We start from the raw sequence: 115,343 nt of genomic DNA on the forward strand, positions 1-115,343 counted from the left end.
GCTTCTGCAAAGGTCAATTGAGACATTGGATTAGGCACGAAGTTGGGTTTAGGCTATTTTACCGGAATTCGGGGGCTTAATCAGAGGTTCCCTTGGTCATCTAACGCCTGTACTTTGGGGTGGCGAAGCGACAGCGTAGTTGTCCTAGACGTATGTATTTTATGCGGCGAACAATATGCGCTTGTTAGTGATGGCTGAGTTAGGGCTGCTTTTCATATACCGCTACGCCTTCTGGTAAGGAATACCAGTCTTGCTTCTCGCTTATCCAAACATGAGCGGTCGGTTTAATAATGCTGGTATCTGATAAATTTGAGGGTTTTAACTTGATTTTTCCCGGTTCCTTTGGGTCGAAGTGGTATATTCGATTTCCACACGTTGGACAAAATTTTGCCCCATTTATATTGCCGCTATCTGCGACTCTACTCCATTCAGTCATATCGCCCTGAAATTCGACCGTGTCAGTGTCTACAATCGCAGTTATGCTAAACGCGCTTGTTGATAGTTTTTGACATTCTTTGCAGTGGCACGCTACAACCATCAGAGGATCAGAGAGTAACTGATACGTTACACTTCCGCATTGACACGATCCTTTTATCGGATACTTCATTTATATCTCCGAATTTCTGTCTATCGCTAACGCGGCAATCAACCGCGGCTTGACTTGTATGGCCACTCTCTCTAATCACTTTTATGCACTACATAACGTAACTCAGCCATGCCTACCCCCATCTGGCGAACGGAAATGAGCTGTAGTGTTGGGCCCAGAACACGACGGGGAAAAAGTGGTTTCCCTTTACCAAGAGTGGCAGAGCCAATCTGGACAATAACTTCATCCAGCAAGCCAGCGTCATAGAACTGACCAGCCAGATCGCCACCGCCCACAATCCAAATGTTCTTATCCTTAGCGGCGATTCTCATTTCTCTATGAACTTGATGGACATCTCCATTTGCAAAATGGGTATCTGCGCCATCAATCACAGGCAGCTTACGACTAGAGAATATCCATGCAGGTTGGCTGTATGGCCACGGTGAGCCTGTCTCTCTAGCGACCTGATCGGCATTACGTACCATCCATTCATAGGTTGCTGACCCCATAGCCAAGGCACCTACTTCGGATATGAATTCTGGATAGCTAGAATTGTCAAGATCTCCAAGAGGGAAAAGCCAATCAAGTGAGTCATCTTCCGTCGCGAGAAATCCGTCAAGACTTGTGGCTGTGTAATATTGAGTTTTCATTGTGTGCTTCATCTGCTGATTATATTTGCCTAACATTTGGTGAAGGGGTGGGCTTTAGCCCGTCCCAGTGAGCGAGGCGAACGGTTTGAACATTTTGTCGGGCTTTCTGAGAGAGATAAGCTATCGGCTCGGATTTTCTGTTTCGATTCCAGCTCTATTTTTATTTCCACATTTCTTACATGTGTAGACGACTTCGAAGTCATTGCTCGATTGTGATGGTTCAGTGCCATATGTCATCAAGGTATCGCACTTAGCGCACCACCTGGCATTGTTTTTTTTCAGGTAGAAATATGCTGCGCCTACACCGAACAATAAGACGAATACTATGCCAAATGGCTCTTGAAGGTGCCATGCAAAATACGCGGAATAAATGCAGGCTGCCGCAGCACACACCTCCAAGATATCTTCTTTAAGTACAAAGGTGAACTTCATAACTTTATTAGCCTAAGGCCCTCATTTCGGGGGCGTAGTGAAGCGCAGTGGACGAGAGGTCCCAGCCCGAAGGGGCGAACAACATGCGTTTGTTACCTCATTCACAAGCATCGGCTATGTCTCCAATTTTCAGCGCCGCATTTACCCAAGGTGAAACAAAAATGCTATTCGCGTCACCTTCAAAGATAATAGAGCCACTGATTTTGGGGGAGTAATACTCTAATCGGTAGCTTGGGCCATCCATTATGATGATATCTGAAACAGATGTCTTTTTAATGCCCGCAGCTATCTCAGATGTTTCAAATATAGCCCGCTCTACCTCTTTAATACCTTCTTCAATTTCTCGACAATCTGATATTTTTACAATGTGCTTATCATGACCATCTTCCGTTGCGTGAGCTATATAGAGCACTCCATCATTTATGTGATAGCCATACTCAGAACCTTGGGCATACCATGGGCCGGTTAAAAATGTGATACCACCGAAGAAATCTATTTCATTGCCGTATGCGGTCTGTAACACGTCCTTTCTCATCTCTTGAGAAACACAAGAAGACAATATTGTTGTCAGTAGTAATGTAGATACTCGAATATTCATGAAGGACTAACGCCGCCAGCAGGGCAGCTTACCTTGTGCTCGATAATGGGGTCGCAGCGAAGCGCGCAAAACGTGCACGAGATAAGCTGTCCTTGGAAGGAGGCCCTGCTAATGTAAGATGATTCTATTCTTCATTCGTCGATTTCAGTGATAGCGCGGGATATGCACTCAACTCGCGATCTTCAGCTTCCAGCATATTATTAAAATCATCTTCGGTAAGTAGAGTCTGTGGCAACAGATTGCTACTCTCTTTGAAAAGATGGCATAACGTTGGTTTGTCTTCGTCTCGGTTAAGAAACGTAGTAAGCAGCTGGCCCTTTACGTTAAAATCATGGGAAATTTTATTTATAGTATTTTTGTGCACAATCAATGCTCGATTGGGGTTTTCGAACAAAACCATTTTGCACAAGTTTTTTCTTGCAAGCTCTCTTAGTTCTTCAGCTTGTTGCTTGTCCACTGGCATCACCTCTTTCACACCGAAACTGCTTGACTTGGTTATGAGTCTATATGACTTTACTGACAACTTCTTGATTCTATCGAACAATTCATTTAACGAACACGGTTTTTTAGCGAAATCATCCACTCCTGCTGCAAAGCATGCTTCTCTGTGGGATTCATTGGCTGTTAACGCCAGTATAGGAAAGTAGCTGCTGATTTTTCTTATTACTCTCGTGGCTTCAATACCGCTCATCTCTGGCATATTGACATCCATAAGGCAGCAATCGTATTTACCTTGATTTTTCCTGGCAAAATCTACGGCCTGCTTTCCATTTGATGCCATATCAAATTTGAATCCAAAGCTTTTCATGGCCATTCGATGAGCCACTTGGATCATCTGATCGTCTTCTGCAATTAGAATATTCACTCCTTGCTCCTTTTCTCCGTCAGATAATGGTCAGCTGGAAGTGATCAAGAATGCATCGTTCACAGTGCTTCCCAAAATATGTGATATTCATTTGTTGGCGAAGAGAAACCCTAAGATGACATTTACACTACCCGCTGTAATGAAAAGTTGAACTTCTGGACGATCTAGACCAGGTCCTTCCGTGGTTCCAAGATATTTTAATGCTTTAAATTGCCCGGGTTTCTCGTTTGGTTGGGCGTGAATAATCCATGTTGGCTGATAGATTTATTTCACGCGATAGATTGCGCAGAGCTTGTTTCCATCAGGATCGCGAACGTAGGCAAGATACATTGCACCCAAGCTGCTCTCGCGCAGGCCTGGCGGTTCTTCAACCGTCTGCCCGCCATGTGCAACCGCTGTATCATGAAATTCTTGAACTTGTTCGGGTGAGTTACATTTGAAGGCAATAGTACCTCCATTTGCGGGAGCTGCCTCTTTGCCATCTATTGGCTCTGTGACACAGAAGGTGTTGCCATCGTGGCGATAGAAGAGCCGGATATGGCCTGAGCCTGCTTTGTTGCGCAGTGGTTCACCTACTCCGAGTGTGCCAAGTACGGCATCGTAGAAATTCTTCGAACGTTCAATATCGTTCGAACCTACCATGATGTGATTAAACATAGCTTGTATCCTGTATCAGTTGAATTTTCTTTCGCTATTATATGGCATCGCAAGAATCACAGTCCGAGGATATAAAACGTATCATGTCCATATCCTTGGTGTACATTACATCCATCGCATCGTCACAGTGCAATGTTGGACTTGCTCAGGTCATATTGCTGCACTGGCTCGATCCCACGTTTGTACAGTAGCTCTTTCCTGCTCCCAGTGTGGATGATTTCCAATTATCATAGGGCTTGCGGACGGATACTTCGTAACTCCGCTCAGGACATCTTCGATCTTGCCTGCAGGGGGCGTTTCACTTGAAGCATTGTTGGATACCTCCGCCACGCTCATAGCTGAAAAGGACTCCGTCTCAACCCTCAATACGCTCGCCGCGAATCGATCAGCTCTTTTTGCTTTTTCTTGCATCCCTGACCAGGTAGGATTTGCCCGGGCCCCACTTCAGTTCGAAAAGGTCGATGGCGCGGAACAGGCTGCTCAGGTTCTTGAAGCCGTAATTGCGGCAGTCGAAAGAGGTACGGTTGGAGATGTTGGAACCGACGGCGCCGAGTACCGCCCAGCCATCATCGTCTTCGGTGGCCTCAATGGCCTGGCGCAGCAGGGTAATCAGTTTGGTATCCGATTTGATGTTCTTGGGCTTTTCACCGTTGTCTTCCTTGACCACGTCTGATTTGTCGAGGAACAGGAACTTGGAGCAGGCATTCACGAACGGCGGCGGTGTCTTGCGCTCGCCAAACCCGAGCACCACCTTGCCCTCCGCCAGGGCCCTGGTCACCATCGGGGTAAAGTCACAGTCCGAGGAGATAAAGCACATCACGTCGATGTCTTTGGTGTACATCACATCCATCGCATCGATCACCAGCGCGATATCGGAGGCGTTCTTGCCCTTGGTCAGGTCATACTGCTGCACCGGCTGGATAGCGTGTTCGTGCAGCAGTTCTTCCCAGCCCCTGAGTGTGGGTGATTTCCAGTTGCCGTAGGCCTTGCGAATGGTGACCACCCCGTATTTCGCGACCTCGCTCAGGACATCCTCGAACTTGCCTGCGGGGGCATTGTCCGCGTCGATGAAAAGGGCAATCTTCTGCTTGATTTCGTCCATCTTAAATCCAAGGGTATATTGAATTGTGGGAGGTCGGTGCGTCAAATCTTTACTCTGATACCGATTTTCTAACCTTTTCCTCGCTTTCTTTGGTCCATGAGCCTTTGTCCTTGAACAGAAATCCCAAGCCTTTCGGATAATTGTTGCTTTGTTTTATAGTCTACGGGGAACATGTAGGTGTGCTGAATCACCATTTCCTTCAAGATGCGTTTACATACAGGGTTGTCCTTTAGCTTCTCCGCTGTGCTTTCGATACTTTCTGTTTTTAGGGTTTTATTAAACTGTAGTTCGATTGCCTGCCTTATTAAATTGTATGCAGGGGTTTTGGTATCTGTTTCCAGTGCTGAATAGATTTCAAGCGCTTCCCGGGAACCAATTGATGCACCTATTTTTTTGATTACGCCATTTATTACGCCATATGTTAGATGTAAATATGCGTGCTCTGCGTGCCTTTCGATTTCCTTGTCTGATAAGTCTGGCTTATCCGTTAGATAGTTAGCTATTATTTTCACAACTTCTTTTTTTGATGATTCAGAAATTTTTATGAAATACTCTAAAAAACGTAGCCCAGTTGACGTTCCAGATTTAGCCAGATCATAAATCACGTTTCTCTTCAGTGAAGAGTGGCGATTCCGGATAATCTGGCCGGCTATTTCCATACCTTTAAAAGTTTTGTTTATGTTCGCTAAAATGTCGTCGGCTTCTGTTATTTCGTCTTGGCTTTTTCTTTCTATTTCATCAAGTTTTCTGTTGTGTTCATCGCGTTCTTTTTGTATTTCTCGTTGTTCGATAATCAATTCTGGTATTTGCTTTATGAAATCATTCATAAAGCTCAATTGGTTTTTATCGAGAGTAGCCTTTTGGTTCTTTTCAAAAAGAGATTCCAAAACATTATTTATTTTGTTTAGAACCCATGAGTCTTTAGTGTGATGGGTAATAAAGATAAGGATGTTCGCATAATCTTCCCTGTGTAGTGACTCAAGCAGGGTTTCTACAGCTTCTCTAGTTTTTTGGTTGTCAGCGTAAGATTCAGCTATTTTCTTTGCGACAAAAAAATAGTAAATATATGGATATTTAAATCCTATGGTTGCTCGTTTTTGGCAAAGAATTGAGTGGTCAGTAAGTTTTTTTGTTACTTCTCTCTGGTCTACAGGAAGGAATTCTTCACAATATCTTTCAAAAAAGGATTTCAATTCCGAATCATTCGGGTCTGAATCATTTGTAAAAATCAACCATGATAGCTCCGTTAAAACGTTTAAGTACTTATCGAAGTCTAACTTGTTGATTTTTGCTTTATCGAAAGATTGGTAGATTAATTGTTGATAGCAATGTCCATATGATGTCAATTCAAGATTGAGGCCGCTATTTGCTTCGAACATTTGTAGAAGCATTAGTACATAAATCGGCTTTGGGGGGACAATATTTCTTTTGATTACGGTGTCTAACCTGGACTTTAGCTCATCACAGTTTGAGTAGAGCTCAAATTCGTCGATGTTCTCCTCTTCTCCCAGGGAAATCCATTTTTGGACAATTTCTTCTCTTTTTATGTTTCCTAGCCCAAGTAATTCGCAGGTCATGTAGTTGTCGAACGCTGGAATGTCGTTGGCAACATATGAAAATGATGTATGACAAGTAAACAAAATAAAACCAAAGCTTTCGCTCAAGTTTTTTATAAAGATGTTTCTAAATTTTGCGTTTAAAGAGATATCATCTATGTTGTCTATGAGGACCGCTGTATTTTTAGCTGACAAAAAAGTTTCGTAGTCTAGATTTTGATACTGCCGTTCAATCTCTGGGCGTAAGTTTTCGTCAATCTTTGAAGTCTTGATGTTATTGGCGTCAAGATATATTGGGATATAACTCTCTTTAAGTAGCTCTATGAAGAGGTGCTTTAATAGTGAGGTCTTTCCTTGCTGTTCTTCCCCGAATATGATTTTGTGACTTGGGGACTTTGCTAGCTCTGATGTACTTTTTATTTTTATTGGGTCATCGTCATTATCACTTTCTAGTTCCATGTCTGGAGCCACATAAATATCAGAAAGCGTGATTTTGTTTACTTTTCTATGTGTTAGCTTAATTTCTGTGTCGTTAGTCCACTCCAAAATGAATGGGGTGGGTGCTATTTTGTCGTTTGAAAGGGCTTTTGGTTGAATGCTTTTTTGTGATTTGAAATCGGATATATGTTGCTTTAACCCACTAATAGCATCTACCCAAGCGGCATCTTCGTTTTCCCACTCTGTAATTGCTTTTGCGTCTTTTGGCACGGCTTGCAGTTTCGATAGTCCACTATCGTGCCAGTGGCATGGGCGTACAATAATTGAAATAACAGTTGCTTCTTTGTTTTCGTACTTCTTTAGTGCGCGAGAAACCTCGATATCCTGACAGTAGGAGGACGCTAAAAAGCTAGAGCTGACTAGAAATATTATTATATCTGCGGCCTCAAGGTTGGAATCAATTGATCCCGCCCACTCCTCGCCGGGAGTGATTTTCCGGTCGTGCCAGACTGAGATGTGACCATTTCGTTGGAGTAACGATAGATGTTCTTCAAGCGTTTCGCGATGATGTTCGTCTTTGTGGGAATAGCTTATGAATACTTTTTTTGACATGTCTCTATTTTCTTCTTCTCTATAACTTCGAAACGATTAGGTAGAACTACTGCTGCTCAGAAATTTGCATCGTCAACTACATAAAAAAAGCGGGCTTTCGCCCGCTTCAATACCTCTCTTCCTGTGAGCGACTCTTCGTTGTAGTAAATCCTTTTCTACAGTCGATGCATTTAGTGGTTTACCACTGCAGCGCACCGCCAGTCTGGTATTCGATTACCCGCGTTTCGAAGAAGTTCTTCTCCTTGCGCAGGTCCATGATTTCGGACATCCAGGGGAAGGGGTTCTGGGCGCCGGGGAACTGTTCTTTCAGGCCGAGCTGGCTCAAGCGACGGTTGGCGATGAAGTGGAGGTATTCCTCCATCATGGCTGCGTTCATGCCGAGTACGCCGCGGGGCATGGTGTCGCGGGCGTAGGCCACTTCGAGTTCCATACCTTCGAGGATCATCTGGGTCACTTCCTGCTTGAACGCTTCGGTCCACAGGTGCGGGTTTTCCAGTTTGATCTGGTTGATGACGTCGATGCCGAAGTTGAGGTGCATGGACTCGTCGCGCAGGATGTACTGGAACTGCTCGGCAACGCCGGTCATTTTGTTGCGGCGGCCCATGGACAGGATCTGGGTGAAGCCGCAGTAGAAGAAGATACCTTCGGTAACGGCGTAGAACGCGATCAGGTTGCGCAGCAGTTCCTGGTCGGTTTCCGGTGTACCGGTTTTAAAGGTGGGGTCGCCGATGGACTGGGTGTGCGACAGGCTCCACGCGGCTTTCTTGGCGACGCTCGGGACTTCGCGGTACATGTTGAAGACTTCGCCTTCGTCCATGCCCAGTGACTCTACACAGTACTGGTAGGCGTGGGTATGGATGGCTTCTTCAAACGACTGGCGCAGGATGTACTGGCGGCATTCCGGGTTGGTGATGTGGCGGTAGATGGCCAGCACCAGGTTGTTGGCTACCAGGGAGTCGGCGGTGGAGAAGTAACCCAGGGAGTATTCCACGATACGACGCTCGTCCTCGGTCAGACCGTTGGGGTCTTTCCACATGGACACGTCTTTGTTCATGTTTACTTCCTGCGGCATCCAGTGGTTGGCGCAGCCGTCGAGGTATTTCTGCCAGGCCCAGTCGTACTTGAACGGTACCAGCTGGTTGAGGTCGGCGCGGCAGTTGATGATGCGCTTTTCGTCGACCTGGATACGGGCAGCGCCCATTTCCAGTTCTTCGAGGCCCGGGGCCGGGTCCAGGTCGGCAACGGCGGCGCGCGCGGCTTCTACGGCGGAAGAGGGCGCTGCGGCAGTTGCTGAGGATCTGGAATCTGCATTTTCCTGGCTCTGGGCCGCGGTCGGTGCCGGGGCACTGCTGGCGCTGCCTGATTGATAGGCTGCGCCGGGTTCGGTGACTGCCTGCTGCTCGGATTGCAGTGCGCCCGGCACCGGTTGCGGTTCGGTGGTTTTGGCTTTTGGTGCTTCGAAATCGTCCCAGCTGAGCATGACTTCCCCTTATCTTTCCTGAGCAATTCCCGTGCCGTTTGTAGCGGCAGGGGATCTTCAATCTGTGTGTCGTGCGACCTGCGCCCGGACCGGGCCCGGACTCTTCTTTGAGTGTGTCGGGGCCGGTGCCGGGGCGGCGCTTATGGTCTTGGTGCGCGAGTGCTGTTTGTGAAAACAGGCTCGTGCGGTTGCTCTCCCCCGAGAGTCTTTTGGGTTCTTGCCGAGAGCCTTGGAGGCTCTCGGTTCGCCTGGCAGATTTTTTGCTCCTGCAAAATCTGCATTTCCGCCATCCATGGCGGTCACAGCAGGCTCCTACATTTTTACTGGCAGGCTTCGCAGTCTGGGTCGTCCAGGGAGCAGGCCTGGGGCACTGCGGCCGGGACTGGCTCTTGTTGAACCGAGGCTTGCGGAGCGGCCGGGGCGGCGCTGGCGGCGGGGGCGCCACCGGCGCTGACGGCGTTCAGGGTGCCACTGGTCACGGTGGATTTTTCCGTGGTGGTGGCGGCCAGTGCGCGCAAGTAGTAGGTGGTTTTCAGGCCGCGGTACCACGCCATGCGGTAGGTCAGGTCCAGTTTCTTGCCGTTGGCGCCGGCGATGTAGAGGTTCAGGGACTGGGCCTGATCGATCCACTTCTGGCGGCGGCTGGCGGCGTCGACGATCCAGCGCGGTTCCACTTCAAACGCGGTGGCGTACTTGGCTTTGAGATCTTCCGGGATGCGGTCGATCTTCTGCACCGAGCCCTCGTAGTACTTGAGGTCGTTGACCATCACTTTGTCCCACAGGCCACGGGCTTTCAGGTCGTGTACCAGGTAGGGGTTCACCACGGTGAATTCGCCAGACAGGTTCGATTTCACGTACAGGTTCTGGTACGTGGGCTCGATGGACTGGGACACACCGGTGATGTTGGCGATGGTCGCGGTCGGGGCGATGGCCATCACGTTGGAGTTGCGCATGCCCTGGCTGGCGACTTTCTCGCGCACTAGGCTCCAGTCGAGGGTGCTGCTGGTGTCCTGGTCGATAAACTGCTCGCCGCGGTTCTTGGCCAGAATTTCGATGGAGTCGATTGGCAGTATGCCCTGGCTCCACAGGGAGCCTTTGTAGCTGCTGTAAGCGCCGCGCTCGGCCGCCAGATCACTGGAGGTTGAGATGGCGTAGTAGCTGATCGCTTCCATGGTGGTGTCGGCGAACTGTACGGCTTCATCGCTGGAGTAGGAGATGCCGGCCTTGTACAGCGCGTCCTGGAAGCCCATCAGGCCCAGGCCCACGGGGCGGTGGCGCATGTTGGACTGGCGCGCGGTTTCCACCGAGTAGTAGTTGATGTCGATGACGTTATCGAGCATGCGCACGGCGGTTTTCACGGTGCTTTCCAGCTTGCCCATGTCGAGCTTGCCGTCTTCACCAATGTGCTGGGACAGGTTCACGGAGCCCAGGTTGCACACGGCGATTTCGTCGTTGGCCTTGGTGTTCAGGGTGATTTCGGTGCACAGGTTGGAGCTGTGTACCACACCGGCGTGCTGCTGCGGGCTGCGCAGGTTGCAGGCGTCCTTGAAGGTGATCCAGGGGTGGCCGGTTTCAAACAGCATGCCCAGCATCTTGCGCCACAGGTCTACCGCGCGCACTTTTTTGTGCAGCTTCAGTTTGCCTTCGGCCACCAGTTGTTCGTAGTGGTTGTAACGCTCTTCGAATTTGTCGCCGAACAGGTCGTGCAGGTCCGGGGTATCGGCCGGAGAGAACAGGGTCCACTCCTTGTCTTCGAACACGCGCTTCATGAACAGGTCGGGCACCCAGTTGGCGGTGTTCATGTCGTGGGTGCGGCGGCGGTCGTCACCGGTGTTCTTGCGCAGCTCGAGGAATTCCTCGATGTCCAGGTGCCAGGTTTCCAGGTAGGCACACACGGCGCCTTTGCGCTTGCCGCCCTGGTTGACCGCTACCGCGGTATCGTTGGCCACTTTCAGGAAGGGCACAACACCCTGGGATTTGCCGTTGGTGCCCTTGATGTAAGAACCCAGTGAGCGCACCGGCGTCCAGTCGTTGCCCAGGCCGCCGGCCCATTTGGACAGCATGGCGTTGTCCTGGATGGCACCGTAGATACCGTGCAGGTCGTCCGGCACGGTGGTCAGGTAGCAGGAGGACAGCTGCGGGCGCAGGGTACCGGCGTTGAACAGGGTCGGGGTGGAGCTCATGTAGTCGAAAGAGCTCAGCAGGTTGTAGAACTCAATCGCGCGCGCGTTCGGGTCTTGTTCGTTGATGGCGAGGCCCATGGCCACGCGCATGAAGAAAATCTGAGGCAGTTCGAAGCGCACTTCGTCGGAGTGCAGGAAGTAGCGGTCGTACAGGGTCTGCAGGCCGAGATAGGTGAACTGGTGATCGCACTCGGGTTTGATGGCGTCGCCCAGGCGCTCCAGATCGAAGCTGGCGAGGGCCGGGTCCAGCAGTTCCAGCGCGATACCTTTTTCCACATAGGCGGCCAGCGCCGGTTTGTAGAAGGTTTCCATTTCTTTCTGGGTGGCGGACTCGGCCACACCGAGGAAGCGCAGGGCTTCGGCGCGCAGTTTGTCGAGCAGCAGGAAGGCGGTGGCGTAGGTGTAGTTGGGCTCCTGTTCCACCAGGGTGCGCGCGGTGATCACCAGTGCGGTGTTGATGTCGGTTTCAGACACACCGTCGTACAGGTTTTTCAGGGCTTCGCGCAGGATCAGTTCGCCGTCGACGTCGGTCAGGCCTTCACAGGCTTCGCGCACGATGGTGCGCAGGCGCTCCATGTCCAGCGCTACCAGGGAGCCGTCTTCCCGTTTTACCCGAATAGAGGGGACGCGAATGCTCGGATGGGCATCGGCGGGTTCGGCGCCGGCGGTTTTCTGCTTTTCTTTCTCGGCGCGCAGGCGCGCGTGCTCTTCGCGGTAGAGCACGTAGTCGCGGGCAATCTTGTGCTCACCGGCGCGCATCAGTTCCAGCTCTACCTGGTCCTGGATTTCCTCGATGTGGATGGTGCCGCCGGACGGCATACGGCGCTTGAAGGTGGCGCTGATCTGGGCAACCAGGTCGGCCACGCGCTCGCGGATGCGGCGGGAAGCAGCAGCGGTGCCGCCTTCAACGGCGAGGAAGGCTTTGGTAACGGCTACGGAGATTTTGCTGTCGTCGTAGGGGACAACAGTGCCGTTGCGTTTGATCACGCGGATCTGACCGGGGGCAGTGGCAGCCAGGGTGGTGTTGCTGCTGGCCTGGTCTGTTACCGAATCCTTGGTAGTGCCATTTGGCACAGACTGGGGGCGCCCTGTCTCTGTGTGCATGAATTTCTCCGTAGTTCTGTGTGCGCGTCGAGTGTGACTTGCCTGGTTTTTGCGTTGGTCTTTTGGATGTGTCGGCTTGTGGCCGGAAAATATCTGCGCTCGCTTACCAGTGCCGGGCCTTCCTGCTTTCCCGGGGTTCTTCAGACAACAGACACAAGCAGCGGCGGCGGTGCCGGGGCGCCGCTCGGGTAACTCTTGTTGGGGTACTGCTTGATACTGCGTCTGAAACTCAGGGGCACCCTGTTGCCGGATTGCCTGTGGATATGCCCGGCGCGCTGCCGGCAAGCACTTATCCACCGCTCCGGTGCCCTGACACGGGCTGTGTACAGGTCTGGCCTAGTTGGTGCGATAGCGGTCGGACACAATATCTTGTGGTGGGTCCTGGGCGCCCTGCGCCGCTTTCCCTAGAAGATGTTGGGGGCTGATTCGCCCTCAAACCCAATATATTGGGGTCCGATCTCGAATGACCAACAAGATAATGCGATTGGGAGGCTAATTCAAGGCGGATAACTTCGGGGTTACTTGTGGATAATTTGTGGGTAGGCGGTGCGGCGTGGTTTATTCCCGGTCTGCAGCGCCCGCCGTTACTGGGCGGGTATGAAAAGTGATCAGATTGGACGACCGCGCGGTTTTTCTAAGAATATTTTTTAATAGTAACGAGGTCCCAAATTAAGCGTGGCAATAATAATTTGGGCCTGGTTATTCCCTGTGCAAAGAGGTACCGACAGGTCGAAATTTGCGCGGCATTCGTGATCAAAAAAGAGGCGCCGGTAGATTCCGGCGCCTCTTCGCATTGGGCGGACAATAACGGTCAGTTACTGTTGTCCAGCAGGAACTCCATCAGGGCTTTCTGCGCGTGCAGGCGGTTTTCCGCTTCGTCCCAGACCACGGAGATGGATTCGTCTTCCAGCAGTTCACCGCTCACTTCCTCGCCGCGGTGAGCGGGCAGGCAGTGCATGAAAACCGCGTCGCGGTTGGCGTGGCTCATTAGCTCGTGGTTCACCAGGTAGCCCGCAAACGCCTTCATGCGAATCCGCTGTTCGTCCTCCTGGCCCATGGAGGCCCACACGTCGGTGGCAACCCAGTCGGCACCGCGCACCGCATCTTCTGGTCTGCGCACCACGGTAACGCGGTTGCCGGCGGCGGCGACGATGGCCGGGTCCGGATCGTAGCCCTCGGGGCAGGCGATGCGCAGTTCGAAATCAAACTGGCGCGCGGCGCTGATGTAGGAGTTGCACATGTTATTGCCGTCACCCACCCAGGCCACCACCTTGCCCTCCGGGCTGCCGCGATGCTCGAAATACGTCTGCAGGTCCGCCAGCAGCTGGCAGGGGTGGTAGCTGTCGGACAGGGCGTTGATCACCGGCACCTTGCTGAACTCGGCGAAGCGCTCGAGGATCTCGTGGCCGAAGGTGCGGATCATGACCATGTCCACCATGCGCGAGATGACGCGCGCGCTGTCTTCAACCGGCTCGCCGCGGCCCAATTGGGTGTCGCGCGGCGACAGGAACAGGGCGTGGCCGCCCATCTGTGCCATGCCGGCCTCAAAAGACACCCGGGTGCGGGTGGAGGCTTTTTCGAAGATCATCCCCAGCACCTTGTTGCGGAAAGGCTCGCTGGTAACGCCCTGGTTGCGCAGGGCTTTAAGTTCGATGGCGCGCTCGATGACCGCGCGCAGCTCTTCCTTACTCAGATCAAGCAGGGTGAGAAAGTGTCTGACTGCCATAGGGGTTCCTCCGTAAATCAGGCGTCCTGTGGGGCAAAGTTGCGCACCAGTCTGGCGACGGTGGTGGCGATCTGGCGGCACTCGTCGTCCGTCAGGGTCAGCGGCGGCAGCAGACGCACTACATTGCCGGCGGTGACATTAATCAGCAGGCCCTCGGCGCGGGCCTGGTCCACCAGTTCCGCGCAGGGGCGATCCAGTTCGATACCCACCAGCAGGCCGAGGCCGCGCACGTCTTTTACCTGGGCGCAGCCCTCCAGCTCGCTTTTCAGCTGAGCCAGCAGGTCGCTGCCGAGCTTTTCCGCGCGCTCCAGCAGCCAGTGGCTCTCGAGGGTCTCCATTACGGCGAGGCCGGCGCTGCACGCCAGCGGATTGCCGCCGAAGGTGGAGCCGTGGCTGCCGGCGGTGAACAGTTCCGCCGCTTTGCCGCGAGCCAGGCAGGCGCCGATGGGCACGCCGTTGCCGAGGCCTTTAGCGGTGGTCACCACGTCCGGCAGCAGGTCGCCGAAGTGCTGGTAGGCGAACATTTTGCCGGTGCGGCCGTTGGCGGTCTGGATTTCGTCCAGCATCAGGAACCAGTCCTGCTGGTCGCACAGGGCGCGCAGGCGCGGCAGGTAATCGGCGTCGGGGATGCGGATACCGCCTTCGCCCTGCACCGGCTCCACCAGAATGGCGACGATATCGTTGTGCTCGGCGGCGAGTTTTTCGATGGCCGCCACGTCGTTATACGGCACCCGCAGGAAACCTTCGGTCAGGGGGGCAAAACCGATCTGCACCTTGGGGTTGCCAGTGGCGGTGAGGGTGGCGAGGGTACGGCCGTGGAATGCCCCCTCGGTCACGACAATCTTCGGGACGGCGAAGCCGCGCTCGTTGCCCAGCCGGCGCGCCAGTTTAATGGCCGCCTCATTGGCTTCCGCGCCGGAATTGGAGAAGAACACGTTGTCCATGCCGGACAGCGCCACAAGCTTCTCCGCCAGCTTTTCCTGGGGCGGGAGGTTGTACAGATTGGAGGTGTGCAGCAGGGTGTTGGCCTGTTGCTCGATGGCCTCGGTGACCGCCGGGTGGCAGTGGCCGAGGCCGCACACGGCGACACCGGAGAGTGCGTCGAGATAACGTCGGCCCGCATCGTCCCACACGTAATTGCCTTCACCTCTGACCAGGGTCAGGGTTCTGTTACCGTAGTTCTGCATAAGTGCGGGAGTGGCCACTGCGATATCTCCTCTGTCGGTGGGCCAAAGTAAGGGAAACCGCAGAAAATGCGTCGAAGACACACTCTGGCAGCAATTTCCCCGGAAAGCCGGCAATACTAGCACAGCCGCGCTACGGCACCACCAGTGCATTTGCGGGACGTGCGCGAAAAGGGGAATCGGGTACAATGCGCGCATTCAAGACGGCATGACGCCGGCTGAGGCCCGCGTCGGACATTTCCCAACCCGAGGTTAGCTTCCACTATGGATACTCTGGAAAACATCAAACAGCAGATCGCGGACAACGACATTCTGCTTTATATGAAAGGCAGCCCCAACGCGCCCCAGTGTGGCTTCTCCATGCGCGCCTCCCAGGCGATCATGGCCTGCGGCCAGCGCTTTGCCTACGTGGACATTCTGGCTAACCCGGACATCCGTCAGGAGCTGCCGAAGTACGCCAACTGGCCGACCTTCCCGCAGCTGTGGGTGAAGGGCGAGCTGATCGGCGGCTGCGACATCATCATGGAAATGTATGAGAACGGCGAGCTGAAGACCCTGATCGAAGAAGCGGCCAAAGGCGCGGAGCAGGGCGAGTAATCGTTGCTGTTACCCGGGGCTCGTTTCCCGGGCACAAAAAAACCGCGAGTTTTCGCGGTTTTTTTGTGCCCGGATTTTTCTGTAGGAGCCTGCTTGCAGGCGAACCGGATTCTGCACCATTGGTTCGCCTGCAAGCAGGCTCCTACAAAATAAGGGTTATTCCTCGGAGGCTTTTTCCATCTGTGACTGCAGATAGTTCTGGATGCCCACCTTGTCGATCAGGCCCAGCTGGGTTTCCAGCCAGTCCACATGTTCCTCTTCGGAATCGAGAATGCGCTGCAGCAGTTCGCGGCTGCCGTAGTCGCGCACGGATTCGCAGTAGGCGATACCGTCGCGCAGTTCCGGAATGGCCTTCTGTTCCAGCTTGAGATCGCACTTGAGCATTTCCTCGGTGTTTTCTCCGATCAGCAATTTGCCCAGGTGTTGCAGGTTGGGGATGCCCTCGAGAAACAGAATCCGCTCGATCAGCCAGTCGGCATGCTTCATCTCGTCGATGGACTCGTGGTATTCCTTGTCGGCCAGCTCTTTCAGGCCCCAGTCCTTGAACATGCGCGAGTGCAGGAAGTACTGGTTGATGGCAATTAGTTCATTGCCCAGTGCTTTGTTCAAGTGCTCGATGACTTTGGGATCGCCTTTCATTGTTTTCTCCTTTCACCCCGGGGACGCCCTGGGAACATTGTCTGAAACGGTCTGAGTACCGGTTGCGATTTGCGAAAATGCGAGTTGCGTGCCGGGCGTCTCAAACGATTCTCGACGTCCCTGTCTGCCCACAATTGTAGGGCCACAAATGGCTGGCGAGGTGAGTTTGCGTTGCGCTCTGTGGCAAGTCAAGGTTGCCGTGCCACTTATTTTGCAGGCAAAAAAGCACGAAAATTAACGGGAAAAAGGCCGAAAACTACAACGAGAATGATTGCCATTTGATTTGTTTGCGCGGTCGCAGACTGTAAGCAAAAAATGAAATTCTTTTGCCGCAACGAATTCATAAGGTGGGGAGAGCTGCTAAGAGGTGTGTATAAAGAACGGCGACAAAATCCATTTACTCCAGTGCCCGGCGCATGACTGACAGCTGTTTTTGGATTGTGGCGATATCAAATCTGTCGTCGATGCAATTTTCGCAGTCTTCCGCCAGTCGCTTGACCAAAGCGCTCAATGCCCTGCAGTCTTCCCGGCGGGAGCAGATTTCCGCCAGCTCAATGAGCGCGCCGATCAGGTGGCGCATAACGACGCCACTGGAGCGTCCGTACTCGCGGATTTCATCCAGTGCGGCCGCCAGCACGTCGGTGAAGTCCAGTTCATTGACCACTAGCCGCAATTGTTCCTGGTCATCGTGAAAACAGTTGGGAAGCTGTGGCCGCTGCAGCACAACGCCCATACCGTCCACCAGTCTGTCGATACAGGCGTAGGCGGTAAACGGATCGTTGATGCCGGGAGACAGCGCGCGCACCGCGATCTGCGCAAGCTGGCGAACAGAAAAAATGATGTCCTGCTCCGCGGTTGCCTGGGGGCCCAGAGTGATCGTGCTGAGAATTGCCCTGGCGATGTCCTGGCTGTCGAGGTTGCGGGGTGGATCGTAAACCCGGGCGACAATACTCCAGTGGAAGGCAAAAATTCCCGGATGGCACAACAGCTGAATACGGCACTCGTGCTTGGTTGCCCAGTCGATCAGTGCCTGGCGGTCGATGATCTGCACATAGCCTTCTTTCTGTGTGCGCACACTGAGGCTGTCGTCGCCGAGTTGCAGTGTGCGCAGGTCGCAGCGGCTGTTGCGGCGATTTCTCGCTTCTTCGCGGGGGTAAATAGACTCAAGCGCAGAGCGGAACTCGCGGTTGATGTGATAGGTGATGTTGTCCACCTGGATGGATTGGGCAACGTTGTGGATGAAATAAATCAGAAAGGCGATACATCCGAGCGCCAGCAGCAGGGCAACCGTTACGGTCAAGGTGTGGCGATGTTCCGTGGTGTCTGACCCGATGCCGCGCATGCTCATCAGCGCATACACAAAGGTGCTGAGAAAAATGCCAAGGGAGGCCTGAGTGCCGCGGTCGCGGATGAAGTTGCGCACCAGGCGCGGGCCAAACTGGTTGGAGGCCAGGGTGAGGGCGACGGTGGTGATGGAAAACACCGTGCCGGCCACGGTGATGGTGGAGCTGGCAATGGCGCCCAGCAGGGCGCGCGCACTATCCGGGTCGCGCAGTCTGAGCCAGCCAAAGCCGGGCAGGTGGTCGATCTCCCATATGCGGTCGGCGGCGAGCAGACCCTGCGCCAGTAGCAGGGCGACAATCATCATCAGCGCCGGGACCACCCAGAAGCTGGCGCGGAGGCGTTCAGACAAATGCAGCAGCTGGTGTTTCATGGTCGGGATGTCAGGCTCGCGCAATCAGGGCCAATAAAAGCCTAGTCGGTCACGCGGAGAATGATCTGCAATCGGAGGAAAAGTTTATACGTCGGCGGACGGCGGTCCGGAAGAGTGGGGTGTCAGGGAGGGGGGCTACGTTGCGGGAGGGCTCGCTGTTGGCAGGTATCGAAGGCTAGCCGCCATAGCCCCTTGAAGCTGGAATCAGCCGGCGGAATAAAAGAGCGCGCTGTTGGCTGTGGCCATTACGCCGCCTGCCATGGTCTCGTCGATGATTTCCTGGGTCAGTTCTGCACAGCGACCGCACTGTGAGGATACGCCCAGATGACGGCGCAGGGCTTTGACCGAGGTGGAGCCGTCGTACACGGCCTCTTTGATCTGGCTGTCAGTGATGCCTTTACAGATACATACGTACATCGCGGTGACCCTGGCGCAAAAACAATCAACTCTTGAACGGATGTGGATCTTATTGGTAATGAGAATGTGTGTCAATAAGATTATGCGATCGCTCAAAATTTATTCTAGCCGGCGGTGCACAGTCTGGTAGGGGGGATTGGGGCTTTCGGCTGACTGAAGAGTCGGCACCGCTTTGGCTGGGCGGGAGAGAAACGCGCCGCAGGTGGTGAGGAGCGCCAGCTATTGGATTTATATAAAAATTTAATGGGACTGGCATAAAGCCCTGTGTAAGATAGCGGCCCACTATCAATCTTTAATCAATTTATAGCCATTGGTTATAAATTGACCATTTCCATAACGTTATACCCATCTCACTGAGGAGGTTCTCATGGCTGTATTAGTAGGCAAGCCCGCTCCGGATTTCACTGCGGCCGCGGTACTGGGCAACGGCGAGATCGTTGACACCTTCAACCTGGCCGAGGCAATCAAAGGCAAGAAGGCTGTGGTCTTCTTTTACCCGCTGGACTTCACCTTTGTATGTCCTTCTGAGTTGATCGCATTCGACCACCGCTTTGAAGAGTTCAAAAAGCGCGGTGTTGAGGTGATCGGTGTTTCCATCGACTCCCAGTTCTCCCACAACGCCTGGCGCAACACCCCGGTAAACGACGGTGGTATCGGCCCGGTTAAGTACACTCTGGTTGCCGACGTAAAACACGAAATCTGCCAGGCCTACGACGTTGAGTCCGAAGGCGGTGTCGCTTTCCGCGGTTCCTTCCTGATCGACGAAGAAGGTGTTGTGCGTCACCAGGTGGTCAACGATCTGCCGCTGGGCCGCAACGTTGACGAGATGCTGCGCATGGTTGACGCGCTGGCGTTCCACCAGGAGCACGGCGAAGTCTGCCCGGCTGGCTGGCAGGAAGGTGACAAGGGCATGAACGCCTCTCCGGCGGGTGTGGCTGCGTACCTGAGCGAGAATGCCGACAAGCTGTAAGTCTTGTTGCGTGCGCTACGCTGACCGGGAAGCCATGCGGCTTCCTCGGTCAAAGAAAACCGCCTTACGGCGGTTTTTTTTCGCCCGCGAATCGCCGCGTTCCGGAATCAGCCCGGGCAAACCCGGTGATACCGGTTGAAAAATCGGCTAATGTGCGCGTTTGTTCCAGTTTTATTACAATCCCGGCCAAGTCGGTGCGGTGGTCGTTTGATCCGTCCGATCAACCGGTGACGTTGTGAGAGGATTGAGGCGATGGCAAGTAAGGGTGCCGCCCGAGAATTTTTGTGCGGGCTGCTAGTCTTACATACAGGTTTTCCCACAACATCCGATAGCGTTTTTCACGGGGCTCCGGTCTGACCCGGGTTCGGGGAGCGTCGTTGTCGCGGTGGTCTGCAGTACGGCATATGGTGTATTTCAAGGTGATTCAGGGCGTATCCAACCGTATTCGGGACATGTTCCAGCCTGTTGCTGGCGGACTGCTGCCGCCACTGGTGTTGCTGGTGCTGCTCTCCGTCGCGCATACCGTGACCGCTGCGGACGCGACGGCAGGGGATAAGTCCGCGCGTGAGGGCGGCAAGTCCGTCAGCCGGAGCGTTGAGTCCAGTGCCCGCGAGTTTGATCGTTACTTCCGCCAGATATTGAAACAACACGGCATTCCCGGCGCCGCCTATGTGATCGTGGACCGCGACCAGGTGGTGGCGATGGATACCTTCGGTGTCCGCGTGAAGGGCAAGCAAGAAGCGGTCACCAACCATACCGTGTTCCGGCTGGCGTCGGTGTCCAAAACCTTTGCCGCCAGTATGGCCGCGGTGCTTGAGCACGAGCACAAGTTCAGCTGGGGCGACAAGGTCGTACGCTATGTGCCGGAACTCAGCTTCAAGACCCCGGCGCTGTCGATGAAGTTGCAGGTGCAGCACCTGCTGAGTCACTCGTCGGGGCTGACGCCCAACGCCTACGACAACTACCTGGAAGACAACCGGCCTCTGTCCAAGATCCTGCCGATGTTTTCCACCATCGACCCCAACTGCGAACCGGGCCAGTGCTACGGCTACCAGAATGTATTGTTCAGCCTGATTGAAGAGGTCATCCAGAAGGCCACCGGCGTGCCTTACAGCCGGCAGCTGAAAGACCGCTTTTTTGTCCCCTTGCAGATGGAGGACGCCTCCCTCGGCTGGGAAGCGTTTATGGCGGCGAGCAATCGCGCCGCGCCCCATGTACAGACCGGCAACGGCTGGCGCCCGGTAAAAGTGGAGAAAGAATACTATCTGGCGGCACCCGCGGCCGGAGTGAATGCCAGTATCAGCGATATGGCCCAGTGGCTGAAGGCGCAGATGGGATACTACCCCGAGGTGCTGTCGCGGGAGGTGATCAGCGATCTCACCACCGAGCGGGTGGAGACCCGCCGCCATATGCGGCACCGTATCTGGCGTGACTATATTGACCACGCCGGTTATGGACTCGGCTGGCGGCTCTACACCGTGGGTGACGATCGCATCGTGTTTCACGGCGGCTGGGTGGCGGGCTTCCGCGCGGCCGTCGCCTACTCAGAAAAACGCAAGGTGGGCATCGCGATCCTGATGAATGCGGAGTCTCGCGTTATCTCGGATCTCACCGGCAATTTCATCGCCGATATCACCGGCCGGGGCAAGCTGGTACACGCCATCACCGCGGCGAAAAAGTAATCCCACCGTTTCTTCCCCCAAATCCGTGTGCAGTCAATCACCGGCCGGCGCTTGAAAAGGTGCCGGCCGGCCCAATATCCCCAGTCTTGACGTTGATCTGATTTAGGGGAGAACTGACCCATGACTGTAGAGGCGCATAAAGAACGCCACGGTTTCCAGACCGAAGCCAAACAGCTGCTGCACTTGATGATCCACTCGCTCTACTCCAACAAGGAGATTTTCCTGCGCGAGCTGGTTTCCAACGCATCCGACGCCGCCGACAAGCTGCGTTTTGAGGCGCTCTCCAAGCCTGAGTTGCTGGAAGAGGACCCGGACCTGCGCATCCGCATCGAATTCGACAAGGATGCCCGCACCCTCAGCATCACCGACAACGGCATCGGCATGAGCCGCGATGAAGTGATTGAGAACCTCGGCACCATCGCCCGCTCCGGCACCGCCAATTTCATGCAGAACCTCTCCGGCGACCAGAAGAAAGACGCGCATCTGATCGGCCAGTTTGGGGTGGGTTTCTACTCCGCGTTTATCGTCGCCGACAAGGTGGACGTGTTCACCCGCCGCGCCGGGCTCGACGCCAGCCAGGGCGTGCACTGGGAGTGCAGCGGCGAGGCCGAGTACTCGGTGGAAAATGTGGAGTGGCCGAACCGCGGTACCCGCGTGGTGCTGCACTTGAAGGACGAGGCCCAGGAATACGCCGACGGCTGGCGCCTGCGCTCCATCATCAAGAAGTACTCCGACCATATCGCCATCCCGGTAGAAATGCTGAAAGAAGAGCACAACTTCGGTGAGGATACGGACAAGCAAGAGGACAAGGCCCCGGAATTTGAAGCGGTCAACGCCGCCCAGGCCCTGTGGACCCGTCCGCGCTCGGAGCTGAAGTCCGAGGAGTACAAGGAGTTCTACAAGCACATCTCCCACGACTTCGACGATCCGCTCACCTGGAGCCACAACCGTGTGGAAGGCAAGCTGGATTACACCAGCCTGCTGTATATCCCCGCGCGCGCGCCGTTCGATCTGTATCAGCGCGACGCCGCCCGCGGCCTCAAACTGTACGTGCAGCGCACCTTCATCATGGACGACGCGGAGCAGTTCCTGCCGCTGTACCTGCGCTTCGTCAAAGGGGTGCTCGATTCCAACGATCTGCCGCTGAACGTCTCCCGCGAGATCCTGCAGAAAGACCAGAATACCGACGCCATCAAGAGCGCGCTCACCAAGCGTGTGCTGGACATGCTCGACAAGCTGGCGAGCAAGGATGCGGACGAATACCAGAAGTTCTGGGATCTGTTTGGTTCTGTGATGAAAGAGGGGCCGGCGGAAGATTTTGCCAACCGCGAAAAAATCGCCAAGCTGCTGCGCTTCTCTTCCACCCACACCGACAACGCCAAGCAGGATCAGTCGCTGGAAGCGTACGTTGGCCGCATGAAAGACGGCCAGAAGCATATCTATTACGTGTGCGCGGACAATTTCGCCACCGCTAAGTCCTCACCTTATCTCGAGGTCTTCCGCAAGAAGGGCATCGAGGTATTACTGCTCACCGACCAGGTGGACGAGTGGTTTGTCGGCCATATGCGCGAGTTTGACGGCAAGCAGTTCCAGGACGTGGCCAAGGGCGCGCTGGATCTGGGCGATGCAGAAAATGCCGACGACAAGGCCGAGCGCGAAAAAGTCGAAAAAGAGGCGGGCGCTCTGGTAGAGCGGGTCAAAGAAGTGCTGGCGAGCCGCGTGGAAGAGGTGCGCGCGACCACCCGTCTGGTGGATTCTCCCGCCTGTCTGGTGGCCAGCGACAACGATATGGGCCTGCAGATGCGCCGTATCCTGGAGCAGGCCGGTCAGACCCTGCCGGATGCCAAGCCGATCTTTGAATTGAACCCCAACCATCCGCTGGTGCAGCGCCTGGATCAGGAGCAGGACGAGGACCGCTTCGCGGATCTCACCAACATCCTGCTGGATCAGGCCAATCTGGCGGCAGGCAACCAGCTGGAGGATCCGGCGGACTATGTGCGCCGTTTGAATGCACTGCTGCTGGAGCTCAATCGCTGAGTTTCCCGCTTTCGCACCGGCCGGGCACAGCGCCCGGCCGGTGCTGCCCTCCTGATTGTCTTTCCCATCCCTCCTGCGCGGCAGACCCAACGCACTGCGCTATATTTGCTAATTGATTATCTGCTAACCACTTTTTTGCACGAAATGACGCTGAAACGGTGACAAATCACGGTGAACTTGGCAAAAACGATCAAATTTCTCCTCGGTCGTTGGGTGCCGGCATCCGCCTCCGTATAATCCCCCGCTGCAAAGCAAGAATCACAGAGCGTTATGACCCAGAAAGAAGTAACTTCAAGCGCCCCTGAATCCCGCTACACCGTTGCGGTACTTGGCGGCGGCAGCTTCGGTACGGCGATTGCCAATATCGTCGCTGGTAACGGCCACGATACCCGGCAGTGGATGCGCGACGCGGAACGCGCCGAAGCCTGTATGGCCAATCGGGAAAACCAGTGCTACTTGCCGGGCGTTGCCCTCGATCCCGGGCTCAGGGTCACCAGTGACCTGGAGGCGGCCGTGTGCGGTTGCCAGATCGTGTTTGTCGCCATTCCCAGCGGGTCCTTCCGCGAGGTAATGCACCGTGCGGCACCCGTACTGGCACCCGGAACCATGCTGATTTCCCTGACCAAGGGCGTAGAGCACGACCGCTTTCATCTGATGAGCGATATCCTGCGGGAGGAAACCGAGGGCATGCGCGTGGGGGTGCTGAGCGGCCCCAATTTTGCCAAGGAGATCGTCGCCGGCCACTACACCGCCACCGTGATTGCGAGCGAAGACGAGTCTCTCTGTACCACCATCCAGAAAGTACTGCACTCGGAGACCTTTCGCGTCTATTCCAGCAACGATGTGTTCGGCGTGGAGCTGGCGGGGGCGTTGAAAAACATTTACGCGATTGTCACCGGTATGGCGGTCGCACTGGGGCGTGGCCAGAATACAATCAGCCTTCTGATCACCCGCGCACTTGCGGAAATGATGCGTTTTGCCGAAGCAGTGGGCGCAGATCCCATGACCTTTATCGGTCTTGCCGGCGTTGGCGACCTGATCCTCACTTGCTCGTCGGACCTGAGCCGCAACTACCGGGTGGGTTACCTGGTGGGCAAGGGCAAAAAACTGGATGACGCGGTGGCGGAGATCGGCCAGGTGGCCGAGGGCGTAAACACCGTTCGTCTGATTAAGGCGAAAGCGGACGAACTGGGCGTTTACATGCCCTTGGTTTCCGCAATTCACGCCATATTATTTGAAGGTACCCCGATCCCCACGGTCATTCGTGAACTGATGTCCGGGGCGCAGACCTTTGATGTGGCTTATTCGGCCAAACCCTGAGTGGATTTCCCGAGCGGAACCCCTGAATACGGAACTACCGATGGATAACGAACAAATAAAGCGCAACCTGACGTCGACCGATCACTGGCTGCGGCTGGTGTTCATGGTGATGTTTGTCATACTGCTGGAAGTGGCCGGGGTCGTAATGCTGGCGACCATCGTCCTGCAATTTCTTTTCGCGATTGTATCTGGCGGGCCGAACGACAACCTTCGCCAGCTCGGCAATCAGATTGCATCCTATATTTACCAGACCCTGCAGTTCCTGATTTACAACACGGAAGAAAAGCCTTTCCCGTTTTCGGAGTGGCCGCAGGACTGAAACGATACCGGACTACGGTGCTTCCTGATTGCCGGCCCGAGTGGCCGGCTGTCTTTGGTGTTGTATTTAACGTCGACTTTAACAATGGTGCCCAACAACGGACTGGTGAATGCCCATGAGCAATGAAGAACTGAAACGAAACCTGACCTCTACCAACCAATGGCTGCGCCTGGTTTATATGGTGCTGTTTGCGGTGCTGCTGGAAGTTGCCGGCTTTGTCATGCTGGCTGTGATTATTGCCCAATTCCTGTTCGCCATTTTCAGCGGGGGGGCCAACGACAATCTGCGCCGTCTCGGCGACCAGATTTCCACTTTTATCTACCAGAGCCTGCAGTTTCTTATCTACAACACCGAGGAGAAGCCTTTTCCCTTCTCTGAGTGGCCGGAGTCTGAGGAGGAAGATCTCTCCTCTTATGAAAGCGCGGAGGAAATCGATGGCGAGGTGATCGGCAGTGACGATGATGTAGAGGTTACTGCGGAGTTTGAGGAAGTGGACGAAGCGCCGTCTGCCAGAGCTGAGCAGAAACCGCAGGAAAAGGCGGAAGAAAAGCCAGCGGAGAAAAGAAAGCCCAAGGCGGCGAAGTCCGGGGATGAAAGTGCGGAAGATGAAACCGTCATTGAACTCGGCAGTGACACCTCCGCAGATGTCGAAAAAAACACCGGCGACAAATAATCCCGGAGCGTGTCCACGAAGTCTGGCAGTCAGGATTTGACGGGAGAAAGTAGTGCTGTTGCTTGTCATGCGTCACGGCCACGCCGAGCCGTTCAGTAAGAGTGATGAAACCCGCGCACTCACGGAAGAAGGGCGCAAAGAAGTGGCCGCGGTGTGCGAGCAGCGCGCCTCGGAGCTGGCACAGGTGAAAACAATCTGGGCCAGCCCCTTCGTGCGCACCCGCCAGACGGCGAAGATCGTGGCGGAAACCTTCGAGCGCGAGGTGGAGATTCAGGAGGTATTGACCGGTGATACCCCGCTGGATGAACTGCTGGATGCACTGGCGGACGCGGATGAAGACCTCTTTCCGCTGCTGCTGGTCAGCCATCAGCCGCTGGTGGGCAGCCTCGTCAACGGCTTGTGTGGCACCGGCGATGAGCATCCCATGGGTACCTCGAGTATCGCCTGTCTCAGTGCCGATGTGTGGGCCCGCGATTGTGCCGAGCTCGAATGGTTGCAACATAAGCCATAGTCGGGCGTGAAGTGCGTTGTATTGGCCGTGGAAAAACGGCCATTGAGTCTGGCGCCTGCCGCCATTGAGCCGCGGTTTCCGGGCTGTCAGCATGAAGGGCCGATTTAGCGGAAGCTGCTGTCATGAGCCCATCCCCCCGAGAAATCATCCTGGATATTCAGGGCAACACCATCGCTGCGCGCCAGTGGGGCAATCCCAGCGGCGTGCCAGTCCTGGCGTTACATGGATGGCTGGACAACTGCGCCAGCTTCGATGCCATGGCGCCCCATCTGCTAAGTCACAATCAGAGCCTCAATCTGGTGGCGGTGGATATGGCCGGGCACGGCCAGAGCTATCACCGTCACCGGGATGCCAACTACACCGTATGGACGGAAATTGAGGATGTGCTGGGCATGGCGGATGCCCTCGGTTGGCAGCGCTTTTCCGTACTGGCGCACTCCCGTGGTGCGGTAATCGGTACCATTGCCGCCGCCACTTTTCCCGAGCGTATAAACCGCCTCGCCCTGATTGACGGTCTTGTGCCGCCACCTACCTCAGATTCCGAAGCCCCGGAAACCCTGCGCAAAGGCATTGAGCAGCGCGCGCGCTACCGTGACCGCCGCACCAAGGTATTTGCATCGCTGGATGTGGCCACGGCGGCGCGCAAGAACGGCCTGTTCAAATTGAGCGACAGCGCGGCTCGCGCGCTGGTGGAGCGGGGCGTACGCCCGTGTGAAGGCGGGTATACCTGGAGTAATGACCCGCAACTGCTGGCGAGCTCGCTGGCGAAACTGAATGAGGCGCAGGTGATGGCGTTTCTGTCCCGCGCCACCATGCCCATTCGTCTCGCATTGGGCAAAGAAGGTATTCAGGGCATGATCGAGCGCATCCGTCCCATTGCCGAACGCATACCGAATATAGAAATCCATGAATTTCCCGGTGGGCACCATCTGCACATGGAGGAGAGTGCGGAGACCATTGCCCGGTGGTTTCTGCCGTTTCTTGAAGCGAAAATCTAACCGGACTATCGTCGGCCGAAAAGCCAGGGGGGGGAGGGCGTAACACTCTCGTCTCGTTGGCCGGCCGATTGACGCTGTGTGTTTTTTTCAATATTAAGGCGTGGCGAAATCGTTCAGCCTGGCAATGTTGACCGGCGTAATGGAGGCCCGGGAGCATCCCTTGCGTGGCGCTGCACCTCGATGCACCGGCATTTCGCGGATAGCATCGAACTGGATCGAGACGATCTGGTTTGATTCAGCTCTATAACATCTCCCGGTACGGCGACCCCATGCAAAACCCCATCTACATCGGCAACTGGCTGCTCGACGTTCACGAGGGAACGCTGGTGGACGGCGACGTCGCACGACGGCTGGATCACACGCCGCTGCAGCTGCTGTTGTGCCTGATTCGCCACGCCGGAGAGGATGTCTCCAAGCAGCAGTTGCTCGACGAAGTGTGGCCCCGCAAGGTAGTGACGGAAGATGCGATTTCCGTGGCGATCAGCCAGGTCCGCAGGGCGCTGGGAGACAATGCGCGGCGCCCCGCATATATCAAGACTTTGCCTGGGTATGGCTATCGCCTGATTGCGGCCGTTGCCGAAGCCTCCTCACCACGCCAGCCCCGCACCGGTTGGCACTGGCGTGTGCCGGTGTTGCTGTCGCTGTCGCTGTTGCTGGGCGTCACTCTGGCTGCTTCCTGGTGGCTGATATCCGGCAAGGTGACGTCAACCCCCGTGCCGGTGGAGACTGCTGGAAGCTCGGCGCCGCCGGTGATCGCCGTGCTGCCCATCGGCAATCCGGGCGGAGATGCCGACAGCGCGGCGCTGGCCGAGGGGTTCGCCGAATACCTGGTCGCCGGGTTGGCGCGTCACACCGGTATCCGGGTCATTTCCCACACGTCTTCTATGGTCTACCGCGACACCGGCAAGAAGCTGCCGGAAATCGCCGAGGAACTTCATGCCAGTGCGCTGGTGGAAGGCAGCGTAGTGCGACGTGGGGAGCAGATCGAGTTCTCGCTCAGGCTGATCGATTCGGCCAGCGATCATCTGCGGTGGTCGAAGGTTTTGTTAATGGACAAAGCCGGGCGCAATGCCCTGGCGAACACTGCAGAGGAGGTCGCCACGCAGCTGGCGGCTGCCGTTGCTGGAGAGAAGGCATCGCTACAGGAGGCTGGGAGGGCGCCATACCTGCCGCCGGAAAAGGCCCTGGCGCACTATCAGCTTGGGCGCTACCTGCTGTTGCAGGCGGAGCCCGAGCATGGGCGACGGGCCGTCACTGCCTTCGAGCAGGCCCTGGTCGCGGCGCCGGACTTCGCTCCGGCCTATGTGGGGCTGGCCCAGGCGCGGATACGCAGCCTGGGCGATGATAGCGAAGTGCGGCGTGCTCTGCCGGAGCTGCGGCAGCTGCTGGAAAAGGCTTTGCAACTGAACCCGGTACTTGCTGATGCGCATCTGGAGCTCGCTAACCTGGTGTTCCTCTACGAGTGGGATTTCCCCAGCGCTGAACGTCATTTCAAGAGTGCCCTGGCGAGCAATCCCAGCCACGGTCTGGCCCACTTCCACTACTCGCAGTTCTTGTTGGCCATGGGGCGTTTTGACGAGGCGATGCACGAGGTGCGCGCCTACCGGACTCTGGACCCTTTTTCCTACTCGGTGCCCTCAGTGGCCTGGATCTACAACATGATGGGCGCTTATCCGCAGGCACTGGCCGAACTGGACAAGCGGATGCCGTTGCAGCAACCCTCTCTGGTGCACCTGTGGTCGCGGCAGGCGATTCTGGAGAATATGGGCCGGGAGGAAGAGTCCTTCCGGGCGTATCTGCAGGTGTTGGCAGAAATGGACTACGGCGAGCGGGAACTGGCCGCCGCCGAGCGGGCCTTCGCGGAGAGCGGTCTCCGTGGCTTCTACCGCTGGCTGGCGTTTGAGAAACGGGAGCTGCGCAATATCGGCCAGTATCAGGCACCCCTTTCCCTTGCCCGTTACGCGGTGGCAGCCGGCGAGCAGGAGCGCGCCCTGGAGTGGCTGCAACAGGCGCTGCAGGCCCGGCAGCTGGAGCTGCTGTGGGTTGCGGTCGATCCCAAATACGCACCACTGCGGGGCCGGCCGGAATTCACCGCGCTGCTGCGCCAAATAGGGCTGCCCCAGGGCGGCTCTTACCCCTCGAACCACCCCTGAAACCACCCCGGGTGCCGCGCCCTCCCGTCCCCGCGGCACCTGCAAACACTGCTTCTAACTTATTGATTCCATTGACATTTGGAACTCCTTGGAACGCCTTGGGCCGATTTCAGGACGCCCACGGTACCTATCCCTAGTCTCTGCTCCCGATTGCAACTGAACCCGGTGCCAGCCTTGCCCCAGCGGGCCTGGTCCGGGTTTCCAAACGGGAACGACTGATGCTCAAAAACATTCTGATGGCACTCGCCCTGGCAGCCAGCGGGCTGCTGCAGGCGGAGACCGACAGTGCCCTGGCCTGGCAGTTCGAGGCGCCGGATATGGTGATCGGCAAGCCGGTGCTGGACGGGGACACCATTTACACCTCCGCCGGTAAACACCTCTTCGCGCTGGACAAGTCCGGACACAAACGCTGGCAGTACGATGCGGGTGCGGCAATCGCCGCGGCAGTGGCCCTCGCCGGCGAGCGAATACTGCTGCATGCAGACAACGGTGTGCACGCCCTGGACCGGCACGGCCGCCGGCTGTGGTTCTTTGCCGCGCAAGACGCCGAAGCCACCACCGACGGAACCAGTTGGGGCTGGGGCGAGGGCCGGTTCTCCCGCACCTGGGCCTGGTACCGCTCGGCACCGCTGGTGGTGGGGGAGCGGATTTTTGTCGGCATCGGTGGCGGCGTGCAGGCGCTGTCTCTCAGCGACGGTAAACCGCTGTGGCGCCAGGAAACCGGGGTAGTGCATACGGACCCGGTGCACCACGAGGGAATTGTCATCGTCGGCAGTTGGGACAACCACCTCTACGGACTGGATGCGCAGAGCGGCGACATTGCGTGGCAGTTTGTCGGCAGGCTGCCCCAGGGCGCCATGGCCGGCTGGGACGGCTGGCCGGGCTTCAACCTGACACCGCAGCTGCACGGGGGGCGCGTCTATGTGGGCAGCCGCGGTGCTTATTTTTATTCCATTGATGCCCGCACCGGCGTCGAGCAGTGGAGCAGCAAGTACGCCAACTCCTGGATCGGTTCCCCCGCCACGATCAGCGGCGGCACCGTGTATTTCGGCCTGTCCGACGGCCTCGGTGTGATGGGCCAGGATCTCAACAATGGGCATCTGAAATTCTTTGCCCCCACCAACCACCTTGTATTCGCGCAGCCGGCCATTGCCGGCCGGGAACTGGTTGTCGGCACTCTGGCCGGTGAACTGTTCGCCGTCGACCTCGAGACTGGCGCGCGCCGCGCCCTGTTCCAGTCCACTCGCAGCCGGGCCAATCAGGCGATCTACGTGCGCCCTGAAGGGGGTATTCGCATGGACGAAGAGGCGGAGAAAGACGGCAGTCATGCCGGCAGCGTTGCCTACATGCGGCGCATGCTCTCGGGTCTGGACGCCATCCTCAATCTCACTACCGATGGTTCATACGTTTATGCAGGTACCGCCGGAGGCAAGCTGTACGCGGTTCGCCTGTAACACGACGAAGCCTCCTTCTTCACTCAGCAGATAAAAGCAAAACAACCAAAAAAGCACCATAAGGAGCTCATGCGATGTATGACAATAAAAAAAGACTGTTGCCGGCAGCGATCAGCTGTGCTGTCGCGGTTTCTGTAACGGCCTCTTACGGCGTCCAGGCGCAAGAGGAGAGCTACGATGCGTCACTCGAAGAAATAACGGTCGTCGGCTTCCGCAAAAGTGTGATGGACTCCATCAGCACCAAGCGCGATGCCAAGTCCGTAGTAGAGGTCATCTCTGCTGAGGATATCGGCAAACTGCCGGATTCCTCCATCGCCGAAGCCATCTCGCGCTTGCCGGGCCTGGCCACCCAGCGCCTGGATGGCCGGGCCAGCCGTGTGACTATCCGCGGCTTCGGTGAGAACGAGAGCGCCACTACCTTCAACGGTCGCGAACAGGTATCCATCGGCGACAACCGCGGTGTGGAGTTCGACCTCTATCCCTCCGAGATCATGAGCGGCGTTACCGTGCACAAAACCCCAATGGCCAACATCGAGGCCGAAGGGATCGCCGGTGTGATCGATATGCAGACCGTCAAGCCACTCGAGCGCGGCGAGCGCGTGGTCAAGTTCAACGGCCAGCTGGAGCAGACCGGCTTCGACAAGCTGAATCCCGATGGTGAAGATCAGGGGCACCGCGCCACCATTTCCTATATCGACCAGTTTGCCGACGACACCATCGGTGTGGCCTTCGCTTACAACACCATGAGTTCTCCGAACCAGGAAGAGCGCTGGCACGCCTGGGGCTACCAGAATGTCGATGCCGACGGCCAGTCCTATTCCGTCATGACGGGCGCCAAGCCCCTGGTCCGCTCCTCGGTGCTGGAGCGCGACAGCGCGATGCTGGTAGTGGAATTGCGACCGAATGAAAAGCTGCAGACTACCTTTGATGCCCTGTACGTGGACTTCTCCGATCAGAAAATCCTGCGCGGTTTCGATATTCCCGTTTACATCGCAACCGAGGGAATCGCCAACGAAATCGACCCAGAGAGTGGCTTTATCACTTCTGGAACCTTCGTGGATATGAAACCGCTGGTTCGTAACGAAGACGAACACCGTGAAGCTGAACTGAACTCCTTCGGCTTCAACCTCAAGTACGATGTCAGCGAAGAGCTACAGCTCGAGTTCGATGCCAGTCAGTCCAACGTCAAGCGCGAAATCTGGAGCTTCGAAAGCTATGCCGGCACCGGTCGCGGAGACAGCCAGGGATTGCGCGATACCGTGACCTACAATATGGGCGCCGGAAATTCGGGTGCCATTTTTGAGCATGAGCTCGACTATGGCGATTATGACTTGATCCAATTGGGCGGCCCACTGAGCTGGGGTGGGGCGCTGAACGACAGGTATGACCTTGTCGGTACTGAGTGGGAAAACACCGCGCAAGACGGCTTTATCAATGCGCCGGAAGTCGACGACGAGTTGACCTCGCTGAAACTGGCCGCCTCTCAGCTTATGGATGTCGGAATCGTAAACGAAATCAGCTATGGCGTTTCCTACCGTGAGCGGGAAAAAAACAGACGCACCAAAGGCTACTATGTGACCCTGGATGCGTTCCCGGGCCGGCTGGTCGTTCCGGAAGAATACCGCCTGGGCACTGCCTCCCTGGACTTTATCGGCATGGGAGACGTTATTGCCTATGACGCTGCCGCTCTGCTGGCGGATGGTTACTACGACCTCACCACTGAATCGGATATCAACCTCAACCATGTAACCGACTCCTACTCCGTTAACGAAACGGTTACTGCCGCGTTTGCGCAGGCAGAATTTGAAACAGAGGTTGGCGGTCTGTCGCTGGCCGGTAATGCCGGCCTGCGCTATGTCTATACCGAACAGCGCTCCAAGGGCTTTGCCGGTCAGGTAATCGACGGACGTGTCGTCGCCGAACCCACGGACATCAGCCACGACTACAGCCACCTCCTGCCGAGCCTGAATCTGTCGTTGGCTCTCGATGAGCAGCAGACCGTGCGCTTCGGGGCCGCCAAAACCATTTCCCGTCCGCGCATGGATCAAATGAACGCGTCGCTCAGCGTTGGCTACAGAGATGTACCGGATGCCAATGGTAACTACTGGGGCATCAGTGGAGGCAACCCGTTGCTGGAACCTAAGGAGGCTGTGGGGGTAGACCTTTCCTACGAAAACTACTTCAGTGACGAGGGTTACTTCTCCGTGGCCCTGTTCTGGAAGGACCTGGACCAGTGGGTCTTCAACGGCACCTATGAAGTGGACCTGGTCGGCGTCGCCGATCCTCTCACCGGTATGGTTCCGGAGAATTCCAGGGCTAGCGGCAGTGGTAGCGTAAATGGTGGCGGCGGCACCCTGCAGGGCTATGAGGTTTCCCTGACCCTGCCGTTCAATATCTTCAGCGAGAGCCTGGATGGTTTCGGCCTGCTGGCCAGCCACACCGGTGTCAGCTCCGATATCAAAGATCAGAATGGCAACGACTTTCAGCTGCCGGGACTGTCCGACAGTATCCAAAACCTGACGCTGTACTACGAAAACTACGGTTTTTCGGCACGTACCAGCCTGCGCAAACGCTCCGACTTCAACGGTGAGGTCTACGGTATTGGCTTTGAATCCACCCAGGTCGACGTGCTGGGTGAAACCATCGTCGACGCGCAGATCGGCTATGACTTTGCCGACGCTGGCATCGGTGGTCTGGAGGGTTTGTCCGTATTCCTGCAGGGCGTAAACCTGACCGAGGAACCGTTCACCACACTGAGCGGCGACAATGAACTGCAGGTTCGCGACTACCAGAGCTACGGCCGCACCTATCTGTTGGGCGTCAGTTACGAGTTCTGACGAGCAGCGAGGTAGCGGATGTGCCCCGCTGGATCGGCGGGGCACATCCCTTTCAACAGAAAGGGAAAAACAGCAATGCTTTATTTTCTAAAGATCGCTCTCCTGCTGCCGGCGGTCGGCAGAGGAATAACTACATGATCAGGTTGGACGCCGGCCGCCAGATCCTGTGCCGGGCGGATTTCCCGACGCTGTTGTCGGGATTGACCGCCAGAGAACAGACCGGCCATTGAAAGGATGTAGTTGTGAAGACTCATGCTCCGCTGAGAGCGTTGGCAATGTTCGAGCAGCTGCTCGCCGGCGATTCTTTCAGGTCCATAGGCGCCAAGTACGGCTTGTGCCCCGAACGCGTGCGTCAGATCGTCAACCAGGTGCGCTGGCAACTGGTGCACCGGGAGTGGCCCTGCGGGGAAAACGGAGGTGACGCCTGCTGGAAGATACCAAGTATGCGCAAGCAAAAGCACTACTGGATTGCCAGGGCAAAAGAACTGCGATTGGAATACGCGAACGAGGTGAGGCAAAAGGATGCCTATGAAATACAGGTAGATGCGCCCGTTTTTCGTGAGGGAAAAACCTACTAATAAGCTCTTCTTCGCATGAAAAATATGAGTTCACCGCGCAATGCGAATGGCTGTATTCCAAAATGATAATAAGGACTGATCATGAATTTGAGTAACACCGCAACCATGTTGCGGCTCTCCGTTGCCCTCGTCCTGCTGCTCGGTTGCGGACAATTGGCGACGCAGGCGATGGCGCAGACTGCGGCGAAAGCGCCGTTGGAATTTTCCTGGGACAATGCCAGCGTCTACTTCCTGTTCGTAGACCGTTTTCGCAATGGCGACCCAGGCAACGACCAGAACTACAACCGCAAGACCGACTACGGTTCGGCGCTCAAGAACGCTGCCACATTTCACGGCGGTGACATCGCCGGGGTGATCGAAAAACTTGAGGACGGTTATTTCCAGCGTCTGGGTGTCAGTGCCATTTGGGTCACCGGCGTCTACGAGCAGATGCATGGCTGGGTCGGCGGTGGCAGTCGCAACGATTTTCCTCACTACGGCTACCACGGCTACTACCCCATGGACTTCACCTCCATGGACCGAAACTTCGGCACTGTCGAGGAGTTTCGTCGCTTCGTGGATCTGGCTCACGGGCAGGGCATCCGCGTCATTATGGATGCCGGTCTCAACCACCCCGGCTACAACACCCTGCTAGACGCTGTGCAGTTGGGGTTTGGTGATGTGGGGCTCGACGAGGCCAGCGCCCGCGAACATCGCGAGGGCTTCGATTATCTGGAACTGTTCCAGCTGTCAGAAAAACACCAGCGCGACCGCTGGTGGGGTGACGACTGGACACGCGCGCCGGACGAGGTAGACAAGGACTTGCTGACCGAAAGCATCTACGGCCTGCCGGACTTTCGCACTGAAAGCACGCAACCGGTGGCCATCCCCGACTTCCTGCGCCGCAAGTGGCAGCAAGAGGGTGACGCTACGCCCTGGGTCAACCCAAGCGCTGTGCCCTACCGCCGCGATCAGCCACTGGCGCCAGCCGACTATGTCATCCAGTGGCTCGCCGCCTGGGTGCGGGAGTTTGGCATCGACGGCTTCCGCTGCGATGTGATCGACAATGTAGACGCGCAGCGCTGGCAACAGTTGCATCAGGCCGCGAACGCCGCGTTGAGTCAGTGGCGGCGCGCGCACCCCGAATCGCTCGCGTCACAATGGCGCGACGACTTCTGGATGACGGGCGATGTCTGGGACTCGGATATCCGCTTCTATCCCCAATATGCCGAGTTGGGTTTCGATTCCATCGTCAATTTCACCTTTCCCAAGAGTGGCGACCTGAGCCGTATCGGTGACATCTGGCAGCAGTACGCAGATCAGCTCAACAGCCGTGCCGACTGGTCGACATTGAGCTTTCTGAATAACACCTACAAGCGCGACACCAACCCGGCTGACAGTATCGACCTGGGAACCAGCCTGTTGCTGGCACCCGGCGCGGTACAGATTTTTTACGGCGATGAAGTGGCGCGCAAAGCCGACGACCTGGGCGATATTTCCGATCCCATTCAAAACTACCGTTCCGATTACAACTGGGACAACCAGGACCTGGCAGTGCTGGCGCACTGGCAGAAACTGGGCCAGTTCCGTCGCCGGCACCTGGCGGTAGGTGCCGGCGCGCAGGTCCGTATTGCGGAACAGACCTTCGCGCGGGTGCACGCGGCCAGTGGCGACAAGGTGATCATCAAGCTTAGCGACCGGGCGCGCGACAGGGTCGCCGTCGGCGACACCTTCGCCGACGGCACGCGCCTGCGCAATGCTTACACAGGAGAAGTGCAGCCAGTGCGCGATGGTTACGCCAAATTCCGTGTATTGAACCGCGTGCTGCTGCTGGAAGCGCTCCCGAGTAACACTCTGGGAATCGAAGAAAATACATTGAACATCGGACATGTTCTGGAAAAAGAGAATCAATAGATGCACTGTGAAATGACGAAAATTTGGCTGCTTGCGCTTTTGTTTGCGATTGTTAATGTGCCCAGAGTTTACGCCGAGGATGCACTGACATATCTCAACCGCAATGGAGTGGACCCGGAAAGTTACATCATCCAGAAATTTGATCGCAGCGATGTTGTCCTGCTGGCGGAAGATCACGCGGTGCAGAACAATCTGCTGTTCGTGCAAGGGCTGATTCCCAAGCTCTATGATGCCGGCGTTCGCAATCTCGGCATGGAGTTTGGGGCCTGGGAGGATCAGGAAACGCTCGATGCTCTGCTCTCTGCGCCGGCCTACGACCCGCAGGCGGCCCGTGATTTGATGTACTCATACAATGTCGCCTGGCCTTATCGGGAATATCAGGATATGTACCGGGCCGCGTGGGCATTCAACAGAGGGCTACCGGAAGGCGCAGAACCATTCAGGATCCTGAATCTCAGTTACCGGTATGACTGGCGCCACTTCGGTGTTGGTGACGCGAGAACCCCGGAGAATATGAATGCAGTCTTCGCGAAGGGGACGCCCGATATGTATAGGGCGGAGGTAATTGAAAGAGAAGTGCTTGAAAAGAACCAGAAAATACTCGTTCTTACCGGCACCGTTCACGCGTTCAGCAGATTCGAGATGCCGGTGTTTAACTCCTGGAGTGACCATTTTTGTGATGTCGTAACGTGGACACTCGGCAATCGTTTGTTTCAAAAGTATCCGGATAGGGTGCTTTCTATCGCACTTCACCAGCCATTTCCCGCCAGGGCAAATAGCGGCAGGCGCCTGGTATCTCCAGCCAATGGAAAAATCGAACGGCTGATGCACGCGTTGGGAGGTGGCCCAATGGGCTTCGACCTGGACTCTCCGGTGGGTGCACTGACCGATAGCAGCAGTTATTCGATATGTGATGCGGGGTTTACCCTCAGGAAGCTGTTCGACGGCTATATCTATCTTGCGCCGCTTGCTGATCTTGAGGGGGCAACCGTAGACCCGGAATTCTTCACCGGACGAGATTGGAAGGATATCCGGCAACAGCTTCCCGATCCCGACTTCCGCGGGGAAACCGGATCACTCGATGCACTGAAAAAACATATCCACGATTATGTGAATCTGAAATGGAGATATGCTGACGTGTTGTCGGAGCACTGAACCGATAGCGCCAGCTTCAGAGACGAATTAAGCGCGCGGGATGCTGCTTTGGCGCGAGGGAGCCACGATTGATCACGGCGATCGGGTTCAGAACGGTACCCGCTTCGAGTAGCTCGCTTTCTGCATGTCCCGCACTTCCACGGAAATTTCCGGCACTTCCGGTGCGGATTTGCACAGGCTGTTGAAAATGGCCGCGCTCAGCGCCTCTTTCTGCTCGGTGGTGCGGCCTTCCAGTATTCGCACTTCTGCATGGATAAACGAATTTCCACCACCTTCATCATTGCCGAGCGCGAAATCCCGATAGGGTACGGCGCGCGTTTTTATCGCGCTGGCGTTGAAGAGCCCGGTGTCGCTCATGGCCCGCTGGCCATTTCTCACCAGGGTTGCGATGGAAATGGCCTCTTCCAGTTGCTGGGAGTATTCGATTACCAGATGGGGCATCGCCGTGCTCTCCTCGCTGCGGTTATCGGATCAGGGACAAAAACTCGGTTCTGGTGGCCTGCTGGCTGCGGAAGGAGCCGAGCATGGCGGAGGTCTTCATCACCGAGTTCTGTTTTTCCACCCCGCGCATCATCATGCACATGTGCTTCGCTTCAATGATCACACCAACACCGGCAGCGCCGGTGACACGCTGGATGGTTTCGGCAATTTCTACCGTTAGCTGTTCCTGGATCTGCAAGCGGCGGGCAAACATGTCTACAATGCGCGCCACCTTTGACAGGCCCAGCACCTTGCCGTCGGGAATGTAGGCGACATGCGCCTTGCCGATAAATGGCAGCAGGTGGTGCTCGCACAGGGAATAGAGTTCGATATCCTTGACCAGCACCATTTCGCTGCAGTCAGACGGGAAGAGCGCGTCATTGACGATTTCTTCCACCGTTTGCTGGTAGCCGCGGGTGAGGTACTGCATGGCCTTGGCGGCGCGCAGGGGGGTATCTTTCAGCCCCGGGCGCTCCGGGTTTTCGCCAATGGCTTCAATGATGTGTGCGTAGTGTTCTTTCATCAGTATGCTTCCAACGTCTCGCCCACAGAGGTGCCGCGCCGTGTGGCTGCGGAGGGCCGATGTTCAGGGGCTCCAGAGGGTGCGCTACCCTAAGCCTTTGTGCTGCGGTAGTAAAGCGGCAAAAAACCAGGTGCCGGTAATTAAGGAATTTCGCCAATGATAGAGAAACGTGAGTCCACTTTGCAGGATTTGCACACAGTGCTGGACTACATCCGCTGGGGCACCAGCCGTTTTAATGAATCAAACCTTTGGTTCGGTCATGGAACCGACAATGCCTGGGACGAAGCTGTCTTGCTGGTCACTCACGCGCTGTACCTGCCGGTAGACAGCAAGCCGGACATTCTCGCCGCGCGCCTGACCATGGATGAGCGCAACCGGGTGATGGATATGCTGGAAAAACGCATCAACCAGCGCCTGCCGGCCCCCTATATCACCAATGAGGCATGGTTCTGTGACATGCCGTTTTATGTGGATGAGCGGGTGCTGGTGCCGCGTTCCCCCATCGGCGAGCTGATCCGCCAGCGCTTTGAGCCGTGGCTTGTCGAGGAGCCGCTGGCGATTCTGGATCTGTGCTGTGGCAGCGGCTGTATCGGTATCGCCTGTGCAGAGACTTTTCCGGATGCGCGGGTGGATGTCAGCGATATTTCCGCGGATGCCATTGAGGTGGCGCAAATCAATATCAACCGTCACGATCTGAACGAGCAGGTGCGGGCGGTGCAGTCAGACCTGTTTGCCGGGCTCGCGGGCTGCAGCTACGACCTGATTGTCAGCAACCCACCCTATGTGGATGCGCGGGATCTGGCGGAGATGCCTGCGGAATATCACGCCGAACCGGGGCTGGCACTGGGGTCCGGTGACGATGGCCTCGATTTCACCCGCCGCCTGCTGTTGGAAGCGCCGGATTATCTGCAGCCCGAGGGAATTCTGATTTGCGAGGTGGGAAACAGCTGGCTGGCGCTGGAGGAAGCGTATCCGCAGGTGCCGTTTGTGTGGCCCGAACTCGAGGATGGCGGTCATGGGGTCTTTATGCTGACCCGTGAAGACCTGCTGGCCTGTCGTCCGTTTTTTGAAAAGGGTGCCGGTTGATCGTTCAACCGGACTGCCGCGCCCGGAATCCTGCGAGCCTGCTGCGGCATATTCCTCTATAATGCGCGGCTTTCATCGACAAATATCGCTGAAAGAAATCGAATAATTCACTGGGGTAGGGAATTCCGGATATGTCGGGCAACACATTTGGCAAGCTGTTCTGTGTCACCACTTTTGGCGAGAGCCACGGCCCGGCGCTGGGCTGCATCGTCGACGGTTGCCCGCCCGGGCTGGAAATCTCCGCGGAGGAAATCCAGCTGGAGCTGGACCGCCGCAAGCCGGGTACTTCCCGCTACACCACCCAGCGTCGCGAGGCGGATGAAGTCAAAATCCTTTCCGGTGTGTTTGAGGGCAAGACCACCGGTACGCCCATCGGTCTGCTGATCGAGAACACCGACCAGCGCTCCAAGGATTACGCGAATATCGCCGAGCAGATCCGCCCGGCCCATGCCGATTACACCTACTGGGCCAAGTACGGCCTGCGGGATTATCGCGGCGGTGGCCGCTCGTCGGCGCGCGAGACGGCCATGCGCGTTGCGGCCGGCGCTATTGCCAAAAAGTGGCTGAAGCAGCAGTTCGGGATCGAGGTTCGCGGCTATCTGTCGCAGCTCGGTCCGATCAAGGTGGAGACGCTCGACTGGTCCCAGGTCGATCAGAACCCCTTCTTCTGCCCGGATGAAAGCAAGGTGCCGGAGATGGAGGCGTATATGCAGGCCCTGATCAAGGAGGGCAACTCCATCGGTGCGCGTATCTCCGTACACGCCAGTGGTGTCCCCGCTGGTCTCGGCGAGCCGATTTTCGACCGCCTGGATGCGGATCTTGCCCATGCGCTGATGAGCATTAACGCGGTAAAAGGCGTGGAGATCGGTGCGGGCTTCGCGTCGGTGGAGCAGAAGGGCACCGAACACCGGGATGAGATTACCGCAGATGGCTTCCAGTCCAACAATGCCGGTGGAATTTTGGGTGGTATCTCCAGCGGCCAGGAGATCATTGCGCATATCGCGCTGAAGCCCACGTCCAGCCTGCGTATTCCCGGTAAAAGCCTGGATATCAACGGCAACCCGATTGAAGTGGTCACCACCGGCCGCCACGATCCCTGTGTCGGCATCCGCGCAACGCCGATTGCCGAGGCGATGATGGCGATCGTGCTGATGGATCATGTGCTGCGCCAGCGGGGGCAGAATGGGGATGTGGAATTTGGTCTGAAGATTCCGGCGGGTGAGCCAGCCTGATTTCCGGCCAGGCCGGTAGATACAAAAAAGGCGGAGCGTTTGCGCGCTCCGCCTTTTTTATTGACTGCCGCCTGAGAATCAGAGGTGCAGGTTCAGGCCCAGGTAGGGGCCCTTGATTTCCAGATCGCTCTGCAATGCATCCAGTTCTTTCACATCCAGGGTCATGGAGCGGTAACCGGCCTCAATGGCAAAGTCCAGCGCGGGTACGAAGTCCCAGCGGATTTTGGCGGTGAGGTCGGTGTGACGGTCACCTTTGTAGCTGGTGCCATTGCCCTGAGCGATGATGGACCAGCCGGTGAAGGGCAGATCGAAGCGGGCTACGCCGTAGACCATGGGCAGAACGCCGGAGAGTTCGATGGTTTCAGATTGCGTATCGCCGCAGGGGGTTGAGGGAACAGTGGGAATGCATACGATCCCGCCCTGACCGGTCGCGTTAAATTCACCATCATACATGCGGGCGGTTAAGCCCAAATCCAAATTCACCCAGTTGTCGAGAATCTCATAGTACAGGGTGGCGTCGGTGTGAGTCAGGCTCATGTTCGCACTCACGGTGGAATACGCTCGGAACGTCTCATCGTCGAAGGTAACTTCGTCAGTGATCTCTGTAGAGCCATTGGTTTCAATCTTGCTGTGTGCCAACAGGATGTTCGGGATCAGCGGGATCGGGTGTTCCAGTGCAGCCTGAATAAAGGTGACGTTATCTTCGGCGAGGGCAAACTCGTCCACATTGAAATTGTCGACACCGATCTTGCCGCTGTAGGCGGGTTTCCACGCGCCCAGAGTCGCATCAAAACCGAGAATGGTGTCGGCGCTGGCACCGGCGGAGGCCAGGGCGGCGCAGAAGGCCAGGGTTATTTTTTTCATTGGAGTCTCTCCCATTGGATTTTGCGACGCATTCTACCGGGTTTACATGAAGTTTCCCTGACCAGTTGGCGATTTTGAGATTTTTTTACTCTGCATCTGACTGGTCCTTACACCTCGGTCAGAGCCCCCGCGCCTCCTTGAACAGCAGCTGCTGCAGCGCGTTGGCGGCGTTGCTGAGGGTGCGGTTGCGGTGGTAGATGATGCCGAGGTTGCGCACGATGCTCAGTTGCGGCATGGGCAGCTCGGCGAGGGTCTCGTCCACCAGGGTTTTCGGCAGTACGCTCCAGCCGAGGCCGACGCCCGCCATCATCTTGATGGTCTCGAGGAAGTTGGTGGCGAGTTTGGCGGTGAGCTTGAGGCCGTGGGCGTCGAACTCGCGCTTGATCAGTCGCCCGGTATAGGTGTTCATGTCCGGCAGGATGGCCGGGTACTGGGCGAGAGCCGGCAGGTCGAGTTCGGGCATCTGCGCCAGCGGATGATCCGGGGCGGCCACCACGACACAGGGGTCGGGCCATATGATCTGGGCGTTGAGGCTGGGGTAGTCCTTTAGTGCAAGGGTGACCACGGCCAGTTCGTATTCGCCAGCCATCAGGGCCTCGTAGGCCTGCTCGGAGTCGAGGAAGTCGATATCCAGGGCGACGTCCGGGTAGCGGGTGCTGAAATCCTTCAATACCGGCGGCAGATGGTGCAGACCCACGTGGTGACTGGTGGCAATGCGCAGGCTGCCGCCGATGGTTTCGCCGAGGCTCCTGAGTTCCCGCTCCGCGTCGCTCACTTCGTTGAGAATATGGCGGGCGCGCGGCAGCAGGGCGCGGCCGGCGTTGGTGAGCTGGAGTTTGCGGCCGATGCGGTCGAACAGGGGGGCGCCCAGTTGCTGCTCAAGGGAGGCGAGGCGCTTGCTCACCGCGGGCTGGGTGAGGTGCAGCTGCTCCGCGGCTTCCGACACGGAGCCCTGTTCGGCGATGGCGAGGAAGGCTCTAAGCCACTGAATTTCCATGGTATTTGCCTACCTTGTTGGCGTATTCCAAAAACGAATGCGCCATATAATAAATATAAATTGATGTTATTCAATGCCCCCCCTAGACTCCCGCATGTTATCCATAGAGGAGATGGGGCTATGGGCCACCCTGAAAATAAGAAGCAGACGCTCTACGACAAGCTCTGGCAAGACCACCTTGTCAAAAGCCGCGACGACGGCACCGCACTGATTTACATCGACCGTCACCTGATTCACGAGGTGACCTCACCACAGGCATTCGAAGGCCTGCGCCTGGCGGGCCGCAAGCCCTGGCGCACGGATTCCGTGGTGGCCACCCCGGACCACAACGTGCCGTCCGACGCTGCAGAGCGCGCCGGAGGTATCGAAGGTATCCAGGACGAAGTGTCCCGTATCCAGGTCAAGACCCTGGACGAGAACTGCAAGGATTTCGGCATCGTCGAGTTCGGTATCAACGATCCCGGTCAGGGCATTGTGCACGTGATCGGCCCTGAGACCGGCGTGACCCTGCCGGGTATGACCGTGGTGTGTGGCGATTCCCATACCTCTACCCACGGCGCGCTGGGCGCACTGGCCCACGGTATCGGCACCTCCGAGGTGGAGCACGTGATGGCCACCCAGTGCCTGATCCAGAAAAAGATGAAGAACATGCTGGTGCGTGTGGACGGTGAACTCGGTCCGGGCGTGACCGCGAAAGACGTGGTACTGGCAATCATCGGCAAGATCGGCACCGCCGGCGGCACCGGTTATGCCATCGAGTTCGGTGGTTCCGCGATCCGCTCTATGTCCATGGAAGGTCGCATGACCATCTGCAACATGGCCATCGAGGGCGGTGCCCGTGCCGGCATGGTGGCGGTGGACCAGATCACCCTGGACTACGTGAAAGGCAAACCCTACGCGCCCAAGGGCGAGCAGTGGGATCGCGCGGTGGAAAACTGGAGCCGGTTGCATTCGGACGACGGCGCACACTTCGATGCGATCGTCGAGCTGAAAGCCGAAGAGATTGAGCCGCAGGTGAGCTGGGGTACGTCACCAGAGATGGTGGTGCCGGTAAACGCTGTAGTGCCCAATCCTGCGGACGAGAGCGATGCCACCAAAAAAGCCGGTATCGAGCGCGCGCTGGAATACATGGGACTGAGCGCTGGCCAGAAGATTACCGACATCAATCTGGACCGCGTATTTATCGGCTCCTGCACCAACTCCCGTATCGAGGACCTGCGCGCGGCGGCGGAAGTGGCCAAGGGTCACAAGAAAGCCGACAGCGTGAAGCAGGTACTGGTGGTGCCCGGTTCCCAGTCTGTGAAAGCGCAGGCAGAGAAAGAAGGGCTCGACAAGGTATTTATCGAGGCGGGCTTCGAGTGGCGCGAGCCCTCCTGCTCCATGTGTCTGGCGATGAATGCGGACAAACTCGGCGCCGGTGAGCACTGTGCCTCCACGTCCAACCGCAACTTTGAAGGCCGTCAGGGTTACGGCGGCCGCACCCATCTGGTGAGCCCGAGTATGGCGGCGGCGGCGGCGATTGCCGGTCATTTTGTGGATGTGCGTGAATTTGGGGGGGTGAAATGAAAGCGTTTACTCAGGTAACCGGCGTTGTCGCGCCGATGGACCGCGCCAATGTGGACACGGATCTGATCATTCCCAAGCAGTTCCTGAAATCCATCAAGCGCACCGGCTTCGGCCCGAACCTGTTCGACGAGCTGCGCTACCTTGATGAGGGGCAGCCCGGTCAGGATTGCAGTCAGCGTCCGCTGAACCCGGATTTTCCGCTGAATTTTCCGCGCTACAAAGGTGCCTCCATTCTGCTGGCGCGCAAGAATTTCGGCTGCGGTTCCAGCCGTGAGCACGCGCCCTGGGCGCTGGACGATTACGGCTTCCGCGCGGTGATTGCGCCGAGTTTTGCGGATATTTTCTTCAACAACTGTTTCAAGAACGGCCTGTTGCCGATCGTTGTTGACGAAGACACCGTCGAGCAATTGTTCCAGGAGATGTACGCGGACGAGGGCTACCAGCTGACCATCGATCTGGAGAAACAGCAGATTATCAAACCTGACGGTGAAACCATTGCGTTTGAGGTGGACGAGTTCCGCAAACACTGCCTGCTGAACGGCCTTGATGATATCGGTCTCACTCTCGAGGATGCGGACGATATTCGCGCGTACGAAGCCAAACGCCGCGAACAGGCGCCCTGGTTGTTTGACGCGGTGAAGTGATCGCGCAAAGGAATAAAAGGAATACAGGAAACGCTGATGAGCAAGAAAATCATGATCCTTCCGGGCGACGGTATCGGCCCGGAAATTGTCGAGCAGGCAGTTGCGGTGCTGAAAACCGCCGATGAAAAGTTTGGCCTGGGCCTCGAATTTAGCGAAGGCCTGATCGGCGGTGCGTCTATCGACGCCCACGGTGAACCGCTGACCGATGCCGAGCTGAAAAAGGCCGGCGAGTGCGATGCAGTGCTGCTGGGTGCGGTGGGTGGTCCCAAGTGGGACAAGCTCGACCGCGCCATCCGCCCGGAAAAAGGCCTGCTGAAAATCCGCAGCGGGCTCGGCCTCTACGCCAACCTGCGCCCGGCCATTCTGTATCCGCAGCTGGCCGATGCTTCCTCGCTGAAACCGGAAGTGGTTTCCGGTCTCGACATCCTGATCGTGCGCGAACTTACCGGCGGTATTTATTTCGGTGAGCCGCGTGGTATTCGCACGCTGGAAAACGGCGAAAAGCAGGGCTTCAATACTTACGTATATAAAGAGTCCGAAATTGAGCGCATCGCCCGCACCGCGTTTGAAGCCGCGCAGAAGCGCGGCGGCAAGCTGTGTTCCGTGGACAAGGCCAACGTGCTGGAAGTCACCGTGCTGTGGCGCGAGGTACTGGATCGCCTGGCACCGGAATATCCGGATGTGGAGCTTTCGCATATGTACGTGGACAACGCGGCGATGCAGCTGGTGCGCGCGCCCAAACAGTTCGACGTGATGGTGACCGGCAATATGTTCGGCGACATCCTGTCCGACGCCGCCGCCATGCTCACCGGCTCTATCGGCATGTTGCCTTCCGCGTCGCTGAACGAAAGCGGCTTCGGTCTGTACGAACCCTGCCACGGCAGTGCGCCGGACATCGCCGGGCAGGGTATTGCCAACCCGCTCGCTACCATTCTTTCTGCGGCAATGATGCTGCGTTACTCGCTGGATATGGGCGACGTTGCAGATGCGATCGAGGCGGCGGTGAGCAAGGTGCTGGATCAGGGGCTGCGCACCGCCGACATCTACACCGAAGGCTGCAAAAAAGTCTCCACCGCCGAAATGGGTGCCGCCGTCGTCGCCGCTCTCTGACAGGCCTCATTAATTACGTCATCCCGGTCTCTTTATTCATGCGGCGCGGCCGCTCCGGGATCCAGTAAACAAACAGATTCAACAGGGTAAAGAAATGAACAAAGTAGGATTCGTAGGCTGGCGCGGTATGGTCGGCTCCGTTTTGATGGGCCGCATGCTGGAAGAAAACGACTTCGCGCACATCGCCGAGCCGGTATTTTTCTCCACCTCCAATGCCGGCGGCGCTGCGCCGGATATCGGCAAGGAAGTTGCGCCGTTAAAAGACGCCTACGATCTGGAAGCGCTGGCGGAGCTGGATGCGATCATCAGCTGCCAGGGCGGTGACTACACCAAGGAAGTCTTCGGTAAATTGCGTGAAAGTGGCTGGAACGGTTACTGGATCGACGCCGCCTCCAGTCTGCGCATGGCGGACGACGCCATCATTGTACTGGACCCGGTGAACCGCGATGTCATCGACCGCGGCATCGAGTCCGGCGTGAAAAACTACGTCGGTGGCAACTGCACCGTCAGCCTGATGCTGATGGGCCTGGGCGGCCTGTTCAAGGCGGGCCTGGTGGAGTGGGTCAGCTCCATGACGTATCAGGCGGCCAGCGGCGCCGGCGCCAAGAACATGCGCGAGCTGATTTCCCAGATGGGTGCGATCCGCGACGGCGTGGCCGCGGAACTGGCGGACCCCGCCAGCGCGATTCTGGATATCGACCGCAAGGTGGTGGAAACCATGCGCGGCGGTGACTTCCCCACCGCGGAGTTCGGTGCACCGCTCGCCGGCAGTCTGCTGCCGTGGATCGACACCCAGCTGGAAAATGGCCAGAGCCGCGAGGAATGGAAGGCGCAGGTGGAGGCCAACAAGATTCTCGGCACCAGCGCTACTGTGCCGGTGGACGGTACCTGTGTACGCATTGGCGCCATGCGCTGCCACAGCCAGGCGTTTACCGTGAAGCTGAAAAAAGATGTGCCGCTGGCAGAAATCGAACAGTTGATCGCCTCTGCCAACGACTGGGTCAAAGTCGTGCCGAACGACCGCGCCATCACCGTGAAAGAGCTGACTCCCACCGCGGTAACCGGCAAGCTGGATATTCCGGTGGGCCGCCTGCGCAAGCTGAGCATGGGGGGGGAGTACCTGAACGCATTCACCGTAGGTGATCAGCTGCTGTGGGGCGCCGCCGAACCGCTGCGTCGTGTACTGCTGATCCTGCTCGGCAAGCTGTAAGTCACCTTAAAAATCTACTGCGCGTGCGTCTGGCGGCACCCGGCGGTGCTCAGAATGCTCATGTATTACTCATACATTCCGCTTCTTGCGCTCCGGCGGGTACCACCAGACACCCGCTCGCGACGATTTTAAAGGCGCCTTGAGACTTTATAGCGCGCAATTCGCTGCCCCTGGCTGGGGGCGGCTTCCCTCCGTCCGCGTCACGCGTATAATCCCCGCATTTTTCACGCTGCTGAATTTATCGCCGAACTGGCGTAAAAGCAGACGAACCACCCAATGAGTACAGATATGACTGAATCCAACCGGGAACTGGTGATCCTTGGCGTCGGCAGTGCGCCGTTTGATGCATTGCTGGAAATCCTCGAGGAGCGCAATACCGTTACGCCCGCGCAGCTGAAGCTGGTCGTGGGCGATGAAGCGGAGGCCGACCCGCAGGTTTTTGCCAATCGCAGTATTCCGGTCGTGCCGCTGAAGGACTTTGTATTCACTCCGGAGCAGGTAGTGCTGCTGCTGACCGGCGGTGATGCGGCGATGGCTGCAATGGCCAAGGCGGAAGAGGCCGGCGCCTGGGTGGTGGATGCCGCCGGTATCAGTCGCGGCGATGAATCCGTTGCGCTGATTCATCCGCTGCTGAATGCGGAGGCGCTTCAAGCGGTGGAGCGCAGGGTGGTTGCGGTGCCGGGTGCCGCTGCGGCGATGGTTGCTGAGGCGTTGTTTCCGCTGAGGTCACAGCTGAAGTCTGTTGAAGTGGTGCTGAATCAGCCGGTATCGGCCCTCGGAAAATCCTGTGTGGACGCCACCGCGGCGCAGACCGCGCGCCTGTTCAATGGCCAGGAGCCGGATGTGGATGAAACTACCGGGCAGCGACTTGCGTTCAATCACCTGAGTTCTGCAGAAGCTCTGCTGGAAAGTGGTCACAGTGTCAGCGAGCTGGCGCTGGTGTTGGAACTGCGCCGCCTGCTTGGCGACTCCATAGCGTTCGACACCACCATCAATACGGCGTCGGTATTTCACGGCCAGTTGGCGAACCTGAGTGTGCAACTGGAAGCGCCGGTGGAACTCGCCACGGTGCGCGGCCTGCTGGCCAATGGTGCACGCCTTGAAATGCGCGAGCGCCCTTCGGCGCAGGATGCCGTGGGCAGCGAGAACACCCTGGTAGGGCGCCTGCGCAGCGGACTGCTCGGGCCGGCGTGGATCAATTTCTGTGCAGCATCCGACAATTTGCGGAAAGACATCGCAATAAACTGTGTACAGTTTGTCCACTTGTTGCTAAAAACCCATTGATATTTAATACTTAGCGACCTTTCTGAAGGTTTCTTCTTAACATTGCTCAATGGGTTACCCCGGATAGGGCGCGGCACTGCCTGGGGGGTATTGCCGGAAAAATGTTTGAGGAAACCCGAGGGGCTGAGTCTTTATCGGGGGGCGGACTTTCGCTGGAGAGCTTCGCCGGAGAGTAGAGCCTGGTGTATGAACACTGGTTCTTTTGTTTAAAAAACGCGCGGTTTTTCGCGCGATCCGGCTTCTGTTTTTGGCGCTTTGGGTGGTGAACAGACAGATGCCGGAGTGATTCTAAAAATAAAGGGAATCGGTTATGCGTGTGCAAAAGCTGGCACTAGCAGTTGGTCTGGTCAGCGCACTGGGGGGTAATGGGGCTCTGGCGCTTGGTCTGGGTGAGATAAAACTGAACTCAACTCTGAACCAACCTCTCAATGCGGAAATCAAACTGCTGCAGACACGCGGCCTTGACGACAATGAAATCAAGGTGCGCCTGGCCAGTTCCGAGGACTTTGAGCGCGCTGGCGTCGATCGTACCTACCTGCTCAATGAACTGCAGTTCAGCGTCGATTACTCTGGCGGTGAGCCGGTGGTGCGTATCTCCAGCCGCGCGCCGATCCGCGAACCCTTCCTGAATTTCCTGGTGGAAACCCGTTGGCCCAGCGGCCGTCTGCTGCGGGAGTACACCCTGCTGATGGACCTCCCGGCCTTCTCCACCAATACCGCTGCCCAGCCGGTTCAAGCTGCCGAGCGCGAGCGTCAGCAGGTGCGCCGAGATGCGCCAGTACAGAAGCCGCTGCAACCCACCGTGCAGAAGCGCCAGCCGGAGCCTGTACAGGCGCCGGTGCAGCAGCCCGAATCGGAATATCAGCCTCCCCAGGAGGCCGCACCCGCTGAACCGGCACCGCAAGTCTTTGATGAGCCCGCTGATCTGCAGCCTGCGCCGCAGAGTGGAAGCGCCGCGGATTCCGGCAGCCGCGTATACGGCCCGGTGGAAGCCAACAAAACCCTGTGGGAGATTGCGCGCGACAGCCGCGAAACCCGTGAGGTGTCTGTGCAGCAGACCATGCTGGCAATCCAGCGCCTCAATCCAGAGGCGTTCATCAACAACAATATCAACCTGCTCAAGAAAGGTGCGGTGCTGCGCCTGCCCACCACCGATGAAGTGCGCAGCCTGACGCGCACTGAAGCGGTTGCCCAGGTGGCGACCCAGAATGATTCCTGGCGCGAGCGGGTGGGCGATGCCGATGTTACCGGCGCGCCACTGGACGGGCGCGCGGCAACGGAAGAAACCGTTGTAAGCGATACGCTGGAGGGCCGCGTGTCCCTCGCGGCACCCGGCGACAACGAATCCGTGCTGTCCGGCTCCGGCAGCGGCACCGGTGAAAGCGAGGCCCTTGAGGGCGAGCTGGCGGTGAGCGAGGAAGAGCTGGATAAATCCCGCCTGGAGAATGCCGAACTGCAGGAGCGCATCGGCGAACTCAACGAACAGATCGACACCATGGAGCGCATGGTGGAAGTCTCTAACGACGAACTGCAGGCGGTGCAGACCGCAGCGGAGCAGTCGCTCGAGAGCAGCGAGTCCGATGCCGTTGATGCTGGCATCGAGGATATCGCCGCGGAAGACACCGCGGACGTCGCTACAGACAACGACAGCGTGGATGCCGTCCAGGAACCGGCCGCGATCAGTGAGCCGGAGACAGTTGAGGCAGCACCGGTAGAAGACGAAACGCGCAACCGCGTGGTGGTGCAGACCCGCCCCGAACCGACCCTGGTTGAGCGCGTAATGGATAATATTGTGCCCATCGGTGCCGGTGCCGGCGCTCTGGTAGTGGCGCTGTTCGGCTTCCTCGCCTGGCGTCGCCGCAAGGAAGAGGAGGAGGCCATCCGTCAGGTCGAGGCGGAAATGGCCGCGGAGCGCGCTCAGACGGAGTCTGTCGATTTTGCCGAAGAAGACGACAACCTGGCTGCCGTGGAAGAGCTGGAAGCCAGCGAAAGTTTCGATCTGGACCAGTTGGGCGAAGTGGAAACCGACGATCCGATCGGCGAGGCGGAAATCCACCTGTCCCTGGCGCAGTACCAGGAGGCCGAGGCCAAGTTGCTGACCGGTCTCAAGGCGGCACCCGCCAATGTGGATGCACGCCTGATGTTGCTGGAGGTGTACGCCCAGCAGAAGAATGCCGAGCAATTTGACGATCATTACCGCCAGCTGCTGAGTTACAGCGATGGCCCTGCGGCAGATCGCGCCGCACGCCTGCGCGAAACCATTCCCGGCATAGCGCCCTTCGTGGCTCCGGAAATGGACTTCTCCAGCGAATCCCTGGAAGCCGCGCAGCTCGACGACATGAGCGACGATTTCGACGGTGCCGGCTTCGACCTCGAAGCGAGCTTCGACGACCTCGACGAATTCTCCGGCAGCAAGCATGCTTCATCTGCCGCTGCGGAAACGGCGAACGACGATAAAGACTTTGCGCTGGACGACCTGGGCGATCTGGACGATTTGTCATTGGATCTCGACGACGATACCGTCGAGACCGCGTCCCCATCCGTCAAAGCCGACGATGACTTCTCCCTGGACCTGGATCTGGGCGATGATCTGGAAAGTGATTTCGGCAGTGCGCTGGAAGATTCTTCTCTGGATAGCGGAGAAGACACCGCGTTCGATTTCGATCTGAGCACCAGTGCCGAGCCCGAGACCAGGTCCGAGGCGGAAGGCGGCGGGGAGCTTGAGGATCTGATTGCGGATGGCGAGCTGGATCTCGACAGTCTGGACGGTCTTGAGGGGCTGGACAGCCTCGATCTGGATTCCGACTTTGCGCTTGAAACGGAGCAGTCGGTTTCTGGTGCAGATTCTGCGGCGGAAGGAAGTGGTCTCGATTTCGAGCTGGACCTGACCCCGATGGGCGAAGACAGCGAGCTGACATTGGACGGTGACGATGCCTCCAGCAATACAACCGCATCCGTGAGCGACAGCATCGAGGTCTCCGGTGATGATGGCAGTCTGGATAATCTGGATTTCGATTCCATCGACCTTGATGCCATTGACCTCGGTGATCTGGATGATCTGGGCGATATAGAGCTGGACGCTGGAAGCACTGACACCAGCCTGGATCTGGAAGAGGACCTGGATGTTGCGGTGGCCGAGGAATCCGCAAGCCAGAAAACGCCTGTTCCTGCCCCCGCCACTGATGACGAAGCTCTGAGTGATCTGGGCTTTAATCTGGAAAACGATCTCGATTCCGAGCTGAACCTGCTGGAAGGCAGTGATGAAGTCAGCACCAAGCTGGAGCTGGCCCAGGCCTACCTGGATATGGGCGACAAAGACGGCGCCCGCGAGATTCTGGGAGAGGTGGTGGAAGAGGCCGCCGGTGAACATCAGCAGCGCGCCAAAGACATGCTCGCGCGCATGGGCTGATTCTCAGTACGATTTATTCACGCTATCTACAGCGACAACACTTTGACCCCGCTTTACGCGGGGTCTTTCTTTTTCGCTGAGGTGTAAACTCCGCTGCATGATGAACAAAATCTACGAATACAAAGCGAATGGTGAAGTGCCCGAGGGTGAATCCCTGCCGCCGGGATTGCGCCGTATTGCGCTCGGCGTGGAGTACTGCGGCTCGCGGCTGCGGGGGTTCCAGAAGCAGAGTCACGATCCGCTGACGGTGCAGGAAACCCTGGAAAAGGCGTTGTCTAAAGTGGCGGCGGAACCGGTCACTCTGGTGTGTGCCGGGCGCACCGATGCCGGCGTACACGCTACCGGGCAGGTAATCCACTTCGATACCAGTGCGGTGCGGCCAACCAAGGCCTGGATTCAGGGCGTGAACACCCAGATGCCGTTTGACGTGCGGGTGCACTGGGCGCAGGAGATGCCGGCGCAGTTTCACGCGCGTTTTTCTGCGCGCAACCGTACCTATCGCTACCTGATTCACAGTGCGCCGACACGCTCCGCGCAGGCGGCCACGGAAGTGACCTGGAGTGAGCGCACCCTGGATCTTGATCTGATGCGGGAGGGGGCTCAGCACTTGATCGGCGAACACGATTTCAGCAGTTTCCGCGCCGCCCAGTGCCAGGCCCGCTCCCCGGTGCGCCGGCTTACCAAGCTGGATATCGGCCGCGTCGGCCAGCTCATTGTGCTCGAGGTCAGCGCCACCGCGTTTCTGCACCATATGGTGCGCAATATTGCCGGCGTACTGATGGCCGTGGGGCGCGGCGACCGCGCACCGGAATGGGTGGCGGAAGTGCTGGGCGCACGGGATCGCGCCGCAGCGGGCGTCACCGCACCTCCCCACGGGCTGTATCTGGTCAATGTGCAGTACCCGGAAGTGTTCACCCTGCCGGAATGGCCGCCGGGGCCTTTGCTGGTGCCTCTGCCGCTAAATGCCATTGCCGGCACAGGTCGGTAACACCGCGTTTCGCCGGCCCCCCCGATCTGCTAGTATCCCGTGCTCTCCGATTTTCTCTGCTGCCAGCGCACGGGATTCGTGGCGGTTCCTGTAGCGGACGCCAGCTGGCCGCGTCAGCGGTGTATGGAATATGCGCGTAAAGATCTGCGGAATCACTAGTGTCGACGACGCCTTGCTCGCGGTGGATGCCGGTGCGGATGCGTTGGGCCTGGTGTTTTATCCCCCGAGCCCCCGCAATGTGACCCCGGAACAGGCGGCGGAAATTGCCCGCGCGGTGTCGCCGTTTGTGGTGCTCACCGGGCTGTTTGTAAACGCGCACCCGGAACAGGTGGAGGCGGTGCTGCAGCAGGTGCCGCTGAATCTTCTGCAATTTCACGGCGATGAAAACGCGCCCTACTGCCGCCAGTTTCGTCGCCCCTATATCAAGGCCCTGCGCATGAGGCCGGAGCTGGATCCGGTCGAAGTTATGGCGGGTTTTCCCGATGCCCGCGGTATTTTGCTCGACGCCTATCGCAAGGGCGTTCCCGGCGGTACCGGAGATACCTTCGACTGGCAGCGGGTGCCCCGGGACAGCGGCCGCCAGATTATTCTTGCCGGCGGTCTCACGCCGGAAAATGTGGCCTCAGCGGTTGCCGCCGCGCATCCGCAGGCGGTGGATGTGAGTGGTGGAGTTGAGGCGTCTCCCGGGCGCAAAGATGCCGCCAAAGTAACCGCATTTATTCGCGCCGCCCGCGCTGCCTGTGCAGGCCAGACAGAATTGACACAAGGAGTTTGAGTAGTGACTAAAACCACTTCCCCCGTCGATTACGGGGCCTATCCGGATGCTCGCGGGCACTTCGGGGAATTCGGCGGACGCTTTGTGTCCGAGACCCTGATCAGCGCCCTGGATGAGCTGCAGGAAATGTACCAGCGTCTCAAGAACGATCCGGAATTCCAGGCCGCATTCGATTACGACCTGGCCCATTATGTGGGCCGTCCTTCGCCGCTGTATCTGGCTGAGCGGCTGACTGCCGACGCCGGCGGCGCGCGTATCTGGCTGAAGCGCGAAGACCTGAACCACACCGGCGCGCACAAGGTGAACAACACCGTTGGCCAGGCACTGCTGGCCAAGCACAGCGGCAAGTCCCGCGTGATCGCGGAGACCGGCGCCGGCCAGCACGGTGTGGCCACCGCCACCGTGGCGGCGCGCCTTGGGCTCAAGTGCGCGGTGTACATGGGCGCGGAAGACGTGAAACGCCAGTCGCCGAATGTCTATCGCATGAAGCTGCTTGGTGCCGAAGTGATCCCGGTGGAGTCCGGTTCCAAGACCCTGAAAGATGCCATGAATGAAGCCATGCGCGACTGGGTCACCAATGTGGACGACACCTTCTACATCATCGGCACCGTGGCTGGCCCGCACCCCTATCCGCAGCTGGTGCGGGATTTCAATTCCGTTATCGGTCGCGAGGCGCGCCGCCAGAGTCTGGAGCAGTTCGGGCAGCTGCCGGATGCGCTGGTGGCCTGCGTGGGCGGCGGCTCTAATGCCATCGGCCTGTTTCACCCGTTCCTCGCCGACGAGTCCGTAAAAATGTACGGGGTAGAGGCGGGGGGTGATGGCATCGAAACCGGTCGCCACGCCGCGCCGCTGAACAAGGGCATACCCGGTATCCTGCACGGCAACCGCACCTATCTGATGGAAGATGAGGACGGTCAGATTATCGAGACGCATTCGGTATCCGCTGGTCTCGATTATCCCGGTGTTGGCCCCGAGCACTCCTGGCTGAAGGATATCGGCCGGGTAGACTATGTGGCGATCAACGACGACGAAGCCCTCGCGGCTTTTCGCAAGCTGACCCGCACGGAGGGCATTATTCCCGCGCTGGAGTCCAGCCACGCGGTGGCCTACGGTCTGAAGCTCGCCGCTTCCATGCGGCCGGACCAGAACATCGTGGTGAACCTGTCTGGTCGCGGCGATAAGGATATCTTCACCGTCGCTGCCATCGACGGCATCAAGGTTTAAGGAGTGGCATGGTGACTGAAGCAAACAGAATTGATCGGCGCTTTGCCAGGCTGCGCAGCGAGGGCCGCAAGGGGCTGGTGACCTACATCGTCGCCGGTGACGGCGGTCTGGAAAATACCGTAGGCCTGATGCACCAACTGGTGGCCAGCGGCTCCGACCTGATTGAGCTCGGGGTGCCATTTTCCGACCCGATGGCAGAAGGCCCAGTGATTCAGAAAGGTCATGAGCGCGCGCTCGAGCAGAAGGTATCCCTGCGCAAATGCCTGGCACTGGTGAAGGAGTTCCGCGAAAAGGACGCCGAGACGCCAGTGATTTTAATGGGCTATGCCAACCCGATCGTGAGAATGGGCACCGAGGCCTTCGCCGATGGGCTGAAAGAGGCTGGCGCTGATGGTGCCTTGACGGTGGATCTGCCGGCAGAGGAGGCGGGCCCGCTGAACGATCTGTTGAAGGCGCGCGATCTGCGTAATATTTTCCTGCTGACACCGACCACCAGCGATGCGCGTATCGCTGAGATCACGCGTCTCGCCAGCGGGTTTGTCTACTATGTTTCCCTGAAAGGCGTCACCGGCGCCGGGCACCTGGATCTGGCGTCGGTGCACGAAAACCTTGCGCGCATCCGCCGTCACACGGATCTTCCCCTGTGTGTCGGCTTCGGTATCAAGGATGGTGCTTCTGCGAAAGCCGTGAGCGCTGATGGCGACGGTGCGGTGGTAGGCAGTGTGTTGGTATCCGCTGTGGGTGAATCCGCGGATGCGGCGGCGGCCAAGGATCGCATCGGTGCGTTGGTCGCTGAAATGCGCACGGCGCTGGATACTTGAGGCATCGGCGAAGTCCTGAACTGTTGGCCAGAAAGCCGGAGTGTGCGGCTTATCTGGCCAAGTGCAATTTTTTTTAAAGTGGTTTAATTCGCGGTTTTGGCGCTGCCGGTCATTTATCTTTGTCCCTCTAGTGAAGGGGTGGCCGTCCCCGGCAGTGAGAGAATTCAGCAAGCATCGGATTTTGGAAGCAAAATGAGCTGGTTAGAAAAAATTGTCCCCTCGGTGATCCGTACCGAGCGCCGTACCGGAGCCAGCAAGGTGCCGGAAGGGGTATGGAAGAAGTGCGTGAAATGCGATTCCACCCTGTACTTGCCGGAACTGGAGCGCAATCTCGACGTGTGTCCGAAGTGCGACCATCACTTCCGCATCGGCGCGCGCCGGCGTTTGGATATGTTCCTGGATAAAGAGCATCGCGAGGAGCTGGCCACCGACGTTGAACCGGTGGATCGCCTTAAGTTCAAGGATGTGAAGAAATACAAGGACCGCCTGACCCAGGCGCAGAAGGCGACTGGCGAGAAGGATGCGCTGATTGCAATGCAGGGCCTGCTGGAAGGCAAGCCGCTGGTGGCGGTGGCGTTCGAGTTTAATTTCCATGGTGGTTCGATGGGTTATGTGGTGGGTGAGAAGTTCACCCGCGCGGCTCAGCGTGCGTTGGAGGAGCGGATTCCGCTGGTGTGTTTTTCGGCGACCGGTGGTGCGCGTATGCAGGAGGCGTTGATTTCGCTGATGCAGATGGCGAAGACGTCGGCGGTGTTGGAGAAGCTGCGGATGGCGGGTGTGCCTTATATCTCCATCATGACGGATCCGGTGTACGGTGGGGTTTCTGCGTCGCTGGCGCTGCTGGGTGATATCAATGCGGCGGAGCCGGGTGCCCGCGCGGGTTTTGCCGGTCCGAACATCATTGAGCAGACCATTCGCCAGAAGCTGCCGAAGGGTTTCCAGCGCGCGGAGTTCCTGCTGGAGCACGGCGCCATCGATATGATCATTCCGCGTCACGATATGCGGAATACGGTTGGTCGCCTGCTGGGCAAACTCTCCAATAATTGACATTGTTTCCTTGGTCTCGCTTGGTGGCGGGACCGCTGCCGGGGGCAGCCTTGCAAGACACGCCGTAAACCCATCCATGGGGGCTCTTCCGCGAGGTCCCTCTCGCGGAAGGTCTTGCAAGGCTGCCCCCGGCATCGCTCCCTTCGCATTGAATTGTTCACTTCGATTCAGCGCCGAAAATCCTTTGCATCCTACTAAAATCCCTTCACCTGATAAGTTACCGGTGATCCTATGCGCGACCTCCAATCCTGGCTTTCCCGTCTGGAAAAACTGCATCCCACGGAAATCGAACTCGGCCTTGAGCGAGTCTCCTCCGTTGCCCGCACGCTTGATGTGGAAACACCGGCGCGTCGGGTGATTACGGTGGGTGGCACCAATGGCAAAGGCAGTTGCGTGCGCACAATGGAGGCGCTGCTGCTTGCGGGGAATCACTCTGTGGGTGCCTACAGTTCGCCACATCTGCTGCGCTTCAATGAGCGGGTGCGGATTGGCGGTGCGGAGGTTTCCGATGCGGCGCTGATTGAGGCGTTTGAGGCGGTGGAGCAGGCCCGGGGGGAGATGAGCCTGACCTATTTCGAGTTCACTACGCTGGCGGCGTTTTGGCTGTTCAAGCGGGCGGGTGTGGAGTTTGCGCTGCTGGAAGTGGGGCTGGGTGGGCGTCTGGATGCGGTGAATCTGGTGGATGCGGATGTCGCGATCATTACCAGTGTGGCGGTGGATCACGAGGCGTGGCTGGGCCGTGACCGGGAGGTGATCGGGCGCGAGAAGGCGGGCATTCTGCGGGCGGGTAAGACGTTTGTGTGCGCGGACCCGAAGCCGCCGGCATCGGTGGTGGATGCGGCGCGGGATCTCGGTTGCGAGAGTTTCTTTATCGGTCACGAGTTCTCGCTGCAGGACAACCACTATCAGTTGTATGCGGAGCCGGAGCTGAAGATTGGCGTGCCGGTGTTGCAGTTGCCACCTGCCAGTGTGGCGGCGGCGATTACCGCGCTGGCCATTGCCGGCGAGCTGCCGGGGGCGGATCGGGTGTGCGAGGTGCTGGAGCACCTGCGCATGCCGGGGCGTTGCCAGTCGCTGACTTGGCAGGGGCGTCGGCTGGTACTGGATGTGGGCCATAACCCTGCGGCGGCGGAGTACCTGGCGGACTGGCTGGACCGCCATCCGGTGTCGGGGCGCACCCTGGCGCTGGTGGCGGTGATGGCGGACAAGGATATTGCCGGTCTGGTGCAGCCTCTCGCCGGGCGGATCGATCACTGGTATCCGGCGCTGCTGCCGGACAATTCCCGTGCTGCGGGCGCGGAGCAGCTGTTGGCGGGGCTCGCCGCCGGCGGTGTCGATGCGGGGCGTATTGAGGGGGGCTGCGAACCGGTCGCGGGGCAGCTGGCGCGGGCCGCGACGGATCTGGGCAGAGATGACAGGTTGCTTGTCTTCGGTTCTTTCTTTACCGTTGCGGAAGCCTTGAGCGTTATCGAGTAATTGCGCAAATACACTGAGAGAACACCAGCATGGCCAGTCGGGACAATGACTCCTACTCCGCTTCCCCCCGCCGCCTGAACGACGGGGTCAAGCAGCGTATTGTGGGCGCGCTGGTACTGGCCGCGCTGGCGGTGATCTTCCTGCCCAGCTTGTTTGACCGCGAGGGCGCGCGCTTCGTGGATGTGACCAGTCAGATTCCCCCGGCACCGGATATCAAGCCTATTTCCATTGCGGAGCCTGAACCGGTGGCGGACATTGAGCCGGCGCCTCCGGTCAACGACGTCTTCCAGCCGGAATTTGTCGAACAGAAATCGCCAGCGCCGGACCCGGAAGTGGTGACTCCGCAGCCGGAACCCAAGGCGGAACCTGAACCTGCGTCCGCGGTTGCGGAAACTAAGCCTGTTGCCGAGAAGCAGCCGCAGCTGCCGGCAGAGAAAACCCAGCTGGATGACAAGGGTTTGCCGGAGGGCTGGGTGATTCAGGTGGCGGCTTACAAGGATGCCGCCAGCGCCGAGCGCATGCGCGGCAAACTGCTGGATGCCGGCTTCCGCGCCTATACCCGGGCGGTCGATACCGGGAAGGGTCGTTTTGTGCGGGTCTTTGTGGGCCCCAAACTCAGCCGGGTGGATGCCCAGTCGGACAAGCAGAAGCTGGATAAACTGCTGAAGGCAGATACCCTGATCCTGCGCTACAAGGCCTGATACGGCGATTCCCCGCGGGACCTTATCATTCCTCCTCTTGTGCACTCCGGACCGGCGGTCGTCCCGACCGCCAGGTTCGCAATGTTCCACCCAATTTCACGGGATTTAGTGAACTGCTTCACTGGCCCCGGTCGGTACGTTAGAATGCGCGCTCTTCGCGGCGGCCGCCGCGTAGCAGGTAGGGTTGAATGAACTGGGCTGACTGGACCATTCTGGCAATTGTCGCCATTTCCACGCTGATCGGCTTGGGCCGAGGCTTCGTGCGCGAAGTCCTGTCGCTGCTCACCTGGGTGGCCGCATTCGTGGTGGCGATGATGTTCCGCGACGAGTTAGCACCACTCCTTTCCAACCTCGTCGATACGCCTTCACTGCAGGCCATAGCGGCCTTCGCCATTCTCTTTATTGCTACCCTGCTGGCAGGAGCCGGCTTGAATATGACCCTGTCCGCGTTCGTGGAGGCCACCGGCCTTTCCGGAACCGACCGGGTACTGGGAATGGTGTTTGGACTGTTCCGCGGTGCCATCATCGTGATGGCACTATTGATCTTTGCCCCGGCGCTGGCGCCGGTGAATGAAGACAAGTGGTGGCAGGAATCGACGCTGATACCTCGCTTTCTAGAATTTGAGGACCGCGCGCGCGAAGCGGCTGGCGCGGTCAAGGATTTCTTCGCAGGGCAATTTGATTGATCGCAGATCTGCAGGAGGCAGTACCCGATCACCTTGACCATTTCGAAACGACTGGGGTTATCTGAAGTATGTGTGGCATCGTTGGAATCGTTGGCAAGAGTGACGTCAATCTGCAGTTGTATGACGCGCTCACCATGTTGCAGCACCGGGGCCAGGATGCCGCGGGTATCGTCACCTGTGACGGTGACCGCCTGAACCAGCAGAAGGCGAACGGCCTGGTACGGGATGTATTCCGCGCGCGCCATATGCAGCGCCTCACCGGCAACTTCGGTATCGGCCATGTGCGCTACCCCACCGCCGGCAGCTCTGGCCCCGCGCTGGCCCAGCCGTTTTACGTCAACTCCCCCTACGGCATCGCCATGGCCCACAATGGCAACCTCACCAATGTAAAAGAGGTGAGCGAGGAAATCTTCCAGCAGGACCTGCGCCACATCAACACCGACTCCGATTCCGAAGTCCTGCTGAACGTTTTTGCCCACGAGCTGCACAAGCAGCACAAACTCCAGCCCAAAGCCGAAGACATCTTCACCGCAATGCGCGCGGTGCACAAACGTGTGCGCGGCGGTTACGCCTGTGTGGCCATGATCGTCGGTTACGGCGTGGTGGCCTTCCGCGACCCCAACGGTATCCGCCCGCTGGTGTACGGCAAGCGCGATACTGACCAGGGCACCGAATATATGGTGGCCTCTGAGTCTGTGGCGCTGGACGTGCTCGGTTACACCCTGGTGCGCGACGTGGCGCCGGGTGAGTGTCTGTACATCGAGCTGGATGGCACCCTGCACTCCGAGCAGTGTGCGGAGAATCCGCAGTTGCGCCCGTGCATTTTCGAGCATGTGTACTTTGCCCGTCCGGACTCCATCATGGACGGTGTTTCCGTGCACAAGGCGCGCCTGCGCCAGGGCGAGCATCTCGCCGAAAAAATCCTGCGCGAGCGCCCGGATCACGACATCGATGTGGTTATCCCGATCCCGGATTCCTCCCGCTCCGCGGGCCAGATGGTGGCACATCGTCTGGGCGTGAAGTTCCGTGAAGGTCTGGTAAAGAACCGCTATATCGGCCGCACCTTCATCATGCCGGGCCAGAAGCAACGCAAGAAGTCTGTGCGCCAGAAGCTGAACCCGATTGAGCTGGAATTCCGCGGCAAGAATGTGCTGCTGGTGGACGATTCGATTGTGCGTGGTACTACTTGTAAGCAGATCATTCAGATGGCCCGCGATGCCGGTGCCAACAAGGTGTACTTCGCTTCTGCCGCTCCTGCGGTGAAGTTCCCGAATGTGTACGGTATCGATATGCCGTCTGCCACTGAGCTGGTGGCCCACGGTCGCACCACGGAAGAAGTACGTGAGGAGATCGGTGCGGACTGGCTGATTTACCAGGAGCTGGAAGACCTGATCGTGTCCTCTGGTGAGGGCAACACCGAGATCAAGCAGTTTGAGAATTCGGTGTTCGACGGTGAGTACATCACTGGCGATGTTACCGAGGAATACCTCAACAGCCTGCATGCCGCGCGCAATGACAATGCCAAGGAAACCAAGGGCAAACAGAGCTCAATGTAATTTGTAACTCCGTTTATCCCCCAAGCTTTCGGCCCACCAATCAGTGGGCCGAAGTGTTTTAGGGCAAAGTGAAAGCGTCGATACCGATAGTTGCTTGCGAGACCTTCTAAAACAGGGATGTTTTAGAAGAGCCCCCAGGGATGGGTTTACGGCGTGTCTCGCAAGCAACTATCGGTAGCGGCGCTGCCTCCGGGCGGGCTACGGAGTTTTTCCCACCTTCCAGTTACTCCGTAGCTCCCCGTAGTGGCGTCAGAGCAACGGGTATTCGTTTTCAAAACCGCTGTGAATACGTCCCTGTACGCTGCGTCGCAAACATCCCTGTTTGCGACGCTTTTGAAAACGAATCCCCGTCACTCTGCCTTCGATTTTTGGTTTTTTACTTCGTAGCTTTTGTGCCTTCGATTCAGCGTTGCGCTGTTTCTGGGTTAAGATTACCGGCTCAATCACACCAACCCGGGACGGTTAATCCATGTTTGAAGACGACGGCTACGCACTGGAAACGCTGGCGGTACGTGCAGGCCAGAGCCGGTCGGCGGAAGGCGAGCACTCAGAGCCGATCTACACCACCTCCAGTTACGTCTTTCCCTCCGCGGCAGAAGCCGCCGCGCGTTTCTCCGGGGAATCCCCCGGCAACGTCTACTCGCGCTACACCAACCCCACCGTGCGCATGTTCGAACAGCGCATCGCCGCGATGGAAGGCGGGGAGGCCGCAGTAGCCACGTCCAGCGGCATGGCCGCCATCCTGAGCCTGTGCATGGCGCTGCTGAAAAGCGGTGACAAAGTCATCTGTTCCCGCAGTGTGTTCGGCACCACCACAGCGCTGTTTACCCGCTATATGGTCAAGTTTGGCGTCAAGGTCAGCTTCGTCGACCTCACCGACCTGCAGGCGTGGAAGGATGCGTTGGATGGCGACACCAAGCTGCTGTTTATGGAGACACCGTCCAACCCTCTGTGCGAAGTCGCCGATATCCGCGCCATGGCGGATCTCGCCCACAGCGCCGGCGCGCAGCTGGTGGTGGACAACTGTTTCTGTACCCCCGCGCTGCAACGCCCGCTGGAACTCGGTGCTGACATCGTCGTGCATTCCGCCACAAAATTCCTCGATGGCCAGGGCCGCTGTGTGGGCGGTGTGGTGGTGGGCAGGAAAGAGGTGATGGATGAAGTCGTCATCTTCCTGCGCACCTGCGGGCCGAGCATGAGTCCGTTCAATGCCTGGGTTTTCCTCAAAGGCCTCGAAACCCTCAACCTGCGCATGCGTGCCCACTGCAACAGTGCGCTGGATATTGCCTGGTGGTTGAAGGAGCAGCCGCAAGTGGAAAAGGTCAATTACGCGGGTCTTCCCAGCCATCCCAATCACCAGCTCGCCGCTGCCCAGCAGAGTGGTTTCGGCGCGGTGTTCAGCTTTACCGTCAAAGGTGGGCGCGAGGCGGCGTGGAAGGTGATCGACGCGTGCAAAATCTTTTCCGTTACCGCCAACCTCGGTGACGCGAAGAGCACCATCGTGCACCCGGCCACCACCACCCACGGTCGTCTGAGCGAAGAGGAAAAGGCGAAGGCGGGCATCACCGAAAACCTGATTCGCATCTCTGTCGGTCTGGAAAATGTCGAGGACCTGAAAGGGGATCTGACGCGAGGCTTGTCGTCACTCGCATAAAGCGGTCACAATGGCGCGAAATGTGACTTGCTGGATAGTGCCTGCTCACTGCGGGCCTATCATTAGTGGCTAGTGAAGAAAAACCGAGCAGTAATGGATTTGCCGTGCAAAAAATCATCTCCGCCATTGTCGCCGATATCGGCAAAGTCCTGCTGGGCAAGGAACATCAGGTAAAACTCGCGCTGGCCTGTCTACTGGCGCGCGGGCATCTGCTGATTGAAGACCTGCCGGGTATGGGCAAGACAACCCTCGCCCACGCACTCGCGCAGGTTCTCGGCCTTTCCTACAAACGGGTGCAGTTTACCAGCGACATGCTCCCCGCCGACATCCTCGGCGTCAGCATCTTCGAGCGCGAATCCGGGCAGTTCCGTTTCCACGAAGGCCCCGTGTTTAGCCAGCTGTTGCTCGCCGATGAAATCAACCGCAGTTCTCCCAAAACCCAAAGTGCCCTGTTGGAGGCTATGGAAGAGCGCCAGGTCAGTATCGACGGCGAGACCCGACCGCTGCCGGAACCCTTCTTCGTCATCGCCACCCAGAACCCGCTGCAGCAGTCCGGCACCTTCGTGCTGCCGGAATCCCAGCTCGACCGCTTTCTCATGCGCATCAGCCTCGGTTACCCCACCCGCGAAGCCGAGCGGGCACTGTTTCAGGGTGTAGACCCGCGCGCTCAGTTGGCCCAACTCAAACCGCGCATCAACAGCGAAGGTCTGAAAAAACTGCAGTCGCTGGTGGGGCAGGTAAAGGCCTCGGATTCACTGCTCGATTATCTCGAGCGACTGGTGCAACACAGCCGCCACAGCCCGGAGTGCGCCGTCGGCCTGTCACCGCGCGGTGCACTGGCGCTGCTGCATGCCGCCCGCGCCTGGGCGCTGATCCACAACCGCGGCCACCTGTTGCCGGAAGATTTGCAGGCCGTGTTGCCGGCGGTCGCCGGCCACCGCCTGCAGACCGATGGCGGTGACGGTGCGCAGTTGGTGGAGCGCATGATGCACCAGGTGGACATCATCGCCGCCTGACCCCGGCGGAGATGAACTTAGGGCGAACGCAGCGTGCTCGGGAAATTATCGGCCAATCGCGAAACCTCAAACAGCGGCGACCAGCCCCGGCGCCTGTTCCATAAGCACTGGCAGCGCTGGCTGGGTCGCCGCGCGCCAGCCGCCAACAGTGTCACCCTCAATCACCGCAAATTGTTCGTGATTCCCAGCCTCGCGGGTATGGGCTTCGTGCTGGTGATCGCGTTGCTGTGGCTGCTCGGCACCAACTACGAAAACAATCTGGTGTTTGCGCTCACCTTCCTGCTGGTGGGTTTGTTTGTGGTGTTGCCGGTGCACACCTTTGCCAATCTCTCCGGGCTGAAACTGCAGTTGGTGGAAGCCGAACCCACCTTCGCCGGTGACTACGGCCAGGCGCGGATTCGGCTCCATAAAAGCGGCAAGCGTTTCCACGAACGGGTGCGGCTCGCATGGCCTCCGGAAGAGGGCCAGCTCGTCGATGTCACCGAGGGGCGCGATGGCCGCGAGATTCGCTTGGACCTGCCACTGGTGCAACGCGGTCGGGTGCGCGCGCCGCGCATCCTGGTAGAGAGCCGTTTCCCCCTCGGTCTGTTCCGCTGCTGGAGCTGGGTGGATCTGGATGTGGAATTCCTGGTCTATCCGCAACCAAAATCCGCCGGGCCACTGCCGCTTGGCGCCAGTACCGGCGACGGCGAGCGCGAGCTGGCACACACCCAGAGTGGCGACGACTTCGCCGGCCTCAAGCACTATCAGCCTGGCGATTCCCTGCGCCATGTGGCCTGGAAGCAGTACGCCGGTGGCCGCGACCTGTACAGCAAGGAGTACGCCTCGGGCAGCGACGCGCGTCTGTGGCTCGATTGGGATCTGCTGGCCGGGCGCGACGTGGAGACCCGTCTCAGCAACCTCTGTGCCTGGATTCTCGACGCCGAGCGCGCCCAGGTTCCCTACGGCCTGCGCCTGCCGGGGCAGACGGTCGCACCGGCACTTGGCAGTGCGCACAAAACGTATCTGCTGGGCCTGCTGGCGCTGTTCCCGGTGCAGGGAGTGCGCGCGTGATTCAGGGCTCCGCAAATCCTCACGGTCACAGCCAGCTGCAGACGCTGTTGCCGCGCGAGAGCCTGCTGTGGATTTTCGCCGCGCAATTGGCGGTGCTGCTGCCACACTTCGCCCATTTGCCCCTGTGGCTGCTGGGCGCCTGGACGGTTGCAGTCTACTGGCGGCTCGAGGTGTACCGCGGACGCCGCGAGATACCCGGGCGGCTGGTGAAACTGCTGGCGGTGTCCCTGGCGGTTCTGGGGCTGGTGCTCACTTACCGGCGCTGGTTTGCGCTGGAACCGATGGTGGCGCTGCTGGCGGTGTCGTTCACCCTGAAAAACATCGAACTGGTCAGCCGGCGCGATGCGTTGCTGAGCCTGATGCTGGCGTATTTCCTTGCCGCCACCCTGTTTGTATTTGAGCAGACCATTCCCTACGCCCTCTACGGCATGCTGTGCGTGGTGTTGATCACCGCGGCGTTGGCGGCACAGCAGGGGAAGGGCAGCGCGCGACCCGGGCGGGCGCTGGGATTATCGGCGAAACTGCTGGCACAGGCGGTGCCGGTGATGCTGCTCCTGTTTGTGGTGATGCCGCGCCTCGGCCCGCTGTGGGCGGTGCCGCAGAACAGTGCCAAGGCCTCTACCGGTATCAGCGACTCTATGAGCCCGGGGGATTTCAGCGAGCTGTCCAAGTCGGACAAGCCCGCCCTGCGCATTTCCTTTGATGGCCCGCTGCCGCCACCGGAGCAGCGTTACTGGCGCGGGTTGGTGTACACCCACTTCGACGGCCGCCGCTGGAGCGAGCCGGATCTGGAACAGTATTACGCCAGCTGGCGTCGGGGACGTGGTCGGTCTCAGGGGGTGTCGGGCGCGGCAGAAAGTGAGCAGACACTACCGGCGGTGGGCCCGCGCTACCGCTATCAGGTAATCCAGGAGGCGAGTCACAGCCCCTGGCTGTTTTCACTGGCGCGACCGCATTCGGAAACCGAGGGTGTCAGCGCCACCGGCGACGACACCCTGGTGTACCGTATGCCGGTTGCCAGTCGTCTCGCCTACGACGTGCGTTCCTGGCCTCGGGAGAGCCTCGCCCGCGATGAACCGCTGAGTGCCGCCGAGGAGCGCCGCCATCTGCAGCTGCCCGGTTCCGGTAACCCGGAGGCGCGGGCCTGGGCTCAGGCGCGGCTCGCGGAGGGCATGGGTGCCGAGCAGATCTCCACGGCGCTGCTGGATCTGTATCACCGCAACTTCACCTATACCCTGCGCCCGCCGGCACTGGGCCGCGACAGCGTGGACGAATTTCTGTTCAGTACCCGCCAGGGCTTCTGTGAGCACTTCGCCAGCAGTTACGTGTTCACCATGCGCGCCGCCGGCGTGCCCGCGCGGGTGGTGGCCGGCTACCAGGGTGGCGAGTGGGTGGAACAGCAGGAATATCTACTGGTGCGCCAGTACGACGCCCATGCCTGGGCGGAAATCTGGCTGCCGGGCCGCGGCTGGGTGCGCGTTGACCCCACCGCCGCGGTGGCGCCGGAGCGTATCCGCGACGGGTTGCAGACCGCCGCGGCCGAGGAGTTCATGCAGGACGCACTGCTGCCCCTGCACAAGATCGCCCTGGTCACCCGCTTGCGCCTGCAGTGGGACATGATCAACTACCGCTGGTACCAGACCGTGGTGAGTTTTGACCGGGAGCGTCAGGAAGGTCTGCTGACGCGGCTGCTCGGCGAGGTATCACCCCTGCGCCTGGCGTTGTTGCTGGGCCTGCCTGTGCTGCTGGCACTGGCGGCCCTGCTGCTGTGGTTGCATCTCAGCAGCCGGGGGCCTGCGTTGCCCACGGTCAGCCGACTCTATTTGCGCTTTTGCCGGCGTATGGCGCGCGCGGGCTTTGCGCGCAATCCCGGCGAGGCGCCGGGGGATTACGCCCGTCGCATCGAGCGGGAGGTGCCGCGGCTCGGCCCCATGGCCCGCCAGATCACCCTGGCCTACGAGCGCGCTGCCTATGGTGATAGTGGCAGCAGTGCGGCGGCAGAACGGCAGTTGCGACGCTTGCTGCGGGGCTTCTGGCCGCGGCGACGGGCCCGCCCCACAAGCGTGCAATCTGTGTGACAATAGCGCCCCCTCGGGCGGCTCCCTAGCAGCCCGAAACGCTGCACCGGCGTAGCGTGTAAACCCGATCCCGGATTCTGTAATGGCATTTCCCGCACTGGCGGCAAGACTGCGAACTTTTCTTTTCGGCTACAGCGGCACTTCCCTGGCCACCGGCCTGCAGGTGATTCTGCTGCCGTGGATTGCGGTTTCCCTGGTGGACCTGCCGGCCCTGCAGCTGGGTTGGGTGCAGGCCTCGGTACTGCTGCCGAACCTTGTGTTCCTGCTGTTTGGCGGCGCGCTCGCCGACCGTTTCGACGCGGCGCGGGTGGCGGCGCTGTCCTGCGTGGGGCTGGCGTTATGCCACGCGCTGCTGGCCATATATCTGCTGGAGCGGTTACCGAACCTGGTGCTGTTGCTCGCCTATGGTGTCAGCCTGGGCATCTTCACCGCCTTCCTGCAGCCGGCGCGGGACAATCTGGTGCATCGCTGTGCGCGCACACCGCAAGATGGCACCGCCAGGTTGAGCGAGGCCCGGGTCCAGCACACGGTTACCTGGATGATGCTGGCCCAGTACGGTGGGCAGGCGGTGGGCATGCTGCTGGCGAGTCGCTTCGACCTCTGGGGCGCGGAGCCGCTGCTGCTGATTCAGGTGGGCGCCCTCGCCATCGCCGCACTGTTATTCATCTCCATCCGGCATCACGGCCCCGCGCCGGAATCCATTGCACAGAAACTGCCCTCGGCACTGCTGGAGGGATTTGCGGAAGTGAAAAAAAGCCGCGCGATCCTTGAGCTGGTTTTGCTGGTGGGTTTCAACGGCCTGGTGCATATCGGCGTATTCCTGGTAGTGCTGCCGCTGATGGCAGACAGTTACGGCCGCGGCGCCAGCTACTACGCGAGCCTGCAGATCGCGTTTGTGGTGGGCACCGTAATTGCCACCGTCGCCATGCTGCGGCGGGGGCAGGGGGATCAGCCCGGGCGCGGTGTGCTGATGTGCCTGCTCTACAGCGCGGCGCTGTTGATAGCTATCAGTTTTGGCCCCACGCCCTTCGGCCTGATGTTGCTGTGCGCCTGCTGGGGGGCGGTGGCCGCGGCCTCCGCCGGGCTTGGGCGTGCCATTGTCCAGCTGCTGGCGCCAGAGCAAGTGCGCAGCCGCATTATTTCGATCTACCAGTTGTCCCTGTTCGGCTCCGCCGCCATCGGCGCGCTGGCCGCTGGCGCCATCAGCGAATTTTCCGCGCCGCTCACCACTCTGTTGTGGGCGGGGATCTTCAGCCTCATCGCCTTTGCACTGGCCTGGTACAGCGGCGCACTGCGCGGACTGACGCTGCAGCGCGGTGACTCTTCTACAGAACACGACCCCCACTCACAACCCTAGGACGAGCCTCAAACCATGCTGAAATCCCTCCAATGGCGCCGCCCTGAAATCCTGTTGTTGTTGCTGGCCCTCGCCATGCCGCTCTCGTTCGGTGTGTGGCAGGCGCTGCTGAACAATTTCGTGATCGAGCGCGCGCAGTTCACGGGAGCGGAAATCGGATTGCTGCAGAGCGTGCGGGAAATCCCGGGCTTTCTCGCCTTTACCGTGGTGTTCGTACTGCTGCTGGTGCGGGAGCAGCGCCTCGCATTTATTTCACTGATTGCGACGGGCGCCGGGGTGGCGATTACCGGGTTCTTTCCCTCCACCCTTGGGCTGTTGTGCACCACGCTGCTGATGTCCGTGGGGTTCCACTACTACGAAGCGCTGAAAACTTCGCTGGCGCTGCAGTGGTTGCCGAAGGAGACCTCGGCAATCTGGCTCGGGCGGATCATGGCCGCGGGTTCTTTTGCGTCGCTCGCGGCCTATGGCCTGGTGTGGCTTGCGGCGGAAAAACTGCAGCTGGATTACACCTGGATCTACCTGATCGGCGGCGGGCTTACCGTGTTGCTGGTGGCTGCGCTGTGGTTGGCATTTCCGGCGTTTCCGCAACCCCATGTACAGCACAAGAAAATCATCCTGCGCAAACGCTACTGGCTGTATTACGCGCTCACCTTTATGAGCGGCGCGCGCCGCCAGATTTTTGTGGTGTTTGCGGGCTTCCTGATGGTGGAAAAGTTCGGCTACAGCGTGGCTGAAGTGGCGCAGCTGTTTATTGCCAACCACCTGTTGAACCTGTACCTGGCGCCGAAGATCGGCCGCTTTATCGTGCGCTTTGGCGAGCGCCGCGCGCTGACGGTGGAATATATCGGCCTGATTGTGGTGTTCGGCGGTTACGCATTGGTGGAAACCGCCACCGCCGCGGCGGTGCTCTACATCATCGACCATTTGTTCTTCTCTATGGCCATCGCCATCAAGACCTATTTTCAGAAAATTGTCGACGAGCGGGACATCGCTTCATCGGCCGCCGTGAGCTTCACCATCAACCACATCGCCGCGGTGATCATCCCGGTGGCGTTCGGCCTGATGTGGCTGGTATCGCCGGCGGCGGTGTTCTGGTGTGGCGCGGCCATGGCCGCGGGCTCACTGCTGCTGGCCCAGAATATTCCGGCGTTGCCGGCGGCGGGCAATGAAGTGCGCTGGGGCAGGGTGGCTGCGCCCGGCGCGACAGCGTAAAAGAACCGGTTTTATGGGGGATTACTTGGGCTTTTTTCACGAGCTTCGCGCTTATCTCGGCATCGAGAGAAACAACACCAGCCACCGCGAAAAACTTATCTCCGCGCTGGGTGCGGCACTGGCGATTGCCTGTGTGTTCTGGGCCACCCAGCGCGCCCTGAGCGCGGGGCTGATCGACATATCCACCAGTTTTTTCATCATCGCCTCCATGGGCGCCAGCGCGGTGCTGCTGTTCGCGGTGCCCCACGGCGCCTTGTCGCAGCCTTGGGCACTGGTGGGCGGGCACCTGATTTCCGCGTTGATCGGTGTGATCTGCCACAAACTGATCGCTCACCAGACCCTGGCCGCCGGCGTTGCCGTTGGCAGTGCGGTGGCCGCCATGTACTACCTGCGATGTATCCATCCACCCGGTGGCGCCACTGCACTCACCGCGGTGACCGGTGGCGATGCGGTGTACCAGCTGGGGTTCAATTTTCTACTGGTGCCGATTTTCACCAATGTGCTGTTGATCCTGTTGGTGGCGGTGCTGTTCAACAGCCTGTTTTCCTGGCGGCGTTACCCGGTGCATCTGGGCCGACGCGCAAAGCCGGTCGTCACCGCAGAACCCTCCGACCGGGAAACGGAAATCACCCAGGAAGATTTTGCCGCGGCCATCCAGGAGCAGGACTCCTTTGTGGACATCACCGCAGAGGGTTTGACGGAGCTGCTGGAACTCGCCAAACAGCATGCGGAGCGCAATGTGGTGCACCCGAAAGAAATCATCGCGGGGCGCTGTTACAGCAATGGCAAACTGGGGCGCTTGTGGAGCGTACGCCAGGTGGTGGACGAATCCATGGAGCCGCCGCCGGTGCAGGATCGCGTGATCTACAAGGTGCTGGCGGGTGACGGTTCCTACGATACCGGAATCTGCCTGCGCGACGACTTCCGCCGCTGGGCGCGCTTCGAAGTGACCCTGAGAAACGGCCACTGGGTAAAGTCCGCCGAAAGCATCGACGAAGAACACCCCGACTAAATTCTCAGGCCTTTTAATTTCGGAATACTTTCCGAGAAGGTGGCGATAGCGGGGACAGCTTTGCGAGACCTTCCGCGAGAGGGACCTCGCGGAAGAGCCCCTATGGATGGGTTCACGGCGTGTCTCGCAAAGCTGTCCCCGGTAGCGTCACCGCCACTAAACTTTTTTTCTCTTTCACCACCGATTACTGATCCACATCGTCTGGTAAGGATCGAGTGTCACCGTCGCCAGCATATCGTCGAACACCGCGTTGCTGACGAGGTCTTTCCACTGATCCGTGCCGATCAGATTGATGGCATTGAGTGACACCGTCTGCGTCTGGTCGGAGATATTGTTGAGACAGAATATGCTCTGGCGGCGGTCCTGACTCTGGCGCCAGAAAGCGAAAATCTGATCCCCCAGATGCAGGGTGAACTGGGTGGCGTTGGGGTGAAAGGCGGGCTGCTCGCGGCGCAGCTGGATCAGCCGGCGCAGCTGGTGGAAAACCCGGTGGTGGTGGCTGTCCGGGTCCGCCAGTTTCTTATTCAATTCCAGTTCCTGCCACTGGCGGCGGTTGATGGCGCGGTTGTGGCCGTGTTCTTTCATACGCTCGTAATCGTTGGTGGTACCCACCAGACTGTGCAGGTAAAACGCCGGAATCCCCTCCAGTGCGAGCATGATCGCGTGCGCGCAGATAAACCGCGGCAGCTGCCAATCATCTTCCCCTGCGGTGGTGCCCTTCAACGCGTCAATCAGTGAAATATTGATTTCGTACGGTTTGCTGCTGCCGTCGTCCAGCGCGCGCCAGGAAATCTGTCCACCGAAATTTTCCATGGTCTGGATCAGCGCTTCCTGCTCACTGTCATCCAGCAAGCCTTCTACCGGGCGCAGGCCGATACCGTCGTGGGAGGCGATGAAATTGAAATAGGTGGTGCCGTTCTGGGCTGGCGGCATGCTCATCAGCCAGTTCTTCAGGTAGCGGCAGTTACCGGTCACCAGAGTGTTGACCAGCAGCGGCGGCAGCGAGAAGTTGTAGATGCAGTGCGCCTCATTGGCGTTGCCGAAATACGAGAGGTTTTCCCGGTTGGGAATATTGGTCTCGGTAATAATCACCGCGTTGGGGTTGGCGTGTTCGATCAGCGTGCGCAGCAGGCGCACGATCTCGTGGGTCTCCTCCAGGTTCAGGCAGTTGGTGCCGAGTTTTTTCCAGATAAACGCCACCGCATCCAGGCGAAAAATCCGTACGCCCATGTCCAGATAGAGGCGAATGATATCGACGATTTTTGCCAGCACCTTCGGGTTGGCGAAATTGAGGTCGATCTGGTCGTGGCCGAAGGTACACCACACATGTTTCGTGCCCGTTGGGGTGGTGGTGGCGCGCAGCAGCGGTGTCACCCGCGGGCGCACCACCTTGCTGAGATCTTCATCCGGGTCTACCTCCACAAAGAAATCGCTGCCTGGGTCTGCGCCCTGCTGGTAGTTGATAAACCAGTCGTGTTGTGCCGAGCAGTGGTTGATGACGAGATCTGCCATCAGATGAAAGTCGGTGCTGATGCGCAGGATATCGCTCCAGTCTCCAAGTGCCGGATCCACCTGTTTGTAGGCGGAGACCGCAAAGCCATCGTCACTGGTATAGGGGAAAAACGGCAGGATGTGCACGGTGTTGATCAGCATGGGGAAGTGCGCCTGCAGAAAGTGGTGCAGGGTCTTCAGCGGCGGCTGGTTGTCACTCAGGATGCTGTTGCCGTAGGTGATGACCGCGATATCCGTCTGGTCCCACAGATTCTTGTGCGCGAGCGGGTGCTGGCAGTCCTCGTCGAGGCGCATCAGCCGGGTCAGTTCATGGGCAATGGGTTCCACTTCCATCTGCGGGTAGATGAAGCGGAGATGGTCCACCACCTTTTGGTGCAATACCTCCCGGATCGGCAAATGTGCGTTGCTGTTGTTCATGGTCCCCCCTGGTCCAACTCTGTTCTTGTTCTACGGTGGTTGATATGGAAACGTCAGTTGTTGAATTCCTCGTAGTCCGCTTCCACCGCGTGCATCAGCTGCTGCAGAAAAGCGGGCTCGGCGCTGGTGATGCGGTTCCAACTGGGAATAAACGGCGTTTCCATCGGGTTTTCCAGAAACGCCTGGCCGGCCTTCACCAGATTGCTGGCAAACAGCTCCACTGTCTGCTCTTCCTTGTGAATATCAAAATTCAGGCCATTGATGATGGCGTCGTTGCGATAGGTCTCGACAAAATCCAGCGCGACGCGGAAATAGGTGGCCTTGATGCTGCGGAAGGTTTCCGAAGAGAACACCGTGCCCTGGGTGGCGAGTTTGCGGAAAAAGGACTTGGCGATGTCGATGGACATTTTCGACAGTCCGCCGTGTTCGTCGTCGAAGGACACATCCTGATGCTTGTGGTCGTATGCATGGGCAATGTCCACCTGGCACAGGCGATTGGTGGAGTAATTGCGGTGCATTTCCGACAGTACGCCGATCTCGAGCCCCCAGTCACTGGGAATGCGCAGATCGTTGATTACGTCGCGGCGGAAGGAGAATTCCCCGGCCAGGGAATAGCGGAAACTGTCCATGTATTCGAGATACGCGGTGTGCCCGTAGATTTTTTTCAGGGTGCGGATCAGCGGCGTGACCAGCAGGCGGCAGACGCGGCCGTTGATCTTGCCGTTGGCCACGCGGGAGTAAAACCCCTTGCAGAATTCGTAGTTGAAGTTGGGATTGGCTACCGGATAGAACAGTCGCGCCAGCATCATGCGGTCATAAGTGACGATGTCGCAGTCGTGCAGGGCGATGGCCTCGCCGCGGCGCGACGCCAGAATGTAACCCAGGCAGTACCACACGTTGCGGCCTTTTCCGGCCTCCTTGGGCGCGAGCCCGTCGCGCTGCAGTTGTGCGTCCAGTTCGCGCAGGCGGGGGCCATCGTTCCACAGCACACGTACATGCTGCGGCAGCACGCTGAACTGTTTGAGCGCGTCGCGGTACTGGGATTCGTCGGCGCGGTCGAGACCGATCACAATCTCGGACAGGTAGGGCACCTCGGCGAGAATTTCGAGGATACGCGGCAGTGCTTCGCCTTTCAGCTCCGAGTAAAGCGAAGGCAGTAGCAGTGACATGGGGCGCTGCTGTGAGAATCGCAGGAGGTCAGACTCCATATCCTCCAGGCTGCGGTTGGACAGGTTGTGCAGGGTCGTGATGTCGCCATTCTGAAAAAAGTCGGTCACGTTGTGCTTCCTATTTTGCGTGCGTTATTTCGGAATCTGAGCCCGGCGGGAGAGGATGTGCTGAATCGCTTCCGCCCAACCCTGTGGGCCGGTGTTGCGGCTGACGATGAGGTCCGGGTGCCCGGTCAGCTGCGGCGGCGGGTGGGCCGGGGAGCGCACCAGGACAGCGATATCCGCCGCCTTCAGCATGTCGAGATCGTTGGGACCGTCGCCGCTGGCAATCAGCCGGTACGCGCGCTCGCTGTAGCGCTGATAGATGTTTTTCAGCAAGGTCGTGGCCGCGCCCTTGTCGGTCTGGCCGAGCACATGCAGGAAGCGTCCGCCCTGCAGGGTGGAAAATCCGGCGGCGTTGGCGCGGGCGATAAATGCGCGCTTCTGCGACTCGTTCCCTTGCCACAGCAGCGGCTCGGAGTAGTCGCGCCGGTTGGCTTTTTCCGCCTGCGCGTATGTGAGGCCGGTGGCGGCAACAATGTCCGCCGGCGTCGCGGCGGCAAAATTCAGATAGGGCGCACCGTGCTGCTCGCTGTCGATACGAAGGAATTCGAGGATGCGACGTCGCGGTGCCCCGGGCTCCAGAACCCAGTAGCCGGAATTTTCAACCGCGGTCTCAGGCATGTGCGGAAAATAGCCCTGGGGAATAAAAATCGCCGAGCCGTTTTCGACAATGAACGGGTGGCGGTTGTGCAGGGACTGCCGCAGGTTGAGCATCTCATCGCGGGTTTTGCTGCTGTTCAAAATAACCGGAATACCGGCCGCTTCCAGTTGTCGCAGCGTGCTGTCCGCCGCGCTGTGGGAATAGGTGTAGTGATCGAGCAGGGTGCCGTCCAGGTCGGTGGCGATCAGCCACTGCGCTTGGGACTGTATTGCTTGCGTCATTCTTGTCCGCGTGTTGGTTCATCGTCGACGCCACGAAACTGTGCGTCGTTATCCTTGAGTAATCCAAAAATAGTGCCAGTCGCGGGAAAGTGAGCCACAGCGGTGCCTGCGGCGGGAGGATTGGCGCCGGATTTTTGCTTTCGTGCTTCAGTGTGGGGATGTTGTCAGGGCGGGATGCGGTCGGCGAACCAATCTGGTGCACCGTTTTGGGGGGCGGTCTACTGGGTGATAAATGGGCAAATCCGTGCCGTCGGCGCAGGGCCGGCGGCACGGATCAGGGATCAGTTGGCGCGGACCCAGGTTCCGTCCTGACGGCGGCAGGCGACTCCCTGGGAGCTGCGGGAATCTCCGCTGGCATCGTAGGCGGCGGTGAAGGAGCGGCAGTACTGGTCACCGCGCTGTTCCACGGCGCCGGGGATGACGGTGTAATTCTCGCCGCCCTGCGCGTTCTGCCAGCTGATCGTTTCCCCCTCCGGTGCAAACTCCAGTGCCTGCGCGAGGCAGGCCTGGTTGCGCTGGTCCATGCGGCGACCGACTTCGCCGCCGATCAGTACGCCGGCAATGGCGCCGCCGATAGTCGCCGCGGTATTGCCGCGGCCGTCGCCGATCTGATGGCCAATCACGCCGCCGATGAGTCCGCCGAGTACGCTGCCAACCTTGTTGCTGTTACAGCCGGTGCCGGAGGTTTGCGTTGTCGGGCGCCATTCCGGGCGGTATTCCGGTTCCGGGGCCTGCTGGTTGAACCAGGGGGGCAGAACCACGACGCGCGGCTGTTGGTCGTGGTGATGGTGGTGGTCGGCATAGCGTGGCGCCCGGCAGGTGCGCTCCTCTTTGTAGTCGCCCTTGCTATTCCACTTGCGCTCTACCTTGCAGTTGCCATCCCAGAACTCTTCCTTGTGTTCATGTTTGTGGTGCTTGTCGTGTTTCTTCCAGCCGCGGCCCTCGGGGGGATCGGCGTACAGTGACATGGACAGACTGCCGCACAGCAGGGCGGCGATGGCAGTGGAGAGTGCTTTCATTGTTGGTTTCCGGTCACGGTTACTTATCTAACTGGCGTGAATACTATCAATCGCCGTCTGAACCGTAAGTGAATCGGTCTACGTTCCGGATCATCGGTTACGGGAGTGTGGAAGAGGGGGGAGGTAATTGTGCACCCGCCGGCGCCGATGGCGGCAGCGGGTGCAAATTGGATGGGATCAGGGTGCGACGCAGCTCATGCAGCGCACATACAGTGCCCGCGGATCCCGGAAGGTTTTCAGTTCTGCAAAGGGTTGCAGCGCAGGTTGCAGGCTGCTTAGCCATGCGCCCAGCGGCAGATTCTGCTCCACGCTGGCGGCGATTCTCGCGTCCACATTCTCTGCCAGCGCGCGCATCAGCTTTTCACTCGGGGTCAGTTCGCGCTGGATTTCCAGCACCTCGTATTTTTCCAGGTTGGCGATCTGCGCGGCGTCGGCAATGGCGTCCTGCAAGTTACCAAGCTCGTCCACCAGCCCCAGTTCGTGCGCCATGCGCCCGGTCCATACCTGGCCCTGGGCGATCTCGTGGATTTCCTGCGGGGTGCTGTTGCGGGCTTCCGCCACCAGGCGCAGGAACTGCGCATAGGTGTGTTCCACCCCCTGTTGCAGAATGTCGGCAGCGGTTTCCGGCAGCGCGCGGTCGATGCGCATAGTGCCCGCGAGTTCGGTAGTACCGACGCCGTCATTAAAGATACCCAGATGTTCGAGAGATTCCTCGAACGTGGGGAAAGCGCCGAACACACCGATGGAACCGGTAATCGTGGAAGGCGATGCCCAGATGCGATCGCCGCCGGCGGAAATCCAGTAGCCGCCGGAGGCCGCCACGCTGCCCATGGAAATGATCACCGGGATGCCGGCCTCGCGGGTGGCGAGCAGTTCCTGGCGAATGGCCTCGGAGGCGAAGGCGGAGCCGCCGGGGCTATCGATGCGCAATACCAGCGCTTTCACTTTTTTCTCGCGCGCTTCGGCAATCAGCTTGCCCAGGGTGTCGCTGCCGATCTGCCCGGCGGGCGCTTCGCCATCCACGATGGCGCCGGCGGCACTGATCAGGCCGATCTTGTCGCTTTGCTTGCGTGGGTCCGGCAGGTTCGCCAGTTTGGTGTGACGCAGGTAATTCATGGCGTCGATGGATTTGTACTGGGTTTTGTCGGCTTCGCTCACACCCACCAGCTCCTGCACCTCGGCGACGGCGGCGCGGCGGGTGAGCAGCTTATCGACGAATTTGTTGGCGAGTGCAGCGTCCGCCCAGCTGCCACCTTCCGCGCGCATAAGCGAGGGCAGGTCGGCGATGTAGTTGTCGATGGACTCCGGCGGCAGGTTGCGCAGGCCGGTCACCTGCTCGGTGTACTCGGTCCACAGCTGGTGCAGCCAGCGGCTGTTGTTTTCCCGCGAGGCGGGGGACATGTCGTCGCGGGTGTAAGGCTCGATGAAATCCTTGTAGTCGCCCACGCGGAAGACATGGAAGTTGATCTTCAGCTTGTCCAGGGCGCTCTTGAAGTAGTTGCGGTAGCTGCCGAACCCCATCAGCAACAGCGAGCCCATGGGGTTCATGTAGACCTTGTCGGCATAGCTGGCGAGGAAGTACTGGCCCTGGGTGAAGTTGTCGCCAATGGCGTAGACCGGCTTCTCGCTGGCCTTGAAGCGCAGGACGGCTTCGCCGACTTCTTCGAGCTTGCTGAGGCTGGCTCCACCCAGATAGTCGAGCTCCAGGACCAGTGCGGCGATGCGATTGTCGTTGGCGGCGTGGTCGATGGCGTCTACCAGGTCTTTGACGCGGGTTTCCGGTGGGGTGGATGGACCGCCGAGGAAGGCGGGCACGCCGCTGGGCTGGCTCAGCTCGTCCACGAGATAGCCACCGGGTGCGACTTTGAGGGCGCCGCCCTGGGGAACGGTGATACGCTCTTCACCGCCGAAGATGGCGATGCCGATAAACAGCAACAGCAACAGGAACAACAGGTTGGTAAACACCCGGCGCAACCAGGTGATGCCACCGCCAATGGCACCGAAAAAGCGGCGCATGGGGCCGCGGCGATGTGTTGATTCAGTCAAACCTGAACTCCTTGTTGTCGGTCTGTTGTATTTTCATTGAGTCTTGTGGCGGTACTGCTACCGGGCTTTCGCATTTTGCAACTGCACTTGCCAGCGGCTGGCCATCATCGCGGAAACAAACAGGATAAGGCTGAGGGCGGTAAGTACGCCATGCTGCCAACCGCGTGTGGGCATCATTACGTCGACGATTCCGGCGGTGATGTACAGCAGCAGGATAAAGCACAGCCACAAATAGCTGCGCTGCCGGCGTTTGAGCATACCCGGCAATACCAGCAATAGCGGGATAGTCTGCAGCAGCCACCATTTTAGGGAACCGTCCAGAAAGAGATTCCACACCGCGAACAGTAGCAGAAGACCGCTGTAGCAGATCCAGTTGAGTTTTCTGGCAATGTCCAGTTTGCGCGCGACCTGCGCGGTGTCGATGGCTTTGGGTTGTTTGGCCACGTTCAGTCTCCGAGTTTCTGTGCCAGATCGGCGACACGGGTACCGAGGGCGCGGCACAGGACAATTTCGTCGCGGCTGAGGTCACTGGTACCACTGCCCGCCCAGTGGGAGGCTCCGTAAGGGGTGCCCCCGGTGGTGGTGTGCATGAGTGCGGCTTCGGAGTAAGGGATGCCGGCGATCAGCATGCCGTGGTGCAGCAGTGGCAGCATCATCGAAATAAGCGTGCTTTCCTGGCCGCCGTGCAGACTGCCGGTAGCGGTGAACACCGCCGCGGGTTTGCCGGTGAGGCTGCCGTCGAGCCACATGTCACTGGTCTGGTCGAGGAAGTAGCGCAGGGGCGCGGCCATATTGCCGAAACGGGTGGGGCTGCCGAGCAGCAGGCCGGCGCAGTGGCGCAGGTCTTCGGCGCTGCAGTAGGTTGCGCCGCTGTCGGGCACTGGCGGCAGGCTGGCTTCGGTGTCCGGGGAAACCGGCGGCACAGTGCGCAGACGCGCGGTCAGGCCGGCTTCTTCTACGCCGCGAGCGAGCTCTGCCGCCATTTTGGCGGTGGCGCCATTGCGGCTGTAGTAAAGAATGAGTACATAGGGCTCAGGCGACATTAGATGAGTTCCAGCACATTTTCCGGTGGGCGGCCGAGCACCGCGGTATTTCCTTTAACCACGATGGGGCGCTCGATAAGTTTGGGATTTGCCGCCATGGCGGCGATCAGCGCATCGTCCCCAAGGCTGGTGTCGCCGAGGTTCAGTTCCTTGTAGGCGTCTTCGCCTTTGCGCAGCAGGTCGCGGGCACGGATACCGAGCTTTTTCAGCAGGGTTTTCAGGGTGTCGGCATCCGGCGGGGTTTCCAGGTAGAGCACCACCTCCGGTTCAATCTGGTTGTCCTGCAGCAGTTGCAGGGTTTGGCGGGATTTTGAACAGCGGGGGTTATGGTAGATCGTCCACATCGAAAGGGCATCCTGTTACGGTTTGGCGTATTCTAACAGCCTGCTGTTGGTCGTCTACGCTGAGGTATGGCGTACTTTCTACACAAACTGCGTGGTTTTCCCCGCAGGATTCAGCGAAGAATCCGGCGGTGGCCGCTTTATAACAATTGGTATAACAAGTCGTATAACAAACTGAGAAGACCCATGACTGAAATGGTGCACCGCTGGCGTCGCTTCTTTTTTTCCCTGTGGACGGTTTTCAACGAAAAGAATTGCCGACAGAACGCCGCCGCCCTCACATACATGACCCTGTTCGCCATCGTGCCGCTGGTAACGGTGAGCTACGCCATGCTGTCGCTGTTCCCGGATTTCGCCGGTCTCGAGAGCAGGATCCAGCAACAGATTTTTTCCCACTTCGTGCCCGAGAGTGGCCGCGAAGTGCAGGAATACATCAACAACTTTTCCGTGCAGGCCCAGCGGCTGACCGGCGCCGGGATCGCCATACTGCTGCTGACCGCGGGCTTCATGCTGAAGAACATCGAAAATACCTTCAACGCGATCTGGGATATCCCCCGTGGGCGCAAAGGCGTTTCCAGTTTCCTGCTGTATTGGGCCATCCTGAGCCTGGGGCCGATTCTGCTCGGCGCCGGCATGGCCGCCACCACCTATCTGTTCTCGCAGAAAGTCCTCGCGCAGAACGACAGTCTCGGCGTGCTGCCCGTTGTGCTGCGGGTGCTTCCGTTCATCTTTACTGCGGTCGCTTTCACTCTGCTGTTTGTGGCGGTGCCCAATTGCCGGGTGCGACTGAAGCATGGGCTCGCCGGTGGTGTGATTACCGCAGTGGCGTTCGAGGCGGCGAAGTATGTGTTTGGTGCCATCGTGTCGCGCAGTTCGGTGCAGGCGATTTACGGTGCCTTCGCGTTTGTGCCGCTGTTTCTGATCTGGATCTACACCATGTGGATGATCGTGCTGGCGGGCTGTGTGCTGGTGCGCACGCTGTCGGTGTACCATGCCGCCGCGCAGGGCCGCAATTATTCAGATCTGGTGGCGACCCTGGCGCTGATGTCGAAATTTTTCAGCAATTACCAGAGGGGGCTGCCGGTGAGTGAGCAGGATATTTCCCGCGCGGGCATCCGCCCCGTGCAGTGGCGACGTATCCGCGAAATACTGCAGTCCCACAAGGTGATCGCGCAGACCGACCGCAACGACTACGTGCTGGTGCGGGATCTGGATTCCATTACCCTCGAACAGATGGTCGACTGGCTGCACCCTGCACCGGTGCCGGAGAGTGGCCACCGCGAACTGCAGGCGCGCGCCTGGTTTCGCGAAGTGGACGCTCGCTTTCGCGAGGCGCGGGACTACGCTCACGAGCACCTCTCCCAAAGCCTCGGCGATCTGTTTCGCGAGTCCATGGCCAAGGAAATGCTGGAGAAGTCCGTGGAACCGGTGGCGGATACCAAAGAGCTGCCGGCACCAGAAAACAACAAAGACAACCAATCAGCCAGCAAAGGAAACAGCCGCAATGCCCGCGCCAAGTCCTCGAGCCGTACCGCCAACTCGTAAACAGTTTTCCCTTGTGCTGATACTCGCACTCGCCGCGTCCTTTTTCGGCGGGTGTGAAAGTGGCCGCGACGCACTGCAGTCCCTCGACGGCAAGCCGCTGCGCACCGAGGGCAAGATCCTGCTGGTGAACTACTGGGCCGAATGGTGCGCGCCGTGCCGCGAGGAGATTCCCGAGTTGAATGCGTTCTATCGCGAGCACAGCGATAAGGTGCTGGTACTCGGGATCAATTTCGATCAGCTGCCCGCCGAGCAGGTGCAGCAACAGGCGGACAAATTTGCCATCGAATTTCCGCTGCTGGCAGAGGCTCCGGCAGGCCGCTGGGGCCAGGCCATGCCGCAGGTGCTACCGTCTACTTTTATCATCGATGCCAGCGGCCAGTGGCGGCGGACTCTGGTGGGACCACAGACGGCACAATCGCTCGCGGAGGCCGTCGCGCAAGTGCAGAACTGAGCCGGCAAAGCACGGCAGGGTTTCTTGTGCCGCACTAAGCTGGAATTTCACTTCTAGCGCTATAACCAAAGTGTCTTTTTGGGGGAAAGGTGCCAGCTGTTAGGATGCGGACAGTTTTCTGGCGGCAAATTCTGAAAATCCGGACTCAAATCCAATGCAATTGAGTGCACTGCTTCTCCTCGCATTCTACTTTTTCCTGATGTGGCCTCTTGCGCGCTGGCACCGCAGCCGCCATTCGCTGGCGCCGGCGGTATTTGCCGGTCTGCTGCTGGGGGTGTTGTTTGGCGGTTTCATGCATCTGGCGGAAGGCTGGGGGGTGAATCTGCCATTTGTGCTCGACTGGATCAGTCTGGTGGGCGAGGGCTATGTGAATCTGCTGCACCTGCTGGTGATGCCACTGGTGCTGGTGTGTATTCTCTCTGCGGTGGTCAGGGTCAGCCATACCAGTGATCTTGGCAAGATCAGCGCATCGGTACTGGCGGTACTGCTCGGTACCACGGCCGTCGCCGCGCTGGTCGGTGTGGTGATTGCCCACCTGTTCGGTCTGTCGGCGGAAGGGCTGGTGGAAGGCGCACGCGAAGCCGCGCGGGTCGAAGTACTGAACGAGCGCATTGGCCGCGTCAGCGATCTCAGCCTTCCGCAAATTCTCACCTCGTTTATCCCGCGCAATATTTTTGCGGACCTCGCCGGCCAGCGCGACACGTCAGTGATTGCCGTAGTGATTTTCGCGGTACTGCTGGGGCTGGCGGCGCTGGCGGTGCGCCGCGAAAATCCCGAGCAGGGGGCAGCCATCGAGCAGTTTGTCACCATCGCCCAGGTCTGGGTCATGAAACTGGTGCGCCTGATCATGGCCTTCACGCCCTACGGTGTGATGGCGTTGGTGACGGCGCTGGTGGCCAAATCCAGTTGGGCGGATATCTTCAATCTGTTCAGCTTTGTTGCTGCCTCGTTTGTCGCCATCGCCCTGATGTTTGTGGTGCACGCGCTGCTGCTGCTGGTGAACGGTATCAGCCCGCTGCACTATTTCGCCAAGGTGTGGCCGGTGCTGGTGTTTGCCTTCAGTTCCCGCTCCAGCGCAGCGACCATTCCGCTGAATGTGGAAACCCAGATCGACGAGCTGAAAAACTCCCCGGCCATCGCCAACTTCTCCGCCTCCTTCGGCGCCACCATTGGCCAGAACGGCTGCGCTGGCATTTACCCGGCGATGCTCGCGGTGATGGTGGCGGTGCCCATGGGGATCAACGTGTTCGATCCTATGTGGCTGGCATCGCTGGTGGCGGTGATTGTAATAAGCTCCTTCGGTATTGCCGGCGTCGGCGGTGGTGCTACCTTTGCCGCACTGGTGGTACTGCCCACCATGGGACTGCCGGTGCAGATCGCCGCACTGCTGATTTCCGTCGAGCCGCTGATCGACATGGCGCGCACCGCGCTGAATGTGAATGGGGCGATGACCGCCGGCACCCTGACCCAGCGCTGGCTGGGAAATGGCGCAGAGGTCGCGCCGGCCTGAGCCGCGTTTTTTCCGGTGCGAAGGCACCACAGCGGTCGAAAAGCTTCCCCGAGTTCAGGAAGGATTCAGCCTGCCCATCCTAAAGTGCTCCCATAGGCCAAGAGGTCAAAAGGTCAAAAGGTCAACGCGAGATGGGTAACCACCCAACCGGTTCGGTCTCAGGGAGCACGTCACATGGTCAATATCCACAATCTCTGCAAGCAGCTGGGCCTGATCGGCCTCACCGCCTGTCTGGTGGGCCTCAGCGCACATTCCTCCGCCGGCGACAGCGGTTACTATCCACACGATGGCTACGATTACGCCACCGTCACCGCCGTCACGCCGGTCTACAACGATATTCAGGTGGTTGAGCCCCGCACCCAGTGCTGGGATCAAACCGTCACCTATCGCCAACCTTCCCCCGCGGGCGCCATTATTGGCGGCCTGATCGGTGCAGCGGTCGGGCGTGATGCGGCGCGGGGTTACCGCCATGGCTGGGGACGTCACAGCCACTACCACCGCGGCAATAAAGGTGCGGGAATGGTAGCCGGCGCCGCGGTGGGCGCGGTGGTCGGCAATGCCATCAGCAGTCACAATGCGCCGGTGCAGTACGGTACCGAGCAGCGCTGCCAGGTGGTGGAACAGGTCAACACCCGCCGCGAGCTGGTGGGGTACGACGTCAACTACCAATACAACGGCCAGACATATCTGATTCGCACCAACCAGCATCCTGGGGATAGAATCCGGGTTCGTGTAGATGTGACGCCGGTGTTGTGATGGATGCTGACCGGCGTTCACACGTCATTGCTTTCGGAATAACAGGAGCTGCATTGTGAAACTTCCCGCTACCCCCAGAGCCTCAAAGGTAAAAGCGGCGATGCTATTGGTGACCGGCCTGCTGGCGGCGCTACTGGCCGCGCCGTTGTACGCCGGGCCGTCCGTTGGTGGTGTGCAGGTTGGCGGACACCCGGGGGAGCGCAATCCGCTGCCGCGGGTGCAGATGGAGCGCCACGCTGGCAAAGTACAGCCGCTGGCCAGTATTCGCATGCAGAACAAAGGCATCTCCCGCGACCAGGCGGCCTCCCTGGTGAAGCGCCGCTACGGCGGCAAGATCCTGGCGATCAGCGAAGTGCAGCGCAACGGCCGCACCATGTATCGGGTTAAGGGGCTTTCCGACAAAAGCCAGGTCTATGTGGTGTACGTGGATAAAGAGACCGGACAGATTTCGGGCTAATGCCGCTCGGACTCACACTCCGCACTCACGCTCCACACTCACGCTCCACACAATAGCAACAGAGGAATTTTTATGCGCGCACTGCTGGTGGAAGATGAATTCGCCCTGCGGGAGCAGCTGGCCGCTTCCCTGCGCAAGGCCGGTTACACCGTGGACGAAGCACCGGACGGCGAAGAGGCTCTGTACCTGGGGCGTGAATACCCCTACGACGTGGCCGTCATGGACCTCGGCCTGCCTAAAATCGATGGCATTGCCGTGATCGAGACCCTGCGCAAGGAGTCCCGTCATTTTCCCATCCTGATCCTTACCGCCCGCGGCCACTGGCAGGAGCGGGTGCGAGGTCTGGAAGCAGGCGGCGATGACTATCTCACCAAGCCGTTTCACACCGAGGAGCTGCTGGCGCGCCTCAACGCTTTGGTGCGCCGCTCCGCGGGATTCTCCTCCCCAACCATCAACGCAGGCCCCATTGAGCTCGACACCAGCGCCCAGCGGGTAAAGGTCTCCGGCAGTGAGCTGGAACTCACCTCGTTCGAGTACAAGGTGCTCGAGTACCTGATGCTGCACCCGGACGAAGTGGTGTCGAAAACCACGCTCACCGAGCACATCTACGAGCAGGACTGCGACCGCGACAGTAATGTGATCGAGGTCTTCATCGGCCGCCTGCGCAAAAAACTGGACGCTGCCGGCGGGGTGAAACCCATCGAAACCCTGCGCGGGCGTGGTTACCGCTTTTCCGCTGTGAGCTGATGCGTTGCTGACCCGCTGGCTGCACTCCCTTTCTGGCCGTCTTTCGCTGATGGCCACGCTGGTACTGCTGGTGTTTCTGGTGGTGCTCTCCGGCGTGCTCGAGCGCGCGTACCGCACCTCACTGGACGAGGCCAAGGTGCGCGAGCTGCAAGCTTATATCTACACCCTGCTAGTAGTCGCGGAGCCCGACGGCGACAGTCTGCACCTGCCGTTCAACCTGCCCGAACAGCGCTTCAACCAGCCGGATTCCGGCCTGATCGGCGCGGTGATGGACTCCCGCGGCCGGGTGATCTGGCGCTCCCAGTCCGCGCTCAGCCTGCCCAACTTCTCCACCATGCCGCTGCCATTGCCTCTGCGCCAGGGGCAGCAGGCGTTTGCCGAGCTCCAGCTGCCAGGGCTCGACACCCGCTTCAGCAGTTTCCGCCAGGGTATTGCCTGGGGGCTCGACAGCGAGCTGCAGTTCACTTTTGTGATTCTGGAGGACGCGGCACCGCTGCACGCCCAGGTGCAACAGTTCAGCGATACCCTGTGGCGCTGGCTCGGTATCGGCGCACTGGCGCTGATCGCGGTGCAGCTGTTGGTGCTGCGCTGGGGGCTGGCGCCGCTGCGGCGCGTGGCACACGCACTGAAAGACATGCAGCAGGGGGGCAGTGATACGCTGCAGGGCAACTTCCCGCGGGAACTGGTGCCACTTACCGACAACCTCAACCTGCTGATTGAGAACGAGCGCCGCCAGCGGGAGAAAACCCGTCACACCCTCGGCGATCTCGCCCACAGCCTGAAAACGCCGCTGGCAGTCCTGAAAGGCATGGATCTGGCTGCCGATCCGCAATCCGCACAGATTGCGTTGGCAGAGCAGGTGCAGCGCATGGACAGCATCATCAGCTACCAGCTGAAGCGCGCCGTCGCCAGCTCGCCCAAGTCCATCCTGCGCGGGGTGGCAGTAAAGCCGCTTGCAGAAAAAATTCTCACCGCTCTCGACAAGGTCTACCGCACAAAGCACGTGGACGCAGAACTGCTGTGCGACGACTCGGTGCTGTTCTACGGCGACGAGGGCGACCTGATGGAGATGCTCGGCAATCTGCTGGACAACGGCTACAAATACGGCGGTGGAAAATTGCTGGCGAAAATCGCCAACACGGATGATCAGCGCGGGCTGGAAATCGTGGTGGCGGACAACGGTCCCGGGCTTACGGACGCCCAATGGCAACAGGTAATCCAGCGCGGCGTGCGTGCCGACCAGCAACAGCAGGGGCAGGGCATCGGACTTGCGGTAGTGGTGGATATTGTGGAGAGTTACCACGGCAGGATTGCCATAATGCCCGCACAGGAACGCGGTGATGTGGACCTCGGGGGACTCACCCTGCGGGTTACGCTGTAACGAATAGAACCAAACAGGCATCTCTCTACCTCGTCATTCCCGCGCATGCGGGAATCCAGAGGCTGGACCCCGCGCTCGTGAGGGTGACGCGAATGGCATTTCTGAGATAACTCAAAAAATAAAAAGGACGTTTTATGTTTTTACAACCATTCAGGAAACGCTCTGGCAATGCGCTGTCCGTATTCGTCGCCATGTTGGCAGCCGTCGCCACCACATCCTCCGCAGCAGAGCTCAAATCCCCCTGGCCCGGCGGCGCGGAAGTGGCGGTGGTGCTCACCTACGACGATGCACTGGACTCCCATCTGGACATCGCCATCCCCCAACTGAACGAACACAAACTGCCCGGCACGTTTTATTTAAGCGGCGCTCGCCCATCCATCCGCATGCGCCTGCACGAATGGCGCCGCGCCGCCCAGCGCGGGCATGAACTGGGCAATCACATGCTCTACCACCCGTGCCGCAAGTCCCTCTCCAACCGCAGCTGGGTAAAACCCTGGCAGGACCTGGATAACTACACCCTGGAACAGTTCGTGGACGAGGTGCTGGCCACCAACAGCATGCTCGAAGCCATCGACGGCAGGAAACAGCGTACCTTCGCCTATCCCTGTGGCGACATGATCGCCGGTGGCGAAGATGTGATCCCCGAATTGAAAAAACTCGTCCCCGCTGCGCGGCTATTCTCCGACGATGGCCAGCACAAAATCAGTGACCGCGACTTTTACCGCATAGCGTCCTTCGACGGCGCGGAAAAAAATGCGGAAGAACTGATTGCCGTGGTGGAAGCCGCGCGGGAAAACCACAGTCTGGTGGGCTTTATGTTCCACGGCGTGGGCGGCGACTACATCACCGTATCGTCCGAGGCACACAAGGCGCTGGTGGAACACCTGGCGGCACACCCGGAGCGCTACTGGGTGGCCACCATGGAGGAGGCGGTTGCACACCTGAAGCGGGAGCAGGTGCGGCAGTCGTTGTAAGGTTGCAGGGTACAGTCTTCTCCGCGTTCGGGTTCTGTCTTTCGGTAGGTCGCAGCGGCCGATCGCCGCACCGCGTTGTGCAGGATTTGGCAGCGCTCGGGAGGTACAATGCGCCTTTTCCCGACTCCTGGAGTACCCTGTGAAATTCCGATCCAAAGTTGCGCGGATTACAGCTCCGCTGTTGCTCAGTCCGCTGGTTGCGGTGGCGAATGTTTCGCCGGAAGCGCAGAACACCGCAGACTATGCGGTAAAGCGCTACGAGACGGCGATGACCGATACCCTCGCCGAACTGGTGAAATTCAAGACCGTGGCGCGGGAAGACCTGCCGCTGGAAAAGAACCCCGAATTTACCGGTTTCAAAAGCACTTTGTGCGGTACCGCCAGGGACCTGGGGCTTGAGTGCGAGGACCACGGCTACGTGGTGATCGTGGCGCTGGGCCAGGGTGAGGAGAAAATCGGTATCGTCACCCACGGCGATGTACAGCCGGCCAATCCGGCCAAGTGGAAGAAAAGCCCGTTTGAGCTGGATCGCACCAGCGAACCGGGCAAGTTGATCGCCCGCGGCAGCGAGGATGACAAGGGGCCAATCGCCACCGCGCTTTATGCGATGAAGGCGATCAAAGATAAAGGCGTGCCGATGCAGCGGCGCGTGGAGCTGATTGTCTACCTGGCCGAGGAGTCCGACTGGGGCCCGCTGGAAGCGTTCCTGAAAGATTACGACATGCCGGCCTATAACATCACCATCGACGCCAATTACCCGGTGGTAACCGCAGAGAAGGGCTGGAGTGAAGTGCGCGCAACCTTTGCCGATGCCGCGGTGGCGGACAAGAACAAGCCCTACCTGAGCGAGTTCCACGGTGGCTATTTCCGCAGCCAGGTACCGGACGAGGCCCATGCCAGTATCGTCAATCCGACCGCGGAGTTGGAGAAGGCGATCCGCGCGCGCGCAGCGGCACATCCGCAGGTAAAATTCGAGTTCGCGCAAAACGACGGCGTGCTGCAAATCACCGCCCGCGGTGTGGCCACTCACAGTTCCGAACCGGAACACGGTATCAATGCCATTGCTTTCCTGGCGGATGCGCTGGGCAACCAAGATTGGCCAGCCAATGCCGCCGGCGCCATGGTGCGCTACATCAACGACCTGGTCGGCACCGGCATTGTCGCTGAGCAGTTCGGCGACATTGCCTACCGCGACGACTTTATGGGACCGATGACCGGCGCCCTGACCATGGTGAAGGCCGACGACAAGGGGCTCACCAGCCACCTGAACCTGCGCCGTCCCACCGGCAAGTCCGCCGAGTTGCTGGACAAGCAGATCCGCAGTGCCCTCGATAACTGGCAGAAACAGACCGGAATCCAGATGGCGGAAGTGGGTGTGCATCTCGGTGAACCCTACCGCGCGGATGATGCGCCGCAGGTGGAACCGCTATTGAAGGTGTTCCGTCATTTCACCGGTATCAAAGATGCGGGCCCGGTATCGATTGGCGGTTCCACCAATGCCAAGCTGCTGCCGAATGCGGTCAGCTTTGGCCCGTCGATGCCGGGCAAAGCCTACACCGGCCACTCTGAGCACGAGTTTATCACCGTGGATCAGCTGCGCCTGAACCTGAAAATGTATACGGCGATGATGATCGAAATCGCTAATCTGTAGGTCTTCGCCAGAGTGTTTCCATCAATAAAAAAGGGACTGAAATTTCAGTCCCTTTTTTAATGGTTTTTTTTGCGGAGGCTGGCTCAGAACCAGTCCCGCTGCATCTCAAACGGCACGCGGTTGCCGGCTTCCAACAGTGTCAGCTGCGGTTCTATCTCCGGTAATTCCCATTCGATATAGAAGCGCGCGGCCTGCAGCTTTCCGCGGTAGAAATTCTCTTCGTTCTCACTGAGGTTTGTGTTCAGGCGGCGCGATGCGATCAGGGCCTGGCGCAGCCAGATCCAGCTCACCACCACGCGGCCGAAGGCGTCGAGATACAGTGCGGCATTGGCGAGCCCCAGATCGGCGTCCGCAGCCATCTGCCCCAGTAAAATTTCGGTTGTGCTGTTGAGCCTGCCGAGGCCGTCGCCGAGACGTTGCGCCAGTGCGTTCAGTTCGTCACTGTCGGCACAGGCGGCGAGGGTTTTGCCGATTTCTCCAGCGAGAAGTTGGTAACCGGCCAATCCTTTTGCGGGCACTTTGCGCCCCAGCAGGTCCATGGCCTGAATACCCTCGGTGCCCTCGTGAATCGGGTTCAGGCGGTTGTCGCGGTAGAGCTGTTCGAGGGGGTATTCGCGAATATAGCCAGAGCCGCCGAGTACCTGGATCGCCAGGTCATTGGCTTTCAGGCAGTATTTCGACGGCCAGGATTTGACGATGGGGGTGAGCAGGTCCAGCAGTTCCGCGGCCTGCTGCCGCTCATTTTCGGTTTCCGCGCTGTGGGCATCTTCGAACAGTGAAGACGCGTAGAGGCAGAGGGCGAGGCCGCCTTCCACATAGCTTTTCTGCATCAGCAACATGCGCCGCACATCTGCATGCTGGATGATGGGGACCTGTTTCGACTGCGGATCGCGGTTGGAAGGCAGGCGACCCTGCGGGCGCTCTTTTGCGTACTGCAAGGCGTGTTGGTAACCGCGGTAGCCGAGCACTGCCGCACCGGTGCCGACGCCGATGCGGGCTTCGTTCATCAGCTGGAACATGTAGCTGAGACCCTTGTGCGGTTCTCCCACCAGGTATCCGACGGCGCCGCCGCTTTCGCCGAAGCTCAGCACGGTGGACGTAGTGTTGCGGTACCCCATCTTGTGCAGCAGGCCGGCGAGCTGCACATCGTTGCGGATCGGTGCTGCGCCGTCGGTCGCTGGAATAAATTTTGGCACCAGAAACAGGGAAATACCCTTGACCCCGGGCGGCGCGTCCTTGATGCGCGCCAATACCATGTGCACGATATTTTCGGTGATGGACTGGTCGCCGCCGGAGATAAACATTTTCTGTCCGCGCAGGCGATAACTGCCGTCTTCCGCTGGCGTGGCGGTGGTGCGGATGTCCGCGAGGGCGGAGCCCTGGTCCGGCTCAGTCAGTGCCATGGTGCCGGCGTAGCGGCCGTCCATCATTGGCGGCAGATAGGTATTTTTGAGGTCTTCGCTGGCAAAACTGCGCACCAGGTTTGCCGCGCCCAGGGTGAGAAACGGGTAGGCGGCGGTGCCCACATTGGCGGCGTTGATGTAGGCCATGGCGCTGCGCAGGATGACTTCCGGCAGTTGCATGCCACCCTCGTCGAAATCGTAGTGGGCGGCGAGGAAACCGGCCTCGGCGAACGCATGCCAGGCTTTGTGGGTTTCCTCGATCAGGGTGACGGTTTCACCGTCGAACGTGGGTTCGCAAGCGTCGCCCTTGGTGTAGTGGTCGGCGAAGTATTTTTCCGCGATGGTTCTGGCGGTGTCGAGGGTCGCGTTGAACACTTCCCGGGAATGCTCGGCGTAGCGGGGGCGCTGCAGCAATGCCTCGGTATCGAGAAATTCGTACAGCAGGAACTCGATATCCCGGTCTTTCAGATACTGTTCGCTCATAACCACTCCGCTTCTGGTGTTATAGGAAGCGGATCAGAGTAGGCAGTGGGAAGAGAGCGGGCAATGACATTTCAGGTAATGGTCACTGATCTATTGGCAATCAGTGACCATCCCTGAAAAGCCAGTCTGAAATGGAGCGCGGAGCTTGTCAGGTACCTTCGCTGCCCTTGATTCCGTCGATGTCCTGTACCGGTGGCGCGGGTCGGGTTTCCGGGGTGGTTTTCCTGCGGGTGCCGGTGCGGTCGGGCGCAACCCCCGCCCACAGACGGGAGGACAGCTGTTGCGGGCTTTCACTGCGGCCATCGGCAATCCACTGCACCAGAGTGGCCGCCACGTCCGGCCAGTCGACATGCACACCGCGCGGCTGGCCCTGCAGCCACTTGCCGATGGTGACCGCATCCATCTGATCCACCACGGTTGCCAGCTGCAGTTTTTGCAGGGCCATGGCATTGGCCTCCTGCTCGAACTGCCCTTTGAGCGGGCGGGAGAGGATTGGCTTGCCGAGTGTGAGGGTTTCCGCAATCAGCTCGAAGCCTGAGTTGCAGATTACCGCACGGGAAGTGGCCACGTCATGGCGGAAGCCCTCCACGGAGGGTGCTTTCAACACGATATTGTCCGCTGCCGGCAGCGCCGTCGGCAGGCCGTAGACGATGAAAGAATAGGGCAGTTGCGCCAGCTGGTGTAACAGCGGTTCCGCATGCTCGAACGGCAGGTATACCAGCACGTGATCCAGTTGTTCCAACCCGCTCTGCCCGTGCGGTTCGGCGATTGGCGGCAGAATCGGGTGGCCGAAGTGGTGCCAGTGCATGCCGAGACTCATCTGCACCGGGGCGAACATTTTCATGATGGCGCGGGCCGTCCAGCCAAAGCGCGGAGTGGGGATGGCGAAGTTGAACGCGTACTGGTGGCCGAGGCCCAGGCTCGGATGTTTGCGTTTTTTCGCAGCCCAGGCGGTGACCGGTTCGAAATCGCTGATCACCAGGTCGAAGTCCTGCACCGGTAGTTCGCGGATGTCTTTCAGCAGGCGGCTGACATTCAGTTGTCTGGCGGTGGCGATCTGGTCGATCTTTCCCTCTTGGTGCACAAAGGTGAGTCCCTCGCGCCACCAATACTCGCCGAACGCTTCCATGGCAAACAGCTTCTCCGGCGGGCGACCGCTGAACAGCCACTGGACGCTCACATCCGGGAACTGGCGGAAGGCCTCTGCCATGGCGCGCGCGCGGGTGATGTGGCCGTTGCCGGTGCCCTGAACGCCGTAGAGTATTTTCAAGGTGCTTCTCCGATTGAGCAGAGGGAAGGGGTTTTTTCCGCTGGCCGCTTACAGCAACGCGCCGCTGACCGCAAAGCCTACGCAGGTGCCGAGCAGCGCGCCGGCGCACACGTCGGTGGGGAAGTGCACGCCGAGCCCCACCCGTGAGGTCCCCACACCCGCCGCCCAGAAGTAACCCAGCGCCCACAGCGGGTTCAGGCACTGGCTGAGCATGGTCACAAACAGGAAGGCGCCAGAGGTGTGGCCGGACGGCAGACTGAAACGGTCATTGGCGATGATGATGGAGCGCAGCCCCGGAATGGTTTCCGGCGGGCGGTTGCGCTTGGTGGTGTTCTTGATGGTCCAGTAGAGCGAGCGCTCGATGGCGAAGGCGGCGCCGCAGGTGTAGAGAAACTGCAGTGCCATCACCGTGTCGATCAGCAGAATGGCCAGCGGCGACAGCAGATACAACCAGCCATCGGCAGACCGGGACAGCAGCAGGTAATTCCTGCGCGATGTCGGTCGCGTCGCTCGCTGCGCCATGCGCAGAACCAGGGAGACATCGACCGTTTTCAGTGTGATAGGTAGGCTTCGCATGAGGTAAAAGTACGAAGCCAATATTGCGCGGACTTGACCGAAATATGTCAGATCCGTGAAATCTGTACGGGATGGCGGGTATTAATTCGGGTGTTTCGTAAGGACTTGTAGGAGCCTGCCTTGCAGGCGAAGGTTCAGGCTCCGTAGCTTTTCGCCTGCGAGGCAGGCTCCTACAGGGTGTGGGTCGTCGGCGGGTAAATCAATCGATCCCGATCTTGATGGCGCCGGAGCCGGGCAGTTTTTCCACCAGCTGGTGACCGCAGAGTTTCGAGGGCGTGAAGTAACCGCCTTTACCCTCGTAATCCAACAGAAACTCCATCACCGCCAGCGAGCCGTGCACGGTCACATCGTAGCCATTGGCAGTGACCACGCGCCCCACCCGGCGCTCGCCGCGGCGGTCGTTGCGCACCTCGCCCCACACCCAGGTCTTCTGCTCTGCGCGCTGGTTCTCGGTGGGCCCCTGCACGTTCTTGTCTACCTTGCTTTTTAGCCATTTCTGTACCCACTGCATGCGCAGCAGCCAGCGGAATCTGTTGAGTCGCTGCATCTTCTTCGCGCGCCGCGGACTCATGGGGACGTACACCTCGATATTTGGAATCTCGGTGGAGTAGTAGGCCGTGGCCACATCGCCCCAGGGAATGGCAACCGCAAACTTTTCGCCGCGGCCAAAGTTGATTGTGCGGGTCAGCCCGCCGTGAGGGATTACTTCGATCTTGCCGTTGCGGCGCACCGCGCCGCCCACACCCAGGCTCTCGATGGATGTTTTGGCCGTACCCGGGCTCAGGCCGGAATCGGAATCGAACCCCAGGGTCAGGTGAGTGGCACTGGTCATGGCCTTGTGCAGCGCCGCCGCCAGGCAGTCGGTGGGGATTACATCGAAGCCGGTACCGGGGCACAGCACCACGCCCGCGGCCTTTGCCTCGGCATCCATTGCGTGCGCCTGCTGGTATACCGCCATCTCGCCGGTGATGTCCTGATAGTGGGTACCGCTTTTGATACACGCGCGCATCATCGGCTCGGCGGTGGCGGAGAAGGGGCCGGCGCAGTGGATGACCACTGCCACATCCTTCAGGGTTCGCGCCAGTACCTCTTCATCGTCGAGACCGACGGCAATGGCGGAAAGCCCCAGTTCGTTGGCCAGCGGTTGCAGCTTGACGGCGCTGCGGCCTGACAGAATGGGTTTCAGGCCCCTGGCCACCGCCTTGCGGGCAATCAGCTCGCCGGTATAGCCGTACGCTCCGTAAATCAGGATCTGCTTATTGTTCACCTGTTGTCCTTATTGTGTGGTCGCGGGACCGTGTTTGTTCTGAGGTGGAATGGGCTGTGGGGGCGGTCAGTCGAGTGCTTTCTCCAGCGCGAAGCGCGGAATGCTCGTACCGTTTTTTTCAATAGTTTCCGCAAACATTGTCAGCGGGCGCGCCCACACGCCGAACTCATCATACAGAGCGCGGTAAATGGCCAATTGTTCCCCGGTTTCACTGTGGGTGGCGATTTCCATCAAATGGTAGAGATTGCCTTTGTAGTGACGGTAGATGCCTTTTTGCATGGGAGTCCTCAGGGGTTTTCACGCGAGGTGGAAGGGCGACAGTTGAATCTGGTTGACCCGTTGCCCGTGCAGCACGGCGATACCGCTGTAGCGGCGTTCGCCGGTGGAGGTGAATTCGAATTCATACTGGCGCAGCAGCCGGACCTGGCCGGTTTTATCGCGCTTCAGGCGCGTGCGTACCAGCATTACGGTGTCGTCCAGCAACTGGACACCTGACTCGGCGCAGTGCGCCTTGACGATACGACGCACCCTGTCTTTGGCGGCCATGCCGGCCCAGAAATACCAGGCTGCCAGGATCAGCAGGAACAGCCAGAACAAGTCGCCCAGTGAGTAGTACATAAAGATTCAGAATGTTTACGTTCGTGCGCGCAAGAATACCACCAGAAAAAGGACTGTGCCTGAGGCGATTCTCACGTTCCGAATGCGGTTCGGCCACTAGGCAAGCTGCAGCAGCCCCAGGTGTTGGGCAATCTGGCTCAATGACATCAGCACACACATGGCGATGACCAGCGGGCGGATCAGCCGGGTGCCGCCCGCCAGCATGGTGTGACTGCCGATAATGGCTCCGATCATCTGGCCCGCCATCATGGTCGCGCCGATGGTCCAGATCACCTTGCCACCGGCGGCAAACAGTGCAACAGAGACCACATTGGTGGTGAGGTTGAACAGCTTGGCGCGGATGGTGGCTGCGAGCAGAGTCTGGCCGCGAAAGGCGACACCGGTGGCGGCAAAGAAGGTGCCGGTGCCGGGCCCGAAGGCACCGTCGTAAAATCCCACCGCTGGGGCACAGGTGAGTGCCCACTGGGTTTCACTCTGGCGGGGATGGCTTTCATTGCTGCCCATATTTGGTGTCAGCCATACATAAAGCGCCACGCAAAGCAGCAGAACCGGAATTACCCAGCTTAACCAGCTGGTATCGACACGTTGGATCAGCCAGGTGCCCAGCGCTGCACCGAGTGCCGCGGTGACAACCGGCAGCAGCAGCGCGCGCTCGCGCAGGTGACCCTTGGCGAACAACGTGGTGGTGGCTGTCAGGGTGCCAATCACCGCCTGGCTTTTGTTGGTGGCGAGTGCGGTGACCGGCGGCACGCCGGCGAGCAGCAGTGCCGGCAGGGTCAGCAATCCGCCCCCGCCCGCGAGGGTATCCACCCAGCCCGCGAACATGGCAACGGCAAACAACACCAGAAGCAGGGTGAGGGTGAGTTCCATGGGATTCCTTAGTCTAGGTATTGCGGTGGCGCGCATTGTATCAGCGGAAACCCGGTGATCACCCCCGCTGAATTTATTATTTTCCCCTGGTTCGGTCAGATAGAGCGGCTCCCGGTTTTATGTCGGAATCCCGCGGCGGCGCTGGCGTTTGGTGGTGCGATCATTGGTTTTGCGCTGCCGCGCCGGGTTCGCCATTGAGCGTTCCCTCCGTGAACCCGCTTACGCTGATTCGGGAGCAGGTGGCGCAGGGGGCAGCGCAATATGGCCCGCAATCAATGCTTCCTTGCGTGCCTTGGGCCATTTCTTGATCTGTAGTTCCAGCTTCAGCGCCTGCGACTTGTCCGCCACCGCCTGCTGAAATTCCAGCGTCAGTGGGCCGCGCCCGCGCAGTGCTTTGGCGGCTTTGGGACCGCCGTTGCTGTGCTCCCCAAAGCGGCGCGCCACGTCCCGGGTGATACCGGTATACAGGCTGCCGGCGCGGGTGCGGATCAGATAAACAAACCAGTCAGACACTTTCTACCACTCGTGGAGTAATCGCTGTGACGGTGCATTGTATCAGCCCGCGGTTGCTTATTGCGTCTCGGCAAATTTACATATTCGAATATCCATATATAATGCTCGCAACCTGGCACCACGATCTTGAGGAACTGTGATGACCCCGGTGCAATTGTTCAAATGTCTGGCGGACGAGACCCGTCTGCGGCTGGTACTGCTGATGCAAGCGGAGGGGGAGCTGTGCGTGTGCGAACTGATGGCGGCGCTGGGAGAATCCCAGCCGAAAATCTCCCGGCATCTGGCGCAACTGCGCAACTGCGGCCTGCTGCAGGACACCCGTCGCGGCCAGTGGGTTTACTACAACATTCACCCGTCGCTGCCGGGCTGGGCGAGCAGCGTAATTGATAGCGCGACCAATGCCGAAGCCGGTCGCTTATCGGCACTGCGGAGCAGCCTCAAGGCCATGGCCGATCGCCCCGTTTGTTGCTGAACAATCCCAAGGAAATGAATCAATGAACATTCTGTATATCTGTACCCACAATCGCTGCCGCAGCATTCTGAGCGAAGCGATCACCAATCACCTCGCGCAGGGGCGCATCCAGGCCTGCAGTGCCGGCAGCCAGCCCAGTGGCGAAGTGCACCCACTGTCGATCCGCTATCTCAGGGAGAAAGGCATAGATACCGCGGGGCTCGAGAGCAAATCCTGGGATGCCTTCGAACAGAACCAGCCGGATGTGGTGGTCACCGTGTGTGACAGCGCCGCCAATGAAAGCTGCCCGGTGTGGTTTGGCGATACCCTCAAGGTGCACTGGGGGCTGCCGGACCCCTCGAAACTCGAGGGCAGTGAAGAGGAAATCCGCGAGGCGTTCTACCGTGTGATGGAAACCATCGAGCACCGCGTGCAGGGTCTGTTGTCCCTGCAGGAGAAGAACCTGCCGCGCGAAGAGTTGCTGAATGCGCTTGTCAGCATTGCAGAGGTCAACTGATCGTGGGGCTGTTTGAACGGTATCTTTCGGTCTGGGTGGCGCTGTGTATCGTCGCGGGCGTTTTGCTCGGCACCCAATTTCCCGCACTCTTCCACTGGTTCGCCGCGCTGGAAGTGGCCCGCGTAAATATTCCGGTAGCGATTTTCATCTGGTTGATGATCTACCCGATGATGGTGCAGGTGGACTTCAGCTCCATTCGCGATATCGGTAAAAAACCCAAAGGGCTGCTGCTCACGCTGGTGATGAACTGGCTGATCAAACCCTTCACCATGGCGGCCCTGGGTTGGTTGTTTTTCCGGGTGATTTTCGCCGACCTGGTGGACCCGCAGACGGCAACGGAATACATCGCCGGTATGATCCTGCTCGGCGTGGCGCCCTGTACCGCGATGGTGTTTGTGTGGAGCCAGCTGACCCGCGGCGATGCCAATTACACTCTGGTGCAGGTGTCGGTGAACGACGTCATCATGATTTTTGCCTTCGCCCCCCTGGCCGCATTTCTGCTTGGGGTCAGCGATGTGACCGTGCCCTGGGATACGCTGTTGTTATCGGTCGTGCTGTATGTGGTGATCCCTCTGATTGCCGGCATCCTGACCCGCCGTGCACTGGATTCTCGAGCGGATCACTCGCGTCTGAACCATTTCCTCGAAACCGTAAAACCGATTTCCATTGCCGGCCTGCTGGCGACCGTGGTGCTGCTGTTCGGTTTCCAGGCGGAGACCATTCTCTCCCAACCGCTGGCCATTGTGCTGATCGCGATTCCACTGCTGATCCAGACCTACGGGATTTTTGCGATCTCCTACGGCGCGGCACGGGCCATGAAACTACCGCACAATATCGCCGCGCCGGGCTGCATGATTGCCACCTCCAATTTTTTCGAGCTGGCGGTGGCCGTGGCCATCTCCCTGTTCGGCCTCAATTCCGGTGCCGCACTGGCAACGGTGGTGGGGGTGCTGGTGGAAGTGCCGGTTATGTTGAGCCTGGTGGCCTTTGCCAATCGAACCCGCCACTACTTTGAGGAGTGAGTTGTGTCCCTGAACGATATGCCGAACATTGACGCCGAGTGCCTGCAGCCGATCGACGAGGCGAAGCTGTTTTCTGCTGAGCGCTCACCGGCGCCCGTGAAAATCCTGTTGCTATACGGCTCACTGCGGTCGCGCTCCTTCAGCCGCCTGGCCACGGAAGAGGCCGCGCGCATTCTGGAATTTTTTGGTGCGGAAACCCGCACCTTCAATCCCTCCGGATTGCCGTTGCCAGACGATGCGGAGGAAGACCATCCGAAGGTTCAGGAGCTGCGCGCGCTGGCACAGTGGTGCGATGGCATGGTGTGGTGCAGCCCGGAGCGCCACGGCGCCATGACCGGCATTATGAAAGCGCAGATCGACTGGATCCCGCTGGCGATGCAGAGTATCCGTCCCACCCAGGGCAAGACCCTGGCAGTGATGCAGGTCAGTGGTGGTTCGCAATCGTTCAACGCCGTAAACCAGATGCGGGTGTTGGGACGCTGGATGCGGATGGTCACCATTCCCAACCAGTCATCTATTCCCAAAGCGTGGTTGGAGTTTGACGACAACGACCGTATGAAGCCGTCATCCCTGTACGATCGCGTGGTGGATGTGATGGAAGAGCTGGTGAAGTTCACCCTGTTGCTGCGGGATCGTTCGGACTATCTGGTAGACCGTTACTCCGAGCGCAAGGAAAGTGCCGAGGAATTCCGCAAGCGGATAGACCAGCGTTCGATGTGAACCCTAGAACAGACTCTGCTGATCTCCGGCGCGCAGCGGCAGGGTAAAGCGGCTAGAGTCCAGCGCCAGTTTCCTTTCATTCAGGCCCAGCTTGCGGCAGTGCACCTTGAAGCGTTGCCGCAGCAGCTGGGCGAATACGCCGGTGCCGCGCTGGCGCTCGCCAAATTCGCTTTGGTTGTCTTTTCCCCCGCGGCTTTGCTGCACCAGACTCATGACATGCGCCGCTCGCTGCGGATAGTGCTCCGCCAGCCATTGCCTGAACAGCGGCGCCACTTCAAACGGCAGCCGCAGCAGAATGTAGGCGGCCTGGATGGCGCCGGCTTCGCTGGCGCTGGTCAAGATATTTTCCAGCTCCGAATCGTTGAGCGCCGGGATCATCGGCGCTGCCATCACTGCGGTGGGAATCCCTGCGCCGCTCAGTGCCTCGATGGTGCGCAGGCGCGCGGCCGGCCCCGCGGTGCGCGGTTCCAGTCGGCGTTTCAGGTCGTTATCCAGCGTGGTTACACTGATGGCTACATGCACCAGGTTGTCCCGGGCCATCTCTGCCAGGATCGGCAGGTCGCGCACAATCAATTGGCTCTTGGTGACGATGGTCAGTGGATGGCGGTGGCGCTGCAGGGTTTCCAGTATCTGGCGGGTGATCTGCTTGTCTTTTTCCAGCGGCTGGTAGGGGTCGGTATTGGTGCCCATGGCGATGGGGCTGCACTGGTAGCCCTTCTTGCGCAGCGCCTGTTCCAGTAGCTCTGCCGCATTGGGTTTGTAAAACAGCCGCGTCTCGAAATCGAGCCCCGGCGACAGGTCCATATAGGCGTGGGCGGGACGGGCGTAGCAGTATACGCAACCATGCTCACAACCCCGGTACGCATTAATCGACTGGGTGAAAGGAATATCCGGGGAGCTGTTGGTGGCGATAATGGATTTCGCCTTTTCCTCTATGGCCACGGTTTCAATCCGCTCAAGCGGTTCCAGCTCCAGCGCCCAGCCATCGCTCTCGCGGCTGCTGACCTGGTCCACAAAGCGCCCGGCCAGATTGCTAACGGCGCCGCGGCCCTTGTGCAAGCGGGTGGGGTTGCTGGGGGAGTCGTTGGCCACGCTGATGCTCTTCTGGATACTGTATGTGCATACAGTTTATTGCCGCGTGCCGGACGGTGCAACCGGCGCGGACAACACTTACAATGACTGGGCAGTTTTGGCTATCGCCCTATCAACAATCAGAGCAGGGGTCAGGGAATGGATCTTCAGGCAGTGGCCGCGATTTACGGCTTTGCGGTCAAGGTGTTGCAGCTGTTTGCAATGCTGTTCGCCTTCGGGTTAGTGGTGCTGGTGCTCTACGTGGTGTACCTGTACCTGTCGGATGTGAGCCAGACCAAGCAGGCGATCCGGCGCAATTTCCCGGTGCTGGGGCGCTTTCGCTACCAGTTTGAACACCTGGGCGAGTTTTTTCGCCAGTACTTCTACGCGCTGGATCGCGAGGAGATGCCGTTCAACCGCGCCCAGCGCAACTGGGTTTACCGCGCGGCGAAAAATGTGGATTCCACCCTCGCGTTCGGCTCCACCCGGTCGCTCAATCAGCCCGGGGATATCGTCTTCCTTAATCACCCGTTTCCGACCCTGAGCAAGGACGCAGTACCGCCGCGGGAAGTGACTCTGGGGGAAGGCGTGGCACGCAAGCCCTACACTACAAGGTCGATTTTCAATATTTCCGGCATGAGCTTTGGTGCTCTGTCGGTGCCCGCGGTGACGGCGCTGTCGAAGGGGGCAGCCAAGGCCGGCATCTGGATGAACACGGGGGAAGGGGGCCTTTCCTCGCATCATCTGGCCGGAGGTTGCGACATCGTGTTCCAGATCGGCACTGCCAAATACGGGGTGCGGGATGCGGAGGGCAACCTGTCGGACGACAAACTGCGAGAGGTGGCGGCCCACGAGCAGGTGAAAATGTTCGAGTTGAAACTGTCCCAGGGCGCCAAACCCGGCAAGGGCGGCATCCTGCCCGGTATCAAGGTCACGCCGGAGATTGCCCATGTGCGTGGTATTCCCGTTGGCATGGATTCCATCAGCCCCAATGGCCATCCGGAAATCCGCGACGTGGATGGGTTGCTGGATATGATCAATCATATCCGCGACGTCACCGGCAAACCGGTCGGCTTCAAGTGCGTTATCGGCGTCAGCGACTGGCTGCACGATTTGTGTGCGGCTATCCAGCAGCGCGGTATCGAATCCGCGCCGGATTTCATCAATATCGACAGCGCCGATGGCGGCAGCGGTGCCGCCCCCCAGAGTCTGATGGATTACATGGGCCTGCCGCTGAGTCGCAGCCTGCCGCTGGTGGTGGATTTGCTCGAACAGTACGGGCTGCGCGAGCGGGTGAAGGTTATCTGTGCCGGCAAGCTGCTCACCCCTTCCATGGTCGCCTGGGCGCTGGCGATGGGGGCGGATTTCGTAAACTGCGGGCGCGGTTTTATGTTCGCTCTCGGCTGCATCCAGGCAATGCAGTGCAACAAAAATACCTGCCCTACCGGCGTCACCACCCACAACCCGGATCTGCAGCAGGGGCTGGATCCGATGGACAAAGCGGAGCGCGTGTATCACTACGCGCGCAATATGGAATACGAGGTCGGCACCATTGCCCATTCCTGCGGCGTGCCGGAACCGCGCCTGCTGCGCCGCGCCCACGTGGAGGTGATCAACGAGCGCGGCGTGCCCGTGCCGCTGAACGATCTGGTACCCGAGATAAAACCCAAATCCGTGATCGCCAGCGACCGCAGTATGAATTGATGAGCTGAAGAGAAACAGGGAGAGCACCATGGAAGGCGTCACCACACTGGTCGGGCAAGGGCTGTATATGGCGCTTGCCGCCGTCGCGGGCCTTGGTATTGCGCGTCTGCTGAAACGCGACGATACCCTCGGCTGCCTGATTGCGGGCGTGCTCGCCGGAATGCTGTTGCCGGTTTTTGATTACAACACCGGCCTGCGCGCAGAGAACATCCACCAGTTGGTGTTTTTCATCATACTGCCGGTGCTGATTTTCCAGTCCGCCTGGAAGATCGATCCGGATGCTTTGTTCCGCTGGCTCGCGCCGGCACTGCTGCTGGCCACGGTGGGCGTACTGATCTGCGCGTTGATTACTGCAGTGCTGGTGTATTTCGGGGTCGTGCAGTCGGGTGGTTTTCCATGGATCGCCGCACTGCTCACCGGCACCATCCTCGCCGCCACTGACCCCGCCGCGATTGTTGCCCGCCTGCGCAAGACCGGCGCCAATAACGAACTGCTTACCTTGCTCGAAGGAGAAAGCCTGTTCAACGATGCGGCGGCGATTGTGCTGTTTTCCTTTGTGTTGGGTATCGCCAGTCACAGTGCCATGGAAGGTGCTGTTGCCACAGGCGAAGAAATCGCGGGCGCGGGCAGTTTCGCGCTGTATTTTGCCGTGGTTTTCTTCGGTGGGCTCGCGGTCGGTACCATCTGCGGCTTGTTGACCGCCATTACCATCCTGTTTCTCCGCTCCGCCGGTGCTGCACTGGTGGTGCTGGTGTTGGCGGCCTTTGGCAGCTTTTACCTGGCGGAACACGTGGTGGGTGTGTCCGGTATTCTCTCGGTAATGATCTGCGCGATTGTCGCCCGAGCTTGTCTGCGCGAGCAGGAGCAAACCTACCTTGCCCACGCGGCACCGACCTGGGAATGGTTGGGGCTGCTGTTCCATGCGCTGATCTTTGTGATGATGGGACTGGTGATTACAGTCGATATGTTTGTTAATCACTGGCTGGCGATGATTGTTGCCATTGTGGCGGCGATTGGCGCCCGCGGGTTGGCTGTGTTTTTGGTGGCACCAATGGCGCGCTTTGTGGGGCCGCCGATCACAAAGAACTGGCGATTGATTCTGAGCTGGGGCGGTTTGCGCGGGGTGATCGCGGCGGCACTGGTGCTGTCGCTACCGGTGGATTTGCCGTACTGGGAAATGGTACAGGCAATGGTATTTGGGGTGGTGCTGTTTTCGCTGTTGGTGCAGGGAACTACGAGTACACGCCTGATTCGGAAGCTCGAGCCCTAAGGGGTTGTGCAAAGTGGTAGGCGGGAATTGTTTGCTGGTAACTGGTTTCTTCTTCTCCGGCTTTGCGGGAATAGAACAGGTGGGCTGCTATGGCCAACAGCAGCAGGGCAAAGAGGAGTACACCGATGACTCTGAGCATTGTTGGCCCTCGCAGTATTTTGGGTGCTATTGATTACTCGTCAGTGCGTTCATGCAGCGTTGTTTTAATATAGCTTCCGCGCGGCTGGTAGTAGTGGGAAACGGTGGAGGCATATTTTCCAACTCTGCCCAGATGCCCCGCCAAAGGTTTGAACAGCAGTTCATCCAGATTGAACCCAATGCCCACGAAGAACTCAGTGCTTCGCTCGGGAAAATACGGCGCATCCTCAGCCTTGAATCCCTGGGCCATATAGCCGAGGTTGAGCTCCAGGTATTTGAACGGCGTGTCCTGTAGTGCGGGTATCCCGGCTGCTTTTACCGCCAGTAAATAGCGCATGCCACTGTAATCGGTGACCGGATGGAAACCCTTCATTCCCTTTGAGGGACGGTAATCCAGGCGATAATCGAGCAGGTTCTTCAGCTCCGGGTTGCGTGTTCTCAGGTAGGACAGGGCAATACCGGTAGTGTTGAAAATGACGTCTTCGTAAGAAAAGCCGTGATCGGCGGAGTATCCGTCGAACATCTCGACGTAGAGCATCAGGCTGCTGGCCCAGAGCGCGCTGTACGTTGCCGCGAATTCCGGTTCATTCTCGCGGGAAAGGCCATTGCCGATGGCCTCGGCGATCAGGTAGGACGAGTACATATGCCCGAGTTTGTCCATGCCGCCGCTCCCCGTGTCCATGCCAAACCAGCCCTCATCGTTGAACCGGAATGAGGAGCTGCCCCAGTTCCATTCCTTGACGCCCAGGTAGGTAATGCCGCCGCCAACCGCGGCAATTTCATATTTGGCATCCAGCAGGGACTTTTGGGTGCCTTCCCAAGTGATCGCGGCGGCACTCAGTGGTGGTGAGAGCAAGAAGCACAGTGACAATACCAGGCAGCGCAAAGTTGAGATCGGTTGCATGCAGTGAAGCCTTTTTGGGTGCGGGCGAGAATGGCGTGCGAGCCAAATTTTTGGCGGAAGATACAAGTCCGGCGGATGAAATACAAATGCACCAACGGCCAGGATTAGCTGGCGAATAATAATAGTGGCGGCGGTTTCTCGCCCAGACTGCGAAATTGTTCCGCTACAACTACGCTTCTCTGGTAGTTGATGTCAGGGAGGAACCGCTTTGTTGTATTTGAGGGGAAGATTGGCAGTACTGGGAGTTTTTGCACTGACCTCCCTTGCCTGCCTTGGCAGCGAGGAACATCCATCCTTCCCGACACCCTCGGGGGCGACCGCAGATGGCGCAGGTGAGTGTGTCGTTAACGAGTCGTTGCAGGAGTTGACGATCACCGAGGGAGAGGGCGACGCAACGGCGCCCAAACGGTCGCGAGCGGAAGACGCCCAGGCAAACAGCGCGCCCGAGCCCTATCACAGCGAACGCATACAGGCAATTCGCCAAGCTATCGACAATCCATTTTCACTGATCGGTTACCGGGCGAATTATCTGCTGCCTGTGGCCTATCGCCATTTCCCGGAGGAAGACAGTTCGATAGCGGCGGCTCGCTACAGTGTGCGAGGCTTGAAACCCTCGGAAATGCAGTTCCAGCTCTCGCTACAGTTGCCCGTATTTAGCGGGTTTTGGGGGGAGAACTCGTTTCTCAGTTTTGCCTACACCAATCGGAGTTTCTGGCAGGCGTATGCACCCTCCTCCCCCTTTCGGGAAATCAATCACGAGGTGGAACTGTTGGCGACATGGGTCGGTGATTGGGAGGCTTTCGGCTTTCGAAACATTCCCATGCGGATGGGAATCAGCCATCAGTCCAACGGCCGTGGCGATATATACTCGCGCGGATGGAACCGGATTTATGCGGATTTTACCTTTGAAAAAGGCCGTTACTTTCTCAATCTCAAGCCCTGGTACCTAATTTCGGTTGATCGCGAAGTCGGGCGCAGCAGTGAATTTGGTACCTATTTCGGTAACTTTGAGGTCACAGGTGGGTACAGTGCCGGCGGGTATACTTCGTCGATCATGTTGCGCAACAACCTGAAATCAGAAAATTTTGGCGCTGTGGAGCTGTCCTGGGGATTTCCCATTGCGCCACGTGTGCGCGGGGTGGTGAAATACTTTGACGGTTACGGCGAGAGTCTGATCGACTATTCAACGCGAGTGCAAATGCTGGGGATAGGTGTGATGCTCGTGCCGGGTCTCTAAGGGTATTGAGCTGGCGGAGCGAGGCTCCGCCAGCTCGGCTCAGGCCCAGTTCAGTATCACTTTTCCGGATTCCCCAGATCCCATGGTCTCAAACCCTTTCTGGAAGTCATCCACCGGGAACTGATGGGTGATGATGGGCGAAAGGTCGAGGCCGGACTGGATCAGGCTTGCCATTTTGTACCAGGTCTCGAACATCTCGCGGCCGTAGATACCTTTAAGGATCAGGCCTTTGAAAATAACCTGGCTCCAGTCGATTGCCATCTCGCCGGGAGGGATTCCCAACATCGCGATCTTGCCGCCGTGATTCATAGCCGACAGCATATCGCGGAAGGCCACAGCAACACCGGACATCTCCAGGCCGACGTCGAACCCCTCGGTCATGCCGATGTCTTTCATCACATCTTTGAGATGTTCCCGAGCCACGTTCACGGTGCGCGTCGCGCCCATCTTTTTTGCCAGATCCAGGCGGTAATCGTTGATGTCGGTGATCACCACATGGCGCGCACCCACATGGCGCGCGACCGCTGCAGCCATGATGCCGATGGGACCGGCACCGGTGATCAGCACATCTTCGCCGACCAGATCAAATGACAGCGCGGTGTGCACCGCGTTACCAAACGGATCGAAGATGGAAGCCAGCTCATCGGAGATATTATCCGGGATCTTGAATGCGTTCAGTGCCGGGATTACCAGATACTCGGCAAATGAACCCTGACGGTTTACGCCCACACCGTAGGTATTGCGGCACAGGTGGCGGCGGCCGGCGCGGCAGTTGCGGCAGTGGCCGCAGGTGATGTGGCCCTCGCCACTCACTCTATCGCCTACTTTGAATCCGGCCACTTCCTGGCCCATGCCCACCACTTCGCCCACGTATTCGTGGCCCACTACCATGGGTACCGGAATGGTCTTCTGCGACCACTCGTCCCAGTGGTAGATGTGCATGTCAGTGCCGCAGATGGCGGTCTTGCGGATCTTGATGAGCAGGTCGTTGTGACCGGGCTCCGGAATTTCGACATCGGTCATCCAGATGCCGGGCTTTGAATGAAGTTTGGATAGTGCTTTCATAAAACGACTTAAATAATTTCCAGCTCTTTGCCGACTTCGATAAACGCATCAATACAGCGGTCCAGTTGCTCGCGGGTGTGCGCGGCAGACATCTGGGTGCGGATACGGGCCTGACCTTTTGGCACTACCGGGTAGAAGAAGCCCACCACATAAATCCCTTTTTCCAGCATGCGATCTGCCATCTTCTGCGCGAGTGCCGCGTCGCCGATCATCACCGGAATGATCGCGTGGTCAGCACCGGCGAGGGTGAAGCCCGCTTCGTTCATACGCTTGCGGAAATAGGCCGAATTTTCCTGCAGTTGTGTGCGCAACTCGCCGCCTTCGATCAGCATATCCAGCACTTTCAGTGACGCGGTGACGATGGCCGGCGCCACGGAATTGGAGAACAGGTAAGGGCGCGAGCGCTGGCGCAGCAGCTCGATAATTTCCTTGCGGCCGGAGGTAAAACCGCCGGAGGCACCGCCCAAGGCCTTGCCCAGGGTGCCGGTAATAATGTCGACGCGTTCGATCACATCGCAGTACTCGTGGGTGCCGCGGCCGTGTTCGCCGAGGAAGCCCACTGCGTGGGAGTCGTCCACCATTACCAGCGCGTTGTATTTGTCGGCCAGATCGCAGATGCCCTTGAGGTTGGCAATCACGCCGTCCATGGAAAACACGCCGTCGGTGGCGATGAGTTTGGTTCTTGCGCCGGCGGCATCGGCGGCTTTCAGCTGTTCTTCCAGGTCCGCCATATCGTTGTTGGCGTAGCGGAAGCGCTTGGCCTTACACAGGCGTACACCGTCGATGATGGAAGCGTGGTTCAACGCGTCGGAAATGACCGCGTCCTCCGCGCCCAGTAGTGTCTCGAACAGACCGCCGTTGGCATCGAAGCACGAGGTGTAAAGGATCGTGTCTTCGGTCTGCAGGAATTCAGACAGCTGAAATTCCAGCGCCTTGTGAATGTCCTGGGTGCCGCAGATAAAACGCACGGACGCCATGCCAAAGCCGTACTGGTCGAGGCCCTCTTTGGCCGCCTGGATCAGTTCCGGGTGGTTGGCGAGCCCGAGGTAATTGTTGGCGCAGAAGTTCAGCACCTGGGTGTCGTTGTTCACCTGGATCTCAGCACTCTGCTGGGAGGTGATGATGCGCTCGCGCTTATAGAGGCCATCGGCTTCGATCTGTTTCAGTTCGTCGCGCAGGTGCTGGAAGAAATGCTCGGGCTTTGACATGGCGTTGTTATTGGCTCCCTGAGTCTATAGGGCTATGTATGGTAGACGTGTGTCTCGTGGCACAAGTCTAGTGGTCACACGGCCAGTTCACAGGCTTTGTGGGCCGTGACTGGTGCGTCGCTGGCGCGGCAATGGGTGGCAAAGGCCAGCGCGTCTTCCGTCGAGTCGAACAGCAATTGCCACAGCAGTTGTCGATCGCTGCGTTTGACTGCCCGGACTGCCGTGCGGCTGCGCTGGGGGGCAATCTGGATTTCGATAACGTCGGTGGTGGATAGCGTGAATTCGGACATGTTCCCTCCAAATAAATTGTCTGGAGGGCTGACGGCGGAAGCGGCGATTCGTCCGCAGACAAACCGCATCCGGTTGGATTGCACAGCTGGGCCGAATTTCTCGGTTGCCAGCAAGAGCCCCATCCCCTGCACAGCTGCACCCAAAAGGCGCATTCCGTGAAGAGAAACCACCTTGCCCCGGTAGGCAGGTTGGCGTTGGCGTCAGCCACTCTCTTGATGTCGCGGGCAAAGATAGCGAGGGGAAAACGGCCAGTCAACCGCGCCGCCCATAAAGGCAGCGCGGCAGTTTTTTATGCGGGAAGCTGCACGGATTTCAGTTCAATAAACTCGTCCAGTCCGGCATTGCCGAATTCGCGCCCATTGCCGGAACGCTTCACGCCGCCGAAGGGAGCGTCGTAATTGAACTCGGCGCCGTTGACGAAGCAGAGCCCCGCCTCCAGTCGACGCACGATGGGCATCGCCGCCTCGGCGTCTTTCGCCCACACGCCACTGGAGAGGCCGTACTGGGTGTCGTTGGCGATGGCAATGGCCTCGTCCAGATCCTTGTATGGAATCATGCAGGTTACCGGGCCGAAGATCTCCTCGCGGGCAATGGCCATATCGTTGTTCACATCCGCAAACACTGTGGGGCTGACATAGAAACCCCGCTGGCAGCCTTCCGGTGCTTGGCTGCCGCCGGCCACCAGGCGCGCGCCTTCTTTCACCCCTTTGTCGATGTAGCCGCGCACGATCTCGCGCTGGCGCGCGGAAGACAGCGGGCCCATAAAGTCGTCGGCGCCGGTGCCCATGGCGATTTCTTCGGCCACCTTTTGCGCAATGGCCACGGCTTCCTCGTAGCGCTCCGCCGGTACCAGCATGCGGGTCAGCGCGGTGCAGGTCTGGCCACTGTTGATGAACACGTCCTCGCAGCCCCAGCGCACTGCCGCTTCCAGATCGGCGTCCGGGGTGATGATGAACGGCGACTTGCCACCGAGCTCCTGGGTTACGCGCTTGACCGTGGGCGCCGCCGCGCGGGCCACCTCGATGCCGGCGCGGGTGGAGCCGGTGAACGAGACCATGTCGATATCCACATGGCTGGACAGCGCCGCCCCCACAATCGGGCCGGCACCGGGCACCAGGTTGAAGACCCCGGCGGGCACGCCGGCGGCGTCGATGATTTCCGCCATCACGTAATCCTGCAGCGGTGTGATTTCCGACGGCTTCTGGATCATGGTGCAACCCGCGGCCAGTGCCGGTGCCACCTTGCCAACAAACTGGTGCAGAGGGTAGTTCCAGGGTGTGATGAAGCCGCACACGCCCACCGGCTCTTTCAGTACCAGTGAGTGGCCGGCCTTTTCCGTTTCTTCCATTACCGCCGCACGGTCGGCGTAGTAGCGCATGGCGTAGATCGGGCCGTCGACATGCAGCCACTCGGTGATGTGTGGCGGGCAGCCCAGGGCCTGGGAAACGGCAGCGATCAGATCCTGCTTGCGCGCTTCCATGCCATCGGCAATGGCGTGCATCAACGCCTGGCGTTTGGCGGCGCGGGTGTGGCGCCATTCCTTAAAGGCGGCTTTCGCCGCGGCCACGGCGTCGTCCACATCGTCGAGGGTACCCTGGATGACCTCGCACAGGACTTCTTCGGTGGCTGGGTTGATCACCGGGTGCAGGCTGCCGCCCTTGGAGTCGCGCCACTCGCCGTTGATGTAGAGTTTGTCTGTGGGCAGTTTGCGGATTTCTGTCATGGATTTGTTCCGATATCTTTTTTCTGTATTTCTGCTGTAGGAGCCTGCCTGCAGGCGAACGGCAGTTGAGTTCGGCTCAATTTCGCCTGCAGGCAGGCTCCTACAGCGTGTCTATTCAGGGTGCGGTGATCTCGATCAGGGTTGGGCCCTTGCGCGCAAATGCCTCGGCCACCACTGGTCCCAGTTGTTCCGGTTTGTCGATGCGGCAGCCTTCGGCGCCGAAGGCGCGGGCCAGGGCGACGAAGTCCGGCGCGTGCAGGTTGACGCCTTCCTGTTCCACCTCGGCGGCATCCATGAAGTCGCGGATCTCGCCGTAGCCGCTGTTGTTCCACACCAGAATCGGTAGCGCCAGCTGCTGTTCCACCGCCGCCGCCAGTTCGCCGAGGGTGAACATGATGCCGCCGTCGCCGATCAGCCCGATTACCGGCCGCGGGCTTGCCAGCGCCGCGCCGATTGCGGCCGGCAGCGCAAAACCCAGGGTGCCATAACCGGTAGTGCAGGTGATATGGCTGCGTGGCTGGAACAGGCGCAGGGCGTGGTTGGTGTTGTAGGCCAGTTGGGTGGAGTCGGTGACGAGAATACCGTCTTCCGGCAACACGTCGCGCAGTGCCTGCACCCAGGGGTAGCGTTCTTCGGAGCCTGGCCACCATTCGCTGCGGCATTCGCGCAGCAGTTCATCTACCTCGGCGGCGCTGTGCCGCTGGCGCTCGCTGTCCACCGCGGGCAGCGCATCGTTTAACTGCGCAAGGGTGGCCCTGGCATCCGCGCAGATGGCGAGGTCGGGGTTGGCATTACACACCAACTGCGCGGGGTCCAGATCCACGCGGATCAGTTTGCCGTGGAACTGGTAGTTTTCCCGCACCAGATTGCGGTCGGTTTCCGCCAGCTCTGTGGCTACCGCCAGTACCACGTCCGCGTTTTCTACGCGCGTGCGTACCTTGCTGAAACTGAGATTGGCGCCGCCACACAGCGGGTGACGTTCGTCGACGATACCCTTGGCGGCGAGCGACAGAAACACCGGTGCCGCGAGCTTTTCCGCCAGTGCGGTGGCCTCTTTACCGGCGGCTTGTGCGCCGCCGCCCAACAGGATGACTGGTGACCTGGCCTCCGCCAGCCACTTCGCTGCCGTGGCAATACTTTCCGTTGGAGCCATGGGCAGGGCGGTGGGTTTGACCGCGCGATATTCCGCCAGCGGCATCTGCATGGGTGCGGGAAACAGATCGATGGGAATTTCGATATGCACCGGGCCCGGACGCGGTGCGTGCATCACCTGGAAGGCGCGCGCCAGTACTTGCGGCAACTGCTCGGCGCTGGTGAGTGCGTGCTGCCAGACACAGAAGCCGCGGGTCACGTCCTGCTGGCGCGGCAGTTCGTGCAAACGCCCGCGCCCGGTGCCGAGATCCTCGCGGCGATTGACCGCGCTGATCACCAGCATGGGGATCGAATCGGAATACGCTTGGGCCATGGCGGTGGCAGCGTTGGTGACGCCGGGGCCTGTGATCAGGAAGCACACGCCGGGCTTGCCACTGGCGCGGGCGTAACCATCGGCCATAAACGCGGCACCCTGTTCGTGACGCGGTGTGATATGGGTCAGTCCACTGCCGGGCAGGCCGCGGTAAAGTTCGATGGTGTGTACGCCGGGGATGCCGAACACTGTGTTTACGCCATATTGGCGCAACAGGTACATCAATGTCTGAGCGCAACTGGGAAAAGTCTGTGAAGGGCTGTTGACCATTCTTAGTTCCTGTTGTTTTTTTCACTTCGTGTCGCACGGCGTGTTCGCTGCACGCTTTGCGCCATTGCTGGTCGGAGCCTAGTCGCGCGCCGCGAGGGCTGCAAGCGCCCGCAGAGTCTGCATCCCAGTGGGTGAAAACGCAGGAAAATTGAGCCACAGCGGTGTGGGCGGCAGGATATTTGTGTTTTTGGCGGGCGTCGTCACTGGTGGTGAGATAGACCCGCGCACCTGTTGCCCATAGGTGCCCCGGTGCGCAGTGGCGTAGTTCCCGCTGTGGAATCTATGCTTCAATACGCGCCTGCAAAAATAACAAACAGCTGGTTTTAGGTTCAGGGGGAACAATGGCCATTGTCGGGATAGATCTGGGAACCACCAACAGCGCCTGTGGCGTCATGACGGAAGAGGGGATCAAACTGATCCCGAATCGTCTCGGTGAAGTGCTTACACCTTCGGTGGTGGGGCTTGATGACACCGGTGAGCTGGTGGTGGGGCGCACCGCCAAGGAACGCCTGATCAATCACAGCAATCGCACCGTCGCCGCATTCAAACGCCTTATGGGCACCGATCACAAGGTCAAACTCGGCCGCCAGCTGTTCAGTGCCACCGAACTCTCCGCATTGGTACTGCGCGCACTGAAGGAAGACGCTGAGGCGTTTCTCGGAGAAACCGTCACCGAAGCGGTGATCAGCGTGCCCGCCTACTTCAACGACAACCAGCGTCATGCTACCAAGCTTGCCGGAGAACTTGCGGGCCTGAAAGTGGAGCGACTGATCAACGAACCCACCGCGGCTGCCATCGCCTATGGTCTGCACGATAAGCGCGAGGGCAATTTCCTGATCCTGGATATGGGTGGCGGCACCTTTGATGTGTCCATTCTGGAGTTTTTCGACGGCATCATGGAGGTGCACGCCAGTGCCGGCGATAACTTCCTCGGCGGCGAGGATTTTGTCGAGGCCATGACCGAAAGCGTGCTGAAAGAGTCCGGTATCGATCGCACTGCACTGTCGCCACGCCAGCAGCAGAACCTGTATATGCAGATGGAGAGTGCCAAACGTCGCATCGGCCAGCAGGCGGAACAGCAGCTGGAACTGGAACTCGGCAAGGAACGGGTTCACTGGCAGGTAAATTCCGCGTGGTTTGAAAAAGTCGCCACGCCACTGTTGCTGCGCGCCAAGCGCCCGATCGAGCGCGCCATGCGCGATGCGGATATGCCACCCCAATCCATCGACGAGGTAGTGCTGGTGGGCGGCTCCACCCGCATGGGGTTGTTCCGCTCCATGGTGGGGCGCATGTTCGGGCGCCTGCCATCGTGCCATCTGGACCCGGATACTGTGGTAGCCATGGGCGCGGCGATTCAGGCCGGGCTAAAGTCCCGCAATGCCGCGCTGGATGACATCGTACTCACCGACGTCTGCCCGTACACCCTCGGCACCGGCATCATCAATGAAGACAGCCCGGACCAGGGCGAGTATTTCCTGCCGATCATCGAGCGCAATACCGTGGTGCCGGTAAGTGTGGTGCGCTCCGTGTGCACCGCCAGCGACAACCAGACGGAACTGCGGATCGATGTTTATCAGGGGGAAAACCGCCTGGTGAAAAAGAACGTATACCTCGGGGAGTTGAGCGTGACGGTGCCGAAAGGTCCACGCGGCAAGGAGTCGGTGGATATCCGCTACAGCTACGACATGAACGGCCTGCTGGAAGTGGACGTCACCGTGGTTTCCACCGGCAAGACCTACAACAAGCTGATCGAGTTCGCTCCCGGCGCGTTAAATGACAAGGAAAAGGCCGCGGCACTGGAAAAGCTCGCGGCGCTGAAATTCCATCCGCGCGAAGACGAGGTCAATCGCGCGCTGATCGCCCGCGGCGAACGCCTGTACGAGGCGAGTCTGGGGCAACAGCGCGAGATCATTTCCCGCGCCCTGGGTGAGTTCGACCGGGTACTCAACGGACAGAATCCTGCGGAAATCAAAAAGGCCCAGACGGGCCTGCGGGAATTCCTCGACCGCTTCGACAGTGAGGACTGGATCTGATGAGCCCCTGGGCGATTCTTGGCATTGAGCCGTGCGATGACCCGAGGGCGATCAAGCGTGCCTATGCCGTACAGCTGAAGCAGAACCGGCCGGATGAAAAGCCGGAGGCATTTCAGCAGTTGCACAGTGCCTACAAACACGCGTTGAAACTGGCCGAAGCCGGGGCGTCTCGGCGGGAAGTCCGCGCGGAAAAACCGGTCGAGCCGCTGCTGGATGTCACCACCGCTGAGACGACCGATGCTACTGTGCCGGATTCCGAGATGCGCCCCTCGGTGGTAGCGGATGAACCGCCAGTATTGCCGGTCCGTTCCGAGACCGACACTCTCTCCGCGCCGGAGCCGGAAGCTCCAGCGCCTGTTGTTGGGGAAGTGGCTGTGGCGGCACCGGACGACGGGGATGAGGATGCTGCCCGGCAGTTGCGGATCGACGGCTACCACCGGGTGCTTGAACAGGTGGAGCAGACGCTGCAAGACCCTCTCAGGGTCCATCTCGAAAGCCGCTGGCATTTTCTCGCGGAATCGCCCTATATGCTGGAGGAGGAGTACAACTGGAACCTCGGCATCGCGGTGTTCGAGCGTTTCGCCCGCTTTAATCAGGCCGCGTTGGAAGGAAAGGGAAAAGGCCGGGAAAAAAACCGCACCGTCATCACCGACAATGTGCTCGCCTGGTGTGACCAATTGTTCGGCTGGTCGGGCAGCGCGGAATCCTATTACGAGCGCTTCGATGAGACGCTGGCGGATAGCATATTCGACCGGTTGCAAACCGATGCCGGTGACCGCGACCCCACTTCGGCCATTCGCGGCGGCGGCAAACTGGTGCGGCAGAAAGCGAGGGTGGTGCAGGAGCGGCTGGAGCACTATTTTTTCGGTGGTCTGCTCGGCCGCGCATTGGCAGTGATTCTGGATATCGGGCTGATTCACCTTTTGATTGGTGTGTTGGCAACGGCAGTGATCATGAAGGTAACCGGGCAGACGGAATCGGATGCCACCTTTTTCGGGGTGCTGTTCTCTGGTGGCGCTTACCTGTTGTTGTCGTGGCTGGCGGAGTGCTCGCAGTGGCAGACCACACCGGGAAAATGGCTGCTGGGCTACCGGGTGATGGACCGGAATTTCCAGCGGGTGGGTTATCTGCGCGGCCTGTGGCGTACGCTGAGCTTCCTGCTCACCGTGCCGACCTTGAAGGTTGGCTGGTTTATCAATTGCTTCCTCGGCGGCAACCTGCTGCATGACCGTATGAGTCGCACCTACGTGGTGAACTACCGCAAGAGCCGCGAGGAATATCTGCGCCGCCAGGCGTGATGGCCGCGAGCGGACGTGGCTGGATTGGGATTGGCAGGGTAACTTCGTACACTTGCCGGAGTTATCCGTTTCGAATGTTGCACTAGAGGTAAGGGAAGGATTATGACAGCGATGGAAATAGGTCAGTGGCGGCGCGAGTATCTGCAGGGTGGCCTGCAGCGCGGTGATCTGGCGGACGACCCGATCAGCCAGTTTCGCACCTGGCTGCAAGAAGTGGTGAAGGCGGATATTTCCGACCCGAGCGCCATGTGCCTCAGCACCGCCGACGCCAGCGGTCAGCCGTCCCAACGGATCGTATTGTTGAAAGGGTTCGATGAGCGCGGATTTGTGTTTTATACCAACCTGAGAAGCCAGAAAGCGTGGGACATCACCGCCAACCCCAAAGCGTCGCTGTTGTTTCCCTGGCATTTTCTCGAGCGCCAAGTGATCGTGCGTGGGGACGTGCAGTTGGTAACGGACGCCGAGGCCGATGGTTATTTTCGCACCCGCCCGCGGGACAGCCAGATTGCGGCCTGGGCATCGCACCAGAGTGATGCCATTGTGTCCCGCCAGGTACTGGAAGACAGTTTTGACGCCTTCCGCAAAAAGTTTGATGGCCAGGATGTGCCGCGCCCGGAATTTTGGGGCGGCTACCGCGTGATCCCTCACGCGGTGGAATTCTGGCAGGGGCGCGCCTCCCGCCTGCACGACCGTTTTGTCTACCGCGCCATCGGTGATGGCCAATGGCAGATCGAGCGGCTGAGCCCCTGATCGATATTCACCCTATAAACCGCTGCGTGTGGTAATCGGTGCTGCCGAACAGATATTGGATGCTGGTAAGACGCTTGAACAGGTGCGCCACATCCAGTTCGTCGGTGACGCCGATACCGCCGTGAATCTGCACCGCTTCCTGCCCCACCTTGCGCGCGGCCTTGCCGATGCGGCTCTTGGCCGCAGACACCGCTCTCGGAGCCACGCCGTTACCCGCATCCAGTTGCATGGCTGCCATCATCAGGATGGAGCGCGCCTGTTGGCACTCGATAAACATGTCCGCCATGCGGTGCTGTAATGCCTGGAAACTGGAGATGGTGGTGCCAAACTGCTTGCGGGTCTTGGTGTATTCCACCGTTTTCTGCAGTGCGCTTTCCATCGCACCCACCGCTTCGGCGCAAATGGCCAGCGTGGCGCGGTCGATAATTTTTTCGATGGCCGGCAGGGCTTTGCCCTCGACACCCAACAGGTTGGCGCGCGGCACGCGCACCGCGTCGAAATAGATCTCCGCCGCGTTGTGGCCGTCCACCGTTTTATAACTGTTGCGGGTAATGCCCGGGGTGTTGCTGTCCATCGCCAGCAGGCTCACACCTGTCCCCGAGCGCACCGAGACCACTAATGTGTCGGCGGCACCGCCGTTCAACACCACGGTCTTGTGACCGCGCACAACAAAGTGCTCGCCATCCGCTTCCGCGCGGGTGGCTACATTGGCGAGGTCAAAGCGACTCTGAGGCTCCGCAAAGGCGAAGGCGAGCTGCAACTGGCCGTCCATCAGTGGCTGCAGCCAGTCATTCTTTTGCGCGGCACTGCCGGTTTCGGCAATGAGCCCACCAGCGAGAATGGCGCTGGCCAGCAGTGGCTCCACCACCATGCCCTTACCGAACTCCTCCATCACCACCATGATATCCACGGCGGAGCCGCCGAGGCCGCCGTCGTCCTCGCCAAAGGGCACCAGCAACCAGCCCAGCTCGGCGAACGTTTGCCAGTAGTCGCGGTTAAAGGGGGCGCTGCTGGTGACGGTT

The 115,343-nt window shown here is 59.1% G+C and carries 100 protein-coding genes and 1 riboswitch (1 of these 101 running past the window's edge); of the genes, 58 read left to right on the top strand and 42 right to left on the bottom strand.

The genetic code is table 11. The annotated features are described in order from the left end of the window. Window positions 1–199 precede the first annotated feature (199 nt). The 11 genes from FDY93_RS14005 to FDY93_RS14055 form a co-directional block, all read right to left on the bottom strand. Window positions 200–607 carry a GFA family protein gene (locus tag FDY93_RS14005; RefSeq protein WP_138236385.1) on the bottom strand — a complete coding sequence of 136 codons (408 nt, stop codon included), beginning with the start codon at window positions 605–607 and terminating at the stop codon, window positions 200–202. 71 nt (window positions 608–678) lie between these two features. Next, the gene (locus FDY93_RS14010) at window positions 679–1,236 is read right to left on the bottom strand and encodes a dihydrofolate reductase family protein (protein WP_138236386.1); all 558 of its coding nucleotides are present in this window, start codon (window positions 1,234–1,236) and stop codon (window positions 679–681) included. A 529-nt stretch (window positions 1,237–1,765) separates the two neighbouring features. Further along, window positions 1,766–2,191, bottom strand: coding sequence for a hypothetical protein (locus tag FDY93_RS19505; RefSeq protein ID WP_171018990.1), 426 nt, complete (start codon window positions 2,189–2,191; stop codon window positions 1,766–1,768). Window positions 2,192–2,390: 199 nt separating this feature from the next. Beyond that, window positions 2,391–3,131, bottom strand: a complete 741-nt coding sequence (locus tag FDY93_RS14020) for a response regulator (protein ID WP_220446204.1) — start codon at window positions 3,129–3,131, stop codon at window positions 2,391–2,393. A 264-nt stretch (window positions 3,132–3,395) separates the two neighbouring features. Next, a complete protein-coding gene (locus FDY93_RS14025; protein ID WP_138236387.1) occupies window positions 3,396–3,788 on the bottom strand; it encodes a VOC family protein in 393 nt (130 codons plus the stop codon). A gap of 385 nt (window positions 3,789–4,173) precedes the next feature. Beyond that, window positions 4,174–4,890, bottom strand: a complete 717-nt coding sequence (locus FDY93_RS14030) for an NYN domain-containing protein (protein ID WP_138236388.1) — start codon at window positions 4,888–4,890, stop codon at window positions 4,174–4,176. A gap of 68 nt (window positions 4,891–4,958) precedes the next feature. Beyond that, complete coding sequence (locus tag FDY93_RS14035; RefSeq protein WP_138236389.1) at window positions 4,959–7,496, bottom strand: toll/interleukin-1 receptor domain-containing protein; 2,538 nt, start codon at window positions 7,494–7,496, stop codon at window positions 4,959–4,961. Between the two features lie 178 nt (window positions 7,497–7,674). Beyond that, complete coding sequence (locus FDY93_RS14040; protein WP_138236390.1) at window positions 7,675–8,976, bottom strand: ribonucleotide-diphosphate reductase subunit beta; 1,302 nt, start codon at window positions 8,974–8,976, stop codon at window positions 7,675–7,677. Between the two features lie 320 nt (window positions 8,977–9,296). Beyond that, window positions 9,297–12,263, bottom strand: a complete 2,967-nt coding sequence (locus tag FDY93_RS14045; protein ID WP_138236391.1) for a ribonucleoside-diphosphate reductase subunit alpha — start codon at window positions 12,261–12,263, stop codon at window positions 9,297–9,299. 811 nt (window positions 12,264–13,074) lie between these two features. Further along, complete coding sequence (gene argF / locus FDY93_RS14050; protein ID WP_138236392.1) at window positions 13,075–13,989, bottom strand: ornithine carbamoyltransferase; 915 nt, start codon at window positions 13,987–13,989, stop codon at window positions 13,075–13,077. A 17-nt stretch (window positions 13,990–14,006) separates the two neighbouring features. Further along, a complete protein-coding gene (locus FDY93_RS14055; RefSeq protein WP_171018991.1) occupies window positions 14,007–15,194 on the bottom strand; it encodes an aspartate aminotransferase family protein in 1,188 nt (395 codons plus the stop codon). Window positions 15,195–15,437: 243 nt separating this feature from the next. On the opposite strand from FDY93_RS14055, the gene grxD reads away from it, so the two are divergent. Then, window positions 15,438–15,770: a Grx4 family monothiol glutaredoxin gene (gene grxD, locus FDY93_RS14060; protein ID WP_105101507.1), complete on the top strand. Its 333-nt coding sequence runs from the start codon at window positions 15,438–15,440 to the stop codon at window positions 15,768–15,770. A gap of 156 nt (window positions 15,771–15,926) precedes the next feature. Here grxD and bfr read toward each other — a convergent pair whose 3' ends face one another. From bfr to FDY93_RS14075, 3 genes are all read right to left on the bottom strand, one after another. Then, complete coding sequence (gene bfr / locus FDY93_RS14065) at window positions 15,927–16,409, bottom strand: bacterioferritin (RefSeq protein WP_138236393.1); 483 nt, start codon at window positions 16,407–16,409, stop codon at window positions 15,927–15,929. Between the two features lie 397 nt (window positions 16,410–16,806). Then, window positions 16,807–18,123, bottom strand: a complete 1,317-nt coding sequence (locus FDY93_RS14070; protein WP_138236394.1) for a DUF2254 domain-containing protein — start codon at window positions 18,121–18,123, stop codon at window positions 16,807–16,809. Window positions 18,124–18,327: 204 nt separating this feature from the next. Continuing rightward, a complete protein-coding gene (locus FDY93_RS14075; RefSeq protein WP_138236395.1) occupies window positions 18,328–18,540 on the bottom strand; it encodes a bacterioferritin-associated ferredoxin in 213 nt (70 codons plus the stop codon). A gap of 367 nt (window positions 18,541–18,907) precedes the next feature. Between FDY93_RS14075 and FDY93_RS14080 the strand changes: the two genes are divergently transcribed. The 14 genes from FDY93_RS14080 to FDY93_RS14145 all read left to right on the top strand — a co-directional run bounded on the left by FDY93_RS14080 (window position 18,908) and on the right by FDY93_RS14145 (window position 37,120). Next, window positions 18,908–19,510 (top strand): peroxiredoxin, encoded by a 603-nt coding sequence (locus FDY93_RS14080; RefSeq protein WP_138236396.1) that lies wholly within the window; start codon window positions 18,908–18,910, stop codon window positions 19,508–19,510. 404 nt (window positions 19,511–19,914) lie between these two features. Further along, window positions 19,915–21,192, top strand: a complete 1,278-nt coding sequence (locus tag FDY93_RS14085; RefSeq protein WP_246068587.1) for a serine hydrolase domain-containing protein — start codon at window positions 19,915–19,917, stop codon at window positions 21,190–21,192. Window positions 21,193–21,312: 120 nt separating this feature from the next. Next, window positions 21,313–23,229 (top strand): molecular chaperone HtpG, encoded by a 1,917-nt coding sequence (gene htpG / locus FDY93_RS14090; RefSeq protein WP_138236397.1) that lies wholly within the window; start codon window positions 21,313–21,315, stop codon window positions 23,227–23,229. 270 nt (window positions 23,230–23,499) lie between these two features. Further along, the gene (locus tag FDY93_RS14095) at window positions 23,500–24,549 is read left to right on the top strand and encodes an NAD(P)H-dependent glycerol-3-phosphate dehydrogenase (RefSeq protein WP_138236398.1); all 1,050 of its coding nucleotides are present in this window, start codon (window positions 23,500–23,502) and stop codon (window positions 24,547–24,549) included. Window positions 24,550–24,589: 40 nt separating this feature from the next. Beyond that, complete coding sequence (locus FDY93_RS14100) at window positions 24,590–24,868, top strand: DUF4389 domain-containing protein (RefSeq protein ID WP_138236399.1); 279 nt, start codon at window positions 24,590–24,592, stop codon at window positions 24,866–24,868. A 115-nt stretch (window positions 24,869–24,983) separates the two neighbouring features. Continuing rightward, entirely contained in the window at window positions 24,984–25,541 is a 558-nt protein-coding gene (locus FDY93_RS14105) for a DUF4389 domain-containing protein (protein WP_138236400.1), read from the top strand. A 52-nt stretch (window positions 25,542–25,593) separates the two neighbouring features. Continuing rightward, window positions 25,594–26,052 carry a phosphohistidine phosphatase SixA gene (gene sixA / locus FDY93_RS14110; protein ID WP_138236401.1) on the top strand — a complete coding sequence of 153 codons (459 nt, stop codon included), beginning with the start codon at window positions 25,594–25,596 and terminating at the stop codon, window positions 26,050–26,052. 122 nt (window positions 26,053–26,174) lie between these two features. Then, entirely contained in the window at window positions 26,175–27,050 is an 876-nt protein-coding gene (locus FDY93_RS14115; RefSeq protein WP_138236402.1) for an alpha/beta fold hydrolase, read from the top strand. A gap of 269 nt (window positions 27,051–27,319) precedes the next feature. Next, complete coding sequence (locus FDY93_RS14120; protein WP_138236403.1) at window positions 27,320–29,203, top strand: winged helix-turn-helix domain-containing protein; 1,884 nt, start codon at window positions 27,320–27,322, stop codon at window positions 29,201–29,203. 218 nt (window positions 29,204–29,421) lie between these two features. Then, on the top strand, window positions 29,422–30,657 hold the full coding sequence (locus FDY93_RS14125) for a PQQ-binding-like beta-propeller repeat protein (RefSeq protein WP_138236404.1): 1,236 nt from the start codon (window positions 29,422–29,424) through the stop codon (window positions 30,655–30,657). 74 nt (window positions 30,658–30,731) lie between these two features. Beyond that, the gene (locus FDY93_RS14130; RefSeq protein ID WP_138236405.1) at window positions 30,732–33,494 is read left to right on the top strand and encodes a TonB-dependent receptor; all 2,763 of its coding nucleotides are present in this window, start codon (window positions 30,732–30,734) and stop codon (window positions 33,492–33,494) included. Window positions 33,495–33,736: 242 nt separating this feature from the next. Further along, entirely contained in the window at window positions 33,737–34,072 is a 336-nt protein-coding gene (locus FDY93_RS14135; protein ID WP_138236406.1) for a hypothetical protein, read from the top strand. An 81-nt stretch (window positions 34,073–34,153) separates the two neighbouring features. Continuing rightward, window positions 34,154–35,965 carry an alpha-amylase family glycosyl hydrolase gene (locus FDY93_RS14140; protein ID WP_138236407.1) on the top strand — a complete coding sequence of 604 codons (1,812 nt, stop codon included), beginning with the start codon at window positions 34,154–34,156 and terminating at the stop codon, window positions 35,963–35,965. After that, the gene (locus FDY93_RS14145) at window positions 35,966–37,120 is read left to right on the top strand and encodes a hypothetical protein (RefSeq protein WP_220446205.1); all 1,155 of its coding nucleotides are present in this window, start codon (window positions 35,966–35,968) and stop codon (window positions 37,118–37,120) included. It begins immediately after the preceding gene. Window positions 37,121–37,207: 87 nt separating this feature from the next. Here the strand turns inward: FDY93_RS14145 and FDY93_RS14150 are convergent, their stop codons facing one another. After that, window positions 37,208–37,561 carry a 5-carboxymethyl-2-hydroxymuconate Delta-isomerase gene (locus FDY93_RS14150; RefSeq protein ID WP_138236409.1) on the bottom strand — a complete coding sequence of 118 codons (354 nt, stop codon included), beginning with the start codon at window positions 37,559–37,561 and terminating at the stop codon, window positions 37,208–37,210. Window positions 37,562–37,583: 22 nt separating this feature from the next. Continuing rightward, complete coding sequence (gene folE / locus FDY93_RS14155; RefSeq protein ID WP_138236410.1) at window positions 37,584–38,123, bottom strand: GTP cyclohydrolase I FolE; 540 nt, start codon at window positions 38,121–38,123, stop codon at window positions 37,584–37,586. A gap of 156 nt (window positions 38,124–38,279) precedes the next feature. On the opposite strand from folE, the gene prmB reads away from it, so the two are divergent. Then, window positions 38,280–39,209, top strand: coding sequence for a 50S ribosomal protein L3 N(5)-glutamine methyltransferase (prmB, locus tag FDY93_RS14160; RefSeq protein ID WP_138236411.1), 930 nt, complete (start codon window positions 38,280–38,282; stop codon window positions 39,207–39,209). 131 nt (window positions 39,210–39,340) lie between these two features. Further along, complete coding sequence (gene aroC / locus FDY93_RS14165) at window positions 39,341–40,441, top strand: chorismate synthase (protein ID WP_138236412.1); 1,101 nt, start codon at window positions 39,341–39,343, stop codon at window positions 40,439–40,441. A gap of 78 nt (window positions 40,442–40,519) precedes the next feature. Here aroC and FDY93_RS14170 read toward each other — a convergent pair whose 3' ends face one another. Together FDY93_RS14170 and FDY93_RS14175 are read right to left on the bottom strand one after the other, a co-directional pair. Next, the gene (locus FDY93_RS14170) at window positions 40,520–41,305 is read right to left on the bottom strand and encodes a TIGR04219 family outer membrane beta-barrel protein (protein WP_138236413.1); all 786 of its coding nucleotides are present in this window, start codon (window positions 41,303–41,305) and stop codon (window positions 40,520–40,522) included. Between the two features lie 118 nt (window positions 41,306–41,423). Next, a complete protein-coding gene (locus FDY93_RS14175) occupies window positions 41,424–42,302 on the bottom strand; it encodes a LysR family transcriptional regulator (RefSeq protein ID WP_105101491.1) in 879 nt (292 codons plus the stop codon). Between the two features lie 120 nt (window positions 42,303–42,422). Between FDY93_RS14175 and leuC the strand changes: the two genes are divergently transcribed. The 22 genes from leuC to FDY93_RS14285 all read left to right on the top strand — a co-directional run bounded on the left by leuC (window position 42,423) and on the right by FDY93_RS14285 (window position 70,181). After that, window positions 42,423–43,868 (top strand): 3-isopropylmalate dehydratase large subunit, encoded by a 1,446-nt coding sequence (gene leuC / locus FDY93_RS14180; protein WP_138236414.1) that lies wholly within the window; start codon window positions 42,423–42,425, stop codon window positions 43,866–43,868. Beyond that, on the top strand, window positions 43,865–44,512 hold the full coding sequence (leuD, locus tag FDY93_RS14185) for a 3-isopropylmalate dehydratase small subunit (RefSeq protein WP_138236415.1): 648 nt from the start codon (window positions 43,865–43,867) through the stop codon (window positions 44,510–44,512). Before leuC ends, leuD begins: the two co-directional genes overlap by 4 nt. 36 nt (window positions 44,513–44,548) lie before the next feature. After that, window positions 44,549–45,622 carry a 3-isopropylmalate dehydrogenase gene (leuB, locus tag FDY93_RS14190; RefSeq protein ID WP_138236416.1) on the top strand — a complete coding sequence of 358 codons (1,074 nt, stop codon included), beginning with the start codon at window positions 44,549–44,551 and terminating at the stop codon, window positions 45,620–45,622. 94 nt (window positions 45,623–45,716) lie between these two features. Then, complete coding sequence (asd, locus tag FDY93_RS14195) at window positions 45,717–46,832, top strand: aspartate-semialdehyde dehydrogenase (protein ID WP_138236417.1); 1,116 nt, start codon at window positions 45,717–45,719, stop codon at window positions 46,830–46,832. 288 nt (window positions 46,833–47,120) lie between these two features. Continuing rightward, window positions 47,121–48,116: an Asd/ArgC dimerization domain-containing protein gene (locus FDY93_RS14200; RefSeq protein WP_138236418.1), complete on the top strand. Its 996-nt coding sequence runs from the start codon at window positions 47,121–47,123 to the stop codon at window positions 48,114–48,116. 310 nt (window positions 48,117–48,426) lie between these two features. Next, window positions 48,427–51,525: a FimV/HubP family polar landmark protein gene (locus tag FDY93_RS14205; protein WP_138236419.1), complete on the top strand. Its 3,099-nt coding sequence runs from the start codon at window positions 48,427–48,429 to the stop codon at window positions 51,523–51,525. A 97-nt stretch (window positions 51,526–51,622) separates the two neighbouring features. Then, on the top strand, window positions 51,623–52,513 hold the full coding sequence (gene truA / locus FDY93_RS14210; RefSeq protein ID WP_138236420.1) for a tRNA pseudouridine(38-40) synthase TruA: 891 nt from the start codon (window positions 51,623–51,625) through the stop codon (window positions 52,511–52,513). Between the two features lie 130 nt (window positions 52,514–52,643). Continuing rightward, entirely contained in the window at window positions 52,644–53,288 is a 645-nt protein-coding gene (locus FDY93_RS14215) for a phosphoribosylanthranilate isomerase (protein WP_138236421.1), read from the top strand. A gap of 3 nt (window positions 53,289–53,291) precedes the next feature. Further along, window positions 53,292–54,512, top strand: coding sequence for a tryptophan synthase subunit beta (gene trpB / locus FDY93_RS14220; protein WP_138236422.1), 1,221 nt, complete (start codon window positions 53,292–53,294; stop codon window positions 54,510–54,512). An 8-nt stretch (window positions 54,513–54,520) separates the two neighbouring features. Beyond that, entirely contained in the window at window positions 54,521–55,333 is an 813-nt protein-coding gene (gene trpA, locus FDY93_RS14225; RefSeq protein WP_138236423.1) for a tryptophan synthase subunit alpha, read from the top strand. 192 nt (window positions 55,334–55,525) lie between these two features. Next, a complete protein-coding gene (gene accD, locus FDY93_RS14230) occupies window positions 55,526–56,380 on the top strand; it encodes an acetyl-CoA carboxylase, carboxyltransferase subunit beta (protein WP_138236424.1) in 855 nt (284 codons plus the stop codon). Between the two features lie 231 nt (window positions 56,381–56,611). Next, window positions 56,612–57,856, top strand: coding sequence for a bifunctional tetrahydrofolate synthase/dihydrofolate synthase (folC, locus tag FDY93_RS14235; protein WP_138236425.1), 1,245 nt, complete (start codon window positions 56,612–56,614; stop codon window positions 57,854–57,856). Window positions 57,857–57,885: 29 nt separating this feature from the next. Next, a complete protein-coding gene (locus FDY93_RS14240) occupies window positions 57,886–58,557 on the top strand; it encodes an SPOR domain-containing protein (RefSeq protein ID WP_138236426.1) in 672 nt (223 codons plus the stop codon). A gap of 188 nt (window positions 58,558–58,745) precedes the next feature. After that, entirely contained in the window at window positions 58,746–59,243 is a 498-nt protein-coding gene (locus tag FDY93_RS14245) for a CvpA family protein (protein WP_138236427.1), read from the top strand. 68 nt (window positions 59,244–59,311) lie between these two features. Continuing rightward, window positions 59,312–60,799 carry an amidophosphoribosyltransferase gene (purF, locus tag FDY93_RS14250; RefSeq protein ID WP_138236428.1) on the top strand — a complete coding sequence of 496 codons (1,488 nt, stop codon included), beginning with the start codon at window positions 59,312–59,314 and terminating at the stop codon, window positions 60,797–60,799. A gap of 469 nt (window positions 60,800–61,268) precedes the next feature. After that, complete coding sequence (locus tag FDY93_RS14255; protein WP_138236429.1) at window positions 61,269–62,453, top strand: O-succinylhomoserine sulfhydrylase; 1,185 nt, start codon at window positions 61,269–61,271, stop codon at window positions 62,451–62,453. A gap of 104 nt (window positions 62,454–62,557) precedes the next feature. Next, the gene (locus FDY93_RS14260; protein ID WP_138236430.1) at window positions 62,558–63,469 is read left to right on the top strand and encodes an AAA family ATPase; all 912 of its coding nucleotides are present in this window, start codon (window positions 62,558–62,560) and stop codon (window positions 63,467–63,469) included. Window positions 63,470–63,502: 33 nt separating this feature from the next. Then, window positions 63,503–64,522, top strand: coding sequence for a DUF58 domain-containing protein (locus tag FDY93_RS14265; protein ID WP_138236431.1), 1,020 nt, complete (start codon window positions 63,503–63,505; stop codon window positions 64,520–64,522). Further along, window positions 64,519–66,600 (top strand): transglutaminase TgpA family protein, encoded by a 2,082-nt coding sequence (locus tag FDY93_RS14270; protein WP_246068588.1) that lies wholly within the window; start codon window positions 64,519–64,521, stop codon window positions 66,598–66,600. Before FDY93_RS14265 ends, FDY93_RS14270 begins: the two co-directional genes overlap by 4 nt. Before the next feature lie 82 nt (window positions 66,601–66,682). Further along, window positions 66,683–67,957: an MFS transporter gene (locus FDY93_RS14275; protein WP_138236432.1), complete on the top strand. Its 1,275-nt coding sequence runs from the start codon at window positions 66,683–66,685 to the stop codon at window positions 67,955–67,957. Window positions 67,958–67,972: 15 nt separating this feature from the next. Then, window positions 67,973–69,169: an MFS transporter gene (locus FDY93_RS14280; protein WP_138236433.1), complete on the top strand. Its 1,197-nt coding sequence runs from the start codon at window positions 67,973–67,975 to the stop codon at window positions 69,167–69,169. Window positions 69,170–69,182: 13 nt separating this feature from the next. Beyond that, window positions 69,183–70,181 (top strand): HPP family protein, encoded by a 999-nt coding sequence (locus tag FDY93_RS14285; RefSeq protein WP_138236434.1) that lies wholly within the window; start codon window positions 69,183–69,185, stop codon window positions 70,179–70,181. A gap of 174 nt (window positions 70,182–70,355) precedes the next feature. Here FDY93_RS14285 and FDY93_RS14290 read toward each other — a convergent pair whose 3' ends face one another. From FDY93_RS14290 to arsC, 8 genes are all read right to left on the bottom strand, one after another. Further along, the gene (locus tag FDY93_RS14290; RefSeq protein WP_138236435.1) at window positions 70,356–72,110 is read right to left on the bottom strand and encodes a sugar phosphorylase; all 1,755 of its coding nucleotides are present in this window, start codon (window positions 72,108–72,110) and stop codon (window positions 70,356–70,358) included. 53 nt (window positions 72,111–72,163) lie between these two features. Beyond that, window positions 72,164–73,387, bottom strand: a complete 1,224-nt coding sequence (locus FDY93_RS14295; protein ID WP_138236436.1) for a glycosyltransferase family protein — start codon at window positions 73,385–73,387, stop codon at window positions 72,164–72,166. 24 nt (window positions 73,388–73,411) lie between these two features. Further along, window positions 73,412–74,263 (bottom strand): HAD-IIB family hydrolase, encoded by an 852-nt coding sequence (locus FDY93_RS14300; protein WP_138236437.1) that lies wholly within the window; start codon window positions 74,261–74,263, stop codon window positions 73,412–73,414. Between the two features lie 281 nt (window positions 74,264–74,544). Continuing rightward, window positions 74,545–75,282 carry an RT0821/Lpp0805 family surface protein gene (locus FDY93_RS14305; RefSeq protein WP_138236438.1) on the bottom strand — a complete coding sequence of 246 codons (738 nt, stop codon included), beginning with the start codon at window positions 75,280–75,282 and terminating at the stop codon, window positions 74,545–74,547. A 177-nt stretch (window positions 75,283–75,459) separates the two neighbouring features. Further along, entirely contained in the window at window positions 75,460–77,328 is a 1,869-nt protein-coding gene (gene sppA, locus FDY93_RS14310; protein WP_138236439.1) for a signal peptide peptidase SppA, read from the bottom strand. Between the two features lie 57 nt (window positions 77,329–77,385). Further along, complete coding sequence (locus FDY93_RS14315; protein WP_246068589.1) at window positions 77,386–77,772, bottom strand: DUF2069 domain-containing protein; 387 nt, start codon at window positions 77,770–77,772, stop codon at window positions 77,386–77,388. A 2-nt stretch (window positions 77,773–77,774) separates the two neighbouring features. Beyond that, a complete protein-coding gene (wrbA, locus tag FDY93_RS14320; RefSeq protein ID WP_138236440.1) occupies window positions 77,775–78,371 on the bottom strand; it encodes an NAD(P)H:quinone oxidoreductase in 597 nt (198 codons plus the stop codon). Then, the gene (arsC, locus tag FDY93_RS14325) at window positions 78,371–78,715 is read right to left on the bottom strand and encodes an arsenate reductase (glutaredoxin) (RefSeq protein WP_138236441.1); all 345 of its coding nucleotides are present in this window, start codon (window positions 78,713–78,715) and stop codon (window positions 78,371–78,373) included. Before arsC ends, wrbA begins: the two co-directional genes overlap by 1 nt. Window positions 78,716–78,898: 183 nt before the next feature. Between arsC and FDY93_RS14330 the strand changes: the two genes are divergently transcribed. From FDY93_RS14330 to FDY93_RS14370, 9 genes are all read left to right on the top strand, one after another. Then, a complete protein-coding gene (locus FDY93_RS14330; protein WP_138236442.1) occupies window positions 78,899–80,257 on the top strand; it encodes a YihY family inner membrane protein in 1,359 nt (452 codons plus the stop codon). A 13-nt stretch (window positions 80,258–80,270) separates the two neighbouring features. After that, window positions 80,271–80,708 carry a TlpA family protein disulfide reductase gene (locus tag FDY93_RS14335; protein ID WP_171018993.1) on the top strand — a complete coding sequence of 146 codons (438 nt, stop codon included), beginning with the start codon at window positions 80,271–80,273 and terminating at the stop codon, window positions 80,706–80,708. Window positions 80,709–80,862: 154 nt separating this feature from the next. Continuing rightward, a complete protein-coding gene (locus tag FDY93_RS14340; RefSeq protein WP_138236444.1) occupies window positions 80,863–82,218 on the top strand; it encodes an L-cystine transporter in 1,356 nt (451 codons plus the stop codon). A gap of 174 nt (window positions 82,219–82,392) precedes the next feature. Further along, complete coding sequence (locus FDY93_RS14345; protein ID WP_138236445.1) at window positions 82,393–82,974, top strand: glycine zipper 2TM domain-containing protein; 582 nt, start codon at window positions 82,393–82,395, stop codon at window positions 82,972–82,974. A gap of 55 nt (window positions 82,975–83,029) precedes the next feature. Next, a complete protein-coding gene (locus FDY93_RS14350; RefSeq protein ID WP_138236446.1) occupies window positions 83,030–83,431 on the top strand; it encodes a PepSY domain-containing protein in 402 nt (133 codons plus the stop codon). Window positions 83,432–83,503: 72 nt separating this feature from the next. Next, on the top strand, window positions 83,504–84,178 hold the full coding sequence (locus FDY93_RS14355) for a response regulator transcription factor (RefSeq protein WP_138236447.1): 675 nt from the start codon (window positions 83,504–83,506) through the stop codon (window positions 84,176–84,178). A gap of 4 nt (window positions 84,179–84,182) precedes the next feature. Next, window positions 84,183–85,559: an ATP-binding protein gene (locus FDY93_RS14360; protein ID WP_246068590.1), complete on the top strand. Its 1,377-nt coding sequence runs from the start codon at window positions 84,183–84,185 to the stop codon at window positions 85,557–85,559. Between the two features lie 134 nt (window positions 85,560–85,693). Continuing rightward, window positions 85,694–86,533, top strand: a complete 840-nt coding sequence (locus tag FDY93_RS14365; protein WP_138236448.1) for a polysaccharide deacetylase family protein — start codon at window positions 85,694–85,696, stop codon at window positions 86,531–86,533. Window positions 86,534–86,660: 127 nt separating this feature from the next. Continuing rightward, entirely contained in the window at window positions 86,661–88,184 is a 1,524-nt protein-coding gene (locus FDY93_RS14370; protein ID WP_138236449.1) for a dipeptidase, read from the top strand. Window positions 88,185–88,267: 83 nt separating this feature from the next. Here the strand turns inward: FDY93_RS14370 and FDY93_RS14375 are convergent, their stop codons facing one another. From FDY93_RS14375 to FDY93_RS14410, 8 genes are all read right to left on the bottom strand, one after another. Continuing rightward, complete coding sequence (locus FDY93_RS14375) at window positions 88,268–90,070, bottom strand: acyl-CoA dehydrogenase (RefSeq protein WP_138236450.1); 1,803 nt, start codon at window positions 90,068–90,070, stop codon at window positions 88,268–88,270. 148 nt (window positions 90,071–90,218) lie between these two features. After that, window positions 90,219–91,340 carry an MJ1255/VC2487 family glycosyltransferase gene (locus tag FDY93_RS14380; RefSeq protein ID WP_138236451.1) on the bottom strand — a complete coding sequence of 374 codons (1,122 nt, stop codon included), beginning with the start codon at window positions 91,338–91,340 and terminating at the stop codon, window positions 90,219–90,221. A 48-nt stretch (window positions 91,341–91,388) separates the two neighbouring features. Beyond that, window positions 91,389–91,916, bottom strand: a complete 528-nt coding sequence (locus FDY93_RS14385) for a phosphatase PAP2 family protein (RefSeq protein ID WP_138236452.1) — start codon at window positions 91,914–91,916, stop codon at window positions 91,389–91,391. A gap of 199 nt (window positions 91,917–92,115) precedes the next feature. Beyond that, window positions 92,116–93,183: a saccharopine dehydrogenase family protein gene (locus FDY93_RS14390; protein ID WP_138236453.1), complete on the bottom strand. Its 1,068-nt coding sequence runs from the start codon at window positions 93,181–93,183 to the stop codon at window positions 92,116–92,118. Between the two features lie 66 nt (window positions 93,184–93,249). Beyond that, window positions 93,250–93,462: a DUF1653 domain-containing protein gene (locus tag FDY93_RS14395; protein ID WP_171018994.1), complete on the bottom strand. Its 213-nt coding sequence runs from the start codon at window positions 93,460–93,462 to the stop codon at window positions 93,250–93,252. Between the two features lie 18 nt (window positions 93,463–93,480). Beyond that, a complete protein-coding gene (locus FDY93_RS14400) occupies window positions 93,481–93,801 on the bottom strand; it encodes a DUF3301 domain-containing protein (RefSeq protein WP_138236455.1) in 321 nt (106 codons plus the stop codon). A 96-nt stretch (window positions 93,802–93,897) separates the two neighbouring features. Then, complete coding sequence (locus FDY93_RS14405; protein ID WP_138236456.1) at window positions 93,898–94,671, bottom strand: TSUP family transporter; 774 nt, start codon at window positions 94,669–94,671, stop codon at window positions 93,898–93,900. A gap of 219 nt (window positions 94,672–94,890) precedes the next feature. Further along, window positions 94,891–95,184 carry a GIY-YIG nuclease family protein gene (locus FDY93_RS14410; protein ID WP_138236457.1) on the bottom strand — a complete coding sequence of 98 codons (294 nt, stop codon included), beginning with the start codon at window positions 95,182–95,184 and terminating at the stop codon, window positions 94,891–94,893. 139 nt (window positions 95,185–95,323) lie between these two features. On the opposite strand from FDY93_RS14410, the gene FDY93_RS14415 reads away from it, so the two are divergent. Genes FDY93_RS14415 through arsH form a run of 4 tightly spaced genes read left to right on the top strand, consistent with a single transcriptional unit; the run spans window position 95,324 to window position 97,894 of the window. Next, a complete protein-coding gene (locus FDY93_RS14415; protein WP_138236458.1) occupies window positions 95,324–95,656 on the top strand; it encodes a metalloregulator ArsR/SmtB family transcription factor in 333 nt (110 codons plus the stop codon). Window positions 95,657–95,678: 22 nt separating this feature from the next. Next, window positions 95,679–96,152, top strand: coding sequence for an arsenate reductase ArsC (locus FDY93_RS14420; RefSeq protein ID WP_138236459.1), 474 nt, complete (start codon window positions 95,679–95,681; stop codon window positions 96,150–96,152). A gap of 2 nt (window positions 96,153–96,154) precedes the next feature. Then, window positions 96,155–97,174 carry an ACR3 family arsenite efflux transporter gene (gene arsB, locus FDY93_RS14425; protein ID WP_138236460.1) on the top strand — a complete coding sequence of 340 codons (1,020 nt, stop codon included), beginning with the start codon at window positions 96,155–96,157 and terminating at the stop codon, window positions 97,172–97,174. Window positions 97,175–97,177: 3 nt separating this feature from the next. Next, window positions 97,178–97,894, top strand: a complete 717-nt coding sequence (gene arsH / locus FDY93_RS14430) for an arsenical resistance protein ArsH (protein WP_246068592.1) — start codon at window positions 97,178–97,180, stop codon at window positions 97,892–97,894. Between the two features lie 3 nt (window positions 97,895–97,897). On the opposite strand, the gene FDY93_RS14435 is transcribed toward arsH, so the two are convergent. After that, window positions 97,898–98,986 (bottom strand): PA0069 family radical SAM protein, encoded by a 1,089-nt coding sequence (locus tag FDY93_RS14435; protein WP_138236461.1) that lies wholly within the window; start codon window positions 98,984–98,986, stop codon window positions 97,898–97,900. Between the two features lie 138 nt (window positions 98,987–99,124). On the opposite strand from FDY93_RS14435, the gene FDY93_RS14440 reads away from it, so the two are divergent. Together FDY93_RS14440 and FDY93_RS14445 are read left to right on the top strand one after the other, a co-directional pair. After that, complete coding sequence (locus FDY93_RS14440; protein WP_138236462.1) at window positions 99,125–100,669, top strand: FMN-binding glutamate synthase family protein; 1,545 nt, start codon at window positions 99,125–99,127, stop codon at window positions 100,667–100,669. A 28-nt stretch (window positions 100,670–100,697) separates the two neighbouring features. Beyond that, window positions 100,698–101,939 carry a cation:proton antiporter gene (locus tag FDY93_RS14445; RefSeq protein WP_138236463.1) on the top strand — a complete coding sequence of 414 codons (1,242 nt, stop codon included), beginning with the start codon at window positions 100,698–100,700 and terminating at the stop codon, window positions 101,937–101,939. Window positions 101,940–102,111: 172 nt separating this feature from the next. Here the strand turns inward: FDY93_RS14445 and FDY93_RS14450 are convergent, their stop codons facing one another. Then, window positions 102,112–102,981, bottom strand: coding sequence for a DUF2279 domain-containing protein (locus tag FDY93_RS14450; protein WP_138236464.1), 870 nt, complete (start codon window positions 102,979–102,981; stop codon window positions 102,112–102,114). A gap of 229 nt (window positions 102,982–103,210) precedes the next feature. Here FDY93_RS14450 and FDY93_RS14455 point away from each other — a divergent pair, with 229 nt between their 5' ends. Further along, window positions 103,211–104,218 (top strand): phospholipase A, encoded by a 1,008-nt coding sequence (locus tag FDY93_RS14455; protein WP_166215110.1) that lies wholly within the window; start codon window positions 103,211–103,213, stop codon window positions 104,216–104,218. A 39-nt stretch (window positions 104,219–104,257) separates the two neighbouring features. Here FDY93_RS14455 and tdh read toward each other — a convergent pair whose 3' ends face one another. From tdh to FDY93_RS14480, 5 genes are all read right to left on the bottom strand, one after another. Beyond that, complete coding sequence (tdh, locus tag FDY93_RS14460) at window positions 104,258–105,283, bottom strand: L-threonine 3-dehydrogenase (RefSeq protein WP_138236466.1); 1,026 nt, start codon at window positions 105,281–105,283, stop codon at window positions 104,258–104,260. Window positions 105,284–105,291: 8 nt separating this feature from the next. Then, window positions 105,292–106,491, bottom strand: coding sequence for a glycine C-acetyltransferase (locus FDY93_RS14465; RefSeq protein WP_138236467.1), 1,200 nt, complete (start codon window positions 106,489–106,491; stop codon window positions 105,292–105,294). Between the two features lie 74 nt (window positions 106,492–106,565). Beyond that, on the bottom strand, window positions 106,566–106,781 hold the full coding sequence (locus FDY93_RS14470; RefSeq protein ID WP_138236468.1) for a hypothetical protein: 216 nt from the start codon (window positions 106,779–106,781) through the stop codon (window positions 106,566–106,568). A gap of 90 nt (window positions 106,782–106,871) precedes the next feature. Beyond that, window positions 106,872–107,006: riboswitch (SAM-I-IV-variant riboswitch) on the bottom strand. A 65-nt stretch (window positions 107,007–107,071) separates the two neighbouring features. After that, the gene (locus tag FDY93_RS14475) at window positions 107,072–108,505 is read right to left on the bottom strand and encodes an aldehyde dehydrogenase family protein (protein ID WP_138236469.1); all 1,434 of its coding nucleotides are present in this window, start codon (window positions 108,503–108,505) and stop codon (window positions 107,072–107,074) included. Between the two features lie 115 nt (window positions 108,506–108,620). Further along, entirely contained in the window at window positions 108,621–110,240 is a 1,620-nt protein-coding gene (locus tag FDY93_RS14480; protein ID WP_138236470.1) for a 5-guanidino-2-oxopentanoate decarboxylase, read from the bottom strand. A 341-nt stretch (window positions 110,241–110,581) separates the two neighbouring features. Between FDY93_RS14480 and FDY93_RS14485 the strand changes: the two genes are divergently transcribed. From FDY93_RS14485 to pdxH, 3 genes are all read left to right on the top strand, one after another. After that, window positions 110,582–112,273, top strand: a complete 1,692-nt coding sequence (locus FDY93_RS14485) for a molecular chaperone HscC (RefSeq protein WP_138236471.1) — start codon at window positions 110,582–110,584, stop codon at window positions 112,271–112,273. Further along, window positions 112,273–113,571, top strand: a complete 1,299-nt coding sequence (locus FDY93_RS14490; protein WP_138236472.1) for an RDD family protein — start codon at window positions 112,273–112,275, stop codon at window positions 113,569–113,571. Before FDY93_RS14485 ends, FDY93_RS14490 begins: the two co-directional genes overlap by 1 nt. 111 nt (window positions 113,572–113,682) lie before the next feature. Beyond that, entirely contained in the window at window positions 113,683–114,321 is a 639-nt protein-coding gene (gene pdxH / locus FDY93_RS14495) for a pyridoxamine 5'-phosphate oxidase (protein WP_138236568.1), read from the top strand. 7 nt (window positions 114,322–114,328) lie between these two features. On the opposite strand, the gene FDY93_RS14500 is transcribed toward pdxH, so the two are convergent. Then, window positions 114,329–115,343, bottom strand: partial view of an acyl-CoA dehydrogenase family protein gene (locus FDY93_RS14500; protein WP_138236473.1) — the 3' portion only. Its footprint extends 92 nt past the window's final position; only the last 1,015 of its 1,107 coding nucleotides appear in the window; its start codon lies beyond the right edge, outside the window — the gene reads right to left on this strand; the stop codon is at window positions 114,329–114,331.

This window comes from Microbulbifer harenosus (genome assembly GCF_005771435.1).
In the GTDB taxonomy this organism is placed as follows: Bacteria; Pseudomonadota; Gammaproteobacteria; order Pseudomonadales; family Cellvibrionaceae; genus Microbulbifer; species Microbulbifer harenosus.

What these genes read in the sequence shown, in the direction of transcription:
- purF (WP_138236428.1), top strand. Translation starts at nt 59,312, where the DNA reads ATGTGTGGCATCGTTGGAATCGTTGGCAAGAGTGACGTCAATCTGCAG.
- prmB (WP_138236411.1), top strand. Translation starts at nt 38,280, where the DNA reads ATGATAGAGAAACGTGAGTCCACTTTGCAGGATTTGCACACAGTGCTG.
- FDY93_RS14030 (WP_138236388.1), bottom strand. Translation starts at nt 4,890, where the DNA reads ATGGACGAAATCAAGCAGAAGATTGCCCTTTTCATCGACGCGGACAAT.
- accD (WP_138236424.1), top strand. Translation starts at nt 55,526, where the DNA reads ATGAGCTGGTTAGAAAAAATTGTCCCCTCGGTGATCCGTACCGAGCGC.
- FDY93_RS14125 (WP_138236404.1), top strand. Translation starts at nt 29,422, where the DNA reads ATGCTCAAAAACATTCTGATGGCACTCGCCCTGGCAGCCAGCGGGCTG.
- FDY93_RS14080 (WP_138236396.1), top strand. Translation starts at nt 18,908, where the DNA reads ATGGCTGTATTAGTAGGCAAGCCCGCTCCGGATTTCACTGCGGCCGCG.
- FDY93_RS14440 (WP_138236462.1), top strand. Translation starts at nt 99,125, where the DNA reads ATGGATCTTCAGGCAGTGGCCGCGATTTACGGCTTTGCGGTCAAGGTG.
- FDY93_RS14040 (WP_138236390.1), bottom strand. Translation starts at nt 8,976, where the DNA reads ATGCTCAGCTGGGACGATTTCGAAGCACCAAAAGCCAAAACCACCGAA.
- FDY93_RS14095 (WP_138236398.1), top strand. Translation starts at nt 23,500, where the DNA reads ATGACCCAGAAAGAAGTAACTTCAAGCGCCCCTGAATCCCGCTACACC.
- FDY93_RS14405 (WP_138236456.1), bottom strand. Translation starts at nt 94,671, where the DNA reads ATGGAACTCACCCTCACCCTGCTTCTGGTGTTGTTTGCCGTTGCCATG.
- FDY93_RS14045 (WP_138236391.1), bottom strand. Translation starts at nt 12,263, where the DNA reads ATGCACACAGAGACAGGGCGCCCCCAGTCTGTGCCAAATGGCACTACC.
- FDY93_RS14255 (WP_138236429.1), top strand. Translation starts at nt 61,269, where the DNA reads ATGTTTGAAGACGACGGCTACGCACTGGAAACGCTGGCGGTACGTGCA.
- leuB (WP_138236416.1), top strand. Translation starts at nt 44,549, where the DNA reads ATGAGCAAGAAAATCATGATCCTTCCGGGCGACGGTATCGGCCCGGAA.
- FDY93_RS14465 (WP_138236467.1), bottom strand. Translation starts at nt 106,491, where the DNA reads ATGTCAAAGCCCGAGCATTTCTTCCAGCACCTGCGCGACGAACTGAAA.
- pdxH (WP_138236568.1), top strand. Translation starts at nt 113,683, where the DNA reads ATGGAAATAGGTCAGTGGCGGCGCGAGTATCTGCAGGGTGGCCTGCAG.
- FDY93_RS14300 (WP_138236437.1), bottom strand. Translation starts at nt 74,263, where the DNA reads ATGACGCAAGCAATACAGTCCCAAGCGCAGTGGCTGATCGCCACCGAC.
- FDY93_RS14085 (WP_246068587.1), top strand. Translation starts at nt 19,915, where the DNA reads ATGGTGTATTTCAAGGTGATTCAGGGCGTATCCAACCGTATTCGGGAC.
- FDY93_RS14375 (WP_138236450.1), bottom strand. Translation starts at nt 90,070, where the DNA reads ATGAGCGAACAGTATCTGAAAGACCGGGATATCGAGTTCCTGCTGTAC.
- folE (WP_138236410.1), bottom strand. Translation starts at nt 38,123, where the DNA reads ATGAAAGAACACTACGCACACATCATTGAAGCCATTGGCGAAAACCCG.
- FDY93_RS14010 (WP_138236386.1), bottom strand. Translation starts at nt 1,236, where the DNA reads ATGAAAACTCAATATTACACAGCCACAAGTCTTGACGGATTTCTCGCG.
- asd (WP_138236417.1), top strand. Translation starts at nt 45,717, where the DNA reads ATGAACAAAGTAGGATTCGTAGGCTGGCGCGGTATGGTCGGCTCCGTT.
- argF (WP_138236392.1), bottom strand. Translation starts at nt 13,989, where the DNA reads ATGGCAGTCAGACACTTTCTCACCCTGCTTGATCTGAGTAAGGAAGAG.
- FDY93_RS14170 (WP_138236413.1), bottom strand. Translation starts at nt 41,305, where the DNA reads ATGAAAAAAATAACCCTGGCCTTCTGCGCCGCCCTGGCCTCCGCCGGT.
- FDY93_RS14005 (WP_138236385.1), bottom strand. Translation starts at nt 607, where the DNA reads ATGAAGTATCCGATAAAAGGATCGTGTCAATGCGGAAGTGTAACGTAT.
- FDY93_RS14340 (WP_138236444.1), top strand. Translation starts at nt 80,863, where the DNA reads ATGCAATTGAGTGCACTGCTTCTCCTCGCATTCTACTTTTTCCTGATG.
- FDY93_RS14415 (WP_138236458.1), top strand. Translation starts at nt 95,324, where the DNA reads ATGACCCCGGTGCAATTGTTCAAATGTCTGGCGGACGAGACCCGTCTG.
- FDY93_RS14145 (WP_220446205.1), top strand. Translation starts at nt 35,966, where the DNA reads ATGCACTGTGAAATGACGAAAATTTGGCTGCTTGCGCTTTTGTTTGCG.
- arsC (WP_138236441.1), bottom strand. Translation starts at nt 78,715, where the DNA reads ATGTGGACGATCTACCATAACCCCCGCTGTTCAAAATCCCGCCAAACC.
- FDY93_RS14445 (WP_138236463.1), top strand. Translation starts at nt 100,698, where the DNA reads ATGGAAGGCGTCACCACACTGGTCGGGCAAGGGCTGTATATGGCGCTT.
- htpG (WP_138236397.1), top strand. Translation starts at nt 21,313, where the DNA reads ATGACTGTAGAGGCGCATAAAGAACGCCACGGTTTCCAGACCGAAGCC.
- FDY93_RS14485 (WP_138236471.1), top strand. Translation starts at nt 110,582, where the DNA reads ATGGCCATTGTCGGGATAGATCTGGGAACCACCAACAGCGCCTGTGGC.
- FDY93_RS14395 (WP_171018994.1), bottom strand. Translation starts at nt 93,462, where the DNA reads ATGCAAAAAGGCATCTACCGTCACTACAAAGGCAATCTCTACCATTTG.
- wrbA (WP_138236440.1), bottom strand. Translation starts at nt 78,371, where the DNA reads ATGTCGCCTGAGCCCTATGTACTCATTCTTTACTACAGCCGCAATGGC.
- FDY93_RS14150 (WP_138236409.1), bottom strand. Translation starts at nt 37,561, where the DNA reads ATGCCCCATCTGGTAATCGAATACTCCCAGCAACTGGAAGAGGCCATT.
- truA (WP_138236420.1), top strand. Translation starts at nt 51,623, where the DNA reads ATGATGAACAAAATCTACGAATACAAAGCGAATGGTGAAGTGCCCGAG.
- FDY93_RS14200 (WP_138236418.1), top strand. Translation starts at nt 47,121, where the DNA reads ATGACTGAATCCAACCGGGAACTGGTGATCCTTGGCGTCGGCAGTGCG.
- FDY93_RS14305 (WP_138236438.1), bottom strand. Translation starts at nt 75,282, where the DNA reads ATGAAAGCACTCTCCACTGCCATCGCCGCCCTGCTGTGCGGCAGTCTG.
- FDY93_RS14280 (WP_138236433.1), top strand. Translation starts at nt 67,973, where the DNA reads ATGCTGAAATCCCTCCAATGGCGCCGCCCTGAAATCCTGTTGTTGTTG.
- FDY93_RS14205 (WP_138236419.1), top strand. Translation starts at nt 48,427, where the DNA reads ATGCGTGTGCAAAAGCTGGCACTAGCAGTTGGTCTGGTCAGCGCACTG.
- FDY93_RS14245 (WP_138236427.1), top strand. Translation starts at nt 58,746, where the DNA reads ATGAACTGGGCTGACTGGACCATTCTGGCAATTGTCGCCATTTCCACG.
- FDY93_RS14075 (WP_138236395.1), bottom strand. Translation starts at nt 18,540, where the DNA reads ATGTACGTATGTATCTGTAAAGGCATCACTGACAGCCAGATCAAAGAG.
- FDY93_RS14450 (WP_138236464.1), bottom strand. Translation starts at nt 102,981, where the DNA reads ATGCAACCGATCTCAACTTTGCGCTGCCTGGTATTGTCACTGTGCTTC.
- tdh (WP_138236466.1), bottom strand. Translation starts at nt 105,283, where the DNA reads ATGAAAGCACTATCCAAACTTCATTCAAAGCCCGGCATCTGGATGACC.
- folC (WP_138236425.1), top strand. Translation starts at nt 56,612, where the DNA reads ATGCGCGACCTCCAATCCTGGCTTTCCCGTCTGGAAAAACTGCATCCC.
- FDY93_RS14035 (WP_138236389.1), bottom strand. Translation starts at nt 7,496, where the DNA reads ATGTCAAAAAAAGTATTCATAAGCTATTCCCACAAAGACGAACATCAT.
- FDY93_RS14490 (WP_138236472.1), top strand. Translation starts at nt 112,273, where the DNA reads ATGAGCCCCTGGGCGATTCTTGGCATTGAGCCGTGCGATGACCCGAGG.
- FDY93_RS14215 (WP_138236421.1), top strand. Translation starts at nt 52,644, where the DNA reads ATGCGCGTAAAGATCTGCGGAATCACTAGTGTCGACGACGCCTTGCTC.
- FDY93_RS14475 (WP_138236469.1), bottom strand. Translation starts at nt 108,505, where the DNA reads ATGACAGAAATCCGCAAACTGCCCACAGACAAACTCTACATCAACGGC.
- FDY93_RS14330 (WP_138236442.1), top strand. Translation starts at nt 78,899, where the DNA reads ATGACTGAAATGGTGCACCGCTGGCGTCGCTTCTTTTTTTCCCTGTGG.
- FDY93_RS14365 (WP_138236448.1), top strand. Translation starts at nt 85,694, where the DNA reads ATGTTTTTACAACCATTCAGGAAACGCTCTGGCAATGCGCTGTCCGTA.
- FDY93_RS14025 (WP_138236387.1), bottom strand. Translation starts at nt 3,788, where the DNA reads ATGTTTAATCACATCATGGTAGGTTCGAACGATATTGAACGTTCGAAG.
- FDY93_RS14070 (WP_138236394.1), bottom strand. Translation starts at nt 18,123, where the DNA reads ATGAAACACCAGCTGCTGCATTTGTCTGAACGCCTCCGCGCCAGCTTC.
- FDY93_RS14355 (WP_138236447.1), top strand. Translation starts at nt 83,504, where the DNA reads ATGCGCGCACTGCTGGTGGAAGATGAATTCGCCCTGCGGGAGCAGCTG.
- trpA (WP_138236423.1), top strand. Translation starts at nt 54,521, where the DNA reads ATGGTGACTGAAGCAAACAGAATTGATCGGCGCTTTGCCAGGCTGCGC.
- bfr (WP_138236393.1), bottom strand. Translation starts at nt 16,409, where the DNA reads ATGAAAGGCGATCCCAAAGTCATCGAGCACTTGAACAAAGCACTGGGC.
- FDY93_RS14120 (WP_138236403.1), top strand. Translation starts at nt 27,320, where the DNA reads ATGCAAAACCCCATCTACATCGGCAACTGGCTGCTCGACGTTCACGAG.
- FDY93_RS14240 (WP_138236426.1), top strand. Translation starts at nt 57,886, where the DNA reads ATGGCCAGTCGGGACAATGACTCCTACTCCGCTTCCCCCCGCCGCCTG.
- FDY93_RS14385 (WP_138236452.1), bottom strand. Translation starts at nt 91,916, where the DNA reads ATGCGAAGCCTACCTATCACACTGAAAACGGTCGATGTCTCCCTGGTT.
- FDY93_RS14480 (WP_138236470.1), bottom strand. Translation starts at nt 110,240, where the DNA reads ATGGTCAACAGCCCTTCACAGACTTTTCCCAGTTGCGCTCAGACATTG.
- grxD (WP_105101507.1), top strand. Translation starts at nt 15,438, where the DNA reads ATGGATACTCTGGAAAACATCAAACAGCAGATCGCGGACAACGACATT.
- FDY93_RS14175 (WP_105101491.1), bottom strand. Translation starts at nt 42,302, where the DNA reads ATGGAAATTCAGTGGCTTAGAGCCTTCCTCGCCATCGCCGAACAGGGC.
- FDY93_RS14105 (WP_138236400.1), top strand. Translation starts at nt 24,984, where the DNA reads ATGAGCAATGAAGAACTGAAACGAAACCTGACCTCTACCAACCAATGG.
- FDY93_RS14275 (WP_138236432.1), top strand. Translation starts at nt 66,683, where the DNA reads ATGGCATTTCCCGCACTGGCGGCAAGACTGCGAACTTTTCTTTTCGGC.
- FDY93_RS14290 (WP_138236435.1), bottom strand. Translation starts at nt 72,110, where the DNA reads ATGAACAACAGCAACGCACATTTGCCGATCCGGGAGGTATTGCACCAA.
- FDY93_RS14345 (WP_138236445.1), top strand. Translation starts at nt 82,393, where the DNA reads ATGGTCAATATCCACAATCTCTGCAAGCAGCTGGGCCTGATCGGCCTC.
- FDY93_RS14140 (WP_138236407.1), top strand. Translation starts at nt 34,154, where the DNA reads ATGAATTTGAGTAACACCGCAACCATGTTGCGGCTCTCCGTTGCCCTC.
- FDY93_RS14285 (WP_138236434.1), top strand. Translation starts at nt 69,183, where the DNA reads ATGGGGGATTACTTGGGCTTTTTTCACGAGCTTCGCGCTTATCTCGGC.
- FDY93_RS14420 (WP_138236459.1), top strand. Translation starts at nt 95,679, where the DNA reads ATGAACATTCTGTATATCTGTACCCACAATCGCTGCCGCAGCATTCTG.
- FDY93_RS14130 (WP_138236405.1), top strand. Translation starts at nt 30,732, where the DNA reads ATGTATGACAATAAAAAAAGACTGTTGCCGGCAGCGATCAGCTGTGCT.
- FDY93_RS14100 (WP_138236399.1), top strand. Translation starts at nt 24,590, where the DNA reads ATGGATAACGAACAAATAAAGCGCAACCTGACGTCGACCGATCACTGG.
- FDY93_RS14400 (WP_138236455.1), bottom strand. Translation starts at nt 93,801, where the DNA reads ATGTACTACTCACTGGGCGACTTGTTCTGGCTGTTCCTGCTGATCCTG.
- leuD (WP_138236415.1), top strand. Translation starts at nt 43,865, where the DNA reads ATGAAAGCGTTTACTCAGGTAACCGGCGTTGTCGCGCCGATGGACCGC.
- aroC (WP_138236412.1), top strand. Translation starts at nt 39,341, where the DNA reads ATGTCGGGCAACACATTTGGCAAGCTGTTCTGTGTCACCACTTTTGGC.
- leuC (WP_138236414.1), top strand. Translation starts at nt 42,423, where the DNA reads ATGGGCCACCCTGAAAATAAGAAGCAGACGCTCTACGACAAGCTCTGG.
- FDY93_RS14470 (WP_138236468.1), bottom strand. Translation starts at nt 106,781, where the DNA reads ATGTCCGAATTCACGCTATCCACCACCGACGTTATCGAAATCCAGATT.
- FDY93_RS14115 (WP_138236402.1), top strand. Translation starts at nt 26,175, where the DNA reads ATGAGCCCATCCCCCCGAGAAATCATCCTGGATATTCAGGGCAACACC.